Annotated in this window: 94 protein-coding genes and 1 riboswitch (1 of these 95 running past the window's edge); of the genes, 47 read left to right on the top strand and 47 right to left on the bottom strand. The window is 67.3% G+C overall.

The features are described from left to right. From aroA to G0Q01_RS00465, 7 genes are all read left to right on the top strand, one after another. On the top strand, positions 1-1,119 hold the 3' portion of the coding sequence (gene aroA / locus G0Q01_RS00495; protein ID WP_164189525.1) for a 3-phosphoshikimate 1-carboxyvinyltransferase. It extends 228 nt beyond the left edge of the window; 1,119 of the gene's 1,347 nt are visible here — the last part of the coding sequence; the start codon falls outside the window, past its left edge; the stop codon is at positions 1,117-1,119. 4 nt (positions 1,120-1,123) lie between these two features. Then, positions 1,124-1,627 (top strand): hypothetical protein, encoded by a 504-nt coding sequence (locus G0Q01_RS00490; protein WP_164189523.1) that lies wholly within the window; start codon positions 1,124-1,126, stop codon positions 1,625-1,627. Positions 1,628-1,685: 58 nt separating this feature from the next. Continuing rightward, entirely contained in the window at positions 1,686-2,309 is a 624-nt protein-coding gene (locus G0Q01_RS00485; RefSeq protein WP_164189521.1) for a d(CMP) kinase, read from the top strand. Positions 2,310-2,311: 2 nt separating this feature from the next. Beyond that, positions 2,312-3,310: an aldo/keto reductase gene (locus G0Q01_RS00480; protein WP_164189519.1), complete on the top strand. Its 999-nt coding sequence runs from the start codon at positions 2,312-2,314 to the stop codon at positions 3,308-3,310. A 51-nt stretch (positions 3,311-3,361) separates the two neighbouring features. After that, entirely contained in the window at positions 3,362-4,015 is a 654-nt protein-coding gene (locus tag G0Q01_RS00475; RefSeq protein WP_164189518.1) for a histidine phosphatase family protein, read from the top strand. Between the two features lie 65 nt (positions 4,016-4,080). Then, complete coding sequence (locus tag G0Q01_RS00470) at positions 4,081-5,142, top strand: saccharopine dehydrogenase (RefSeq protein WP_164212917.1); 1,062 nt, start codon at positions 4,081-4,083, stop codon at positions 5,140-5,142. Beyond that, positions 5,139-6,266, top strand: a complete 1,128-nt coding sequence (locus G0Q01_RS00465) for a saccharopine dehydrogenase C-terminal domain-containing protein (RefSeq protein ID WP_164189514.1) — start codon at positions 5,139-5,141, stop codon at positions 6,264-6,266. Before G0Q01_RS00470 ends, G0Q01_RS00465 begins: the two co-directional genes overlap by 4 nt. A 43-nt stretch (positions 6,267-6,309) precedes the next feature. Here G0Q01_RS00465 and G0Q01_RS00460 read toward each other — a convergent pair whose 3' ends face one another. The 3 genes from G0Q01_RS00460 to G0Q01_RS00450 form a co-directional block, all read right to left on the bottom strand. Then, positions 6,310-6,789 (bottom strand): CYTH domain-containing protein, encoded by a 480-nt coding sequence (locus G0Q01_RS00460; protein ID WP_164189512.1) that lies wholly within the window; start codon positions 6,787-6,789, stop codon positions 6,310-6,312. A gap of 179 nt (positions 6,790-6,968) precedes the next feature. Then, a complete protein-coding gene (locus tag G0Q01_RS00455) occupies positions 6,969-7,631 on the bottom strand; it encodes a DsbA family protein (RefSeq protein ID WP_108968377.1) in 663 nt (220 codons plus the stop codon). A gap of 85 nt (positions 7,632-7,716) precedes the next feature. Then, positions 7,717-8,226, bottom strand: coding sequence for a DUF721 domain-containing protein (locus tag G0Q01_RS00450; protein WP_095883078.1), 510 nt, complete (start codon positions 8,224-8,226; stop codon positions 7,717-7,719). An 86-nt stretch (positions 8,227-8,312) separates the two neighbouring features. On the opposite strand from G0Q01_RS00450, the gene mutY reads away from it, so the two are divergent. The 8 genes from mutY to G0Q01_RS27180 all read left to right on the top strand — a co-directional run bounded on the left by mutY (position 8,313) and on the right by G0Q01_RS27180 (position 16,654). Then, complete coding sequence (mutY, locus tag G0Q01_RS00445) at positions 8,313-9,368, top strand: A/G-specific adenine glycosylase (protein ID WP_164189510.1); 1,056 nt, start codon at positions 8,313-8,315, stop codon at positions 9,366-9,368. A 123-nt stretch (positions 9,369-9,491) separates the two neighbouring features. Continuing rightward, entirely contained in the window at positions 9,492-10,634 is a 1,143-nt protein-coding gene (locus G0Q01_RS00440; RefSeq protein ID WP_164189508.1) for an alkane 1-monooxygenase, read from the top strand. A gap of 144 nt (positions 10,635-10,778) precedes the next feature. Next, positions 10,779-11,171 (top strand): cytidine deaminase, encoded by a 393-nt coding sequence (locus tag G0Q01_RS00435; protein WP_108968383.1) that lies wholly within the window; start codon positions 10,779-10,781, stop codon positions 11,169-11,171. Next, complete coding sequence (locus G0Q01_RS00430) at positions 11,171-12,460, top strand: thymidine phosphorylase (RefSeq protein WP_164189506.1); 1,290 nt, start codon at positions 11,171-11,173, stop codon at positions 12,458-12,460. Before G0Q01_RS00435 ends, G0Q01_RS00430 begins: the two co-directional genes overlap by 1 nt. After that, entirely contained in the window at positions 12,457-13,665 is a 1,209-nt protein-coding gene (locus G0Q01_RS00425) for a phosphopentomutase (RefSeq protein WP_235939411.1), read from the top strand. Before G0Q01_RS00430 ends, G0Q01_RS00425 begins: the two co-directional genes overlap by 4 nt. Next, positions 13,662-14,684, top strand: a complete 1,023-nt coding sequence (locus G0Q01_RS00420) for an adenosine deaminase (protein WP_164212915.1) — start codon at positions 13,662-13,664, stop codon at positions 14,682-14,684. The genes G0Q01_RS00425 and G0Q01_RS00420 overlap by 4 nt, the downstream gene beginning before the upstream one ends. Further along, positions 14,681-15,310: a uracil phosphoribosyltransferase gene (gene upp, locus G0Q01_RS00415; RefSeq protein ID WP_108968391.1), complete on the top strand. Its 630-nt coding sequence runs from the start codon at positions 14,681-14,683 to the stop codon at positions 15,308-15,310. Before G0Q01_RS00420 ends, upp begins: the two co-directional genes overlap by 4 nt. Before the next feature lie 69 nt (positions 15,311-15,379). Continuing rightward, positions 15,380-16,654, top strand: coding sequence for an SPOR domain-containing protein (locus G0Q01_RS27180; RefSeq protein WP_164189499.1), 1,275 nt, complete (start codon positions 15,380-15,382; stop codon positions 16,652-16,654). 114 nt (positions 16,655-16,768) lie between these two features. Here the strand turns inward: G0Q01_RS27180 and G0Q01_RS00405 are convergent, their stop codons facing one another. Next, on the bottom strand, positions 16,769-17,794 hold the full coding sequence (locus G0Q01_RS00405; protein WP_164212914.1) for a hypothetical protein: 1,026 nt from the start codon (positions 17,792-17,794) through the stop codon (positions 16,769-16,771). A 575-nt stretch (positions 17,795-18,369) separates the two neighbouring features. Further along, on the bottom strand, positions 18,370-19,002 hold the full coding sequence (locus G0Q01_RS00400; RefSeq protein ID WP_164189495.1) for a ribonuclease T2: 633 nt from the start codon (positions 19,000-19,002) through the stop codon (positions 18,370-18,372). 142 nt (positions 19,003-19,144) lie between these two features. Between G0Q01_RS00400 and G0Q01_RS00395 the strand changes: the two genes are divergently transcribed. Next, positions 19,145-19,921: a DUF1013 domain-containing protein gene (locus G0Q01_RS00395; RefSeq protein ID WP_164189493.1), complete on the top strand. Its 777-nt coding sequence runs from the start codon at positions 19,145-19,147 to the stop codon at positions 19,919-19,921. A gap of 271 nt (positions 19,922-20,192) precedes the next feature. Beyond that, entirely contained in the window at positions 20,193-21,146 is a 954-nt protein-coding gene (locus tag G0Q01_RS00390) for a class I SAM-dependent methyltransferase (protein WP_235939397.1), read from the top strand. Between the two features lie 19 nt (positions 21,147-21,165). On the opposite strand, the gene G0Q01_RS00385 is transcribed toward G0Q01_RS00390, so the two are convergent. From G0Q01_RS00385 to G0Q01_RS00365, 5 genes are all read right to left on the bottom strand, one after another. Then, the gene (locus G0Q01_RS00385) at positions 21,166-22,110 is read right to left on the bottom strand and encodes a hypothetical protein (RefSeq protein ID WP_164189491.1); all 945 of its coding nucleotides are present in this window, start codon (positions 22,108-22,110) and stop codon (positions 21,166-21,168) included. A 71-nt stretch (positions 22,111-22,181) separates the two neighbouring features. Continuing rightward, a complete protein-coding gene (recR, locus tag G0Q01_RS00380) occupies positions 22,182-22,775 on the bottom strand; it encodes a recombination mediator RecR (RefSeq protein ID WP_164189489.1) in 594 nt (197 codons plus the stop codon). Positions 22,776-22,864: 89 nt separating this feature from the next. Continuing rightward, the gene (locus tag G0Q01_RS00375) at positions 22,865-23,209 is read right to left on the bottom strand and encodes a YbaB/EbfC family nucleoid-associated protein (protein WP_108968402.1); all 345 of its coding nucleotides are present in this window, start codon (positions 23,207-23,209) and stop codon (positions 22,865-22,867) included. Positions 23,210-23,365: 156 nt separating this feature from the next. Further along, the gene (locus G0Q01_RS00370; protein ID WP_235939395.1) at positions 23,366-23,737 is read right to left on the bottom strand and encodes a hypothetical protein; all 372 of its coding nucleotides are present in this window, start codon (positions 23,735-23,737) and stop codon (positions 23,366-23,368) included. A 69-nt stretch (positions 23,738-23,806) separates the two neighbouring features. Then, positions 23,807-25,585: a DNA polymerase III subunit gamma/tau gene (locus tag G0Q01_RS00365; protein ID WP_164189487.1), complete on the bottom strand. Its 1,779-nt coding sequence runs from the start codon at positions 25,583-25,585 to the stop codon at positions 23,807-23,809. 266 nt (positions 25,586-25,851) lie between these two features. Here G0Q01_RS00365 and G0Q01_RS00360 point away from each other — a divergent pair, with 266 nt between their 5' ends. From G0Q01_RS00360 to G0Q01_RS00325, 8 genes are all read left to right on the top strand, one after another. Next, positions 25,852-27,381, top strand: coding sequence for an ankyrin repeat domain-containing protein (locus tag G0Q01_RS00360; protein WP_235939393.1), 1,530 nt, complete (start codon positions 25,852-25,854; stop codon positions 27,379-27,381). 112 nt (positions 27,382-27,493) lie between these two features. Then, positions 27,494-28,333, top strand: coding sequence for a neutral zinc metallopeptidase (locus G0Q01_RS00355; protein WP_164189485.1), 840 nt, complete (start codon positions 27,494-27,496; stop codon positions 28,331-28,333). 4 nt (positions 28,334-28,337) lie between these two features. Next, a complete protein-coding gene (locus tag G0Q01_RS00350) occupies positions 28,338-28,847 on the top strand; it encodes a dual specificity protein phosphatase family protein (RefSeq protein WP_164189483.1) in 510 nt (169 codons plus the stop codon). Positions 28,848-28,951: 104 nt separating this feature from the next. After that, a complete protein-coding gene (locus G0Q01_RS00345; protein WP_164189481.1) occupies positions 28,952-29,833 on the top strand; it encodes an alpha/beta hydrolase in 882 nt (293 codons plus the stop codon). Positions 29,834-30,443: 610 nt separating this feature from the next. Then, on the top strand, positions 30,444-31,823 hold the full coding sequence (locus G0Q01_RS00340) for an MBL fold metallo-hydrolase (protein ID WP_164189479.1): 1,380 nt from the start codon (positions 30,444-30,446) through the stop codon (positions 31,821-31,823). A gap of 51 nt (positions 31,824-31,874) precedes the next feature. Beyond that, positions 31,875-34,268, top strand: coding sequence for a phosphoenolpyruvate synthase (ppsA, locus tag G0Q01_RS00335; protein ID WP_164189477.1), 2,394 nt, complete (start codon positions 31,875-31,877; stop codon positions 34,266-34,268). A gap of 59 nt (positions 34,269-34,327) precedes the next feature. Beyond that, positions 34,328-36,400, top strand: a complete 2,073-nt coding sequence (locus G0Q01_RS00330) for a [FeFe] hydrogenase, group A (RefSeq protein ID WP_164189475.1) — start codon at positions 34,328-34,330, stop codon at positions 36,398-36,400. A 317-nt stretch (positions 36,401-36,717) separates the two neighbouring features. Then, positions 36,718-38,151, top strand: a complete 1,434-nt coding sequence (locus G0Q01_RS00325; protein WP_164212913.1) for a sodium:alanine symporter family protein — start codon at positions 36,718-36,720, stop codon at positions 38,149-38,151. 24 nt (positions 38,152-38,175) lie between these two features. Here the strand turns inward: G0Q01_RS00325 and G0Q01_RS00320 are convergent, their stop codons facing one another. Continuing rightward, positions 38,176-38,637 carry an Lrp/AsnC family transcriptional regulator gene (locus tag G0Q01_RS00320; protein ID WP_164189472.1) on the bottom strand — a complete coding sequence of 154 codons (462 nt, stop codon included), beginning with the start codon at positions 38,635-38,637 and terminating at the stop codon, positions 38,176-38,178. A 239-nt stretch (positions 38,638-38,876) separates the two neighbouring features. Between G0Q01_RS00320 and G0Q01_RS00315 the strand changes: the two genes are divergently transcribed. The 7 genes from G0Q01_RS00315 (at position 38,877) to G0Q01_RS00295 (ending at position 45,861) form a co-directional block, all read left to right on the top strand. After that, positions 38,877-39,947 (top strand): Glu/Leu/Phe/Val dehydrogenase dimerization domain-containing protein, encoded by a 1,071-nt coding sequence (locus tag G0Q01_RS00315; protein WP_108968420.1) that lies wholly within the window; start codon positions 38,877-38,879, stop codon positions 39,945-39,947. 326 nt (positions 39,948-40,273) lie between these two features. After that, a complete protein-coding gene (locus G0Q01_RS26685; protein WP_235939390.1) occupies positions 40,274-40,489 on the top strand; it encodes a hypothetical protein in 216 nt (71 codons plus the stop codon). A gap of 36 nt (positions 40,490-40,525) precedes the next feature. Further along, positions 40,526-41,212, top strand: a complete 687-nt coding sequence (locus G0Q01_RS26680) for a hypothetical protein (RefSeq protein ID WP_235939388.1) — start codon at positions 40,526-40,528, stop codon at positions 41,210-41,212. Beyond that, a complete protein-coding gene (locus tag G0Q01_RS26675; RefSeq protein WP_370457147.1) occupies positions 41,209-41,394 on the top strand; it encodes a hypothetical protein in 186 nt (61 codons plus the stop codon). The genes G0Q01_RS26680 and G0Q01_RS26675 overlap by 4 nt, the downstream gene beginning before the upstream one ends. A gap of 485 nt (positions 41,395-41,879) precedes the next feature. Continuing rightward, positions 41,880-43,823 (top strand): 3-dehydroquinate synthase, encoded by a 1,944-nt coding sequence (locus G0Q01_RS00305; RefSeq protein ID WP_164189470.1) that lies wholly within the window; start codon positions 41,880-41,882, stop codon positions 43,821-43,823. After that, positions 43,820-45,007, top strand: a complete 1,188-nt coding sequence (gene eboE / locus G0Q01_RS00300) for a metabolite traffic protein EboE (RefSeq protein ID WP_164189468.1) — start codon at positions 43,820-43,822, stop codon at positions 45,005-45,007. The genes G0Q01_RS00305 and eboE overlap by 4 nt, the downstream gene beginning before the upstream one ends. Then, a complete protein-coding gene (locus G0Q01_RS00295; protein ID WP_164189466.1) occupies positions 45,004-45,861 on the top strand; it encodes a UbiA family prenyltransferase in 858 nt (285 codons plus the stop codon). The genes eboE and G0Q01_RS00295 overlap by 4 nt, the downstream gene beginning before the upstream one ends. Here G0Q01_RS00295 and G0Q01_RS00290 read toward each other — a convergent pair. Beyond that, positions 45,858-47,243 (bottom strand): alkaline phosphatase family protein, encoded by a 1,386-nt coding sequence (locus G0Q01_RS00290; RefSeq protein WP_164189464.1) that lies wholly within the window; start codon positions 47,241-47,243, stop codon positions 45,858-45,860. The two genes, G0Q01_RS00295 and G0Q01_RS00290, sit on opposite strands and share 4 nt — an antisense overlap. Positions 47,244-47,340: 97 nt before the next feature. Here G0Q01_RS00290 and G0Q01_RS00285 point away from each other — a divergent pair, with 97 nt between their 5' ends. After that, positions 47,341-48,084, top strand: a complete 744-nt coding sequence (locus tag G0Q01_RS00285; protein ID WP_164189462.1) for an EboA domain-containing protein — start codon at positions 47,341-47,343, stop codon at positions 48,082-48,084. Then, a complete protein-coding gene (locus G0Q01_RS00280; protein WP_235939385.1) occupies positions 48,081-49,004 on the top strand; it encodes a TatD family hydrolase in 924 nt (307 codons plus the stop codon). Before G0Q01_RS00285 ends, G0Q01_RS00280 begins: the two co-directional genes overlap by 4 nt. Positions 49,005-49,175: 171 nt before the next feature. Here the strand turns inward: G0Q01_RS00280 and G0Q01_RS00275 are convergent, their stop codons facing one another. The 5 genes from G0Q01_RS00275 to xylF all read right to left on the bottom strand — a co-directional run bounded on the left by G0Q01_RS00275 (position 49,176) and on the right by xylF (position 54,580). Further along, the gene (locus tag G0Q01_RS00275) at positions 49,176-49,913 is read right to left on the bottom strand and encodes a hypothetical protein (protein ID WP_164189460.1); all 738 of its coding nucleotides are present in this window, start codon (positions 49,911-49,913) and stop codon (positions 49,176-49,178) included. 155 nt (positions 49,914-50,068) lie between these two features. Further along, the gene (xylA, locus tag G0Q01_RS00270) at positions 50,069-51,367 is read right to left on the bottom strand and encodes a xylose isomerase (RefSeq protein WP_164189458.1); all 1,299 of its coding nucleotides are present in this window, start codon (positions 51,365-51,367) and stop codon (positions 50,069-50,071) included. A gap of 34 nt (positions 51,368-51,401) precedes the next feature. Further along, a complete protein-coding gene (locus G0Q01_RS00265; RefSeq protein ID WP_164189457.1) occupies positions 51,402-52,157 on the bottom strand; it encodes an ATP-binding cassette domain-containing protein in 756 nt (251 codons plus the stop codon). After that, positions 52,157-53,449: a sugar ABC transporter permease gene (locus tag G0Q01_RS00260; protein ID WP_108968438.1), complete on the bottom strand. Its 1,293-nt coding sequence runs from the start codon at positions 53,447-53,449 to the stop codon at positions 52,157-52,159. The genes G0Q01_RS00265 and G0Q01_RS00260 overlap by 1 nt, the downstream gene beginning before the upstream one ends. 111 nt (positions 53,450-53,560) lie before the next feature. Beyond that, complete coding sequence (gene xylF, locus G0Q01_RS00255) at positions 53,561-54,580, bottom strand: D-xylose ABC transporter substrate-binding protein (protein WP_164189454.1); 1,020 nt, start codon at positions 54,578-54,580, stop codon at positions 53,561-53,563. A gap of 225 nt (positions 54,581-54,805) precedes the next feature. Between xylF and G0Q01_RS00250 the strand changes: the two genes are divergently transcribed. Further along, positions 54,806-56,062, top strand: coding sequence for an ROK family protein (locus tag G0Q01_RS00250; RefSeq protein ID WP_164189452.1), 1,257 nt, complete (start codon positions 54,806-54,808; stop codon positions 56,060-56,062). Beyond that, positions 56,059-57,555 carry a CRTAC1 family protein gene (locus tag G0Q01_RS00245; RefSeq protein WP_164189450.1) on the top strand — a complete coding sequence of 499 codons (1,497 nt, stop codon included), beginning with the start codon at positions 56,059-56,061 and terminating at the stop codon, positions 57,553-57,555. Before G0Q01_RS00250 ends, G0Q01_RS00245 begins: the two co-directional genes overlap by 4 nt. Positions 57,556-57,566: 11 nt before the next feature. Here G0Q01_RS00245 and G0Q01_RS00240 read toward each other — a convergent pair whose 3' ends face one another. From G0Q01_RS00240 to urtA, 10 genes are all read right to left on the bottom strand, one after another. Beyond that, entirely contained in the window at positions 57,567-58,892 is a 1,326-nt protein-coding gene (locus G0Q01_RS00240) for a cytochrome-c peroxidase (protein ID WP_370457146.1), read from the bottom strand. Positions 58,893-59,022: 130 nt separating this feature from the next. Further along, positions 59,023-60,048, bottom strand: a complete 1,026-nt coding sequence (locus tag G0Q01_RS00235) for an ABC transporter ATP-binding protein (protein ID WP_164189448.1) — start codon at positions 60,046-60,048, stop codon at positions 59,023-59,025. A gap of 45 nt (positions 60,049-60,093) precedes the next feature. Next, positions 60,094-61,314 (bottom strand): carbohydrate ABC transporter permease, encoded by a 1,221-nt coding sequence (locus G0Q01_RS00230; RefSeq protein WP_164189446.1) that lies wholly within the window; start codon positions 61,312-61,314, stop codon positions 60,094-60,096. A 91-nt stretch (positions 61,315-61,405) separates the two neighbouring features. Then, positions 61,406-62,668: a carbohydrate ABC transporter permease gene (locus G0Q01_RS00225; protein ID WP_164189443.1), complete on the bottom strand. Its 1,263-nt coding sequence runs from the start codon at positions 62,666-62,668 to the stop codon at positions 61,406-61,408. A gap of 71 nt (positions 62,669-62,739) precedes the next feature. Then, positions 62,740-64,089 (bottom strand): ABC transporter substrate-binding protein, encoded by a 1,350-nt coding sequence (locus tag G0Q01_RS00220; protein WP_164189441.1) that lies wholly within the window; start codon positions 64,087-64,089, stop codon positions 62,740-62,742. Between the two features lie 246 nt (positions 64,090-64,335). Continuing rightward, positions 64,336-65,031 (bottom strand): urea ABC transporter ATP-binding subunit UrtE, encoded by a 696-nt coding sequence (urtE, locus tag G0Q01_RS00215; RefSeq protein WP_164189439.1) that lies wholly within the window; start codon positions 65,029-65,031, stop codon positions 64,336-64,338. 79 nt (positions 65,032-65,110) lie between these two features. Then, positions 65,111-65,851, bottom strand: a complete 741-nt coding sequence (urtD, locus tag G0Q01_RS00210) for an urea ABC transporter ATP-binding protein UrtD (protein ID WP_164189437.1) — start codon at positions 65,849-65,851, stop codon at positions 65,111-65,113. Next, entirely contained in the window at positions 65,848-67,083 is a 1,236-nt protein-coding gene (gene urtC, locus G0Q01_RS00205) for an urea ABC transporter permease subunit UrtC (RefSeq protein WP_164189435.1), read from the bottom strand. Before urtC ends, urtD begins: the two co-directional genes overlap by 4 nt. Positions 67,084-67,198: 115 nt before the next feature. Beyond that, positions 67,199-69,157 (bottom strand): urea ABC transporter permease subunit UrtB, encoded by a 1,959-nt coding sequence (gene urtB, locus G0Q01_RS00200; protein ID WP_164212912.1) that lies wholly within the window; start codon positions 69,155-69,157, stop codon positions 67,199-67,201. 90 nt (positions 69,158-69,247) lie between these two features. Beyond that, positions 69,248-70,537 carry an urea ABC transporter substrate-binding protein gene (gene urtA, locus G0Q01_RS00195; protein WP_164189431.1) on the bottom strand — a complete coding sequence of 430 codons (1,290 nt, stop codon included), beginning with the start codon at positions 70,535-70,537 and terminating at the stop codon, positions 69,248-69,250. A gap of 470 nt (positions 70,538-71,007) precedes the next feature. Here urtA and G0Q01_RS00190 point away from each other — a divergent pair, with 470 nt between their 5' ends. From G0Q01_RS00190 to G0Q01_RS00175, 4 genes are all read left to right on the top strand, one after another. Then, positions 71,008-72,432 carry a circularly permuted type 2 ATP-grasp protein gene (locus G0Q01_RS00190; RefSeq protein WP_164212911.1) on the top strand — a complete coding sequence of 475 codons (1,425 nt, stop codon included), beginning with the start codon at positions 71,008-71,010 and terminating at the stop codon, positions 72,430-72,432. Positions 72,433-72,436: 4 nt separating this feature from the next. Continuing rightward, positions 72,437-73,390: an alpha-E domain-containing protein gene (locus G0Q01_RS00185; RefSeq protein ID WP_108968469.1), complete on the top strand. Its 954-nt coding sequence runs from the start codon at positions 72,437-72,439 to the stop codon at positions 73,388-73,390. Then, positions 73,387-74,223: a transglutaminase family protein gene (locus G0Q01_RS00180; protein WP_164212910.1), complete on the top strand. Its 837-nt coding sequence runs from the start codon at positions 73,387-73,389 to the stop codon at positions 74,221-74,223. The genes G0Q01_RS00185 and G0Q01_RS00180 overlap by 4 nt, the downstream gene beginning before the upstream one ends. A 143-nt stretch (positions 74,224-74,366) precedes the next feature. Continuing rightward, on the top strand, positions 74,367-75,089 hold the full coding sequence (locus tag G0Q01_RS00175; protein WP_164189425.1) for a peptidase: 723 nt from the start codon (positions 74,367-74,369) through the stop codon (positions 75,087-75,089). A 39-nt stretch (positions 75,090-75,128) separates the two neighbouring features. Here the strand turns inward: G0Q01_RS00175 and G0Q01_RS00170 are convergent, their stop codons facing one another. The 9 genes from G0Q01_RS00170 to G0Q01_RS00130 all read right to left on the bottom strand — a co-directional run bounded on the left by G0Q01_RS00170 (position 75,129) and on the right by G0Q01_RS00130 (position 81,721). Continuing rightward, entirely contained in the window at positions 75,129-75,653 is a 525-nt protein-coding gene (locus tag G0Q01_RS00170; protein ID WP_108968475.1) for a chemotaxis protein CheD, read from the bottom strand. Then, on the bottom strand, positions 75,650-76,711 hold the full coding sequence (locus G0Q01_RS00165; protein ID WP_164189423.1) for a CheB methylesterase domain-containing protein: 1,062 nt from the start codon (positions 76,709-76,711) through the stop codon (positions 75,650-75,652). The genes G0Q01_RS00170 and G0Q01_RS00165 overlap by 4 nt, the downstream gene beginning before the upstream one ends. A 106-nt stretch (positions 76,712-76,817) precedes the next feature. Beyond that, positions 76,818-77,180 (bottom strand): chemotaxis protein, encoded by a 363-nt coding sequence (locus G0Q01_RS00160; protein WP_164189420.1) that lies wholly within the window; start codon positions 77,178-77,180, stop codon positions 76,818-76,820. Between the two features lie 4 nt (positions 77,181-77,184). Then, positions 77,185-77,571 carry a response regulator gene (locus G0Q01_RS00155; RefSeq protein WP_164189418.1) on the bottom strand — a complete coding sequence of 129 codons (387 nt, stop codon included), beginning with the start codon at positions 77,569-77,571 and terminating at the stop codon, positions 77,185-77,187. Between the two features lie 9 nt (positions 77,572-77,580). After that, entirely contained in the window at positions 77,581-78,447 is an 867-nt protein-coding gene (locus G0Q01_RS00150; protein ID WP_164189416.1) for a protein-glutamate O-methyltransferase CheR, read from the bottom strand. After that, positions 78,444-78,911 carry a chemotaxis protein CheW gene (locus G0Q01_RS00145; protein ID WP_108968485.1) on the bottom strand — a complete coding sequence of 156 codons (468 nt, stop codon included), beginning with the start codon at positions 78,909-78,911 and terminating at the stop codon, positions 78,444-78,446. Before G0Q01_RS00145 ends, G0Q01_RS00150 begins: the two co-directional genes overlap by 4 nt. Then, a complete protein-coding gene (locus tag G0Q01_RS00140; protein ID WP_164189414.1) occupies positions 78,904-81,024 on the bottom strand; it encodes a chemotaxis protein CheA in 2,121 nt (706 codons plus the stop codon). The genes G0Q01_RS00145 and G0Q01_RS00140 overlap by 8 nt, the downstream gene beginning before the upstream one ends. A 2-nt stretch (positions 81,025-81,026) precedes the next feature. Next, a complete protein-coding gene (locus G0Q01_RS00135; RefSeq protein WP_095882021.1) occupies positions 81,027-81,401 on the bottom strand; it encodes a response regulator in 375 nt (124 codons plus the stop codon). Next, a complete protein-coding gene (locus tag G0Q01_RS00130; RefSeq protein WP_164189412.1) occupies positions 81,398-81,721 on the bottom strand; it encodes a hypothetical protein in 324 nt (107 codons plus the stop codon). The genes G0Q01_RS00135 and G0Q01_RS00130 overlap by 4 nt, the downstream gene beginning before the upstream one ends. A 329-nt stretch (positions 81,722-82,050) precedes the next feature. Here G0Q01_RS00130 and G0Q01_RS00125 point away from each other — a divergent pair, with 329 nt between their 5' ends. Together G0Q01_RS00125 and G0Q01_RS00120 are read left to right on the top strand one after the other, a co-directional pair. Beyond that, positions 82,051-83,715, top strand: coding sequence for a thiamine pyrophosphate-dependent enzyme (locus G0Q01_RS00125; protein WP_164189410.1), 1,665 nt, complete (start codon positions 82,051-82,053; stop codon positions 83,713-83,715). Positions 83,716-83,894: 179 nt separating this feature from the next. Continuing rightward, the gene (locus G0Q01_RS00120) at positions 83,895-84,707 is read left to right on the top strand and encodes a restriction endonuclease (RefSeq protein ID WP_108968493.1); all 813 of its coding nucleotides are present in this window, start codon (positions 83,895-83,897) and stop codon (positions 84,705-84,707) included. 76 nt (positions 84,708-84,783) lie between these two features. Here G0Q01_RS00120 and G0Q01_RS00115 read toward each other — a convergent pair whose 3' ends face one another. Continuing rightward, positions 84,784-85,878, bottom strand: coding sequence for an exostosin family protein (locus G0Q01_RS00115; RefSeq protein WP_164189408.1), 1,095 nt, complete (start codon positions 85,876-85,878; stop codon positions 84,784-84,786). Between the two features lie 357 nt (positions 85,879-86,235). On the opposite strand from G0Q01_RS00115, the gene trpB reads away from it, so the two are divergent. Further along, the gene (trpB, locus tag G0Q01_RS00110) at positions 86,236-87,456 is read left to right on the top strand and encodes a tryptophan synthase subunit beta (protein WP_164189405.1); all 1,221 of its coding nucleotides are present in this window, start codon (positions 86,236-86,238) and stop codon (positions 87,454-87,456) included. A gap of 47 nt (positions 87,457-87,503) precedes the next feature. Here the strand turns inward: trpB and G0Q01_RS00105 are convergent, their stop codons facing one another. From G0Q01_RS00105 to G0Q01_RS00060, 10 genes are all read right to left on the bottom strand, one after another. Continuing rightward, positions 87,504-87,896 (bottom strand): GFA family protein, encoded by a 393-nt coding sequence (locus G0Q01_RS00105; RefSeq protein WP_164189403.1) that lies wholly within the window; start codon positions 87,894-87,896, stop codon positions 87,504-87,506. Between the two features lie 68 nt (positions 87,897-87,964). Continuing rightward, on the bottom strand, positions 87,965-88,702 hold the full coding sequence (locus tag G0Q01_RS00100) for an ABC transporter ATP-binding protein (protein ID WP_164189401.1): 738 nt from the start codon (positions 88,700-88,702) through the stop codon (positions 87,965-87,967). Continuing rightward, the gene (locus G0Q01_RS00095; RefSeq protein ID WP_164189399.1) at positions 88,699-89,682 is read right to left on the bottom strand and encodes an iron ABC transporter permease; all 984 of its coding nucleotides are present in this window, start codon (positions 89,680-89,682) and stop codon (positions 88,699-88,701) included. Before G0Q01_RS00095 ends, G0Q01_RS00100 begins: the two co-directional genes overlap by 4 nt. Further along, positions 89,679-90,512 (bottom strand): ABC transporter substrate-binding protein, encoded by an 834-nt coding sequence (locus G0Q01_RS00090; RefSeq protein ID WP_164189397.1) that lies wholly within the window; start codon positions 90,510-90,512, stop codon positions 89,679-89,681. The genes G0Q01_RS00095 and G0Q01_RS00090 overlap by 4 nt, the downstream gene beginning before the upstream one ends. Next, complete coding sequence (locus G0Q01_RS00085) at positions 90,512-92,347, bottom strand: TonB-dependent siderophore receptor (RefSeq protein WP_164189395.1); 1,836 nt, start codon at positions 92,345-92,347, stop codon at positions 90,512-90,514. Before G0Q01_RS00085 ends, G0Q01_RS00090 begins: the two co-directional genes overlap by 1 nt. A 111-nt stretch (positions 92,348-92,458) precedes the next feature. Then, a riboswitch (cobalamin riboswitch) is annotated at positions 92,459-92,664 on the bottom strand. A 59-nt stretch (positions 92,665-92,723) separates the two neighbouring features. Beyond that, positions 92,724-94,112, bottom strand: a complete 1,389-nt coding sequence (locus tag G0Q01_RS00080; protein ID WP_164189393.1) for an FtsX-like permease family protein — start codon at positions 94,110-94,112, stop codon at positions 92,724-92,726. Beyond that, the gene (locus G0Q01_RS00075) at positions 94,103-94,789 is read right to left on the bottom strand and encodes an ABC transporter ATP-binding protein (RefSeq protein WP_164212909.1); all 687 of its coding nucleotides are present in this window, start codon (positions 94,787-94,789) and stop codon (positions 94,103-94,105) included. Before G0Q01_RS00075 ends, G0Q01_RS00080 begins: the two co-directional genes overlap by 10 nt. A 7-nt stretch (positions 94,790-94,796) precedes the next feature. Further along, positions 94,797-95,216: a hypothetical protein gene (locus G0Q01_RS00070; RefSeq protein ID WP_164189389.1), complete on the bottom strand. Its 420-nt coding sequence runs from the start codon at positions 95,214-95,216 to the stop codon at positions 94,797-94,799. Positions 95,217-95,288: 72 nt separating this feature from the next. After that, positions 95,289-96,794 (bottom strand): alkaline phosphatase, encoded by a 1,506-nt coding sequence (locus G0Q01_RS00065; protein ID WP_164212908.1) that lies wholly within the window; start codon positions 96,792-96,794, stop codon positions 95,289-95,291. A 177-nt stretch (positions 96,795-96,971) separates the two neighbouring features. After that, positions 96,972-98,156, bottom strand: a complete 1,185-nt coding sequence (locus G0Q01_RS00060; protein WP_203594851.1) for an ROK family transcriptional regulator — start codon at positions 98,154-98,156, stop codon at positions 96,972-96,974. Between the two features lie 180 nt (positions 98,157-98,336). Here G0Q01_RS00060 and G0Q01_RS00055 point away from each other — a divergent pair, with 180 nt between their 5' ends. From G0Q01_RS00055 to G0Q01_RS00040, 4 genes are all read left to right on the top strand, one after another. Beyond that, the gene (locus tag G0Q01_RS00055; protein WP_164212907.1) at positions 98,337-99,353 is read left to right on the top strand and encodes a sugar ABC transporter substrate-binding protein; all 1,017 of its coding nucleotides are present in this window, start codon (positions 98,337-98,339) and stop codon (positions 99,351-99,353) included. A 118-nt stretch (positions 99,354-99,471) separates the two neighbouring features. Then, a complete protein-coding gene (locus tag G0Q01_RS00050) occupies positions 99,472-100,542 on the top strand; it encodes an ABC transporter permease (protein ID WP_164212906.1) in 1,071 nt (356 codons plus the stop codon). After that, positions 100,539-101,333, top strand: a complete 795-nt coding sequence (locus tag G0Q01_RS00045) for an ATP-binding cassette domain-containing protein (protein ID WP_235939379.1) — start codon at positions 100,539-100,541, stop codon at positions 101,331-101,333. The genes G0Q01_RS00050 and G0Q01_RS00045 overlap by 4 nt, the downstream gene beginning before the upstream one ends. Before the next feature lie 912 nt (positions 101,334-102,245). Beyond that, positions 102,246-115,343: carbohydrate-binding protein (locus G0Q01_RS00040; protein WP_164212905.1), on the top strand; the 13,098-nt coding region annotated here is incomplete at its 3' end.

Genomic DNA, 115,343 nt, shown 5'->3' with positions numbered 1-115,343 from the left:
TGGCACGTTCATGGCGTCGGCGTCGGCGGCTTCGCCGAGCCCGGCAATGTCATCGACTGCGGCAACTCCGGCACCGGCGTGCGGCTGATCATGGGCGCCATGGCGACCACCCCGATCACCGCCACCTTCACTGGCGATGCCTCGCTGAACTCCCGGCCGATGGCGCGGGTCACCGACCCGCTGGCGCTTTTCGGGGCGCGCGCCTACGGGCGCAAGGGCGGGCGGCTTCCGATGACCATCGTCGGCGCCGAGGCGGCGATCCCGGTGCGCTACGCCACGCCGGTGCCCTCGGCGCAGGTGAAATCGGCGGTGCTGCTGGCCGGGCTCAACGCCCCGGGCGAGACCGTGGTGATCGAGCGCGAGGCGACCCGCGACCATTCCGAGCGGATGCTCACCGGCTTCGGCGCGACCGTGACCACCGAAGAGACGTCGGAGGGCCGCGTCATCACCCTTGTCGGCCAGCCCGAGCTGAAACCGCAGACCATCATCGTGCCGCGTGATCCCTCGTCGGCGGCCTTCCCGGTCTGCGCCGCGCTGATCACCGAGGGCTCGGACGTGCTGGTGCCGAACATCGGCCTCAACCCGACCCGCGCGGGGCTGTTCTTCACCCTGCAGGACATGGGCGCGGATCTGACCTTCGAGAACATGCGCGAGGAGGGCGGCGAGCCCGTCGCCGACCTGCGGGCGAAGTTCTCGCCGGACCTCAAGGGCATCGAGGTGCCCGCCGAGCGCGCCGCGAGCATGATCGACGAATACCCGGTGCTTTCGGTGGTCGCGGCCTTTGCGCAAGGCAAGACCCACATGCCCGGCGTCAAGGAACTGCGCGTCAAGGAAAGCGACCGGATCGACGCCATGGCGACCGGCCTCCGCGCGAGCGGCGTCGCGGTGGACGAGGGCGACGACTGGTGGACGGTGCACGGCCGCGGCTTCGGAGACGTGAAGGGCGGGGCGACGGTGCAGAGCCATCTCGACCACCGCATCGCCATGTCCTTCCTCGTCCTGGGGCTTGCGACGGAACAGCCGGTGCGGGTCGATGACGGCGGGCCGATCGCCACCTCCTTCCCGATCTTCGAGGCGCTGATGACCGGGCTGGGCGCCGATCTCATCCGCGAGGCCTGAGCGCTTGCGCCGCATCCTGCCCTACGTCGCGGCGCTGGCCGCCGCGCTGTTCATCTGCATGGGCTACTACGCGGTGAGCGTGCTCTGGCCCGGCGCAGGCGGACAGGCGCCCTTCGATGTGCGAATGCTGGGCTATACCGCGGCCGAGGCGCAGCGCTACCTGCTGGCGCTGAGCGGGGAGGCGCGTTCGGTCTACCTGCTCGAGATGCACTGGCTGGGTCTGGCCTTTCGCGTGGTCTTCGGGCTGACGCTGCTGATGGGGGCCTGGGTGCTGTCGCGCGGGCGGGCCTGGTGGCGGCGCGGCATCTTCCTGCTGCTGGCGCTTGCCTGGATCGGCGCGGATGCCGCCGAGAACCTGCTGATCAACGAGATGCTGCTGCGCGGACCGGTGGCGCTCGATCATGCGCTGGTCGACTGGTCGAGCCTGTTCACCCGGCTCAAGTTCCTGCTGCTTGCGGTCTGCGCGGTGGGGCTTTTCGGCCTGTGGCGGCAGGGCCGCGGCAGGTAACTTGCGGCCCTTCCCGGCGGCGGTCATAAAGGCCGCGATCTGAAAGAAAGGGACGGCCATGGCCTTTACCATTGCCATCGACGGGCCGGCGGCTGCCGGCAAGGGCACGATCAGCCGCGCGGTTGCCGCGCATTTCGGCTTTGCCCATCTCGACACCGGGCTGCTCTACCGCGCCGTGGGGCGCAAGATGCTCGACGGGGTCGATCCGATCCGCGCGGCGCAGAAACTGCTGCCGACCGACCTTCAGGTGCAGGGGCTGCGTACCGCCGCGGTAGGGCAGGCGGCCTCGCGCGTCGCTGCCATCCCCGAGGTGCGCGCCGCGCTTCTGGACTTCCAGCGCGCCTTTGCCCGCCGCGACGGCGGCGCGGTGCTCGACGGGCGCGACATCGGCACGGTGATCTGCCCCGAGGCCGAGGCCAAGCTCTTTGTCACCGCCAGCGCCGAGGTCCGCGCCCGGCGCCGCTTCGAGGAGCTGGTGGCCGGTGGCGCCGAGACCGATTTCGAGACCGTGCTGGCCGAAACCCGCGAGCGCGACCACCGCGACGCCACCCGCGCCGATGCGCCGCTGAAACCGGCGCAGGATGCGCAGATGATCGACACCTCGGAGCTGGACGTCGAGGCCGCCGTGGCCGCCGCCATATCGGCCGTTGAGGCCCGCAGCTTAGAACGCCTGAAAGGATGACAATGAAGACAGTTCGCATGGGGCCCGGCGGCCCCGAGGTTCCCGCCTTCGGCATCGGCGCCATGTCCTTTGCCGAGTTCTACGGGCCGACCACCGAGGCGAATTCCCATGCGGTGCTCGATGCCGCCGCCGACTCGGGGGTGGTGCATGTCGACACGTCGAACGTCTACGGCATGGGGCGCTCGGAAAAGGCGATCGGTGCCTGGCTGAAGGCCAACCCCGGCGCCCGCGAGACGCTGCATATCGCCACCAAGGCCGGGATCACCAAGGACGCGGCAGGCAACCGCTGCTACGACAATTCGCCCGAGCACCTCGAGGGCGAGCTCGACGGCTCGTTGGCACGCCTCGGCGTCGAGCAGGTGGATCTTTTCTACGTCCACCGCCGCGAGGCCGACCGCCCCATCGAAGAGGTCACCGAGACACTCGCCGGGCTTGTGAAGAAGGGCAAGATCAAGAGCTTCGGATTTTCCGAGATCGCGCCGTCCTCGCTGCGCCGGGCGGCAGCGGTGCATCCGGTGGCCGCGGTCCAGTCGGAATATTCGCTGGCGACGCGTTTCGTCGAGCTGGGGCTGGTGCAGGCCTGCAAGGAGCTGGGCACGGCGCTGGTCGCCTTCTCGCCGGTGGGCCGCTCGCTGCTGACTGACCAGCCAATCGGGGCCGAGGTGATCGCCGCCAACCCCTTCCTCGCGACCAACCCCCGGTTCATGGCGCCGAACCTGTCGGCAAACCTCGGGATCACCGAGCGCTTCCGGGCGCTCGCCGCCGAGATGGGCCTGCCCGCGGCGGGGCTCGCGATCGCCTGGCTGCTCAGCCGCGGCGATCACGTGATCCCGATTCCGGGCACGCGCTCGGTGGCGCATTTCGAGGAGCTTCTGAGCGGGCTACACGCCACGCTGACCGAGAGCGACCTGGCGCGGATCGACGAGGTGCTGCCGGTCGGCTGGGCGCATGGCGACCGCTACTCGCCGGCGCAGCGGGTCGGGCCGGAATACTTCTGCTGACAGAGGCCGGGGCCCTGCGCCCCGGCGCACACGAACAGGAAAGGGGCGGGCATGTCGCATGTCACCCTCGTGCGGCACGGGCAGGCCAACACCCATGCCAAGGACGAGATCAGCTATGACCGGCTGAGCGATTTGGGCCGGCAGCAGGCGCGCTGGCTTGGCGATCACCTGCGCGGCACCGGCGATGTCTTCGCCCGCGCCTACTCGGGCACGCTGCAGCGTCACCGCGAGACCGCGGCCGAGATGGGCATCGAGCTGGACGTGGTGCGGGACGCGCGGCTCAACGAGCTTGAGTATTTCACCATGGCGCAGCTCATGGACCAGCAGCACGGCATCGCCCTGCCGCCGGACCGCGAGGGGTTCATCCGCCACCTGCCGACGCTTTTTACCTACTGGCGCGAGGGGCGGCTCGAGGGCGTGCCCGAGAGCTTCGAGCATTTCGAGGGGCGGGTGCGCGACGTGCTGGGTGAGATCGCCGCGGGCGAAGGGCGGGCCGTGGTGGTCACATCGGGCGGGCTCATCGGCATGGCGATGCGGGTGACCATGGGGCTCGAGATGCAGGCGCTGGCGCATGCCTGCCTGGCCATCGAGAACACCTCGCTGCACCGCTTCCAGCCGATCTCGACCGGGCTCTGCCTGACGCTTTTCAACGCGGTGCCGCATCTGGAAGGCTCGGAGCGGTCACTGGCACGCACACATCTCTGAGCACCGGCTTTCCCATAGGTCTGCTTTTCGATAGCAAGGCGGGGAGTTTGGCTTTGGAGAGACGGATGACACATCTCTGGGTGCGCGCGGAGCAGCGGCAGAACGAGGACCGGGTGGGCGTGACCCCCGAGGGGGTGAAGGCGCTGATCGCCGCGGGGCTGCGAGTCACCGTCGAGGAAAGCCGTTCCCGGGTCATCGGCATCGAGGGCTACCGCGCCGCGGGTGCCGAGATCGCCCCCGAGAACAGCTGGCCCGAGGCACCCGAGGAGGCGATCATCTTCGGCCTCAAGGAACTGCCCGAAGACGGCACGCCGCTGCGCCACCGCCACATCATGTTCGGCCATGCCTTCAAGGGTCAGCCGGCGGGGCAGGTTCTGCTGAAGCGCTTCGTGGCGGGCGGCGGGGCGCTCTACGATCTGGAATACCTCGTGGGCGAGGACGGGCGGCGCGTTGCGGCCTTCGGCTACTGGGCGGGCTATGCGGGCGCGGCGGTGACGCTGCTGGCCTATGCGGCGCAGAAGCGTGGCGGCCTCTGCGGGCCGGTCTCGGTCTGGCCCGGGGCGGCGGCGATGGAGGCGGCGGTCGCCGATGCGCTCGACGCGGCGGGCGGCGGGCGGCCCAAGGCGCTGGTCATCGGCGCGCTTGGGCGCGTGGGAACCGGGGCGTCGGATCTCTGCCGCAAGCTCGGCGTCGCCGTGACCGGATGGGATATGGCCGAGACCGCCCATGGCGGGCCGTTCCCCGAGGTGCTGGAGCACGAGATCTTCTTCAACTGCATCCTCGCCCATCCCGGCACGCCGGTCTTCGTGCCCGCCTCGGCGAGCACCGACGCGCGCAAGCTTCGGGCCATCGGTGACATTGCCTGCGACCCCGACAGTGACTTCTCGCCCGTGAAGGTCTATGACCACGTGACCGACTGGCAGGCCCCCGCGCTGCGGGTTCACGAGGAGCCGCCGCTCGACGTCATGGCGATCGACAACCTTCCCTCGCTTCTCCCCCGGGAGAGCTCGGAGGATTTCGCCGCGCAACTGCTGCCGCACCTGCTGACCCTGCCCGCTATGGACGCGGGTGTCTGGGGCCGGGCGGCGGCAACCTACGACAGATACCTCAAGGAGGAACTTGCATGATTCATTGGTGCGGAACGGGACTTTCATCCATCCCGGGGCTGCGACGCCTGATCGAAGCCGGCCACGACGTGATGGTATGGAACCGGACCGAAACCAAGGCCCGCGAGGCGGTGGGCGACATCACCAACCGCATCCTCGCCTTCGCCCCCGAGGCGGTGGAGTCGGCGGTGCAGGAAGGCGACGTGATCGTCTCGATGCTGCCCGGCGACTGGCACGTGATGCTGGCCGAGATCGCGATCAAGAAGAAGGCGCATTTCGTGTCGTCCTCCTACATCTCGCCCGAGATGCGCGGGCTCGACGCCAAGGCGAAGGAAGCCGGGGTGGCTCTGGTCAACGAGGTCGGGCTCGACCCGGGGATCGATCACCTGATGGCGCATGATCTCGTCGCGGCCTACCGCGCCTCGGACGCCTTCGATCCCGAGAACGAGATCAGCTTCCTGAGCTACTGCGGCGGCGTGCCGAAGGAGGCCAACGCCTTCCGCTACAAGTTCTCCTGGGCGCCGGTGGGTGTGCTGAAGGCGCTGCGCTCGCCCTCGCGCTCGATCCGCCACTTCGAGGAGCTGAACGTCCAGCGCCCCTGGGATGCGCTGAGCCGCTACGACGCGCCGCTCGATCCGCCCGAGAGCTTCGAGGTCTACCCCAACCGCGACTCGCTGCCCTTCATCGAGCAATACGAGTTCGGGCAGGACTGGAAAGTGAAGGACTTCGTTCGCGGCACGCTGCGGCTCAACGGCTGGTCCGAGGCGTGGAAGGATGTCTTCGCCGAGGTCGAGACGGCGGACGACGCACGGCTGGCGCAGATGGCCTCCGAACTGCTGGCCGAGAACAAATACGCAGAGGGCGAGCCTGACCGCGTGGTGCTCTGCGTGACGCTGAAGGCCGAGAAGGCGGGCGAGACGGTCTGGCACAAGACCTGGGTGATGGACGCCTGGGGCGACGCGCGCGGCTCGGCCATGGCGCGGCTGGTGTCGATGCCGGTGTCTTGGGCGATCGAGGCGGTGCTGAACCGAGAGATCACGCCGGGCGTCTCGGCGGCGCCGTCGGATCCGAAGTTGGTCACGCGCTGGCTGGGCGGGGTCGAGAGCCTTGCGCAGCGGATGATGCGCGTGGACGAGGCCGGCTGAAGGCTCTGAGCCGCTGGCGGGGCACGGGCCTCGCCAGCGCGCTTCAGGCCGCGCTCGAGCCGATCAGCGCCTTGCGCGCGGCAACCATGTTCACCTTGCGATAGTCCTGTAGCCCGGTGACCTCTCGGCCCACCCAATGGGGCAGGGGCAGCGGCGTGTCGAGCGCCGGCAATTCGACTTCGGCGATGGTGATGCCAGACAGGAACCCCTCGTAGACGTCCACCGTCCAGACCAGCGCGCCCGCGGGCACGTGGTGGCGGGTCTTCTCGACGACATCGGTGCAATGGGCGGAGAGCATCTCCTCGGCGTCCTGCGCCGGGATCGGGTATTCGAACTCGTCTCGGGCCATCCCGTCACGCCGGCCCTTGATGCAGAGCGTTGCGCAGTCATCGTAGAAGCGTACCCGGGCCTTGCGCCCGCCCTCGGCGGCGATGAGCCCGTCGCGCAGCCGCTCGCTGCGGGAGATACCGGATTTCCAGTCATCGCTGGAGACAAGGAACTTGCGCTCGATTTCTTTGGCCAAGGGACACTCGGTTGTCATCAAAAAATAGGCGAAATACGCGCGCGATCTATAGCGTGGCAGCGGGTCGAAGGCCACAGCGGAAAACGCGATGCGGCCGTGATCTTCGCCGCTGACGCGATGCCCGCGTCACGAAAAAGGCGCGCCCCGCGGGACGCGCCTTTGTGCCTCAGAGGAGGCGCTTATTGCGCTGCTTCGTAATGCTCGTCGAGCACCTTGGCGAAGTCGTCGTAGGACATGTTCGAATAGGACTTGCCGTCGATGAGGAAGGAGGGCGTCGAGGTGATGTTGTCGCGGGTCGCGTTCTCTTGGTACCAGCCGACAAGAGCCTTGAGCTTGGCGCTGTCGTTCATGCAGGCGTCGAGCTGGTCTTTGCCGATGCCGGCCATCAGGCCGATCTTGCGCAGGCTGTCGGCGATGCCCTGGTCCGAGCCCGCCTTCACCCAGTCGCCCTGGGTCTTGTAGATCATGTCGGAGATGCCGAAGAACTTCTCGGGAGAGCAGCGCGCGACCATCGCCGCCCACATGCCGTACTTGTCGAAATAGACGTCGCGGTAAACCAGCTTCACCTTGCCGGTCTTGATGTAGTTCTCTTCGATCTGCGGCAGCACCTCGTTGGAGAAGCGCGCGCAATGAGGGCAGGTGAAGGAGGCGTATTCGATGATCTCGACGGGGGCGTTCACGTCGCCTTTGACCATCTCGACGATCTCGGGAGCGGTTTCCGCGGTGGTCTCGGCGGCGCTGGCCTCGCTGCTCGCCTCCTGCGCGCTGACCGCGCCGGGCAGGGCGACGCCCCCGAGGGCGACTGCGGCCGCGAGCGCGGCGACGGGAAGAATGCGGGTCATGTAAGGTCCTCTTGTGGTTGCCTTGCCTGCGGCACGGGGCCGCGTTTCTGCCTGCGGCGTTTTTGCCACCTGTTTCCGCGCGGCGCTATTGCCGCGATTTCGAGATGACGTTGCCAGCGAGGCGCTCGAGCGCGGCGCGCAGCCCGTCATCATGGATGTCTCCGGCCACCTTGTGGGCCTCGGCCTTGATCTCGGGCGAGGGCTCGGGCTTTTCGGCCTTCGGCGCGTGGCCAAAGGCAACGCGGCCCTCGGCGAAGCCGCTCGATGCGGTCTGGGTGATGCGGATGCGCGCAATGGCATTGTAGCCGTAGACCGCGTTGACCTTCTCGCGCAGCTGTTCCTTCTGCATCTCGAGCAGCGGCGCCATGGCGCCGGTGGTGAGCAGCGTAAGCGTCGCGCCCAGCCCCTGCTGGCGCGCGTAGCTGACCTCGACCGGGCGGGCCATTGCGGCGACATCGGCGCCGACGATCTCGTCCCAGTGGGTGAGCAGGCGCGACTGCGCGAAGCCGCGGCTCTCGCTGGCCTTGCGGATCTGCGCGTTGAGCAGACCCGAGGTTTTTGCGAACCCGTATGTTGAGGTGTTGCGCCGTGCCATCTTGAATCCCTCTCTGCGGACCTATTCTAGTGACCCCGCATCCGCATGCCAGCAGGGAATCGCTTTTGTCGTCGATGATCAAGGGAATGTCAGCCAAGCGTGACACGTCGCAGGCCGCAGATCTGCTCACCTGGTACGACCGCCACGCGCGCGAGCTGCCGTGGCGCGTCAGCCCGGCGGCGCGGGCGGCGGGGGTGAGGCCCGACCCGTACCGGGTGTGGATGTCCGAGATCATGCTGCAGCAGACCACGGTGGCCGCGGTGAAAAGCTATTTCGAGGCCTTCACCTCGCGCTGGCCGACGGTCTCGGACCTTGCCGCCGCCGAGGATGCCGACGTGATGGCCGCCTGGGCGGGGCTGGGCTATTACGCCCGCGCCCGGAACCTGCTGAAATGCGCGCGGGCCGTCGCCGATGAGCACGGCGGGGTGTTTCCGCAGACGCTCGAGGGTCTGCGCGCCTTGCCCGGGGTCGGGCCCTATACCGCTGCGGCCGTGGCGGCGATCGCCTTCGACCTGCCCGAGACCGTTGTCGACGGCAACGTCGAGCGCGTCATGGCGCGGCTGCACGACGAGCACCTGCCGCTGCCGCAGTCGAAGCCCCTGCTGACCAGCTACGCCGCCGCGCTGACGCCACAAGAGCGGCCCGGCGACTATGCGCAGGCGGTGATGGACCTTGGCGCCACCATCTGCACCCCGCGCAACCCGGCCTGCGGGCTTTGCCCCTGGCGCAGCGCCTGCGCCGCCTGGGATCGGGGCACGCAGTCCGAGCTGCCGAAGAAGGCGCCGAAGAAACGCAAGCCGACGCGCCACGGCATCGCCTATCTGGTCAAGCGCGTGGACGGCGCCTGGCTGCTGGAGCGCCGGCCCGACAGTGGGCTGCTGGGCGGGATGCTGGGCTGGCCGGGTTCGGAATGGTCCGAGGAAGCTCCCGCCGACGCGCCTCCGATCAGGGCCGAGTGGAAGACGCTCAACACCGAGGCCCGCCACACCTTCACCCATTTTCACCTGCGCCTGACCGTGAAGACCGCGCTGGTGCCGATGGAGCGGCGCCCCGAGCGCGGCGAGTTCGTCGAGGCCGAGGTTTTCGACGCCGGGGACCTGCCGACGGTCATGCGCAAGGCCTTTGCCCTGACGTCGTCCTGAACGGCGCCGACGCGCCGCATTGACCGGCACGGCGCCACGCGACAAGCTGGGCGCCAGAGGCCCCGGCCTGCGTCAGCGGTGACAACGGGGCCCCGCGTGGGGGTAACGAGGGAAACCGGGGCGATGATCTCTTCGACGAAGCTGGCGCGCTGGACCGCCGCCGCACCGTTTTGGCTGGTCTACCTGCTGCCGGTGCTGATCTGGATCGGCGCGCTGAATGGCGGGCTCTGGGTGATCTTGCCGCCGCTGGCCACCTGGTATCTTTTCTCGGCACTGGATGCGGCGCTTGGGCTCAATACGGAAAACGCAGATCCGCAGACCGAGGAGAGCGCGCTCTTCTGGTACCGTGCGGGGGTGATGCTCTGGGCGCCGGTGCAGTTCGTCATGCTCTTTGCGCTGATCTGGTACGTGTCTGGCAACCAGGCCCTGACCATGTGGGAGAAGTTCGGCGTCTTTTTCGGCACCGGGGTGATGACCGGCACGGTGGGGATCGTCTACTCCCACGAGCTTGTGCACCAGCGCAACAGGCTCGAACGGCGGCTGGGCGACTGGCTGCTGGCCATGGTGCTCTACTCGCATTTCCGCTCCGAGCACCTCTTGGTGCATCACCTTTGGGTCGGCACGCCGCGGGATCCCGTTACCGCGCGCTACAACGAGGGCTTCCACCGCTATTACCCGCGCGTATTGCGCGAATGCCCGGTCTCCGCCTTTCGTGCCGAGAAGGGGCTTCTGGCCCGCCGAGGGCTGCCGTGGTGGCACCGGCGCAACCCGTTCTGGCTCTATCTTGTGCTGCAACTGGCGATGCTGGGGCTTGCTGTGGCGCTCGGCGGCTGGGGAGGTCTTGCCCTGTTCCTCGTGCAGGCGGGGGTGGCGATCTGGCAACTCGAGCTGACCAATTACGTCGAACACTACGGGCTGACCCGGAAATATCTCGGCGAAGGGCGCTACGAACATGTGAAGCCGCACCACTCCTGGAACTCGGCGCATACGGCGACCAATTGGCTGCTGATCAACCTGCAGCGCCATTCCGACCACCATTACAAGCCCGACCGCCGTTTCCCGCTGCTGCAGACCTACGCCGAGAGCGCGGCGCCGCAGCTGCCTTACGGCTATCCGGTGATGACCATGGCGGCGATGGTGCCGCCGGTTTGGCGGCGGGTGATGAATCCGAAGGTGCGGGCCTGGCGGCGCAGCTGGTACCCGGAGATCGAGGACTGGTCGGCGTACAACAAGGCGCGCACGCCCCTGCCGAAGGGCTCGGCCTGAGGCGGGCGGTACACCAGCAGGGGTTCGACATCCCCGCGTCGCCGCGGGATATCTCGGCCTGGAAGAAGGGGCGGCGGGGGCGCGGGGATTGCAATCGGCCTGTGCGCTCAGCAACATGGGCGGAGAATCTCAATGAGGTGCGCCATGTCGCTCGAGAAAGCCGCCCGCGCGGTGCGTGAAAACGCCTATGTCCCCTATTCGAAGTTCAAGGTGGGGGCGGCGCTGCTGGCGCCCTCGGGGACGATCTATGCCGGCTGCAACGTCGAAAACGTGGCCTATCCCGAGGGCACATGCGCCGAGGCCGGCGCCATCGCCGCCATGGTCGCCGCGGGAGAGACCGAGTTCCTCGAGGCCTATGTCGTCGCCGATTGCGAGCACCCGCTGCCGCCCTGCGGCGGCTGCCGGCAGAAGCTCGCGGAGTTCGGCAAGTCCCATGCCAAGGTGACGCTCGCGACCACCGACGGGGCGACGCTGGAGACCACCGTCGGCGAGCTGCTGCCCGGCGCCTTCGGTGCGGGGCATATGGACCGCGTCTGATGGACGCGCGCACGGTCATCGCGGCGCTGCGCCGGGGCGAGCCGCCTTCCGACGAAGGGCTCCGCTGGTTCGCCGAGGGGCTTGCCGATGGCACGGTGAGCGCGGCGCAGGCCGGCGCCTTTGCCATGGGCGTCTGCCTGCGCGGTCTTTCCGAGGAGGCGCGGGCTGTGCTGACGCTGGCCATGCGCGACAGCGGTCACGTCCTGCATTGGGATCTGCCGGGGCCGGTGCTCGACAAGCATTCGACCGGCGGCGTGGGGGACTGCGTGAGCCTCGTGCTGGCGCCGATGCTGGCGGCCTGCGGGGCTTACGTCCCAATGATCTCGGGGCGCGGGCTTGGCCATACCGGTGGCACGCTCGACAAGCTCGAGGCGATCCCGGGATACGTGACCGACCCTTCGGAGGACCGGCTGCGCGCGGTGCTGCGCGAGGCGGGCTGCGCCATCGTCTCGGCCTCGGAGGGGATCGCCCCGGCGGACAAGCGGCTCTATGCCATCCGCGACGTGACCGCGACGGTGGAGTCGCTCGATCTTATCACCGCCTCGATCCTGTCGAAGAAGCTGGCGGCGGGGCTGGAAGGGCTGGTGCTGGATGTGAAGGTGGGGTCCGGTGCCTTCATGAAGACCATGGAGGAGGCACGCGCCTTGGCCCGCTCGCTGGTCGGCACCGCGAATGCGGCGGGGTGCCGGACGACGGCGCTGATCACCGGCATGGACCAGCCGCTCGCCGATGCGCTCGGCAATGCGCTGGAGGTGCGCGCCTCCATGGAGGTGCTGACCGAGGGCGCCGGAGGGCCGCTGCTGGAGCTCTCCGTGGCGCTTGGCGCCGAGCTGCTGACGGGGGCCGGGATCGACGGCGGCGAAGCGCGGCTGCGCGAGAGCGTGACAAGCGGCGCGGCGGCGGAGCGGTTCGGGCGCATGGTGCATGGGCTTGGCGGGCCCGTGGATTTTGTCGAAGGCTGGCAGAATATGCTGCCGCAGGCGCCGGTGGTGGTCGACGTGCCTGCGCCCGGCGCAGGGCATGTGGCGTCGATGGACGGCGAGGCGCTGGGGCTTGCGGTCGTGCATCTTGGGGGCGGGCGCGAGGTCGAGGGCGATCCGGTCGATCCCTCGGTGGGTCTGTCCCGGGTGGTGCGGCTCGGACAGTCACTCGAACAGGGCGAGCCGTTGGCGCGGGTCCACGCGGCCAGCGCGGAGGCGGCGCAGGCGGCGGCGCGGGCGGTCACGGCGGCGGTCCGGATCGGCGAGGCGCCGCACGTCGGCCCCTTGGTGCGGGAAAGGATCGCCTGATGCGGGCATTTCTGCTGGTGATGGATTCGGTGGGCATCGGCGGCGCGCCGGATGCGGCCTCCTATTTCAACGCGGGTGTGCCCGACACCGGGGCGAACACGCTGGCGCATATCGCGCAGGCCTGCGCCGAAGGGCGCGCCGAGGAGGGCCGCAGCGGGCCGCTGCGGCTGCCGGTGCTGGATGCTCTGGGGCTGGGGGTCGCCACGCGGCTGGCCAGCGGCGAGGCGGTGCCGGGGCTCGGCGCGGAGCCCTCGGGGCTCTGGGGCGCGGCCTCCGAGAGGTCGAAGGGGAAGGACACGCCCTCCGGGCATTGGGAGCTGGCGGGCCTGCCCGTCCCTTGGGATTGGCACTACTTCCCCGTCGCGCAGCCGGTCTTTCCGGCGCAGCTGCTGGCCGAGGTCTGCGAGATCGCCGGGGTCGAGGGGACGCTCGGCAACTGCCACGGCTCGGGCACGGTGATGCTGGACCAGTTCGGTCCGGAGCACCAGCGCAGCGGCTGGCCGATCTGCTACACCTCGGCCGACAGCGTCTTCCAGATCGCCGCGCATGAGGAGAGCTTCGGGCTGGAGCGGTTGCTCGATCTTTGTGAGAAGATCGCGCCGACCCTGCACGAGATGAAGGTGGGAAGGGTCATCGCGCGGCCGTTCGTCGGCGCACCGGGCAACTACAGGCGCACCACCAACCGCCACGACTATGCGATCATGCCGCCGGAGCCGATCCTCACCAACTGGGTGCAGGACGCCGGGCGGCGCGTCTACGCCATCGGCAAGATCGGCGACATCTTCTCGATGCAGGGCATCGACGAGGTCCGCAAGGGCGATGATGCCACGCTCATGCGGCACCTGTCCGATCTCGTGGACAGCGCCGAGGACGGCGCGCTGACCTTTGCCAACTTCGTCGAGTTCGACAGCCTCTACGGCCACCGGCGCGATGTGTCAGGTTACGCGCGGGCGCTGGAATGGTTCGACACGGAACTCGGGAAACTGCTGCCGCGCCTGCGCGAGGGCGACCTGCTGCTGATCACCGCCGATCATGGCAACGATCCCACCTGGACGGGCACCGACCACACCCGCGAGCGGGTCCCGGTGCTTGTGCACGGGCGCGGGGCAGGGCAGATCGGGCAGATCGCATTCGCCGATGTGGCGGCAAGTATCGCGGCGCACCTCAAGGTGCCCGCACAAGGACCGGGAAGGAGCTTCCTTTGAGAGACCCAAGAGACCACGACGAGGAAAGCCTGCACCGGATCAAGGGCTTGCCCAAGGTCGAGCTGCACCTGCACATCGAGGGCGCGGCCCCGCCGTCCTTCATCCGCGGGCTGGCGCAGGAGAAGAAGGTGCGCCTCGACGGCGTTTTCGCCGAGGATGGCTCCTACATCTACCGCGACTTCGTGCATTTCCTCGAGGTCTACGAGGCGGCCACCTCGGTGCTGAAATCGCCCGAGGATTACGCCCGGCTGACCCGCGCCGTGCTCGAGGAATGCGCGAAGAATGGCGTGATCTACGCCGAGACCTTCATCTCGCCCGACTTCTGCGGCGGCGGCGATCTGGGTGCGTGGCGCGAGTATCTGCACGCCATGCAGGACGCGGCGGACAGCGCCGAGCGCGAGATGGGCATCACTTTGCGCGGCGTGGTCACCTGCGTGCGCCACTTCGGCCCAGAGAAGGCCAAGGCCGCGGCGCGTTGCGCCGCCGAGACCGCGGGCGACTGGATCTGCGGCTTCGGCATGGGCGGCGACGAGAACCGCGGCGAGCAGCGCGATTTTGCCTACAGCTTCGACATGGCCCGCGAGGCCGGGTTGCGGCTGACAACACATGCCGGCGAATGGCGCGGCGCGGCCGAGGTGCGCCGGGCGATCGAGGATCTCGGGGTCGAGCGCATCGGTCACGGCGTGCGCGCCATCGAGGACCCGGCGCTGGTCGATCTCATCGCCGAGCGCGGCATCACGCTCGAGGTTTGCCCCGGCTCGAACGTGCGGCTCGGTGTCTACCCCTCGCTGGCCGCGCACCCGATCCAGAAGCTGCGCGATCGCGACGTCAGGGTCACCGTGTCGACGGATGACCCGCCGTTTTTCCATTCCACCATGGTGCAGGAGTACGAAAACCTTGCACGCACCTTCGGATGGGAAGAAGAGGACTTCATCGAGATTTCCAAGACCTCCGCAGATGCGGCCTTCTGCTCGGCCGACACGCGCGAGGCGCTGCTGAAAAGACTGGAGAGCGCATGAAACACCTGACCGTCGTCGAACACCCGCTGGTGCAGCACAAACTCACCCTGATGCGCGAGAAGGACACCTCGACCGCGTCGTTCCGCAAGTTGCTGCGCGAAATTTCCCTGCTGCTGGCCTATGAGGTCACCCGCGAGCTGCCCGTCACCACCAAGCAGATCGAGACCCCGCTCTGCGCCATGGAGGCCCCGACCATCGAGGGTAAGAAGCTGGCACTGGTGTCGATCCTGCGCGCCGGCAACGGCCTGCTCGACGGCATCCTCGAGCTGATCCCCGCCGCCCGCGTCGGCTTCGTCGGGCTTTACCGCGACGAGGAGACGCTGGAGCCGGTGCAATATTACTTCAAGGTCCCGAAGAACCTCGAGGACCGCACGGTGATCGCCGTCGACCCGATGCTCGCCACCGGCAATTCCTCGGTTGCCGCGATCGACCTGCTGAAGCAGGCCGGCGCGCAGAACATCATCTTCCTGTGCCTGCTCGCCTCGCCCGAGGGCGTCAAGCGCATGGAAGAGGCGCATCCGGACGTTCCGATCATCACCGCCTCGCTCGACGAAAAGCTGAACGAGAAAGGCTATATCGTTCCGGGACTAGGGGATGCGGGGGACCGCATGTTCGGCACAAAATAAGCCCCCTCAACGCTTTACAGCTGCGCGGCGCTCATGCAATGCTGGCCGCGCAGCTTCCCGGGGGGCGACATGCGTATCAAGGTTTCGGCAAGTTCCGCCATTCTCACATTCGCCACGGCGATCGGCTCCGCTCTCATCGGCGCCCCCGTGCTGGCTCAGCGGATCGACACGATCAGCACTCCGGCGGAGGTGCCCCCTGCCAGCTATACCGAAGCGCAATACGTCGACAGCCGCGGCTGCGTGTTCATCCGCGCCGGTTTCGATGACGCGGTGATCTGGGTGCCGCGGGTCAGCCGCGCCGGCGAGCCGGTCTGCGGCTATGCGCCCAGCCTGTCCGGCCAGAGCCGCACCGCCGCGGCCGAGGCGCCCGCGGCCAAGCCCGCCCCGGTGATCGCGCCCGCGCCGGCGTCCAAACCCAAGCCCAAGCCGGTTCAGGCCGTAACCGCCCCGGCCCCGAGCCGTGCCACCGGGCAGCCGATGGCCACGGTCGCCTCGAAACCCGCAGCCGTGGTCAAGGCTCCGGCCTCCAAGCCGCCCGCCGCCCCGGCGCCGCGGGTGGTTTCCAGAGTTCCGGCCGCGCCGGCGGGGTCGGTCGCGGCGGTCCCTGCAGGGGCGCTTGTCGGCGGCGCCTGCACCCCCGGCTTCAGCGGCGAGATCGTCAGCGACGGTCGCACCCTGCGCTGCGGTCCTCAGGCGGCGCCCTATGCGACGGAGGTGCGCCGCGGCGAGGCGCCCGCGCCCGGCAAGAAGGTCTATTACAACAACGGCAATGGCACCGGCAGCTGGCAGGATGGCAAGCTCCTGGTGCCCGGCAGCACCCGCATCCTGCCGCGCCACGTCTACGAGGACGGCCGCGCCGAACGCGTGATCGTCCCCGCCGGATATCGTCCGGCCTGGGAGGACGACCGGCTGAACCCGCATCGCGCCTTGCAGACGGTGAAAGGGTATTACGACACCCAGCGCGTCTGGACCCACGAGGTGCCCCATGCCTCGACCGCCGGCACCGTGGTGACCGCCGTGGCCCCGCGCGTGCGGCTCGAGGGCGACCCGGCGCTGCGCCCCGCGCCCTCGACCACCGGCGCGGTGGTCGCCGCGGCCTCCGACAGCGTTTCCGACGAGGGTCCGGCGCTGCGCTACGTGCAGATCGGCGCCTTCTCCACGGCGGAAAGCGCCGGACAGGCGCGCAGCCGACTGCAGGCGGCGGGTCTTCCGGTGCAGGAACTGCTGCGCAAGTCCGACGGCCTGCGCCGCCTGCGGGTCGGTCCCTATGCCGACGCGCGCGCCGCCAGCCTCGCGCTGTCCAAGGTCCAGGCCACGGGCTACCGCAGCGCGACCCTGCGCTGAGCACAGCATTCTGCTGGACGAAATTTGCCGGTGGAGGCGCGCGCAGCGCGTCGGGGGCAGCACCCAGGCCTTGCGTCACCGGGCCGAGCGCACTCCGCGAGCGGCGCCGCGCCGTCAGCCGCCGCAGATTCCCTGCAACCGCACCCAGTCCGCATCGCTCAGCACCGGCACGCTGCCCTCGGCGGCGCGCGGATCGCCCTCGACCAGAGGCAGCACCGACTCGCCGGTGATGTCGCGGGCATAGGCATAGGGCGAGCTGCGCAGCTCGATCTTCGCGAAGCCATCCAGCAGCGCGTCGAGCGGCACCGGCACCTGCGGGCGGGTAAGCAGCACCTCGGCGTAGCTTTCCAGCGCGCCGCGCGGCAGCGAGCCGGTGGTCAGCAGCTTGAGGCTCGACCAGAGCCCGGCATGGCGCAGCAGATCGCCCAGCGGGTCCGACTGCCTGGCGCGCAACGACTCGGCAAGGATGTAGCCCGCCGCGACGTCCGGGTCCTCGTAGCCCTCGAGCAGATCGCTGCTCAGCAGGATGATCCCGCCGGGTAGATGCGCCGTGTCGCGGAGCCCGTCGTTGAGCACCACCAGATCGCCGCGCCGCGCCTCGCCCAGCACCCGCGCTGCGAGGTGGCGCAGCGGGCGCGCAGACTCGGTCGTGCCGCAGGGGCGCCCGGAGACTCGGGTGATCTGGCCAAGCAGGGCCTGGCCGATCTCGACGCGCTTGGCGCGGGGCACGACGCGCTCGGCATGGTCGAGCAGCGCGCCGGGCAGCCAGAGCAGGATCCCGGCGGCGACCAGCGCGGCAACGCCGATGATCATGCGCAGGCGGAGCTTCCCGGGCTTGGGACGCCGCCGTTCGATGTCGCGCAGCACCCGGTCGATGGCGTCGATCATCGTGCTCTCGTCCTCGGCCAGCTCCAGCGTTTCGCCGGGATCACCGTCGGGATGATAGAGCGCCGGGCTGCGGCCCTTGTTGGCGCGCACCACGGCGGCCATCGACCAATGCGACAGCGCCCGGCCCGAGACGTCCGACACGGTCAGCGTGGCATCCCCCATCGACAGGATCACCTCGCGCCGCTGCGCGTCCGGCTCGGGCCGCCAGAGCGCGGTGGCTTCGAGGCGCTGGTACTCCTTGAGGGCTGTCATGCTCGGGGTGCGTTCTCGGCGATATTCGGGGCGTTTTTGGGGCGCTTGTCCGGGCCGGGAGGCCCGCTGCTCTGCCTTGTCTTCGCTTCTGATTATCAAGCTCCCCCAGCGGGAGCAATCTCTGCCGCGCGGCGCGGCGCGCGCGCGGCGCCGCTGTGCGATCACGGTTGCGAAAAAGACGCGGGTTCCCGGGGGTTGCCGGTGATCAGCCCGGCGCGGTGTGGCGCGGCTAGGGTCGGTGGCCTGATCATCTCGGGCTTCGGCTGAGGGCTGCGGCGATCGTGGCGACGGTCCGAAAAAATATGTTCGTTTAAGGGCGATTAACTATTTCGTTAACCATTTGTTAAGAAGTTCGCGATTTGACTGGCTGCACGGTCGCGACCTCGTACACTTGCGACCGTGCCAGGGGGTGAACCGCTCCTATGATCGTTTCCGTTTTCTTTATGCTGGCAAGCATTTGATCTTGGTTCGGGTACACCCTCTGGCATTTTTTGATCCCGCCACACCTCTACAGTCGCACGTCGTATCTGCCTGCCGCCGCCCGCTTCCCGGGCGCGCCTGAAGGGCAAGATCGCTCAGCGCACGGGATCAAGAAGGGCGTTCGGAAGGCGACAATCCTTAACCACATCCTGGCCGCAGGGCACGGGCTCCAGCGCCTTTGACAGGCACAGTCGCGCCTCCTGGATGCGGCCGGACTGGCACGTGATGGTCAGCATGTCCGGCTCCCAGCCGGGATTGGCCTGCAGGAAGGCCTCCTCGATCACCTCGGCCGGCAGGCTGACCGGCGCATCGAGGCGGCGCAGCACCTCGGGGCGGGTGACAGCCTCGTAGGCGCGGCGGGCGAGCGCGAAGTAATCCTGCGACGAGAGTCCTGCACAGGCGCCGTGCTTCTTCCACTGGTACCAGGCCAGCCCCGCCGTGCCCATGATGTCGGCCATGGCGGCGGTCTCCTTGCGGCTCGGCGGGCGGGCGGAGCTGTCGCAATAGGAGGGGTAGCCGCGCGTGTACTGCGGCCAGAGCCCGTGCAGCACCCAGCCGAGCGGGCGGTCGCATTGCGGCGAGTTCCGCGCCTTGCCTTCGAGCGCGCACCAGGTCGGAGACCAGCTCAGCGACAGAACGTAGTAGTCGAACACCCCGGCGCGGTCGCCCTCGGCCCGGGCGGTCGTGGCACAGGTGACGGAGACGAGCAGGATCAGCAGCCAGCGCATTTTCTCTTCCCTCTTGGGTTCCGCGAGACTATATAGGCCCGAAGTTCCCCGACAACGGTAACCCGTCCTGGAGAAGTAATCCGGGACCTCCCGAGGCCAACGCCTTGGGGGAGGGGAGAAGATTTACGTAAGGAGATGACCCATGGCAAAACTGCTGCATCCCAAGGCGACCGCTGTCTGGCTCGTCGACAACACCACTTTGACCTTCAAGCAGATTGCCGACTTCACCGGCATGCACGAGTTGGAAATCCAAGGCATCGCCGACGGTGACGTGGCTGGCGGCGTGAAGGGCTTCGACCCGGTCGCCAACAACCAGATCGAGCAGGTCGAGATCGACAAGGCCGAGAAGAACCCGCTCGCCAGGCTCAAGCTGAAGTACAACCCCGCCGCTGTCGACGAGGACAAGCGCCGCGGCCCGCGCTACACTCCGCTGTCGAAGCGCCAGGACCGTCCGAACGCGATCCTGTGGCTGGTGAAGTTCCACCCCGAGCTGACCGACGGCCAGATCTCCAAGCTGGTGGGCACCACCAAGCCGACGATCCAGTCGATCCGCGAGCGCACCCACTGGAACATCCAGAACATGCAGCCGATCGATCCGGTCGCGCTGGGGCTGTGCCGCCAGTCCGAGCTTGACGCCGCCGTGGCCAAGGCCGCGAAGAACCGCGACGAGGTGATGACCGACGACGAGCGCCGCAAGCTGGTGTCGACCGAGCAGAGCCTTGGCATGGACAGCCACGAGCCGCGGCTGCCGACGGCGATCGAGGGTCTCGAGACCTTCTCGCTCTCCGATCCGCGCGGCGAGGACGACGAGGAAGAAGACAAGGGCCCGAGCGATTTCTCGGATGCGGACAGCTTCTTCAACCTGCCTTCGAGCGACGAGGATGACGACGAGGACGACAGCGACGATCCGCGCGGCTGACACGCGCGTCCGCTGACCACCCGAGAGCCCGTCGCAGCCTTGCGGCGGGCTTTTTCCATGCCGAGGCGCGGGCCGCCGCGCAGCGCCGCCGGGCTGGATCACTGCCCCGGCAGACACAGGTCTTTTACCTTTGCGTCAGCCGCTTGCGCGCCCGATTGACGGAAATCTCGCGACCGGATATCGCCCGCGATGATGCACCCCGAGGCGGTGCAGCGTGTCGCCCGCCGCGTGGCCATTACCGGCAAATGAGCGGGCCCCTTTGGACAGATAAATGATGCTGGGAACGTCTTTTCCCTGTGGTGATCCGCTTGCCGAGCGCCGCGCCGCTTTTGCCGAGACCATGGCCCACCTGGGCGATTACGGCGGCGCGATCGAGGCGCTGAGCCGGGCGATGGATCTGGTGCCGGGCTGGGCCGCGGGCTGGTTCCGTCTCGGCGAGTATCATGAGGCCGTGGGCGAGGTTGAGGCCGCTGCCGATGCCTGGGACAAGGCCGTGGCCGCCGACCCCCGCGATCCGCTGGGCGCCGGGCTGCGCCGCGACCTGTTGCGGGGCGTGCCGGTGGCCGAGAGCATGCCTGCGGCCTTCGTCGAGCTGCTCTTCGACCAATACGCGCCGCGCTTCGAGCGCTCGCTGGTCGGCAAGCTGAACTACCGCGGTCCCGAACTGCTGCTCTCGGCGCTGAAGGCGCAGGGCTTCATGCGGGCGCGGCACGCGCTCGACCTCGGGTGCGGCACCGGGCTGATGGGCGAGCTGCTGCGGCCGCATTGCGACCGGCTCGACGGCTATGACATTTCCTCAAAGATGCTGGCCGAAGCCGCGGCGAAGGGCGTCTACGACGCGCTCGAGAAACGCAACATCGCCGAGATGTCGGCGATCGTGCCACGCTATGACCTGATCCTGGCGGCGGATGTCTTCATCTATCTCGGCGCGCTCGAGCGGGTGATCGGCTGGTGCGCCGGGGCGCTGGCGCCAGGCGGGCAGATCGCCTTCACGCTGGAACTCGGCGAGGCCCCGGTGCAGCTGCGCGAGAGCCGCCGCTTCGCCCATTCGCGGGCGTATATCACCGGCCTGATGGCCGAGGCGGGCTTTGCCGAGGTGACGCTGACCGGCTGCGCGCTGCGGCAGGACCGCGGGCAGGACGTGGCGGCGCTGCTGGTCACCGCACGTGCGCCTGCGCGCGTGCTCGACCGCGAAGGCGACGGGGAAACCGAGGCGCTGGTCTAGGCCGGCGCCGCGGCGCGGCTCAGAAGCCGAAGCTGAGGTGCAGGCGCAGGGCGCTGTCGCCCGCGAAGTTCGAGGCCGCCTCGAGCCGCCCGCCCAGCCCGCGGCCGTCCGTGGCGCCGTAGTCGAGGCCGAGCGAAAGCTGGTCCTCGCTCAGCAGCTCACTGGCGTCGAAGCTGCGGCTGCCGGTCTCGGTGACATAGGTCATCTCGTCCTGGTCACCGCCGAAGACGGCGTAGGCGGCATAGGGGCGCAGGATCCCGCCCACCGCGCGCATCGGCGCGCCCAGCTCGGCGCGGAAGGCGGTGGAATAGGTGACACGGCTTTGGATCTCGCCGCCCTTGCGGGCAAGCTCGTAATCGCCCGTGGCATGGCGCAACACGTCGCCCGTCACCACGAGGTCGATCCCGGTGCCCGGCGACGCGCCCTCGCGCAGAAGGGTTTCGCCGCGCAGACTGAGGCCGAGGGTGCGGCCGTCGTGGTCGGTGCTGCCGGAGGCCGAGGCCGGGCTCGAAAGCTTGTTGTGGGTGCGGCTCATGAAGAGTGCGCCGCCGTAGCTCACGCCGTTCGACGAGCCCGCGTAGCCGGTGCCAAGGAAATAGGAGCGGATGCGCGCCTCGTGGACATCGTCGTCGAGAAAGGACGCGCCCTGCGCGTAGCCCGCGAAGGCCGAGAGCCCGTTCTCGAAGCCCCAGCCCAGCACCAGCCCCCTGCTGTTGTACTCCGAGTCCTGCGCGTGATCCGGCGCGGTGCGCCCGCCCGCCGCATAGCCACCGAGGAAGAACCCGTCCCGCCGGCTGGTCACCGCGCTATGGCCGATGCCGAAGCCGATCTCGCGCGACAGCAGGTCGACCTGCGACAGCGGCGCCGGGTCGAGCACGGGGACCGTGGCCTCCTGCGCCTGGGCGGCGAAGGGAAGCAGAGCGGCGAGAATAGCGAGGCGGAGGGGGGCGGTTGCGCGGATCATGTCGCTGGCTTTAGCGCCAAGGTGCGGTGCCGCCCAGAGGCCGGGGGTCACAGCCGCGTGACCCCGAGGACTCAGAGTTTGCGGCGCGCGTTGAGCGCCGCAGTGATCGTGCCGTCATCGAGATAGTCGAGTTCGCCGCCGATGGGCACGCCCTGAGCCAGCGAGCTCATCGCGACGCGGGTCTCGAGCTGGTCGGCGATGTAATGCGCCGTGGTCTGCCCGTCGACCGTGGCGTTGAGCGCGAGGATCACCTCGGTAATGGCTTCGCTTTGCACCCGCGCCACGAGCTGCGGGATGCGCAGTTCTTCGGGACCGATACGGTCGAGCGCCGACAGCGTGCCGCCGAGCACATGGTAGCGGCCCTTGTAACTGCCGCCGCGCTCCATCGCCCAAAGGTCGCCCACGTCCTCGACAACGCAGATCTGGCCGTTGGCGCGGCGCTCGTCGGTGCAGATCGGGCAGATCTCGGCTGTGCCGACATTGCCGCAGTTGAGGCACTCGCGGGCGGTGGCGGCGACCCGGCTCATCAGATCGGCGAGCGGTGCGAGCTGCAGCTCGCGCTTGCGAATGAGGTGCAGCACGGCGCGCCGCGCCGAACGCGGGCCGAGGCCCGGCAGCCGGGCCATCATCTCGATCAGCGCGTCGATCTCGCTGCGCTCGGGCATTTCCGGGTCACTCCTCGGTGCGGGACGCCGCAGACCTTCTTGCGAAGGTCCGCTCTGTCCCGCCACGCGCCATGCCTGCGGCAGGCGTCTTAGAACGGCATCTTCATGTCTGCGGGAAGGCCAAGCTCTTCGGTGAGCTTGCGCATCTCCTGCTCGGCGCGGTCCTGCGCCTTGCTCTGCGCGTCCTTGATCGCGGCGAGGATCAGGTCCTCGACCACTTCCTTGTCGTCGCTGTTGAAGATCGACGGATCGATGTCGAGACCCTTCAGCTCACCCTTGGCGGTGGCGGTTGCCTTTACGAGGCCGGCACCGGACTCGCCGGTCACCATGGTGGTGTGCAGGCCTTCCTGCAGATCGGCCATCTTGCCCTGCATCTCCTGCGCGGCCTTCATCATCTTGGCCATGTCGCCAAGACCGCCCAATCCCTTGAACATCTGGTCTCTCCTGTCTGGGGCCGCGGCGGGCCCTGTGTCCGAGTTGTCTCCTAGATACGGATCGTGCGTCGGGGCGACAAGGGAAGCGGCGCCGGAATTGCGCAAAACAAGGGCGCTACCGCGCGGAAGTCGCTCCGGGCCGAGCAGACGGCAAATCTATTTACCGTCGCGTCCGGCGGCTTCGTCGAGCAGGCGGGTCAGCAAGAGCGCGGCGCCGCCGAGCATCAGCGAACGTCCGATCGAGTCGGTCACATTGGTCGGGGCGAAGGGCTCGATGTGATCGCGGGTGGTCTGCGCCGCGCGACGTGCGCGAGAGCGGCGCGGAAGGTCGCCGAACTGTTTGGGCGTGGGCACATGGCCGATGCGCGGCTTGGCCTTGATCAGCATCGCGCCGATGGCCAGCAGCCCGCCGGCAAAGACGACGGGGGCGAGGCGCTCGCGCCGGCTGGCAGGCAGGGCGTCGCCGATACGATCGCGCAGGGCGGGCAGGGTGGCCTTGTGAACAGCCTTATGGGGGTCGAAAGTCATGGCGGCTCCTCCGGGTGTGACAGAGGTCAAACCCGGAAAGGCCGCAGGGGTTCCCCCATCACGCAGCGATCACTCCTCCTCGAAGGGATCCCATTCGTCCTCGACCTCGGGAAGGGCCTCCACCGCGGCCTGCTGCTGCTCGGCCTCGGGGGTGCGGATCTCGACGATCTTCGCCTTGGGGAAAGCGGCGAGGGTGGCCTGCACCAGCGGGTGCTGCTCGGCCTCGGAACGCAAAGCCAGCTCGGCTGCGTCGCGCTTTTCCACGATGGTCGGCGTCTCGCAGCCGTTGACCAAAGACACGCCCCAGCGCGCGCCGGTGAAGCGCTGTAGCGCCGTGCCGAGCCGCTGCGCCAGATCGCCCGAGGCGTTGCGGGCCGGGGTGAACTCGATGCGGCCGGGCTGATAGGCGGCAAGGCGCAGGCCGCTTTCGACCTCGACCAGCAGCTTCACATCGCGATTGGCGCGGATGAGCTCGAGGACGTGCTCGAAGGTGGGATACCGCGCGAGCGCGTTGTTCTGCGCCACCGCGGGCACGGCGTTGCCATACATCGCGCTGGGGCCGGAGGGGCCGGGATGGGTCGGTTGCACGTGGCTGGCGTAGGCCTGCGTGCCGCCACCCGCGGGGGCGCCTGCGGGTGCATGGGTGTACCCACCGCCGGGCCCGTTCGGGCTGGGGGGCGGAGGCGGCGTGTCCTGAAGCTTGCGCAGCAGTTCCTCGGGCGAGGGCAGCTCGGCGACGTGGGTCAGCCGGATCACCGCCATCTCGGCGGCCATCATGGCGTTGGGCGCCTGAGCCACTTCGTCCAGCGCCTTGAGCAGCATCTGCCACATGCGGGTGAGCGCGCGCATGCCGAGGTTGGCCGCCAGCGCCGAGCCGCGCAGCCGCTCGTCGGGGCCGACGGTGGGATCCTCGGCGGCGTCCGGCGTGATCTTCACCACCGAGATCCAATGGGTCAGCTCGGCGAGGTCGCGCAGCACCGCCAGCGGGTCGGCGCCCTCGGCATATTGTTCGGAGAGCTCGGTCAGCGCGCCGGGCGCGTCGCCGTGCATGATCTTCTCGAAGAGGTCCATCACCCGTCCGCGATCGGCGAGGCCAAGCATGGCGCGGACCTGATCGGCGGTGGTTTCCCCGGCACCGTGGCTGATCGCCTGATCGAGCAGCGAGGTGGCGTCGCGCGCCGAGCCCTCGGCGGCGCGGGTGATCAGCGCCAGCGCGTCATCGGTGATCTCGGCGCTTTCCTTGGTGGCGATCCGGCGCAGCAGGTCGATCATCACCTCGGGCTCGATGCGGCGCAGATCGAACCGCTGGCAGCGCGACAGCACCGTCACCGGCACCTTGCGGATCTCGGTGGTGGCGAAGATGAACTTCACGTGCGCGGGCGGCTCCTCGAGCGTCTTGAGCAGCGCGTTGAACGCGCTGTTCGAGAGCATGTGCACCTCGTCGATGATGTAGATCTTGTAGCGCGCCGAGGCCGCCCGGTAGTGCACGCTGTCTATGATCTCGCGGATGTCGCCGACGCCGGTGTTGGAGGCCGCGTCCATCTCCAGCACGTCGACGTGGCGGCCTTCCATGATTGCCTTGCAGTGCTCGCACACACCGCAGGGCTCGGTGGTTGGCCCGCCGGCGCCATCGGGGCCGATGCAGTTCATCCCCTTGGCGATGATCCGCGCGGTGGTGGTCTTCCCGGTGCCGCGGATGCCGGTCATGATGAAGGCCTGCGCGATGCGGTCCGCCTTGAAGGCGTTCTTCAGGGTGCGCACCATGGCATCCTGCCCGACGAGATCGGCAAAGGTCTCGGGGCGGTACTTGCGCGCGAGTACCTGGTACTTGGGGCTGTCGTCAGTCATGGAATCCGTGGCGCTCCTTCGGTTGCGGCCAAGGTAAGGTGGGGGAGGGGCGAGGTAAAGCCGGGCGTCGAGGCGGGCGCCGGGTGCGGCCCCGATCCTGGCGCATGTGTTGCGCGGGGACTTCCCCATGCGCCGCCGCTCTGCTATGAGGCGATCAGGCCCGATCGCAGGGGGCCGCCCAGTCCGCGGAAAGCGCGCGCACCTGCCTTCGAACCGATCTGATATCTTCGGTTTCTCTCCTGCCCAGACCAGCGGACACTTGGGCGATGACGGAGGACACCGGCATGCTCTTTTCAGGGCCGACCCCATCCATCGACGATCTGCGCCGCGAGGCGCGCCGACTTCACAAATCCTACGACGCGGGAGACCGCGGCGCGCGGCAACGCCTGAGCGAGCTGCCGCCGCGCGGCGACGGGCGCGAGCTCAGGCGCGCCGACTTCCTGCAGCTCATCGCGCGCGAGCGAGGCTTCGAGAGCTGGCCCAAGCTCAAGCTGGCGGCGGAGACCCAGGGCCTGGACCGGGCAGCGAAAATCCAGCGGCTGAAGATCGCGCTGTTCCATGGTCAGATGCCTGTGGTGCAGGCGCTTCTGGCCGAGACGCCGGATCTCGCCGATGGGCTTTTCGGCCTGCAATGCGCTCTGGTAGACCTGCCTGGCGTGCGCGCCGCGCTGGCGCAAAACCCTCGGCTTGCAACCGAACGGCACGGGCCGCGAAGCCCGATCTTGCACCTCGCCTTCTCGCGTTGGCACCAACTGCACCCTGACCTGCGCCCTGCGACGCTGGAAATCGCCGCCTTGCTGGTCGCACGGGGGGCCGATGTGAACGACGCACAGGAGGGAGCAGGGGGAGAGAAACTCTCGGCGCTCTACGGTGCGCTCTGCGTGGCGCGCAACCTTGATCTGGCGCGCTGGCTTCTGGATCACGGCGCGTCTCCCGACGATGGCGAGTCGCTCTACCATTCGGCGGAGATGGGCACGCTGGACGGGCTGAAGCTGCTGCTCGAGCGTGGGGCGAAGCCGCAGGGCACCAACGCGCTCTTGCGGGCGCTCGACTTCAACGACCACGGCGCCGTGGAGCTTCTGCTCGCCCATGGCGCGACGCTCGACGAGGAGGCGCAGACCATCCCCGCGCTGCATCAGGCGGCGCGGCGCGGCTGCGACCGGCGCATGGTGGAGCTGCTGCTCGAGGCCGGCGCCGATCCGGTGCGCGAGTGGCGCTGGGTCTCGCCCTATGCCTACGCCCGGGTGCTGGGCAGCCGCGCGCTGGTCGAGGCGCTGGAGGCGCGGGGCATCACCGCCGCGCTGTCCCGCGAGGAGGCGCTCATGGCAGAGGCCGCGGAGGGGCGGGGCACTCCGGGTGCCTACATCGACCCCGAGGCGCTGCCGCCTGCCTACGACGGGTTGCTGCGCGGGCTCGCGGGTCGGCCGGACCGGCTGGCGCAGATCAAGGCGTTGGTGTCGCTCGGGCTGCCATATGATGCGCCGGACGGAGTTGATGGCGTGACCCCGGTGCAGGCCGCTGCCTGGGAGGGCTATCCCCAGATAATGGCGCATTTCCTGGATCTGCGTCCGGACATGAGCCACGTGAACGCTTTTGGCGGCACGCTGCTCGGCACGTTGCTGCACGGGGCCGAGAACGCGCCGAAGGCCGAAGGCCGAGATCACCTCGCCTGCCTGAAGCTTCTGCTCGAGCATGGCGTCGCGCTTCCGCGCAAGGCCATCGCATTGGTCGGCAGACCCGATCTTGCCGTCGTCCTGCAAGGCTGGGCCGAGGCGCATCCGGGGCAGGTCGTCTGATCCCGGCCCGGCCGCCGCGCGCTTCGCCCAAGCCGGAAATTCTGTTTCACAAAGCCGCGGCAGCCCCTACAATCAGGGCTGCCGCACGTATTTTCATATAAGGAATTTAGTCATGCGTCTCAGAGGAGTGCGCCGAAGCAGCAATGTCGAGGACCGCCGTCGGTCCGGGGGCCGCGTCGCCGTGGGGGGCGGGCTCGGGGGCATCGCGCTGCTGGTCGTCCTGGCGATCGGCTATTTCGCCGGGGTCGATGTCACCCCGCTTCTGAACAACAGCACGGTGCAGACCTCTAGCGAGCCGCGCGAGCTGACTCCGCAGGAAAAACTCGCCGGCGAATTCGCCTCGCAGGTGCTGGCCACCACCGAGGAGGTCTGGACCCAGCTCTTGCCCGAGCAGGCGGGCCGCGAGTACACGCCGCCGGTGCTGGTGCTCTTCTCTGGCCAGACCGCCTCGCCCTGTGGTGGCGCCAGCGGCGCGACGGGGCCATTCTACTGCCCGCTCGACCAGCAGGCCTATCTCGACACCGAGTTTTTCGCCACGCTCGAGCAGCAGCTCGGCGCCGAGGGGGACTTTGCCGCCGCTTACGTGATCGCCCACGAGGTGGCGCACCACGTGCAGAACCTGCTCGGGATCCTTCCGCAGGTCGAGGAAATCCGCCAGCAGTCGAGCGAGGCGCAAGCCAATGCGCTGACCGTGCGGCTTGAGCTGCAAGCCGACTGCCTGTCCGGCGTCTGGGCCACCCATGTCGACGGCCTCCTCGAGCCCGGAGACGTCGAGGAGGCGTTGAACGCCGCCAAGATGATCGGCGACGACCTTCTGCAGAAGCGGGCAGGGCGGGTGCCGCAGCCGCATACCTTCACCCACGGCACCAGCGCGCAGCGTTCGGGCTGGTTCGCGCGGGGCTACGAGGCGGGCAATATCTCGGCCTGTGACACCTTCTCAGGAGACATCTGACCTGATGATGATCCACGCGCTTTCTGTCCTCGAGGGCATTCTCGCGATCTCGCCCCTGCCGGGCGGCGGCGGGGATTTTGCCGGGGACATGGCGCATGTGACCGAATGGCGCCCGGCCATCGTCATCACCCTCGTCAGCCGGGCCGAGATGGAGGCGGCGGACGCGGCGCTGCTGGGGGTGCACGTGCGGGACCACGGTTCGCGCTGGCTGCACCTGCCGATCCCCGACTTCGGCACCCCGTCCGAGGAGATGCGCGGCCTCTGGCCCGAGGTCAGCGCGCAGGCGCGGCAGGCGCTCTCGGGCGGTGGCCGGGTGCTCGTGCATTGCCGGGGCGGTTGCGGTCGTTCGGGGATGGTGGCGCTGCGGCTGATGATCGAGGCCGGCGAGGCGCCCGACGAGGCGCTGGCCCGGCTCCGCCACGTCCGGCCCTGCGCCGTCGAGACCGACGCTCAGATGGACTGGGCGATGGAGGCCCCGCGCGACGCCGCGCTCTTCCTGCGCCACGTGGACTGATCCCGCTCAGCCGGTCGCACCGATTGCCAGGCCCGCGCGCCTCGGCTAGACCACACTGCAAAGCCAGCCTTTCGCCAGCCCCTGGATTTTCAAGGAGATGGTGAATGATCCCAGACCGCAGACGCTTCCTGACCACGCTTGCCGCTTTTGCAGGCTGCCCCGCCCTCCCGGTGCTGGCGCAGCGGCAGCAGCCCGCCGCCGAATTCCCGCTCTTCGACACACCCCCCGCAAGCCACGAGCTCTCGCGTGTCGACGTGAGTGCGGACGGTCTGACTTACCGCCTCTTCCTTGCCCTCCCGCGCGGCGCGGCCCCGTCGCAAGGCTGGCCATCGCTCTGGATGCTTGACGGCAACGCTGCCTTTAGCCGCCTTGATGCGGCAATTCTCGAGGCCTACCCGGGGCTTGCGGTCGTGGGTATCGGCTACCCGGTCAAAGAGGCCTTCGACGGCGCCTCGCGTGCGCGCGATTACACCCCCGTGCCGCTCGAGGACCCGATGCATGGTCGCGGGCGCGACTGGGAGTTCGGCGGCGAGGCTGCGTTCCGGGCGCGTCTGCTCGGCCCGCTGGCGCGGGTGCTGGCCGAGCGTGCTCGGCTCGATCCGGCGCGGCGCAGCCTCTGGGGGCATTCCTACGGCGGGGTCTTCGCGCTGGCGACGCTGCTGTCCAAGCCCGCGGCCTTCCGTGCCTACATGCCGATCAGCGCGACCACGGGCTTCGGCGGGCGCAGGCTCTTTGCGATGGAGGCCGAAGCGCCGCGGCTCGCCGCCGGCCGGGCCGAGGTTCTGATGATGCTGGGCGACAGCGAGCATCGCTCGGGCACGCCCGAGCCCGAGGCGCCCCGCCCGAACCCGGACACGCTCGAGATGGCGGCCCGGCTGGCGGTGCGGAGCGACCTGCATGTCCAGCTCGAGGTGCTGAAGGGGCTTGGCCACGGCGCGACCTTTGCCGCCTCCTTCCCGCGCTGCTTCGCGCTGGCGGCGGGCTAGCTCGCAGTCTCTACGCACGCGGTAGGAGAGCAAGTGTTTCGCAGACGAGTTCCGGCCAAACCCTGATCTGTGCAGATTTGCAGCGATCCACCAGTGGCACGAGGTGGATCGCAGTCGCCTTGGGTGTGATACTCTCCGGCCAATTCAGAGATTTCGCCGGTCTGGGCACGGCCCATCCGAGGCGCTGCGGATTCCGGCCAACGCTTGATCCGTGTCATATCGCGGCCCGCTCGAGGGTGGCACCCTGCCAAGAGGAATAACAACGCAGGCGCGCGTTCTGGGAGAGTTCGCAATGGCACAAGTTCTCGTTCCTGGGGCCGGGCTCGGTGGTCCTGAGATGGCCCGCGAGCTGCGGTCGCGCAGCCGCAGATCCCGCCGCTGAACGTGAACCGGGCCGCCTCGGGCGAGCGAGCACCATGCGAAGATGGGCTTCGAGACGTGCTTCCTGCGCAAGGTCCGCTCCGGCAAGGCCGAGTCCTTCGAAGAAAGCCTGATGATGCGGGCGCTGGGGATCGACAAGCCGAAGGACGCCCATGGCGCGTGAGGGGAAGGGTGGGAATTCAACAGGGCGGGGGATCCGATCGGACCCCGCCGCCCGGGAGGAAGGCCAATGAAGCTCTCGTTTCATGGGGCCGCGCGGCAGGTGACCGGATCGTGCCACCTCGTCGAGGCGGCGGGACGCAAGATCCTGATCGATTGCGGGATGTTTCAGGGCGCGCACGAGTTGCACGACGAGAACGCGTCCGGCTTCGGCTTCGACCCGGCAGAGATCGACCTGCTGCTTCTGACCCATGCCCATCTCGATCACTGCGGCCGCATTCCGCTGCTGGTGAAGCGCGGCTTCTCCGGCCCGATCGTGGCAACCGCCGCGACCCGTGACCTGGGGCAACTGTTGATGATGGATTCCGCCCATCTTCACGAGGAGGACGCCCGGAGGCACCGGCGCAAGGGCAGGCAGGGGAGGCGGTACGAGCCGCTCTACGACCGGCTCGATGCGCTCGACGCCGTGCGGCGCTTCGGGCGCCCGGCGCACTACGGCACGGCCACCCAGCTTTTCCCCGGGATCACCGCCACCTTCTTCGACGCGGGGCATATCCTCGGCTCGGCGTCCATCCTGCTGGAGATCACCGAAGGCACGCGGCGGCGCAGGGTGCTCTTCTCGGGCGACATCGGGCCGGGCGGGCGCGTGCTGCTGAACGATCCGGCGCCGCCTGCCGGTGTTGATGTGGTGGTGATGGAGACGACCTATGGCGGCCGGGACCACCGCTCGCTCGCCGACTCGGTCGAGGAACTCCACGCAGCGATCCGGGCCACCCAAGCGCGCGGGGGCAACATCATCATCCCGACCTTCGCATTGGAGCGGGCGCAGGAACTCCTGTGGTACCTGCGCGAGGGGCTGGACGCGGGGTACATCAAGCCCGGCCTGAGGGTCTATCTCGACTCCCCCATGGCGATCTCGGCAACGCGGATCTTCGGCCGGCATCCCGAGGCGATGGGCCCGGGACCCGCACGGATGATCCACGCCGGCAAGGATCCTTTCCAGGTGCCCGGGTTGCAGTTCACCCAGGAGGCCCAGGATTCGATGGAGCTGAACGGCATCCGCTCCGGGGCGCTGATCATGGCTGGCTCGGGCATGTGCACCGGCGGGCGGATCCGCCATCACCTGCGCCACACGCTCACCCATCCCGAGTCCAGCATCATCTTCGTCGGGTTCGCCGCCGAAGGCACGCTGGCGCGGATCATCATAGATGGGGCGTCGCGGGTGAAGCTCTTCGGCGACGAGATCCCCGTGCGGGCGCAGGTCCATACGATCAACGGTTTCTCGGCCCATGCCGGGAGGAGCGCTCTGAGCGCCTGGCACGCAGGTCTCGGCAACCCGAAACAGACGTTCCTGGTGCATGGGGAGCCAAAGGCGATGGAGGCCTTCGGCAGGGAGCTGACAGGCGGCTCGGTCCGGATGCCCGCCATGGGAGAGGAATTCGAGCTTTGAGGGGCGGGCGGGGCTGCCGCACGCTTCGCAGTGTCAACGGAGGACAAGGGGATGGATGATCACGCGCATAGCGGTGGACCGCTTCTGACCTGGTTCGAGGACCTCACCCGAGACGACCTGCCCGAGGTCGGCGGCAAGAACGCCTCGCTTGGCGAGATGGTGGCGCGGCTCGGCAGCCAGGGGATCCGCGTGCCGCCGGGTTTTGCCACGACCGCCGGGGCGTACCGCAGCTACATCGCCGCCAACGGCCTCGAGGCGGTGCTGGCCGCTGCGCTCGGACAGCTCGCCGACGGGCGGCTCACGCTCCCCGAGGCGGGGCGCCGGATCCGCGCGGCGGTGGCGGCCGGGACATGGCCCCCTGACATCGAGCAGGCCATCCGCGCCGCCTATCGTACGCTGGCCGAGCGCGCCGGGATGCCCGAGCCCGCCGTCGCCGTGCGCTCCTCGGCCACCGCCGAGGACCTGCCCAACGCCAGTTTCGCGGGCCAGCAGGAGACCTTCCTCAATATCCGCGGCGAGGCTGCGCTGCTCTACGCCTGCCGCCGCTGCTATGCCTCGCTCTTTACCGACCGCGCCATCACCTACCGGCAGATCAAGGGGTTCGATCATCTCGCCGTGGCGCTTTCGATCGGCGTGCAGCTGATGGTGCGCTCGGACGAGGGCGGCTCGGGTGTCATGTTCTCGCTCGACACGGAGAGCGGCTTCGACAAGCTGGTGCTGATCAACGCCGCCTGGGGCCTGGGCGAGACCGTGGTGCAGGGCGCGGTGAGCCCCGACGAGTATCAAGTCTACAAGCCCTTCCTCGACGACGAGAGCCGCGTGCCGATTTTGCACAAGGCGCTCGGGGCCAAGGAGATCAAGATGATCTACGGCGCAGGGCCAGAGACGCCGACCCGGACGGTGCCGACTTCAAGGGCCGAGCGAGAGAGCTTCGTGCTGTCTGAGGCCGAAATCCTCGAGCTGTCGCGCATGGCGGTGAGGATCGAGCGTCACTACGGCCAGCCTATGGACATGGAATGGGCCCGCGACGGGCAGGGCGGGCCGCTTTACATCGTGCAGGCGCGGCCCGAGACGGTGCAGTCGCGCAGCGGGGGCCACGCCTTCCGCAGCTATCGGCTCGGCACGACCGGCGAGGCGCTGCTGCGCGGGCTCAGCGTCGGCAGCGCGGTGGCGACGGGCGAGGTCTGCCTGATCGAGAGCGCCGCCGACATCGGCCGTTTCCGCGACGGTGCCGTGTTGGTCACCTCGACCACCGACCCGGACTGGGTGCCGATCATGAAGCGCGCCGCCGCGATCGTCACCGACCACGGAGGCCGTACCTCGCATGCGGCGATCATCAGCCGCGAACTGGGCGTTCCGGCCATCGTCGGCACCGGGCAGGCGACGCATCTGCTGCACGACGGGCAGGCGATCACCGTCTCCTGCGCGGGCGGTGACGAGGGGGTGATCTACGCCGGGAAGGCGGAGTTCGAAGTCGAGGAGACACGGCTCGACGAGGTTCCGCAGACCCGCACCAAGGTGATGCTCAACATGGCCAACCCCGCAGCGGCGACGCGCTGGTGGCGGCTGCCGGCGGATGGCGTCGGGCTGGCGCGGATGGAGTTCGTCATCTCCAACGAGGTCAAGGTGCATCCGCTGGCGCTGACCCGCTACGACCGCCTGCCCGCCGGGCCGGATCGCGACGCCATCGACAGGCTCACCCGCGGCTATGCCGACCGGACCGAGTATTTCGTCGAGACGCTCGCCCGAGGCCTCTCGCGCATCGCCGCCACCTGGTACCCGAACCCGGCGATCATCCGGATGAGCGATTTCAAGACAAATGAATACGCCGGGCTGCTTGGGGGCGCGGCGTTCGAACCGCGTGAAGAGAACCCGATGATCGGCTTCCGCGGTGCCTCGCGCTACTACTCCGAGGCCTACCGAGACGGCTTCGCGCTCGAATGTCGCGCGATCCGCCGCCTGCGCGAAACCATCGGCTTTCGCAACGCCGTGGTGATGATCCCCTTCTGCCGCACCGTCGGCGAGGCGGACCGGGTGCTCGAGGTGATGGCCGAGAACGGGCTCAGGCGCGGCGAGGATGGGCTCGAGGTCTACGTGATGTGCGAGATCCCCTCGAACGTGATCGAGGCCGAAGCCTTTGCGGAGCGCTTTGACGGCTTCTCCATAGGCTCCAACGATCTTACCCAGCTCACCCTTGGCGTCGACCGCGACTTCGAGGCGCTGGCCAGCCTCTTTTCCGAGCGCGACCCGGCGGTGCTCTGGATGATCCAGACGGCGATCGCCAAGGCGCGCAAGGCCGGGCGCAAGATCGGCCTCTGCGGGCAGGCGCCCAGCAATCACCCCGAGTTCGCAAAGCTTCTGGTGCAGGCGGGAATCGACAGCATCTCGGTAACCCCGGACAGCTTCCTCGCGGTGAAGCGCCACGTGGCCGAGGCCGAAAGATAGCCCGGGGCGCCCGCGCGCACCGGAGACGTCACGGGGCAGTCACGCCGGGAGGGGGCCGCATGACCAAGGTTACGATCAACGGACGGCAGGTGCAGGTCAAGGAGGGTGCCACCCTGCTCGAGGCGGCGAGGGGTGCGGGCGTCCACATCCCCACGCTCTGTCATCATCCCTCCCTTCCGGCCCATGCCACCTGCCGCATGTGCCTCGTCGAGGTCGCGGGCGCGCGTCACCCTCGGCCAGCGTGCCGGACCCCGGCGCAGGAGGGCGACGTTGTCGACACGGACACCGACGCGCTGCAGGCCTTCCGCCGCGCCGATGCGGCCTGGTTGCTGGCGCGACATCCCGACGACTGCCTGCGCTGCGAGATCGACGGCGCTTGCCAGCTCCAGACGCTGGTCAGGGAAAACCAGTGGCAGGACCTCTGGCCAGAATTGCCCGGGGAAAACGCGCCTCCTGCCGACGATCTCTCCACCGACCACACCTCGCCGAGCATCTGGCGCGACCTGTCGAAATGCATTGAATGCGGCCTTTGCGCCGACGTCTGCGGAGAGGCCGTCCAGCAGCAGTTCATCATCGGCTTAGCCGGGCGCGGCGGCGACCGCAGGCCGGTCACCGTCTTCGAGGAGCCGCTGGCCGAGACCCGGTGCATTTCCTGCGGTCAATGCACGCTGGTCTGCCCGGTGGGCGCCCTCATCGAGACGCCGCACTGGCACGATGTCCTGCATGCGCTCGATGCGCGACGTCGGGTTTCGGTGGTGCAGGTCGCCCCGGCGACCCGGATCGCGATCAGCGAGGAATTCGGCTTCGGCCCGGGCACCGTGAGCACCGGCCGGATGATCAACGCGCTGCGCCAGCTTGGCTTCGACTACGTTTTTGACACCAATTTCGCCGCCGATCTCACGATCATGGAGGAAGGTTCCGAACTTCTGGCGCGGCTGCGCGCCGGGGCGGGGCTGCCGCTCTTCACCTCCTGCTGCCCGGGCTGGGTGAACTGGGTCGAGCTCAACCGGCCCGATCTGCTGCCGCACCTGAGCACGACGAAATCGCCGCAGCAGATGCACGGAGCGATCGCCAAGCGCAGCGGCTTCGCGCGGGCGCTTGGACCCGACTTCGCCGAGGGCAGGGCGGAGCCCTATGTTGTCAGCGTCATGCCCTGCACCGCCAAGAAGGACGAGGCGCGCCGGCCCGGCCTCTCGGGCGACGTGGATCATGTGCTCACGACCCGAGAGCTGGCGCGGATGATCCGGGCCCGCGGGATCGCCTTCGGAGCGCTGTCCGAGGAGGGACGCTTCGACAGCCCGCTCGGAGAGAGCACGGGCGCGGCGCAGATCTTCGGCGCGTCTGGCGGGGTCATGGAGGCCATGGTCCGTACGGCCTCGCACCTTGCTGGCATGGTAGGGGCGCTGCCGCTCGAATGGGCGGCGCTGCGCGGCGTCCGGGACGGCACGAAGACCGCGATCATCCCCGGCATCGGCGCGGTGGCCGTGTGCAACGGCATCGCCGCGGCGCAAAGGCTGCTCGAGGGGGAGGGTTGGCGAGAGGAGTTCGTCGCCATAGAGGTCATGGCCTGCGTCGGTGGGTGTCTTGGCGGCGGCGGCGAGCCGAAGTCCATGGATCCGCAGATCCTGCAGAAGCGCGCTGCGGCCATCTATGCCGTTGATGCCGAGGCGCCGCGCCGCCGCTCGTATGAGAACGGCGAGGTTCAGGCGCTCTATGCGGCTGAATTGGGGGCGCCGAATTCACCCGCTGCGCACCGGTTGCTGCATACCCATTACGCCGGCAGGGGATCGCGCCGCGCGCTGCTGATGCGGTTTCTCGACTGCGTGGACCGGCGGGACGGGGCGGCCGCGGCGGAGCTGTTCCAGCCGGACGGCCGCTGGTCGACAGCCTCGGTGGCCGGCGACATAGAAGGGGCCGATGCCATCGCGGCGTTCATCAACCGCGCGTTGCCGCCAAGGCGCTACGGGGCGGCCTACAAGCGGCATCAGATGGCGTCGGCGGCGCTGACCGAGGATCTCACCGTGCTGACGCCAGACGGCAGCCGCTGCCGGTTTGAACTGGAGCTGGCGGCCGGGACCGGCAAAGGCCCATCGTCGGCGCGGATCGCGCGGCTCACGCGTATTGTTCTATAAAGACTGCATAAGATTTCTCGGCCGGGGCTCGGTCACTGAAAGGACCGCGATGCGCTCCGGCGCTGCACAACCTGCGAGCGGTCCCGACATGCAGCGCCGCGCGGCAAGGGGCGCGGTCGGTGGTTTTCCGCCTGCAGCCTCTTGGAGCCGGTCACGAGGGTTGTCGAAAATGCTTGCTTGCTCGAAGGTTGCGGCATCACCAGCCATTTTTTGGCCCCCGCATTTCAACACGTTCCCGTTTCCAAGCGACAGACCCGGCCGCGGTCGGCACCGCGCCCATCCTGGCCTCCGTGTCTGGCAAATGAAGGAATTCGCGCATGGAGTTTTTCGACAGCGTCTTCGGACTCATCAACGATCTGACCTGGGGGGCGGCGCTCATTCCCTTCCTGGTGGTTCTGGGCTGCTTCTTCACCATTGCCAGCGGCTTTGCGCAATTCCGCTACTTCAAACGCATGTTCCGGGTGCTGTCGAAGGATGGCAGCTCGGACGATCCGAACAAGATCTCGGCGCGCGAGGCGCTCTTCGTCTCGGTGGGCGGGCGCGTCGGCGGCGGGAACATTGCCGGCGTCGCCGTGGCGATCACCGCCGGCGGTCCGGGCGCGGTGTTCTGGATGTGGGCCATCGCGCTGGTGGGCATGTGCTCTGCGATGATCGAGGCGATCCTCGCGCAGGTCTACAAGGAGACCACGCCGAACGGCGACTTCCGCGGCGGACCTGCGCGTGCCATCGTGCATGGGCTCGGACACAAGTACCGCTGGCTCGCTGTGATTTACTGCATTTGCCTGATCGGGTCGTTCTCCATCGGCTTCAACGCCTTCCAGGGCAACACGGTTGCCGGCGCGGCGGCAGACAGCCTCGGCGTTCCGCGCATCGCGACAGGGCTCGTGCTCGCCGCGGTCACCGGCTTCGTCATCTTCGGCGGTATTCACCGCATCGCCAAGGCCGCCGACGTGATCATTCCGGTCATGGCGATCGGCTACATCGCCATGGCGCTGCTGGTGATCGTGCTCAACCTCACGTCGCTGCCGGGGGTTATCGCGGACATCGTCGGCAACGCCTTCGGCCTTCGCGAGGCAGTCTCCGGCGGCATGGGCGCGGCGATCGCCCAGGGCCTGCGGCGCGGACTCTTTTCCAACGAGGCCGGGCTGGGCTCGGCGCCGAACGTGGCCGCCACGGCCTTTGTGCACCACCCGGTGAGCCAGGGCATCACCCAGAGCTTTTCGGTTTTCATCGACACCATCCTGATCTGCTCCTGCACGGCCTTCGTCATCCTGCTGGGGGATGTCTACACACCGGGCGCCGAGGCCATCGACGGCGTCGCGCTCACCCAGCAGAGCCTTGTCTCGCACGTGGGGAACTGGGCGCAGTACTACTTGACCGCCGCCATCTTCTTGTTTTCGTTCAGCTCCATCATGTACAACTACTACCTTGGCGAGAACGCACTCAGCTTCATGACCGATGCGCCAATGGCCCGCAACTTCCTGCGCTTCGCGATTATCGGGATCGTCCTGCTTGGCGCGGTCGCCCCCGGCGCCACCGCGGTCTTTGCGTTCTCCGACCCGATGATGGGCATCCTCGCAATCGTGAACCTGCTGGCGCTCGCCATGCTGTTCCCGATCGCGGCGCGGATCCTCGACGACTTCACCAGGCAGGTCCGGGCGGGAGTGGATCGCCCGGTCTTCTACGCGGATGATTTCCCAGACCTGGAGCTCGACCGGACCTCCTGGCCTGAAAAGGGGCCCGCGGAGTGAAGGCCCCGGCGGTCGCGGCAGACGTCAGGGGATGCGTGTCCGTTCGATGAACTTGCGCAGGGCAAATCGCGAGCGCACGCTGCGGACGCCCTCGATCTTCATCAGCTTCTTCTGAAGCACCTCTTCGTATTCCTCGAGGTCCCTGACCAGGACCTCGAGCAGGAAGTCCTGCGAGCCGGTCATCAGCATGCCCGTCACCACTTCCTCGATCCCCGAGACGGCTTTCTGGAACCGCTCCACGTCTTCGCCATCCGAGCGCTCGAGCTCGACCGAGACAAAGGCGGTGACCCCGAAGCCGGAGACCTTGCGATCGATCTTGGCGATATAGCCGCTGATCAGCCCGGTTTCCTCGAGCCTCTGGACCCTGCGCTTGCAGGGGGTGGGGGACAGGCCGACCTTCTCGGCCAGATCCACCACGGTGATCCGGCCGTCGGATTGCAGCACCCGCAGGATTTTTCGGTCAAGCTCATCGAGGGAAATCGGCATGTGGTATTTCCTGCTTGCTGGGGTTGTGTAGCCGTCCGTTGATTCCGCTAGACAGCCGCGTGGATTCGAGGCGTTCCCCGGCGCTATAAGCAGGTTCGTAGAGACAATCACCGCAAAATGGCTTTCGCCTAGCGAATAGGTATCAGCCGGAACGAAACCGCTCCCGAGTTTGGCCGAAAACGTCGCGCCTCCTGTGCCACACTGTCGCAGACACCAATCTAGCGGTTTTTGAGGACCAGATGGCACTGAAACTTGTCGAAGAACAGGCTCCCGCGGGCTATGAGCGCCTCGTCTACATCGAGGACGAAGAGGCTGGCCTGCGTGCCTTCGTCTGCGTGCACTCCACCGTTCTCGGCCCGGCGGTCGGCGGCTGCCGGATGTGGAACTACGCCACGCTCGAGGATGCGCGGACCGATGTTCTGCGCCTCGCGGCGGGCATGACCAACAAGAACGCGATGGCGGGTCTCGGCCTTGGAGGCGGCAAATCCGTCATCATCGGCGATCCGCGCAGCGACAAGACCGAGGCGCTTTTCCGCGCCTTCGGCCGCGCGATCGAGAGCTTTGGCGGTAGCTACTACACCGCGGAAGATGTCGGCATCTCGCCCGAAGACATGGCAAATGTGGCCAAGGAGACCGCCTACGCGGTGGGTCTCGACCATGGCGCGCATGCCAGCGGCGATCCTTCGCCCTTTACTGCCGAGGGCGTCTTCCAGTGCCTGAAAGTCGGCGCGAAGGCGGTCTTCGGCAAGAGCGATCTGACCGGGCGGCGGGTGCTGGTGCAGGGTCTCGGCCATGTCGGCTGGAGCCTCGCGGAAAAGCTGCATGCCGCCGGTGCGGAGCTGGTGGTGTCGGATGTCAATGCAGAGGCGGTGGAAAGAGCCCGCGCCAGCCTCGGTGCGGAGATTTGCCCGCCGGAGCAGATCTTCGCGCAGCAGATGGATATCTTCGCGCCCTGCGCGCTGGGCGGGATCCTCACCCATGAGACCGTGGCGCAGCTGAGCGCCCGCCTCGTCTGCGGGGCGGCGAACAACCAGTTGCTCGAGCCCTCGGTCGCCGAGGAACTGTTGGCACGCGATTGCCTCTACCTGCCGGACTACGTGGTGAACGCGGGTGGCATCATCAGCGTCGCGGGAGAGGTCCACCACGCCGGGCCGGAGTACCGCGCCGACCGTCTCGTGCAGATCGCGGGCCGGGTCGCGCAGATCATCGAGACCAGCCGGAAAGAGCGCAAGACGACGATCCAAGTCGCCGATGACATGGTCGCCGAGATCCTCGCCGAGGCCGCCAAGGTCGACGCGCTCGCCGTCTGAAGGCACCGTCCCGAAGGAGCCGCCGATCCCGTGGCTGCCGCGCAGGCATTGCGCGAGGGCCACGAGTCCGGCGGTCTCCACTTCGCCCGCGGCACCGCTCCGCAGCAGCCCGGGCGCGGAGATCGGCACAATCAAAGGCCCAGCCCATCGCCGGGGGTTTGATCGCCGAGCTTTTTTGCTCGCTGTTGTCGCGCTGCCTGCGCAGGGGACCGCTCAACGAGGGATAGGCGACATTTTCTTTTAGGAGTCGCACGAAGCTTGCGTATCTTCGCAAGATCGCTCCCTCGCAAAGCATTTTCGAATTTCCCAATTCAGCTGGTCGGACGATGACAAAGTTCCGGTTCCCAACCGCGTTCACCATCCTGTTCGTCTTGATCGCGATTTTCGCGATGCTCACTTGGGTCATTCCCGCGGGAGAATATGCGCGCGAGATGAACGACAGTCTCGGCGTCGCGGCTCCCGTCCCGGGGAGCTATCGGCCGGTCGAGCCGGACCCTCAGGGGATCACCGACGTGATCCTTGCTCCGATTGCCGGCATGTAGGATCCGGCCCTGCTGGGCTCCGCGTCGAGCGCAGCCATGGACGTTGCGGTCTTCGTGCTGGTCATCGGCGGGTTCCTGATGGTGGTCAGCAGGACAGGTGCCATTGACGCTGGCATCGGCGCCTTGCTGATCAGGCTCGGGGGCAGGGAACATCTGATGATCCCCATCCTGATGACCGCCTTTGCCCTCGGGGGAACGAGTTTCGGCATGGCAGAGGAGACGCTGGCCTTTTACGCGTTGAGCATTCCGGTATTCATCCGGGCGGGCTACGATGCGCTGACCGGAGTGGCGGTGATCATGCTCGGGGCCGGGATCGGCACGCTGGGCTCGACGTTCAACGCCTTTGCCACCGTCGTCGCCCCGCAGGGGGCGGGCATCGCCTTCACGCAGGGCATCGTGCCGCGCGCGCTGATCTTTGTGGTCTGTCTCGCGTCGGGCATCGTCCACGTCATGCGCTATGCCCACACGGTGAAGGCCGATCCTGCTGCCTCCTTGCTATCCGACATGGCGGAGGAAAATCGCACCTTCTTCCTCAAGTTGTCCGAGGCGGCCGGCGCGGCCCTTCCGACCCTTACGCCCGTGCGCAGCATCATTCTGGCGCTCTTCGGGCTGACTTTCGGGGTGATGATAATCGGGGTTGTCGGGTTCGGCTGGTGGATGGCGGAGATGACCGGGCTGTTCCTCGCGATGTCCGTCGTCGTCTGGGGCGCGAACTCGTGGTGACCGCCTACCAATCCGCGAACGGCTTGGTGAACCTCTTCAACCCGACCTTCGCCGTGGTCATGGGCGGGCACGCCATAGGCCGTGTCTCCTTTGATCGCTGGCTGCGCTTCGTGATGCCGCTGGTGATCGGCCTGGCAATCATCCTCATGCTGCTGCTCAGCCTGGGTGCGATGATGAGCTGACCCGGCGTGGACAAAGGTGCCTGACGCAGATCGCCGCAGATCGCGCAACCCGATACCATCATTCCCTCGATGCCCAAGGCGCATTTCCAGGGCGACCCCTCTTGGCGGATCCGCAATGGCGCCCCAGTGCGCCCGATGGCCCGGCGGGCCCCTTGCCGGGCACCGCGCGCGGGCGCCTGCCCGGCGGCCAAGGAGCGGGGCGCTTGCACCTTGGAGACCCGCCGATGCGGGCGGGCTGGACGCTTTCGGACCCGCATCCCGGCGATCGGTCGAAGAACGCGGCAAACCGGATTTCGCGCCCACTGCGACATTTCGGGGCTAGGCGAACCGCTTTCTCTTGCCTAGCCTGTAAGAACACGTCCGTGCAGATACCGAGACATTTGCGTCTCGGGGTGCGGACGATTTGAGACGAATTGATTGATACTGCTATATTTTCTGCCTCCGGCCCGCGCCGGGGTGCGCTGTGTTCGAGAAAGGTATTCGTAATGTCGGTTTCCATGACGCTGCGCTGGCTCGTGATTCTCACCATGCTGGCCCTCGTACTCGCGGCAAGTTTCCTGCTCTTCGAAGGACGCATCGAAACGCTGGTCATTGACCTGCTGTCCGGGACGCAGAGCCCCACTGGTCTCTGGGTGCTGATCGTGACGGCTCTGGCGCTCGACGTGGTGCTTCCGGTGCCGTCGAGCGTGGTCAACGTCTCGGCGGGTACGCTGCTCGGCGTCGCTATCGGCACCTTTGCCTGCTGGACCGGGATGACGCTGAGCTGCCTTCTCGGCTACTGGATCGGTGCGACCGGCGGCACCCGCGCGCTCGGTCGGCTGCTCGGAAGGGACTATCTGGCGCGGTCGGCAGAAGTGTCCGAACGTATCGCGCTCGGCTCGGTGCTTCTGATGCGGGCCGTGCCGGTCCTGGCCGAGACCTCGACCATCGCGGCAGGGGTGGCGGGCCTGCCCCTGCGCAGGTTCCTTGGCGTCGTGGCGCTGGCAAATCTCGGCATCGCCGCCGCCTATGCCTCACTGGGCGCGCTGGCGCTCGAGGTCGACTCGTTCCTCCTTGCGCTCTGCGCCGCGCTGGCGCTGCCGATCGCGGGCTTGGCGGGGCGTGCCCTCTATGCGCGGATCAAGGCTCCGGCGAGGGCGGTGGCGGCCTCGGGGGCGCTGACCCGCACCGAGGCTGGCGTTGACGCGGCCGCGGCCGTGGGCGCGCCCGTCGCGCAAGACATGTCGCAGGATGGAGCGCCCGCCACGCTGACCGTCAGGCAAGCCTTCTCGGTCAGCTACGAGTACCGCGTGGTCTTCACGCGCGGGGTCTTTGATCCGGAAAACCCTGCGCTGCGCGACGTGTTTGCCGCCGGGGCGGAGGCGCGCCGGCAGCGCTGCGTGGTCTTCGTCGACCGCGATCTTCTGGCACATCGCCCGGCGCTTGCCGACGCGATTGGCGCCTATGTGCGGGACACCGTCGAGGGCGTCGATCTGGTCGCCGCGCCGATGCCGGTTGCAGGCGGGGAGGGGATAAAGGCCGGCTTCGAGACGGTCTTCGAGATCTACCGCCTTATCCTTGAGCACAGCATCGACCGGCATTCCTATGTCATCGCGGTCGGCGGCGGCGCGGTGCTCGACGCGGTGGGTATGGCCACCGCAACGGCGCACCGGGGGCTCCGGCATATACGGGTGCCAACGACGGTGCTGTCGCAAAACGACAGCGGCGTCGGGGTGAAAAATGCCGTGAACTTCGAGGGTTCGAAGAACTTCGCGGGCAGCTTTGCCCCGCCCTGGGCGGTGCTGAACGACTTCAACCTGCTGGAGACGCTGCCCGCCGCGACCCGTCGCTCCGGCATCTCCGAGGCGGTGAAGGTCTCGCTGATCCGCGATCCTGCGTTCTTCCTTTGGCTCGAGGCGAATGCGGACCGGCTGAAGCACTTCGCGCCCGAGGCCGAAGAATACATGATCCGCCGCTCGGCGGAGCTGCACATGCGGCAGATCGCTCTTGGGGGCGATCCGTTTGAGCGCGGCTCTGCCCGCCCCCTCGATTTCGGCCATTGGTCGGCGCACAAGCTCGAGGGTCTGACCCGCTATGCCGTCAGCCACGGCGATGCCGTGGCAATGGGGATCGCGCTTGACGCGCGCTACTCGGTGTTGGCCGGGCTTCTGCCGGCGGGGATGGAGGAGCGCGTGCTGGCGCTGCTGCAGGCCCTCGGCCTGCCGATCTGGCACCCCGATCTCGGCCGGCGTGACGCGGGCGGGCGGCTCGAGATCCTCGTCGGGCTCGAGGAGTTCCGCGAGCATCTCGGCGGCGAGCTCACCGTCACGTTGCTGTCCGATCTCGGGGTCGGCGTCGAGGTGCACGAGATGCGCCCCGAACTGGTCGCCGAGGCCCTTGTCTGGCTCGCGGCACGCGGCGCGGCACGTCAACAGGGACAGGAGGCATGAAGCTCGGCAACGGGCTTGGCACCCTGACCTACTGCCTCAATATCCATGCCACCGAAACCTGGGAGGATTGCCACGCCGCGCTGACCGGCCCGCTTCTGGCGGTGAAGGCGCAGCTCTCTCCCGATGACCGCTTCGCCGTAGGGCTGCGGCTGTCGTCGAACGCGCTCGATGAGCTTGACCGGGAAGACCGCCGAGCGTGGCTCAAGCAGTTCCTGCGCGAGAACGATCTCGTGCCGGCGACGATGAACGGCTTCCCCTATGGACCGTTCCACGGCGTTCGGGTCAAGGAGCAGGTCTATCAGCCCGACTGGCGCGACCCCGAGCGGCTGCGGTACACCACCCGGCTCACCGATCTCATGGCCGAGCTCGCCGAGCCCGGCGACTGGGTCAGCCTCAGCACCGTGCCGGGGACCTTCCGCACGCTGGCCGGGGGCGCCGAGGCCGCCATGGCCGAGCTGTATCTGCAGGCGGCGGCGCATTGCGTCGCGGTCAAGGCGCGCACTGGCGTCACCGTGGCGCTGGCGATCGAGCCCGAGCCATTCTGCTTTCTCGAGACGATCGCGGGCAGCGTCGCCTTCTTCGAGGATTGGCTCTACGGCCCCGCCGCCGTGGCGCGGTTCGCCGATCTGACCGGGCTGGCCCGCGCGGAGGCAGAAGTGGCCCTGCGCGCGCACCTCGGGCTTTGCTACGACGTCTGCCACGCGGCGGTGGAATACGAGGACCCGGCGCAGAGCCTTGCCCTGCTGCAGGGCGCGGGCATCCCGATCCACAAGCTGCAGCTCAGTTCGGCGCTGCGCGCGCAGGTGAGCCCCGAGGTCCGCGAAGCGCTCGCCGCCTATTCCGAGCCCACCTACCTGCACCAGGTGCTCGCCCGCCGCGGCGAGGGTCCGATCCGCGCCTTTTCCGATCTGCCCGAGGCGCTGGCCCGCGGCGCCGAGGCCGATGGCGAGGAATGGCGGGTGCACTTCCACGTGCCGGTCTTTCTTGGCTCGCTCGGGCTTTTCGACAGCACGCAGGACTTTCTGAAGGAGATCCTCGACCTGCACCGGGCCGAGCCGATCTCACCGCATCTCGAAGTGGAGACCTATACATGGGACGTATTGCCCCCGGACTTGCGGACCTCGAGCGTGGACGCGGCGATCAGCCGCGAGTTGGGCTGGGTGCTGGACCGGCTCGGGCAATGATCGCCACCGCCCTCAAGCTGGGGCGCGTGTCGAACCTGCCGACGGTCTGGACCAATGCCATGGCGGGCGCGCTGCTGGCGCTCTCCGCCGCCCCCGGCGCGGCGCTCGTGCCCATCTTGCTGAGCGCGCTGGCGCTGACACTCTTCTACGTGGGGGGCATGTGGCTCAACGACGCCTTCGACGCCGAGATCGACCGCGCGCAGAAGGCGGACCGGCCGATCCCGATGGGTGAGATTTCGCAGCGCGCGGTTTTCCTCGGAGCCTTTGCCATGCTCGGGCTCGGCGTCCTGCTGACCCTGCCGCTCGGCGGGCTGGCGCTGCTCTCGGCGCTGCTGCTGACGCTCAGCATCTTCCTCTACGACTGGCTGCACAAGCGCACCGCGCTGGCGCCGGTCATCATGGGGGTGACCCGGTTCTTCTGCTACGTGATGGCTGCGCTTGCCGCCACCGGCGCCTTTCCGGGTGTGGCACTCTGGGGGGCGCTGGGGCTGATGGCCTATGTGGTCGGCCTTACCTACGCCGCCAAGCAGGAGGCCTACGACCGGCTGGACCGCGCCTGGCCCCTGGCGGTGCTCGCCTTCCCGGCTGTGCTGGTGCTGGTCATGGGCTGGGGCAAGCCGCTGGCGCTGCTGGTCGCGCTGGGATTCCTCGTCGCCACCGGCGGTGCCCTGCGCCTCCTCTTCCGCCGGGCTAAGGGCGACGTGCCAAAGGCCGTCACCCTGCTGATCGCGTCGATCTCGCTTTACGATGCCGCGCTTATCGCCGGGGTCCACGGCGGCTGGCTCCCGGCGCTGCTGGCAGTCGCCGGGTTTGGCCTCACCCGCGCGCTGCAGCGCCGGATCGCCGGGACCTAGTCGAAGACATGGCTCAGCGTCAGCGCCTTGAAGTCCACGGCCCGCACCGGCCCCTCGGGCAGCATCCCCGGCTCGGAAGAGATCACCAGCGGCCCGTCGCCGGGGTCCTCGGTGATCCGCCCGTGACTGCCCTTCACCAGATCGGTGCGCGAGGGCGAGATCAGGTCGAGCATCTGCCGGAAGCCCATCTTGCGCTTGCCCAGCTTCCAGCCCGCCGCCAGCTTGGGAAAGCGAAGGGCGGGATCAAGGAACAGCTCGACCGGATCGTAGCCCGGCTTGCGGTGGATATCGACGGTGGGGGCAAAGTCGGGGGCCTTGGCCTCGTCCAGCCAATAATAATAGCTGAACCAGCGGTCGGGCCTGCTGATCGCCACCAGCTCTCCGGAGCGCGGATGGTCGAGGCCATTGGCACGCTTGCCTTCCTCGTCCCAGACCGCTTCAACCCCGTCCAGCCCCTCGATCAGCGCCTTGACCTCGGCCAGCCGCGCGCGGTCGTTGACGTAGACATGCGCCAGCTGGTGGTCGGACATGGCAAAGGCCGCCGAGGCACCGGCGTCGAGGATTTCGCGCCCGTGTTCCTCGGGGCGGACGGCGATCAGACCGGCCTCGCGCAGGGCGCGGTTGATGTGAATGGCGTCCCTGACCGGGGTGATGCCGTATTCAGAGACCACCAGCACCCGGCGCCCCTCGGTATCGGCGGCGGCAATCAGCTTGCCGACCAGCGCGTCGATGTCGCGCAGCGACTGCTGCACTTCGGGGTGGTCGAGATCGGGGCCGAACTTCTGCAGGTCGTAGTCGAGATGCGGCAGGTAGGTGAGAGTCAGCGTCGGGCGCCGCGTCTCCATCACGTGCAGCGTGGCATCGGCGATCCAGGCCGAGGACCTGATGCTCGCCGTCGGCCCCCAGAAGGTGAAGAGCGGAAAGCGCCCGAGCTTGGCGTCGAGCTCATCGTGCAGCTCGGGCGGATGCGCGTAGTGGTCGGGGATCTTGCGCCCGTCGGCGGGATACATCGGCCGCGGCGTCGCCGAGTAATCGGCGGTCGAATACATGTTGTACCACCAGAACATCTTGGCGCAGGTGAAGCCCGGGTCGCGCGCCTTCCCGGCATCCCAGATCTTCTCGCCCTGCAGCAGCGAATTGGGTTGGCGCCAGAGCAGCACCTCCTTGAGATCGCGGAAGTACCATCCATTGGCTACAGCGCCGTGCCCCGAGGGCGGCAGGCCGGTCGCCAGCGTCGCCTGCACCGTGCAGGTGACCGCGGGGATCACCGTCTCGAGCGGGCGCAGAGCGCCGCGGGCGGCAAGGGCGGCGATGTTGGGGGTGAACTGGCCGACAAGCTTCGGTGTCAGGCCGACGACAAGAATAACAAGAGTCGGTGTCATGAGATCAAAAAATATCCAGCAACAAAATACTTGCCGACTATGACGCGCGTTCCCTCCGCCCGTCCAGTGTTTCATTGACCATTTGGGAGAGAGTTCGATGACCAGTCCAAAAGACCTTTTGCAGAAATGGATAGCGGAGCGTGCTGGGGCCGAGAGGCCCTGGCTCGAGGACCAGCTCGCGACGCTCGCCGCCCCCGGGGCGACAGAGCGCGACCTCCACCTCTTTCTCGGCTTCGCGCCGCGGCGGCTTGGCAAGGCCGACCTTGCCCTCAGCCCGGACGAGCTGGCCGAGGCCGATGCCGCGCGCCCCGGCTGGCAGCCCGGCGACTGGAGCCTCGACGGCGCCGCGCGGGTGCTGGGGCTGCTCAGCTACAGGGGTGACCGCCCCTTTGCCGAGACGTTCAAGGACCTGCGCCGCACCTCGGACGCCGCCGAGATGATCGCGCTCTACCGCGGGCTGCCGCTCTATCCCGAGCCCGAGAGCCTGCACTTCGAGGTGGGCGAGGGGCTGCGTTCGAACCTCAAGCCGGTGTTCGAGGCCATCGCCCACAACAACCCCTATCCCCGCGACCATTTCGACGAGCACCGCTGGAACCACATGATCCTCAAGGCACTGTTCATCGGCGCGGCGCTGGGGCCGATCACCGGCCTCAAGGACCGCGCCAACCCCGAGCTGGCGCGCATCCTCGTGCAATACGCGCGCGAACGCTGGGCCGCCGGGCGGCCGGTGATGGAGGAGCTCTGGCCGCTGGTCGGCCCCTTTGCGGAAACCCCGGAAATCCGGGCCCAGCTTGATCGGGCGCGGGCCGAGGGACGTGTTATCGAGGAGTTTGTGTCATGATGCTGATTGATCCCCACGCGCATATGATCTCGCGCACCACCGACGATTACGAGGCCATGGCCGCCGCCGGCGTCGTGGCCCTGATCGAGCCCGCCTTCTGGCTCGGCCAGCCGCGCACCTTCGTAGGCACCTACGTCGATTACCTGTCGACCATCGTCGGCTGGGAGCGCTTCCGCGCCGGACAGTTCGGCATCCGCCATTACTGCACCATCGGGCTCAATTCCAAGGAAGCCAACAACGAGGAGCTGGCCGAGGGCGTGATGGAGTGGCTGCCGCGGTTCGCGCTCAAGGAGGGCGTCGTTGCCATCGGCGAGATCGGCTACGACGAGCAGACCGCGCTCGAGGACAAGTACTTCCGGCTGCAGCTGACGCTGGCGAAAGAGATTGGCCTGCCGGTCATGGTGCACACGCCGCACCGCGACAAGAAACGCGGCACCAGCCTGTCGATGGATGTCTGCGAGGAGATGGGCCTCGATCCGTCGATGGTGGTGATCGACCACAATAACGAGGAGACCGTCGGCGAGGTGCTCGACCGCGGCTACTGGGCAGGCTTCTCGATCTACCCCTCGACCAAGATGGGCAACGCGCGGATGGTCGAGCTGCTCAAACAGTACGGCTCCGAGCGGATCGTCGTCGACAGTGCCTGCGACTGGGGCATCTCGGATTGCCTTGGAGTGGCCAAGACGGCGCAGCTTGCGCTGCAGAGCGGCGTGTCCGAAGAGGTGGTGCGGGCGGTCTGCTACGGCAATGCGCTCGCCGCCTACGGCCAGAGCGGGCAGATGAAGGAGAGCGACTGGCTGTCGCCCCCCGCCATCGACCAGCGCACGCTCTACGAGGGAAACTCGATCCTTCGCGGTGGCCGGGAGCCGGTCATCGAGGAGCCGGGAACGCAGCGGCGCAAAGGGCTGACCATCGAGTAAGCCGTTGTGCTCGGCCCTCGACCCGAGGGCCGAGCAGAAGCGCACCTCACGCCACCTCTGCCCGCCTGCTTCGGCGCGGCGCATGGCCGGCGGGCGCGAGCCAGGGCACTGATGGGTCTGGGCGATCCGGTCGCGGGCTAGGAGCGCCGGGCTTGGCGTGGCGAGGGTCGATCAGGGAAACACCAGATACCCGCTGCGCCCGCCGTCCAGGGTGAAGCTGGCGCTGCTGCCGCTGCCGTCCTCGGGCGTGGCAAAGAGCGCGTTTCCCTGCGCGCCATCGGTGCAGGCCAGCGCCGAGCCCATGCTCGGGAAAAGCGCGGGCGGCCCGTCGAGCTGGCCGAGGCAGGTGAGGCGGTTCTCGGGCAGGGTGAGCAGCAGCACGTAGGTCTCGCCGTTCGAGCTGAGAACCTGCCCCAGCGCCGTGCCGCCGCCATTCAGTTCGCCGACCCCCTGCTGCGCCTGGCCGGGCAGGGCGGGGGTTGCGGTGGCGGGGGCGCGTTCGACGATGGGCGGCTGACCGAGGCGCGTGGAGGCGCCCTGCGGCGCGCTGACCGCCGGGGCGCCGGGCGTGTTGCGGATTCGCTTGGTGCGGGCGGGGCTGTCGCGCTCGAGGGTCATCACCGGCTCGCGCACCGATCCGTCTGCACCGGGCACGCGGGTGCCGAGGTCGATGGAAACGCCAAGCCCGCCATAGCCGCCCCAACCCGGCGTCCAGCTCCCTCCCCAGCCGGGGCCGCCGGGCCAGCTGGGGCGGTGGGAATGATCGGGACGGCTGGGCCAGCCCGGACGCGCGGGCCAGCGGAAGGCCGGGCTGCGTGCGACGGCGTCGAGATCCACCGCCGGAACCTGTGCCGAAAGCGGTGCGGCGAGGGCGATCAGCAGCGGGGCGAGGCAGGGGAACCTGAACATCGGGGCGACCTCCGAAAGCGAAAAAGCGTCGTCCTCAGAATGGCATGCAAGGCCGGGGCGAACGCAAGCCGGAAGTTCGCAGCGCAGTTCGGCGGAAGTATGGCGCCGCCAGGCAGCGACGCGCCCGGCGCTTCGAGGCGCGCCGGGCGGCAGGGTCACACGTAGCGGTTCCAGAGGTTCTCGAGGCGTTCCTGCCGCCCGGAGCGCGGCTCGGGGTTGATCGCCTGATCGCGCACCCGCGCCTCGATGCTGGCGAGGTCGGACCTGAGCAGCGCCTTGTTCTCGGCGGCCTCCCAATCGGCGTAGCGCTCGGCGCGCAAGGCCTCGAGCGTGCCGTCCTCGAGCAATGCCGCCGCCGCCTTCAGCCCGCGTGCGCAGACGTCCATCGCGCCGGCATGGCCGAGGATCAGATCCTCGGGGTCGAGCGACTGCCGCCGTAGCTTGGCGTCGAAATTTGTGCCGCCGGTGGTAAATCCGCCCGCCTTCAGCACCTCGTAATAGGCCCGCGCCACCTCGGGCACGCTATCCGGGAACTGGTCGGTGTCCCAGCCTGACTGGTAGTCATTGCGGTTCATGTCGATCGAGCCCAGCAGTCCAAGCGAGGCGGCCAGTGCCAGCTCGTGCTCGAAGCTGTGCCCGGCGAGGATGGCATGGCCCTGCTCGATGTTCAGCTTAACCTCGGTCTCCAGCCCAAAACGCTTGAGGAAGCCGTAGACCGTGGCCACGTCGAAGTCATACTGGTGTTTCGAAGGCTCCTGCGGCTTCGGCTCGATCAGGATCGCGCCCTTGAAACCGATTTTGTGCTTGTAGTCGACGACCATCGACAGGAAGGCCCCGGCCTGTTCGGCCTCGCGCGTCAGATCGGTGTTGAGCAGGGTCTCGTAGCCCTCGCGCCCGCCCCAGAGCACGTAGTTCTCGCCGCCAAGTCTGTGGGTGGCATCCATGCAGGTCTTCACCGTCGCGGCGGACCAGGCGAAGACCTCGGGGTCGGGGTTGGTGGCTGCGCCGGACATGAAGCGGCGGTGGGTGAAGAGGTTCGCCGTGCCCCAGAGCAGGCGGGTCTTCGCGCCTTCCATCTTCTGGGCGAAGTAGTCGACGATTTCCTCGAGATTGCGCGTGGTCTCGGCGAAATCCTTCCCCTCGGGGCGCACGTCGGCGTCGTGGAAGCAGAAGAAGGGCACGTTCAGCAGGTCGAACATCTCGAAGGCCACGTCGGCCTTCATCTTGGCCTTGTCCATTTCCGAACCGAACCACGGCCGCTCGAAAGTGCGCCCGCCGAAGGGATCGCCGCCCTCCCAGGCGAAGCTGTGCCAATAGGCGATGGCGAAGCGCAGGTGATCCTCCAGCCGCTTGCCCAGCACGATCTCGTCGGGGTTGTAGTGGCGGAAAGCGAACTCGCTGCCTTCGTCCGGCTGGTAGGTGAGTTTCGGGATGTCTCCGAAGAAGCCCGTCATGAGTGCCTCGTGTCGCGTTGGGGTGTCTGCTGCTTCAGTCGCGCGGTTGCTTGCCGAGAATGATCATGCCGAGGATGTCCTCGTCGGTGACCTCGTCGACGTTGACCGTGCCGACCAGCTTGCCGTTCTTCATCACCGAGGCGCGGTCGCAGAGCTTCATCACGTTGTGGATGTCATGCTCGATGAGAAAGATGCCGAGCCCTTGCGCCTTGAGCTGTTCGATCAGCTCGGCGACCATCTGCGTCTCCTGCGGGCCGAGCGCGGCGGTGGGCTCGTCCATGATCAGGATGCGGGCATTGAAATAGACCGCGCGGGCGATGGCCACCGATTGCCGCTGACCGCCCGAGAGCGCCTTCACCGGGTCCTGGAACTTGCGGAAGTTCGGGTTGAGGCGACCCATGATCTTGCGCGTTTCGGCCTCCATCTGGGCGTCGTCGACGAGACCGGTCGAGGTGACCAGCTCGCGCCCCAGAAAGAGGTTTGAGGCAGCGTCGAGATTGTCCGCCAGCGCCAGCGTCTGGTAGATCGTCTCGATGTTGTAGCGGCGGGCGTCGCGAGGGTTGTTGATTTCGGCCTTCGCGCCGTCGATCAGGATCTCGCCGCTGTCCATGCGGTAGGCGCCCGACAGGCACTTGATCAGCGTGGACTTGCCCGCGCCGTTGTGCCCGAGCAGGCCGACCACCTCGCCGGGGTAGAGATCGACGGTGACGTGATCGACCGCCTTGATGCCGCCGAAGGAGACCGAGACGTCGCGCATCTCGACCAGCGGGGCTCCGGTTCTGTCAGCCATCATGCGTCTCCCGTGCGCTTGCGGTAGAGGATGTCGATAAGCACGGCGAGCACCAGCACGATGCCGACGACGATGTTCTGGAAGGGGGCGTCGACGCCGACCATGGCCATGCCCGATTGCAGCGACTGCATGATCAGCGCGCCGAGAATGGCGCCGTAGATCGTGCCGATGCCGCCCGCCAGCGCCGTGCCGCCGATCACCGCAGCGGCAATGACGCGCAATTCGTCGAGCGTGCCGATGTCGTTCGAATGGAACGACAAGCGGGCCGAGGCAACCATGCCCGCAAGCGCGCAGAGTACGCCCATCACGGCAAAGACCTTGACCGTCAGCAGGCGGGTGTTGATGCCCGAAAGTTCCGCCGCCTCGGGGTTGCCGCCCGTGGCGAAGATGTAGCGGCCGAGCCTGGTGCGACGGGCGACCATTGTCATCACCACCGCCACGGCGATCAGCAGCAGCACCGAGAAGGGTATGCCGTAGCCCGCGGTGAAGCCCTCGGGCATGGTCTCTCCACGCGCCTCGAAGCCGCGTCGCAGCACCCGGGTCGGCACCTCGTAGGCGTTGAGCATCGCCACGAAGCCGAGGATCGCCGCCGCCGAGAGCGCCATGAGTACGCCTTCGGCCCAGATCGGCTTGACCGGGAACTCGTGATTGATCCGGGCCTTGCGGGCCTGCGCGATGGCGGCCCAGGCGACCAGCGTGGCGAGCACGCCGAAGATCCAGCTGCCGGTGACGCCGAGCGTGCCGCCGATGCCGCCGAGGGTCTGGAAGGTGTCGTCGAGCGGGCCGATTGTCTGGCCGCTGGTGAGGTACCAGGCGACATTGCGCCAGACCAGCAGCCCGCCGAGGGTGACGATGAAGGCGGGTACGGTCAGGTAGCCGACGATCCAGCCCTGAAACGCCCCGATGAGACCCCCGGTGAGCAGCCCGACAAGGATCGCGAGCGGTGCGATCACCGGGTTGCCGTAGTCGAGGCCGAGGCCGGGCAGCAGCTTTGTCTGGGTGATCGCCATCATCGCCGAGCAGGTGGCGAGCAGCGCACCGACGCTGAGGTCGATGTTGCGGGTGACGATGACGAAGACCATGCCGGTGGCCATGATCGCCACGCTCACCGTCTGGATCGTCAGGTTGAAGATGTTGCGCGGGGTGAGGAAGCGGCCATCCGTGAGGACGTTGAACACGACGCAGACCAGGACGAAGGCACCGACCATGCCGAGCAGGCGGGTGTCGAATTCGAGGGTCTTGAAGATGTTCCTGCGGCCGGCCCCTGCGCCGGAGGCGTTCGCCTCTGCCATGGTGACCTCGGGGGATTAGGGGTGTTTGCCTGGATGTCCCCGCCGCGCTGCCGGTCGTTGGCCGGATGGCGCGGCGGGGCGCCTGTGTGTCAGCTCAGAAATACGCCGCGATCAGTTGCAGGGAGCAGGGCCGTCAGTGACGCCCTGGCACAGCGCGTCCTGGCTGATCCAGCCCGCGTCCACCACGGGCTCGAGGTTGTCCTTGGTGACCGGCACTGGCTCGAGGAACTTGGCCCAGAGCGTGGTGCCCGCCGGGGAGGTCCATTCCTCAGCGCCCTCGATGTCGCTGGCCATCGCGTCGCCGGCCAGCTGCACGGCGATCTCGCCTGCTGCCTTGCCCAGCTCGCGCGCGTCCTTCCAGACCGAGACGGTCTGGGTGCCTCGGGCGACGCGGTTCAGCGCCGCGTGGTCGCCGTCCTGGCCGGAGACCGGGATGCCGTCGAGCCCCTGCGCGGTCAGCGCGGCCACGGCGCCGCCGGCGGTGCCGTCGTTCGAGGCGACCACCGCGTCGACCTTGTTGTCGTTGGCGGTCAGGATCTGTTCCATGTTGCGCTGCGCGTTGGCGGGCAGCCAGCCATCCGTATAGGCCTCGCCGACGATGGTGATCTTGCCGCTGTCGATGGCCTCCTGCAGGACCTCCTGCTGGCCGCCGCGCAGGAAGTCGGCGTTGGGATCGGTGGGCGAGCCCTTGATCATCACGTAATTGCCCTCGGGCGCAGCCTCGAGCACCGCGCGGGCCTGCATCCGGCCGACCTCGACGTTGTCGAAGGTGAGGTAGAAGGCCCGGCTGTCCTCGATCAGGCGGTCATATGCGATCACCGGCACGCCCTCGTTGGCGGCGGCCTCGACGGCGGGGATGATCGCCTGCGTGTCCTGCGCGAGGATAATCAGCGCGTCCACGCCCTGCGCCATCAGCGATTCAACATCCGACAGCTGCTTCGAGGACGAGGACTGTGCGTCGGCGGAAATATAGGTCGCGCCCGCCGCCTCAAGCGCCGACTTGATCGCGGCCTCGTCGGTCTTCCAGCGCTCCTCCTGAAAGTTCGACCAGGACACGCCAACGGTCTGGGCGGATGCCGTTACGGCAAGCCCGAGTGTGATGGCCGCAGAGGCCAGCAAGGTCTTGTACATGTTTTCCTCCCTAGGTGCCCCGGTGGGGCATGCGCCGTTCTCCCTCGGCGCTGGCTCAGCCTGAGCCTCTTAAATTCAGTTGTCAAATTAATTTTGCCCGCGCATATTGCCAGACAGAGCAAATATCGGCCAGAAGCCCTGACCTTGTGCCCTTGATGTGGCCTTGAGATGGATTTTGCGATGAAATTTGTTTTTGGAATAAATGAATTCAGGACGCCCCAGCGGATGAACGACGAGGCGGAAATCATCGGCTGCGGCCCCTTCCTGCAGTCGCCGGACTCGGCGCTGCGCCCGCTGCGCCAGCAGGTTTTCGAGCACGTCCGCGCGCTTGGCCGTGTGCCGCGGGTGCAAGTGGCCAAGGACCTGCGGGTCAGCCCTGCCTCGGTCACCACAATCACGTCCGAGTTGATCGAGACCGGCTTTCTCGAGGAGGTCCAGGCGCCGCGCGTCGGCGACAGCGGGCGTGGGCGGCCGGCGGTGGCGCTGCAGGTCCGCCCCGGGGTGCATCACGTCATGGGGATGAAACTCTCGGACATCCATCACACCGCGGTATTGGCCGATCTCTCGGGGCGGGTGATCGCCACCGCCTCCAAGCCGCGCGAGCCCGGGCAGCTGTCGGTGGAGGCGGTCGGCGACGTGACCGAGGCGCTGATGCGCGAGGTCTGCGGCGCGGCCGGTGTCGACGCGGCCTCGCTGCGTGGGCTCGGCCTCGGGGTGCCGGGGTTCGTCGATGCCGACACCGGACTGGTGCGCTGGTCGCCGATCCTCGATCTGCGCGACACCGACCTCAGCCCGACGCTTTCGCAGCGGCTCGGCCTGCCGGTGCATATCGACAATGACGCCAACCTCGTGACGCTCGCCGAGCTCTGGTTCGGCGCCGGGCGCACGATGTCGAATTTCGCTGTGGTCACCATCGAGCACGGCGTGGGCATGGGGTTTGTCATGAACCACCGGCTTTATCGCGGCGCGCATGGCATGGGGATGGAGCTGGGGCACATGAAGGTGCACCTCGACGGGGCGCTCTGCCGCTGCGGCCAGCGCGGCTGTCTCGAGGCCTATGTCGCCGACTACGCGCTGGTGCGCGAGGCGCGCACGGCGCTGAACCTGCCCGATCTTGAAACCCGCTCGGTGCGGGCGCTTCTGGAGAGCCTGTTCAGCCAGGCCAAGGCAGGCAACCCCGCGGCGCATTCGATTTTCCGCCGCGCCGGGCGTTACCTGTCGCTGGCGCTGGCCAATGTGACCAACCTCTTCGATCCGCAGTTGATCATCCTTTCGGGGGAACGGATGCGCTACGACTATCTCTATGCCGAGGGCACGCTGACCGAGATGAAGACGATGATGATCGAAACCGGCCGCGCTGCGCCCAAGGTCGAGATCCACGCCTGGGGCGACATGGTCTGGGCGCGCGGCGCCGCGGCGCTGGCGCTGGAGACCTTGACCGAGCAGATGCTCGGAGCGGGCCGCGAGATGGCCGCGCAATGATCCGGGCGGTGGTGCTCTTGGCGCTGGTTCCCTCGCTCGGCGCGGCGGGGCCCGTCTTTGTCGACGAGAGCGCGGGCCTGCCGGCAGAGCACGTCTATTCCGGCGGATGGGAGCATTTCGTCGGCGGCGGGCTCGCCGCCTTTGACTGCAACGGCGACGACCTGCCCGAGCTCTTTGCCGCCGGGGGCACCGCGCCCGCATCGCTTTTCGTCAACCGCTCCGAGACGGGCGGGCCGCTGCGCTTCGAGGCTGGAGAGCTGCCCGAACTGACCGGCGTCACCGGCGCCTACCCGCTGGACGCGGACAGCGACGGGCAGCTCGATCTTTTCGTGCTGCGGGTGGGGCCGAATGTCGTGCTGCGTGGGCTTGGCGAGTGCCGGTTCGAGGATGCCACCGCGGCGTGGAAGCTGCCGCAGCGGGACGCCTGGTCCACCGCCTTTGCCGCCACCTGGGAGGCAGGACAGGGCTGGCCCACGGTCTTTGTCGGCAATTACGTCGACCGTTTCGACCCCGACGGTCCCTTCGAGGCCTGCGACAGCAGCGCGCTGATCCGCCCCGGCCAGGCCGGCTTCGGTTCGGTAGAGACCATCGAGCCCGGCTGGTGCACCCTCTCGGCGCTGATCTCGGACTGGCGGCGCAACGGCACGCCCGAGCTGCGCCTGTCGAACGACCGGCACTACTACGTGAAGGGCGGCTACGAGCAGATGTTCCGTCTCTCGCCGCTCGAGGAGCGCACCGACTGGGACAGGGTCTCGCTCTGGGGCATGGGCATCGCCTCGCGCGATCTCACCGGCGACGGGCTGCCCGAGGTGATGATGACCTCGATGGGCGACCAGCTCTTGCAGTTCAATCGCGGGGAGCGGTTCGAGGATGCGCCGTATGCGCAGGGGGCGACCGCGCATCGGCCCTACACGGGCGGCGACGGGCGGCCCTCGACCGGCTGGCATGCGGAGTTCGGCGACGTCGACAACGACGGGCGGGCGGATCTCTTCATTTCCAAGGGCAACGTCGACCAGATGCCCGGCATGGCGATGGACGATCCCAATTCGCTGCTCATGCAGGGGGCGGACGGGCATTTCGCCGAAGCGGGCGAGACGGCAGGCATCGCCACCATGCACCGCGCGCGCGGGGCGGCGCTGGCCGATCTGAACGGCGACGGGCTGCTGGATCTGGCGGTGGTCAACCGCCGTGCCCCGATGGAGCTTTGGCGCAACGTGACCGAGGGGGCAGGGGGCTGGGTCGGGGTTGCGCCGGCGCAGTCGGGCGTGAACCGTCAGGCGGTGGGCGCCTGGGTCGAGCTGCGCAGCCTGTCCGGTGTGCAGGCGCAGGAGGTGACCATCGGCGGCGGCCACGCGGGGGGCAGCGCGCTGCCGCTGCACTTCGGCATGGGCTCGGAGGCGGAGGCCGAGCTGCGGGTGATCTGGCCGGACGGCGTGGCGGGCGACTGGCAGCCCGCGCGCGCCGGCGAGGTGATGCGGGTCGAGCGGCCCTGAGGCTTGCTCTGTCAGCGGTCCACCGGCAGCCCCGAGGGCACGGTGTGCGGAACGCCAAGGCGTCCCGACAGCGCCACGGGATCGGACAGCGTTTCAAGAAAGGCCATGAGCGCCTCGATTTCACCGGCGGTCAGCGACGTGCCCGGTCCGGCTGCGGCCACCAGCGCCTGAACCTCATTCGGGTCGTCCATCACCGTCCAATCGGGCTTGGTCTCCGGCAGTTCGGGCAGGACCACATGGCGGGCGTATCCGCCCAGCCCCTCGGCCCGCGCCGCGTGGTCGGCGACAAAGTCCGCCAGATCGTCATGCCCGCCCGCGTGGCCCCAGGGCCCGGTCTGCAGGACATTGCGCAGCGAGGGCGTGCGAAAGGCGAAGCGATCCTCCGCGCGTCCGGTGACCCGCATCCGCCCGTCGTCCCGCGCGTGGTGTTCGAACCGCTCGGCCTTGCCTGGCCCGAGCTGCGGCGCGCCCATGGCGTGGAAGTCGTGGTCGGTGAGGAAGGGGCCGGAGTGGCACTCCACGCAGCCGGCTTGCCCGTAGAAGAGCGCCGCCCCCTCTGCCGCGGCGCCGGCCAGCGTCGTCTCGCCGCGCAGTGCCGCGTCGAAGGGGCTGTCGTCGGAGCGCCACTCGAAGGCGACGAAGGCGGCAATGGCGTTGGAGATGTCGGTGAAGTGGATTGGCCTGCCCTGCGCCACATGCGGGTAGACCGCCTCGAAGCGCGCGGCATAGTCCGGAACCGCCGCGACCCGCCGCGAGATGATGTCCCAGGCTCCGCCGTCGCCGGTGATCCGCCCTGACCGCACTGCCTTGGAGACGTCGCTTTCGGAGTAATGCCCCGCCATCTCGTCGGGCGAAAGCACCGGGAACATCGTCTGGGCCGAAAGCACGCCCGAGAAGCCCTGCTCCATGTCCTCGGCCATCGGTGTCCGAAGGCCACCGGGGCGCGACGGGTCTGCTTCGATCCGTCCATCGTGGAAGAGGGTGGTGAACTCATGCGCTCCGAGGTTGAAAAGCGCCGTTGCGTTGCGCGGGATGCGCTGCTCGGGGGTGTCCTCGGCAGTGACGTGGCGCTCCGGTCCGAGCCCGATTCCGCCCTCGCCGATCCCGAGGCTCAATCCGTCCGAGGTGGCAAATCGCGGATGGTGGCAGGTGGCGCAGGCGATATTGCGGTTGCCCGAAAGCAGCGGGTCGTAGAAGAGCAGCTGCCCAAGCGCGACCTCTTCGGCGCCCGTCTCAACGTAATCCGCATCGTTCACCGCGCGCGGCAGGCGCGTCTCCGCCGCGGTGCCGCCGGCCAGCAGGGTCAGCCCCACCAGCGCCATGCCCATCCTGCGCATCGTCCTCTCCTCCCCCTCGGTGGGATATTGATGACACGCGGGCGGGGCTTGCGGCAAGCGGTGCGTTTGGAGGCGTTGCCCCCGTCCGTTGGCGCGGACACCCCGTTGAGGCTTTGGTGCAGAAGACCCCTCAGCGGAGCGCGAGGCCGCCGGCGTCGAAGGCGTGGATCTGCGCGGGCGCGAAGCCAAGGCCGCAGGGCGCGCCGGGGGTCAGCGCGGTGCTGCCGATGGCCCGCACCGTGAGTTTTCCCGCGGCGCCACAGTCGACGATCACATAGGTGTCGGCGCCAAGGTACTCGAGCACGTCCACCGTGCCGTCGAGCTGGCCCTCGCCGGGGCCGGTCAGTGTGATGTGCTCGGGGCGGATGCCGAGGTGCCGGGCGGCTGGGGGCATGGGCTCGGACAGGCGCAACCCCTCCACATCCGCGGGCATCACGTTCATCTTCGGCGAGCCGATGAACTGCGCGACGAAGAGGTTGCCGGGCCGTTCGTAGAGCTCGCGCGGGCTGCCGACCTGGCTGATCTTCCCGGCTTCCAGAACCACGATACGGTCGGCAAGGGTCATCGCCTCGACCTGGTCGTGGGTGACGTAGATCATCGTGGCGCCGAGCGCCTGGTGCAGCTTGGCAATCTCGTAACGCATCTCCACCCGCAGCGCCGCGTCGAGGTTCGACAGCGGCTCGTCGAACAGAAAGGCCGTGGGGTCGCGCACGATCGAGCGGCCGATGGCGACGCGCTGGCGCTGCCCGCCCGAAAGGTCCTTGGGGCGCCGCTCGAGCAGCGGCTCGAGCTTCAACACCCGTGCGGCCTCGTCGACCTTGTCGGTGATCTCCTGCTTCGGCGCGCCCGCCGACTTCAGCGAGAAGCCCATGTTTTCCCGCACTGACATATGCGGGTAGAGCGCGTAGCTCTGAAACACCATCGCAAGTCCGCGTTCGGCGGGGGGCTCGGCGGTGGCGTCGCGGCCGCCGATGACGATCTGCCCGCGCGAGGTCTCCTCGAGTCCGGCGATCATCCGCAGGAGCGTGGACTTGCCGCAGCCGGAGGGGCCGACGAAGATGACGAACTCGCCTTCCTCCACGGCAAGATCCACGCCCTTGATCACCTGCGCGCCGCCGTACCATTTCTCGACGGATTTCAGCTCGATGCCAGCCATGTCAGTCTTTCCTCATCAGTCTTGCAGAGGGCGCCTCGGCGCCGCTCATCCTTTCACCGATCCGGCGGTCAGCCCCTTGGTCATGAAACGCTCGAGCCCCAGGAACAGCACCATGATCGGCACCGTGGCGATCACCGAACCGGCCATCAGGTGCTGCCGGGGCACCTCCGAGGAGTTCAGCGAAGCGATGCCGCGGGTCAGGGTGAACTTGCCCGGATCGTCGAGCAGCATGAAGGCCAGCAGGAACTCGTTCCAGGCGATCATGAATACGTAGAGCGAGACCGAGGCCAGTGCCGGCAGCGACAGCGGCAGGGTGATCGTCCAGATCACCTTGAGCCGCGACAGCCCGTCCATCAGCCCCGCCTCCTCGACCTCCGACGGCAGGCCGCGGAAGTAGCCCTGCAGCATGTAGAGCGCCACGGGGATGGTGGTGACCGGGTAGATCAGCACGATGCCGAAGAGGGTGTTGCGCAGCCCGGTCATCGAGAAGGCGATGTAGATCGGCAGCGCCAGCACGATCATCGGCACCATGTAGATCAGCAGGATCGAGCGCGAAAAGACCTTCTGGCCCCGGAAGCGCAGCCGCGCCACGGCATAGGCGCCGGGGATGGCGAAGGCGAGGGTGATCAGCACCGTGAGCACCGACACGTAGAAGGACGTCCAGAGATAGCTGCCGAAGTTGTAGTCCCGCATCAGCTCGACGTACGACCGGAAGAGGCCGAGCCCCTGGCTCAGGTCGAGCGAGAAATCCAGCGGGTTCTGAACCAGCGCCGCCTGGTTCTTCAGCGAGGTCATCACCATCACGTAGAAGGGGATGACCACGATGGCGGTGAAGAAGATGTAGCCAAAGCCGGTCAGGAAGCGGATCACCGCCGCCTCGAAGACATGGCGGGTGAGCGCGCCTTCGGGCGTCTTCTCGAGGATCTTCCACATGCCAAGCGCTGTAAAGCCCGTGGCCGCGATCAGCCCGGTCCAGCGCGCCGGACCCGAGGCCTCTGGGGCGATGGCCAGCGGGGCCAGACCGGACAGCGCCGCGAGGCCGAGCATCGCAAGCGCCAGCGCCGCGGGCAGCAAGGGCCGTCCGTGCCCACCCCAGCGCAGGCAGGCCAGCCCCATCAGCGCCCCCAGTGGCAGCGCCAGCCAGACGGGGCGAAACCCTGCGCCGGTGGCAAAGCTCATGGCGACGGCCACGGTGGTGGCGATGATCAGGCACCAAAGTGCGCCCAGCAAGAGCGCGGTGACATATCCGATGCGGAAAGTGTTCATGATGTGCCCCTGCTTCGTCTAGAGACAGATGTCCGGGGGGCGGCGCCCGGCCCGCCGCCGGCCTCGGGCCTTGAGAGAGAGCAGACGCGCATCACAACCCCTCCTCCCGGCTCATCACGCGGAAGAAGAACAGCGAGAAGAGGATCAGCATCAAGAAGATCACCACCGCCACCGCCGCGCCCGCGCCGATGTTCGACAGGGCAAACGCCTGCTCGTAGACATTGACCGTCAGAACGCGGGTGCCGGCGTTGCCGCCGGTGAGCAGGAAGATGTCGTCGAACTTGTTGAAGGTCCAGATGAAGCGCAGCAGGAACAGCACCGACAGGATCCCAAGAAGCTGCGGCAGCGACAGGTAGCGGAATTTCTGGAAGGGCGAAGCGCCGTCCATGTCGGCGGCCTCGTACATGTCGGTGTCGATCGACTGCATGCGCGCGAGGATGAACAGGAACGACAGCGGGAAGTAGCGCCAGACCTCGAAGAGCGTGACCATGATCAGCGCCAGGGGGCGCTCGCCGAAGAAGTTGATCGCCTGCGACGTCACCCCCATCTGCATCAGCAGCGCGTTGGCCGAGCCGGAGTAGGGATCGAACAGCAGGATCCAGGCGAAGGCGACAGCGATCACCGGGGCGACGTAGGGAAAGAGGTAGAGCCCGCGCAGCAGGCCCTGTCCGGTGAAGCTCTTGTCGAGGAGCAAGGCGGCGAACAGCCCGAAGATCAACGCGCCCGCGGTGCCGAAGACGGTGTAGAAGAGGGTCACTCCCAGCACCGACCAGAATTCCGAGCCCTGGAAGATCCGGGCGAAATTCTCCAGCGTGAAGCTCGAGAAGGAAGTGAGGACGTTGTTCGCGCTGCCGGTGATCACGGGGGCGCTCGCCTCCACGTCGGGACCCTCGAAATAGGAGGGATCGGCGGTGACGGGAATACGGATCTGATCGCGGAAGCCGCCCTCCCAGTCGCCGAGATTGCAGCTCAGCGTGGCGCCCTCAAGCGTGCAGCGCGGGTCCATCTCGGTGGCGCTCAGCCCCTCGGGCCAGCTGTCGGTGAGGGTGACGCCGGTGATCCTCTGGTCCTGCGAGGAATTGCGCAGCCGGTAGCGCAGGTAGGCGTCCGGGTCGCCCTCCTCGAGGTCGCCGCGGATGTCCTCGCGCACCACCGGCGCGGGCGGGCGCAGCTCGGCGAGGCCGATGGGCTTGAAGGCAATCCAGAAGACCGCCAGCAGCGGCAGGATCACCACCAGCGCCACGGCGATCAGCGTCGGCATCAGCAGGCCCCAAGCAAGCCGCGCCTCGCGGCGGGCGAGCGGGCCCATACCCCTGGGCGGGCGGGCCGTGTTGGGTGGAACGGGTTCCGTCATGGACACCCTCCGGTCTTGCACGTCGGAAAGAGAAGCGGGGCGCCTCGGCGGCGCCCCGAAATGGCCCTTGGCTACTGGATCGCGCCGAGTTCCTCGTTGAGCTGGCTGACGGCCGCGGCGGCATCGATCTCGTCGTCGATGTAGGCGCGGACCACGCGGTTCACGACCTGGCTGTTGACCATCTTCGAGGCCAGCGCCATCTGGCCCACGTCGGCGCCCCAGCGCTGCGCCACGTCGAGACCGGCGACCAGTTCGTCCACGGTCTCTTCGCCGTAGAGGTCGGTGAGCGAGGCCTGGCGGTCGACGCCGACCGGCAGCTTGCCCCATTCCTTTACGAAGAGCTCGGGGTCGTCGTCGGTGCCCCGGCGGACCGGGAACTTGCCCTCGGGGGCGATGGCCAGCGTATCGAGATAGCCCTCGTCCATCGAGAACTTGACGAACTCCTCGGCGACGCCCGTGTTGGCATCGCCAGTGATGCCGAGGAAGTTCAGCTCGGCAAAGGCGGCGCCGTCGGGATTAGAGGGGCCGGAGAAATTGGTGACGATGCCGGTCTTGCCGGCCAGCTCGGCCGAGGTCGGGTCATCATTGATGGTGGGCGGCGCGCTGTCGCGCAGGCCGGCCAGTTCGTCGAGGATGAAGGGCGACCAGATGGTCATCGCGGTGTTGCCTGAGAAGTAGATCGTGCGGGCCTGCTCCCAGAACAGATCGCCCGGGGGCGAAGCCTTGGCGATGGCCTTGTAGAAGTCCAGGACCTCGGTGGTCGCGGCCTCGTCGAGCTCCGCAACCCCGTCCGGCCCGACCGGCGAGACGCCGTTGGCGAGGAAGACATGTTCGAGCACCTGGCTCATGAAAGCCTCGTCGACCTTTGTGGCGGCGACGAAGCCATACATCTCGGGCGGGTTGTGCAGCTTCTCGAGCGCGGCTTCGACGTTGGCGTAGCTGGTCGGCGGCTCGAGCCCGGCCTCTTCGAAGAGATCCTTTCGGTAGATGATCATCTGCGTCCAGCCGTCGGCAGGCACCGAGGCGAAACCGTCGTCGAACTCCGCCATCTTCAGCGCGCCGGGCGCGAAGGTGGCGCCGCCAAGCTCCTCGATCACGTCGGTGGCGGCATCGGGGTCGAGGATCCCGGCCTCGGCCCAGGGCAGGGCGTAGGACAGCGGGTGGTAGATGACATCGGGCATGTCGCCTGCGGCGAAGGCGGCGGTGGCGCGGGTGCCCATCTCGCTTTCGGTGACAGGGATCACTTCGACCTCATGCCCGGTCGCTTCGGTGAAGGCCTTGGCCATCGCCTCCTGTTTGGCCAGCCGCTCGGGCTGCTCCTCGATGGTCCAGAACCGGATGGTGTCGGCCTGGGCCATCCCGGCGGTCAGCGCCAACGCCATGGCGGTGCCGCCGAGAACTCGGCGTTTGATGGGTGTCATCGTCTTCCTCCTCATGTTGGTCGTCAAACCAGCGGGCGGAAGGGGATGGGCGCAAGATGCGCAAAGCATGGAAAAGGGCGGGCGCGCTTTCGCGCGCAGTTGCCGCAATGCAGCAAGACCTCCTCCCTGGAAAACCCCTTCACAACCATAAACAGTTGAACAATCTCTTAGGCGAGACTTGGGACTCAAACCGCTTTAGGCAAGGAAAAAAGACGCCGCAATGCAGCAACTTACCGGGTTTCCGGGTCAGATTGAGACTTTTTCGAGCAGTGCCTCGCGATCGATCTCCCCGGCCTGTCCGGAAAGCGACACAGTGCCCCGCGTGACCGCGTAGAAGCTGTCGGCGAGCCCCCAGGTGAAATCGAAGTATTGCTCGACCAGCACGACCGCCATGTCGCCCTGGTCGCGCAGCTGCGCGATGACCCGACCGATCTGCTGGATGATGTTGGGCTGGATCCCCTCGGTTGGCTCGTCGAGGAGCAGCACACGTGGCCGGGTGATCAGCGCGCGGGCAATGGCCAGCTGCTGCTGCTGGCCGCCCGACAGATCACCGCCGCGGCGCTGCAGGAAGTCCTTGAGAATGGGGAAAAGCTCGAAGATATGCGCCGGCACGCCCCGCTCGGAGCGCTCGAGGCACGCAAAGCCGGACTCGAGGTTTTCCTGCACGGTCATCAGCGGGAAGATCTCGCGCCCCTGCGGCACGTAGGCGATGCCGGCGCGGGCCGCCTGATAGGCGTTGAGGTGCTGCAGCGGCGTGCCGTCGAGGCTGATCGTGCCGCTGGAATAGGGGTGGCGCCCGGCGATCGCCTTGAGCAGCGAGGTCTTGCCCACGCCGTTCGTGCCCATCACCGCGGTGACCTTGCCGGGCTCCGCCCCGAGGCTGATCCCGTGCAGGATCTGGCTCTGCCCGTAGTGCAGGGTGAGGTTTTCGACCTTCAGCATGGCGTCTCGCTCCGTCCGCAAAACTCTTCGACGAGATCTGCAACGTCCTTCGCGGGACGTTGCGGTTTCGCGCGTGTCTTCATCGTCCGAGGTAGACGTCGATGACGTCCTGGTTGGTGGTGACGTGATCGAGCGAGCCCTCGGCCAGCACCGCGCCCTCGCAGAGCACCGTCACCTTGCAATCGAGCCGGCGCACGAATTCCATGTCGTGTTCGACCACCACCACCGCGTGTTTCTGCGCCGCGCGGCGCAAAAGGTCGGTGGTGTGCTCCCGCTCCGCCGGGGTCATCCCGGCGGCGGGCTCGTCGACCAGCAGCAGCCGCGGGTCCTGCGCCAGCAGCATGCCGATTTCGAGCCATTGCTTCTGGCCGTGGCTGAGCTCGCCAGAGACGCGGCCGAGCTGGTCGGACAGGCCGATCTCGGCGGCGATCGCCTCGATCCGCTCGGCCCCGGCTTTCGTCTTGCTGTGGAACAGCACGTCAAAGGGTCCGCGCTTGTTCTTCAGCGCCATGGCGAGGTTCTCGCGCACGGTCTGCGCCTCGAAGACGGTGGGCTTCTGGAACTTGCGCCCGACGCCGGCGCGGGCGATCTGGCTTTCGCTCATCTTCAGCAAGGAGACGGATTTCTCGCCCCACAGAACGCGGCCCTCGTCGGGGCGTGTCTTGCCGGTGATGATGTCCATGAAGGTGGTCTTGCCCGCGCCGTTCGGGCCGATGATCGCCCGCAGCTCAGGCTCGCCGATGCGGAAACTGAGGTTGTTGATCGCCTTGAACCCGTCGAAGCTGACGGAGACGCCGGACATCTCGAGCAGGGTCTTCATTTCTCCTCCTCCCCTTCGACCGTGCGGCGCGCGCCCTTGTCGGGGCCGAAATCGCCCACCCGCTCGGGCACCGCGTGGCGGCGGGTGAAAAGATCGAAGATCCCGCCGATCCCCTTGGGGGCCAGCAACGTCACCGCCACGAAGCTGAGACCAAGCAGCACCAGCCACCAGTCGGTCCAGTTGATGGTGTAGAAACCGAGGTTGATGTTGGGCGCGCCGCCGCCGGTGAACCAGCTCGACAGAAGCGAGACCACGGCGGCGCCGAGCGCCGCTCCGTAGAGCCGCCCGCGGCCGCCGATGGCGACCCAGACCGCGAGGTAGATCGAGGCGATGGGGGCGATCTCGGCGGGGTTGATGATCCCCGCCTGCGGGTAGTAGAGCGCCCCGGCCAGCCCCGAGACGATGCCGGTCAGCGTGAAGATGAAGAGCTTGTAGCTTTCCACATGGTAGCCGAGGAAGCGCACCCGGTTTTCATTGTCGCGAATGCCGCGGATCACCGAGCCCATCTTGCCCGAGACCACCCAGGCGAAGAGCAGATAGCCAAGGCCGAGCGCCAGCGCAGATCCCCAGAAGAACCAGATCGAGATCGTCGCCTGCGGCACCGCGTCGAGCCCCGGCAGGTTCTGCAGGCCGGAAAGCCCGTTGTTGCCGCGCAAGCCCGCCTCGTTCTGGAAAAGGTAGAGCGAGAGCGCCAGCGTCATCGCCTGCGTCAGGATCGAGAGATAGACGCCGGTGACCCTGCTGCGGAAGGCGAGCCAGCCGAAGACCAGCGCGAGGACACCCGGCACAAGCACCACCATCGCAAGCTGCAGCGGGAAGCTGTGCGCAAAGCCCCATAGCCAGGGGAAGTCGGCGCTGCCGACCACGCCGAAGATTTGCTGACCGATGGCGTCGTGGATTTCCTCGGGGGTGGGAGGGATCGGCGCGGCGCGCAGGCTCTCGGCGATGATCAGCTCGGTGCGGGCGTACATCAGCCACATGCCGATCATGTAGCCGCCGAGGCCGAAGAAGGCCATGTGCCCAAGGCTGAGGATGCCGGTGTAGCCCCAGACCACGTCCATCGCCACCGCGACCAGCATCAGGCAGAGCGTCTTGCCCAGCGTTTTGACGAAGGAGGTCGACAGGAACCCCGTTCCGGTTGCGGGGGCCAGGACCGTGACCAGCAGCACGAAGAACGCGAGGGCCAGCAGGAACCAGGCGGCGGATTTGTTGCGGGCGAAGAAGCTGGTCATGCGCTGGCTCCCTGGGGCCGGGGATCTTGGGGGCTCTGCCCCAGCGCCGCTGCGCGGCTCTCCCCCGGGATATTTCGGCCTAGAAGAACGGGCGGGTGTTGGCTGCGCGGCATGGTCAGTCTCCCGCCGCGCGGCCCTTGAGGGCGACGATGCCCTTGGGGCGGACCTGGATGAAGAGAATGATGAAGAGGATCATGTAGGTCTGCGCCGCTAGCGTGTTGCTGGGGTTCATCCACTCGATGCCCTTCTGCAGGATGCCGATCAGCGCCGCGCCCGCGAGTGTTCCCCAGACGTTGCCGACGCCGCCGACGACCACGGTCATGAAGCTCTGCACGATGTAGTTGCCGCCCATCTCGGAGGTGACCTGCGCGTAGAGGCCGATCGCGATACCGGCGATGCCGGCGATGCCCGAGCCGAGGCCGAAGGTCAGCATGTTGATCTTGTCGGGATTGATGCCCATCGAGGCAGCCATGCCGGGGTTCTGGGTGACGGCGCGAACCTCGAGGCCGATGCGGGTGCGGTTAAGGATGAAGAGGATCAGGCAGAGGAAGACCAACGCCAGCACGAAGATCGCGATGCGGATATTGGCGATGCCTGCGACGTCGTTGATGATCCACGCTCCGTCGAGCCAATGCGGCGAGGTCAGCGGGCGGGCCTGGGTGCCGAAGATGTTCTTCGCAAGCTGCTGCAGTGCGATGGAGATGCCGAAGGTGGCCAGCAGCGTTTCCAGCGGGCGGTGGTAGAGCCAGCGGATCACCAGCCGCTCCATCGCCACGCCGGCGGCGAAGGTGATGACAAAGGCCAGCGGCAGGGCGACGATCAGCGACAGCGTGTAGTCGGGGATGATCTGCTGCACCACGTAGCCGGTATAGGCGCCCATCATGATGAACTCGCCGTGCGCCATGTTGATGACGCCCATGACGCCGAAGGTGATGGCGAGGCCGATGGCGGCGAGGAAGTAGATCGAGGCCAGCGAGAGGGAGTCGAGCCCGAAATCCAGCGCTTGCCAGAGGCCGACGCGCGTGCGCACCGAGCCGAGCGCCGCCTCGGCCGCCTCGGTGATGGCGGCGTCGGGCTCGAGGTATTCCTCGTAGAAAACATGGTCCGAGAGAGCGGCCCTGCGGTCCTCTTCGGTCACGCGGGCGGGCACGACACCCTGCTCGGCGAGCGCCGCATAGGCGCGAGCGCGAGCGCCCTCCGAGACGAGCTGGCCAAGCGGCACGCCGGCGACGGCGCCATCGCTGAGATTGGCGGTCAGCGCGGCCTTGATCTGGTCGCGGCTCTGCACCGGCCGCGCAAGCTCGGCGCTGACCAGCCGGGCGTAGGCGTCGGCTTCGGTGAGCTCCTTGCCGGGTGTGAGGACGCGCGCGATGTTGGCGCCCTCGGGCAGTGTCTCGGCCACGCCGGCACGGGTGGTGAGGATCTGGTTGAGCACGGCGCGGACGTCGACGCTGAGCTCGGAGGCCAGCGCCTCGATGGCGGTGATGCGGGCCTCGGGCGTGGCGCCGAAGCTGGCGGTGAGCATGCCGTCGAGGCGTTTCTTGCGCGCCAGAATGCCGGGGTCCTCTTCGGTCTCGATCGAGGCGCGCAGCGGCTCGATCTGCTCTGCCGAGGGGCTGCGGGCAATGGCGTCGAGCGCAGCGATGCGGTTCGCGACATTCGGATCCGACAACTGGAATTGCACCAGCGCGGTGCTGATCACCCGGCGCACGCCGCCGTTGGGGCGGACCTGGTCGATCTCGGCGCTGGGGGCGGTGCCGGCGGGCTGTCCGGTGACGATATCGCTCAGCGCGTAGTCGCTGCCACTCTTTTCGGCGTAGAAGAACTGCCCGTCGGTCTTGCGTTGGTAGACCTCGCGGTCGCCCCAGTTCTGCAGGAAGGCGGGCACGGCAGGATCGCCGGAGGACACCAGCGCCTCGATCAGCGTGTCCACGGTCTGGCGGCCGGGCTTGGCGACCTCATCCGCGTATTGCTGCAGAATGGCCTTGAGGCCGGTCTCCTGCGCGGCGGCCATCGGCGGCGCCAGCGTCAAACAGAGCAGGAGCGCAAGAGCGGAGAGAAGCGCGCGCGGCATGGACGGCCCCCGGGAACAGAGTGCGGAATTCGGTAACGTGGTGCGGCGGGCGCGCAGGGTGTGGGCGCGCCCGCCGCCGGTCAGCTCAGATCAGTAGTTCGACTGAAGCTGCACGCAGGACTTGGTCTCGGTGTTGTACATGCCGCACTCGAGGTCTTTCCAATCGGATTCCAGCACCGCGGAATCCGGCAGGTAGTCGGTCCATGCATCGCCCGGGACCGGATCGGTCGAGGAAATGATGTCGAACTGCCCGTCCGCGCGGATCTCGCCGATCAGAACCGGCTTCGACAGGTGGTGGTTCACGCCCATCTCCGCGGTGCCGCCGGTCAGGTTCGGGAACTCTTGGCCCCACATGTGCTCGCGCACGGCGTCGACATCGGTGGTCTCGGCGGCGGTGACCGCGTTCACCCACATGTTGAAGCCGATGTAATGGGCTTCCATCGGGTCATTGGTCACGCGCTTCTCGTCGCCGATGAAGTCATGCCATTGCTTGATGAACTCGGCGTTGGCCTCGCCCTCGGCGGACATGAAGTAGTTCCAGGCGGCGAGGTGGCCAACGAGGTTCGAGGTGTCGAGGCCAGAGAGTTCCTCTTCGCCCACCGAGAAGGCGACGACCGGGATATCGTCGGCCGAGACGCCCTGCGCCGCCAGTTCCTTGTAGAAACCGATGTTCGCGTCCCCGTTGATCGTCGAGATCACGCCGACCTGCTTGCCGTCGGCGCCAAGCGCCTTGACGTCGGACACGATGGTCGACCAGTCGGAGTGGCCGAAGGGCGTGTAGTTGACGAAGATGTCCTCCTCGGCGATGCCCTTCGACTTCAGGTAGGCCTCGAGGATGCGGTTCGTGGTGCGCGGGTAGACGTAGTCGGTTCCGAGCAGGGCGAACTTCTCGACGCCAAGCTCGTCGAGGAAATAGTCGGTGGCCGGGATCGCCTGCTGGTTCGGGGCGGCGCCGGTGTAGAAGACGTTCTTCGAGCTTTCCTCGCCCTCATACTGGACGGGGTAGAAATAGAGCGCGTTCAACTCTTCGATCACTGGCAGCACCGCCTTGCGCGAGGCGGAGGTCCAGGAGCCGAAGATCACGTCGACCTCGTCGTTGGAGATCAGCTCGCGGGCCTTTTCGGCGAAGAGCGGCCAGTCGGAGGCCGGGTCCTTCACCACCGCTTCGAGCTGGCATCCCAGCAGGCCGCCGGCCTTGTTCTGCTTGTCGATCAGCATCAGCATGGTGTCTTTCAGGGTGGTTTCGGAAATCGCCATGGTGCCGGAAAGCGAGTGCAGCACGCCGACCTTGATCGGGCAGTCTGCCGATTGTGCCGAAACCGCACCCGCAGAGATCATGGCGAGCGCGGCCACGGTCGAAAGTTTCATCGATTTTATCATGTTCAACATCCCTATAGAGCGGGGTCCCAGCTCCTCGCGTATCGGCTCTTCCGGCCTTGGATCTGCGCGGGTCCTCCTCCGCTTCGATTATCGTTGTGCCATTGGCGGATGCCCTCTTGAGCTTGCTCCGCCGCGGCTCCCCGTTGGCGCGCCGGTGTTTGGCGCTACATTCGGATAACGGAAGCGTGACGCCCCGCCACGCGCTTTCCATGGTGCGGACGGCGGCTCGGAAGGCGTGATTAATTCCTGTGCATAGGTGGAGGATTTTGCGAATAAATTAATCGGAAAGTATGAGGAATAGGGGCCTTATCAGGCTAAACCAAGGCGAATGCCTAGCAGATCAGATTCGTGACGGCTGATTTGCCGGTTTTTTGGGCAGACGAAATGGGGTGGAGATCGTTTTTCTACGCGGGGGGCTTTTCCTCTGCCTGCGAAACGGGGAACGTGAGCCTCAGAGCAAAGGGATTGTCATGAGCGCCACGAAGCCAGCGATTTTCAATGAGATGTTGAACGACGAGCAGGTTCGCTCGGCCTATCAGAACCTGGAGAAATGGTATCGGTCGATGCCGGCCGAGTTGCGAAGCCTGAAACAGTCCGAGGCCGAAGCGCTGTTCCGGCGCGTGGGCATCACCTTCGCGGTCTACGGCGAGGGCGGCGACCCGGAACGGCTCATTCCCTTCGACATGTTTCCCCGCGTGATGACCGCCGAGGAGTGGCGCAAGCTCGACCGAGGGGTGCGCCAGAGGGCGGCGGCGCTGAACGCCTTCCTCGCCGATGTCTACGACCGCCGCGAGATCATCCGTGCGGGCAAGATCCCCGAGCACCTGGTGACCAACAACGCGGCCTTCGAGAAGGCCGCCATCGGCTTTCGACCGCCGCGCGGCGTGTTCAGCCACATCGTCGGCGTCGATCTGGTGCGCACCGGGCCCGATCAGTTCTACGTGCTCGAGGACAATTGCCGCACGCCGTCGGGCGTCAGCTACATGCTGCAGAACCGCGAGATCATGATGCGCATGTTCCCGCAGCTCTTCATGGAAAACCGCATACGCCCGGTCGACGGCTACGCCGGCCTGCTTAAGAAGACCCTCGCCTCGGTGGCGCCGCAGAAATGCCAGGGCGAGCCGAACATCGTCATCCTCACTCCGGGCCATTTCAACTCGGCCTATTACGAGCACAGCTTCCTGGCCGACCTGATGGGCGTCGAACTGGTCGAGGGGCAGGATCTTTTTGTCGAGGGCGACTTCGTCTGGATGAAGACCACCGAGGGCCCCAGGAAGGTCGACGTGATCTATCGCCGGATCGACGATGCCTTCATCGACCCGCTGTGCTTCCGTCCCGATTCCATGCTTGGCGTGCCCGGCCTGATGAACGTCTATCGCTCGGGCGGGGTGACCATCTGCTCGGCCCCCGGGGCGGGCGTCGCCGACGACAAGGCGATCTACACCTTCGTCCCCGAAATGATCCGCTTCTACCTCGGCGAGGAACCGATCCTCGAGAACGTGCCGACCTGGCAATGCGCCAAGCCCGACGACTGCAAATACGTGCTCGAGAACCTCTCGGAGCTGGTGGTCAAGGAGGTGCATGGCTCGGGCGGCTACGGGATGCTGGTGGGGCCGAAGTCCGACAAGTCGACCATCGAGTCCTTTGCTGCGAAAATCCGCAAGAACCCCGACAACTACATTGCCCAGCCGACGCTGGCGCTTTCGGCCTGTCCCACCTTTGTCGAGGAGGGGATCGCGCCGCGCCACGTCGATCTGCGCCCCTATTGCCTCGTTGGCGAGACCATCGAACTGGTGCCGGGCGGGCTGACCCGCGTGGCGCTGACCGAAGGTTCGCTCGTGGTGAACTCGTCGCAGGGCGGCGGGGTCAAGGACACCTGGGTATTGGCGGAGTGATCACATGCTGAGCCGGACTGCAGAACATCTCTACTGGATGGCGCGCTACATCGAACGCGCCGAAACCACCGCCCGCCTGCTTGAGGTTGGCGCGCGCAACGCGCTGCTGCCCAATGCCACCGGCGGCTACCGCAACGACTGGGAGGCCGTGCTGCTGGCCAAGGGCACGCTCGAGCCCTTCGTCGAAAAGTACAAGGAACCCAACCAGCGCAATATCGAGACCTGGCTGTTCTTCGATTCCGACAACCCCTCGTCTGTCTATTCTTGCCTCTCCTCGGCGCGCGAGAACGCCCGCGTGGTGCGCACCGCGCTGACGGCGCCGGTCTGGGATGCGATCAATGGCGCCTTTCAGGAACTGCAGCAGCTGCACCGCACCGAGCGCAGCAAGCTGATGGTCACCGATCTGTGCGAATGGACCTTGCGCGCTTGCCAGTTGATCCGAGGCGCCTTCATGTCGACCCAGCTTCGCAATGACGGCTATGATTTCTCGGGCATCGGCACCACCATCGAGCGTGCCGACAACACCGCCCGGCTGATCGACGTCAAATACTACGTGCTGCTGCCGTCGGTGAACTACGTCGGCTCCGGGCTGGACCAAAGCCAATGGGCCTTGCTGCTGCAGTCGATGACCGCGCAGCGGGCCTTCAACTGGAGCTACCAGGGCGAGGTCACCGCCGCCAAGATCGCCCACCTGCTGATCCTCAACCATCGCTTCCCGCGCTCTCTGCGGTCCTGTGTGCAGTGGTATTGCGAACATCTCGACAATCTCGCCGAGAGCTACCAGACTGCCACGGCGGCGCAGGAGGTGGCGCATAGGTTGCTCGACGATCTGCGTGCAGCGAGCGTCGACGAGATCTTCGAGGAGGGGCTGCACGAATTCCTCGCGCGCTTCCTGGCGCGCAACGCCGAGGTCGCGACCACGGTGCAAGAGGTCTACCTGAGCGGAATGCCGGCATGAGACTTTCGATCCGTCATATCACCCGCTACCGGTTTGAAGAGCCGGTGCGCGGCATTGTCCAGTCGCAGAAGCTTTGGCCTGCGAGCTGCGACAACCAGCGCATCCTGTCATGGCATGTCACCTCGCACGGCGGCCAGACCGGGGCGGAGTTCGTCGATGGCGCCGGCGACGTGATCCGCCTTGCCACTTGGCGCGGGCCGCTGACCGAGCTGTCCGTCGAGGTGACGGGCGAGGTCGACACGAGCGATCTTTACGGCGTGCTGCGTGGCCACCGCGAGCGGGTGCCGCCCTCGGCCTACCTGCGCCACACCCGGCAGGTCGAAGCGGATGCCGAGCTGAAGACGCTCTCGGCGGTGGCGCTCAAGGGCATGGAGGGCGCCGGCGCGCTCGACCGCGCCCATGCGCTGAGCCGCGCCGTCTCGGGCGCCATCGCCTATAAGCCGGGCGAGACCAAGCCGCATACAACCGCTTCCGAGGCGCTCTCGGGCGGGGTCGGCGTCTGTCAGGATCACGCCCACGCGTTGATTTCCATCGCCCATGTGGCCGACATGCCGGCGCGCTACGTCACCGGCTACCTGCAGGCGAGCGAGGACGGCAGCCCGCATGAGGCAAGCCACGCCTGGGTCGAGATCTGGGTGCCCGAGCTCGGCTGGGTCGGCTTCGACGCTGCGAACGAATGCTGCCCCGACGAGCGCTACGTGCGGCTTGGCTCGGGGTATGACGCACTCGACGCCGCGCCGATCCGCGGGCTGGTGCAGGGCGCGACACCGGAAGAGCATCTCGAGGTCGAGGTGTCGGTCAGCGCGGCGCAGTCGGGTCAGCAGCAGCAGTGATGCGGCGGCGCGCGCGTCAAGACCGGCGCCCGAAATTTGGGCGGCGGCTCACACGGCCCTAACCCTATCCCTTCGTGCAGGATTGCGGGGGCCGAGGCGCGGCGGTATATCGGAGCGCTGACAGTCGGAAGGACCTGGGACAGATGACCTATTGCGTGGGATTGCTGCTGGATGCGGGCGTCGTGCTGCTGTCCGACACGCGCACCAATGCCGGGCTCGACAATATTGCGACCTACCGCAAGATGTTCCTTTTCGAGCAGGAAGGGGATCGCGCCATCGGCATCATGACCGCGGGGTCGCTGTCGATCACGCAGACGGTGATCGCGCGGCTGACCGAGGCCAATGAGGATCCCGACTCGCCGCGCTCGATCCTGCGCGCGCCTGGCATGTTGCAAGTCGCCGAGATCGTCGGCGCCACTCTGTCGGACGTGACCTCCGAGGTGTCCTCGAAGATGGAGCGGATGAACCAGAGTGCGACTGCCTCGATGATCGTCGCCGGTCAGCGCAAGGGCGGCCCGATGCGCATGTTCCTGGTCTACCCCGAAGGCAATTTCATCGAAGCCACACCAGATACGCCCTTTCTGCAGATCGGCGAGCACAAGTATGGCAAGCCGATCCTCGATCGGGTGATTTCCTCTGCGACCACGCTAGCGGACGCCGAGAAGGCGGTCCTGCTGTCGATGGACTCCACCCTGCGATCCAACCTCAGCGTGGGCATGCCGCTCGATTTCGCTGTGATCGAGCGCGATGCGCTGGCGGTGACCCGGCGGCGGCGGATCGAGCCAACGGACGAGGCCTTCCAGAAAATGAGCCATGATTGGTCCGAAGCATTGCGCAACGCCTTCGTCGAGATCGACCCGATCTGATTGGGCGGCCCATCGCCGTCCTCCCATCGCCGCCCTTTGTCAGAACAGGGTCACCTCGGACTGCGGCGGCTTCGGCGGCTGGACCGGCGCCACGGCTTCGATTTCGCCGGGCACGATGAACTGCCGTACCCGCCCATCTGCGGGCCAGAAGCGGATGCGCCGCGCCGAGGTGCCGCCGGTGCTTTCGGAGGCCAGCGGGATCGCCTCGTTCTGTAGGAACTCCTTGGCGAAGGCGACGTTCGAGCCGCCGATATCGCGCAACTGGCTGAGCATGTTCGCCCCGCCGAAGAGCTTGGCGACCAGGCGATTCTTGCGCGCGCCGCATTTCAGCAATCCGTTGATCAGCAGTTCCATCGAATAGGCGCCGTAGCGCACGTTCTCGCCCTCCTTTCCGGCGCGCTGCGGCAGCAGGAAGTGGTTCATCCCGCCGACCCCGGCCTCGACATCGGTCAGGCAGACGGCGACGCAGGAGCCGAGCACGGTCGACAGCACCTCGGAGGGAGAGGAGGAAATTCGGTATTCTCCCTGGATCACGTTCACCAGCTTTTCTGCGGCATCGCTCATCTCGCGGAGGTCCTTCCAATCAGCCCGGCTGGGGCGGTCGCCGAGGCGGGCGTGGCGCAGGCCCGCAGAAGGGCAGGGCCGATCTGCGGCAGGGGCAGGCTGGTCTCCACCGCGCCGAGGTCGCGCGCCGCGCGGGGCATGCCATAGACGATGCAGGTTGCCTCGTCCTGCGCGAAGGTGGTGGCGCCAGCGTCGCGTAGGGCTTTCAATCCCTGTGCGCCGTCCCGCCCCATGCCGGTGAGCAGCGCGGCGACCGCGCGGGGCGCCCCGGGCAGCGCCGAGGTGAAAAGCGCGTCGACCGAGGGCATATGGCCCGAAATCGGCTCGCCCACGCGCAAGGCGATCTTCATCGGGGTCCCCCCCGCGAGGTGAAGGTGCGCCCGGTTGCCCGCGGCGATGACGACCTGACCGTGGTCGACCCGCACCCCATCCTGCGCCGTCCGCACTTGCGCCGCGCATTGCCGGTCGAGGAGCCGGGTCAGGCTCTCGCCGAAGCCGCCCCCGGTGTGCTGGACGATGAAGGTCGGCGGACAATCGGCGGGGAAGCTCGACAGCACGCTCAGCAGCGCATCGACGCCGCCGGTGGAGGCGCCGAGCAGGATGAAGCGGTTGCCGCGCGCGCCGCCCGAGGGCGCGGGCACGGGAGAGGCCGGGACGGAGGGCTGCGGCCCGCGCCGGCGGGTGGTGCGGGTCAGCGAGCGCAGCGTGCCGATCAACTCGTCGACCGGCACGCCCGCATCGACGGCGAAGAGGTCCGAGCGCTTGTCCCAGGGGCTGGCCGGATGCCCCGGCGCCGCGGCCGCGCGCGACTTGATCACCAGCCAGCGCACGTCGAGCGTGGCAAAGAGGGCACGCATCACCTCGAACTCTGGCAACATGGCGAGCCGTTCCCCGATCAGCACGGCCATCGGTTCCTGCTCCTCGACCTCGGTATAGGTGGTCATCAGATCGTGGGTTTCCGACACCAGCGTGATGAAGGCAGAGCTGCGCAGTTCGGCGCCAAGCCGCCGCCGCAGGCTCAGGTCCGGATGGGCCAGGATCAGGGATATCTTCGACATCTGTCTTGTCCTTCATGGCCGGTGGCGCCGAACTCCGTGGCGCTGGGTCGATGCACCTGAGGGCCGCCCAGATGCTGGTGTCTGCCCCGCCGGGGGCGGTGGGCAGTCAGAACAGCTCGGGTGCGTTCGGCTCGAGCCCGTCCCCCTGCGCGCCGCCAAGCCTTTGCCGGAGATCGCGCAGCGGGATCACGTCCAGGGCATCGCGCAGGTCGAGAGCCGCCTCCGTGTCCAGCAGCCTGGCAAGCCGCTCCACGTAGCCGGCGAGCGCATCGGTGGATTGCGCCAGCATGTCGAGTTCCTGAAAAGCGGTGATCGCGACCGATCCGAGGCGCGAATCCGCATTTCCCGAGTAGATGTGCTCCATGCCATGCTCGAGCCGTTCGAGCCGCTGCTGCAGGTGCCTGATCTCGCGCGAGAGCAGCCATGTCGCCTCATTGGCGGTGATCGGAACGGCGCGTGACGTCGACATGGCTTCAGAGCTTTCCCACGACGCTTTCGATGCATTGCTTCATCGCGAGAGAGGTGAAGGGTTTCTTGATCATGTTGTTGAGGCCCAGCTGTTTCGCCTGCGCCACCATGTCGGGTGTGGGCTTGCCGGTCACCAGGATGAAACCGATCTTCTGGGTGGCGCGATTCTGCCGCACGGCTTTCAGCAGGGCCAGTCCATCCATGTTCGGCATGTTGTAATCCGAGAGGACCAGGTGCACCGGGCTTCCGGCCATCCGCGCCAGGGCCTTACTGCCGTCGTTCTCGGTCAGGTAGTTCTTGATGCCGATTTCGTCGAGCGCCTGGGTGATCAGCCCGCGGCTCGTGGCCATGTCGTCGACGACCATGATGCGCAGCGAATCCTTCAAACTCATTTCATTCTCCTAGGTCGGCCGCGCGGGACCGGGGGTGGCGCGCTTGCGGTAGGTGGTCACACCGGCGGTTTCGAACTCCGGTAGGGCGGTGCCCGAGAGGCGTTCGGAATGCCCGATGAAGAGGAAGCCGCCGGCGCGGAGCTTGTCGGCGAGTCGTGACCAGAGCCGCTGTTGTGTCTCCTGGTCGAAATAGATCGCAACGTTGCGGCAGAAGATCGCGTCGAAGGGGCCGGCGAAGGGCCAGTCGCAGATCAAGTTGAGCTCGGCAAAGCTGACCAGGGCCTTGAGTTCCGCGCCCATCTCGACCAAGTCCGGCTCGCCCGGTACGGGCCGCAGCCAGCGGGCACGAAACTCGTCGGGCACTGTGGCGCACTCCTCTGCCGGGTGGCGCCCGGCGCGCGCCTTGCGCAGGATCGCCGGGTCGATGTCCGTCGCCAGAATGCGCATGTCGCGCGCCCCGGGGGGCAGGCCGTCGAGCAGCGTCATGGCGATCGAGAAGGGCTCCTGTCCCGAGGAGCAGCCGGCCGACCAGATGCGGATGCGCTTCTGCGTTGCGAGTTCGGGGACGAGCGCGCTGCGCAGTGTCTCGAAGTGGTGCTTCTCGCGGAAGAAACTGGTGACATTGGTGGTAAGTGCGGAGACCAGTTCGAGCCGTTCCGCGGCCTCCTCCGCGCGGTCGAGCAGCGACATGTAGTCGCGAAATGTCGCGAGCCCGCGGGCGCGCAGTCGCCTTGCGAGGCGGGAATAGACGAGGGGCTTCTTGCTCGAGGCGAGGCTGAGGCCGTACTCGCTCCGCGCAAGGCGGGCGAGCGCCTCGAAATCCGCATCGGTGAAGGCGAACTCCCCCGGCAGGGTGTCGGCGCTGGCAAGGCTCATGCGGCGGCTCCGCCTTCCTGGTCGAGCACCGCGTCGAGATTGACGACGCGCACCATGGACTCGCCGACAGAGATCACGCCGAGAATGGCCTGGCGCGCCGCGTCGGACTTCATGTCAGGGGTTTCCTGTATCGAGGATTTCGCGACCGAGAGGATCTCGGACACGGATTCCACCAGAAGACCTATGGTCGTGCCGCCCGCGGCGGCGACGATCACCACATTGCGCTCGTTGTCCGGCGTTTCACCGAGGCCGAAGCGAGCGGAAAGGTCGAAGATCGGGATCACCGCACCGCGCAGGTTCATCACCCCGAGCACGTCGTCGGGCGTATGCGGCAGCTTGGTCACCGGGGTCCAGCGGCGGATCTCGCGGATTTGCATGATCTCGAGGCAGAAACTCTGGTTTCCCGCCGAGAAGGTGATGAATTCGAACTGCGTCTCAGTCTGTCCCTCGTCGGCGTCAAGCATGGCGAAGCTCCAGTTTCGGGGGGGTTACGGCCGGGAAATAGGGGGCGGCGGGCTGCAGCTTGACCACTTCCTCGGGGTCGAGGATCAGGGCGATCTTGCCATCCCCGAGGATCGTTGCCGCGGACACGCCGGGGATGGCGGCATAGTTGCTTTCGAGGCTCTTGATGACCACCTGACGCTGGTCGTGGATCGCCTCGACCCGCAACGCGGTGAGCCCTTGGCTCTCCGTGCTCACCAGCAGCAGCACGCCGTCTCCCGCCTCCTTCCGCGCGGGGGAGAGACCGAGGTTGAAGGCGACGTCCACGACCGGCACGTAGGCGCCGCGCACAAGGATCACCACGCCCTTGGTGCCCACCGCGTGCAGGTCGCGCTGGCTGGGGCGGATCGTTTCGATGATCGAGGCGATGGGGATCACCATGGTCTGATCCGCGACCGAGATGACGAAGCCGTCCATCACCGCGAGGGTGAGCGGCAGCACGATGGTGAAGGTGGTGCCGGCGCCGGGCGTGGAGGCAATGGAAACCCGCCCGCCGAGCGCGGAAACGGCGTTTTTAACGACATCCATGCCGACGCCGCGGCCCGAGAGGTTCGACACCTCACTCGCCGTGGAGAACCCGGGCAGAAACAGCAGGTTGTCGATCTCGGATTCTGACAGCTCGGCTTCGGGAAGGACAAGGCCCTTCTCGATGGCCTTTTCGAGGATGCGCGCTCTGTTCAGCCCGGCGCCGTCGTCTCCGATCTCGATGAAGACGCTGCCCGAGCGGTGTGAGGCGGAGAGGCGTATGGTTCCAATGGCCTCCTTGCTGGCGGAACTGCGGGCAGCAGGTTTTTCCAGCCCATGATCGACCGCGTTGCGCACCATATGCGTGAGCGGGTCAGCCAGGCGTTCGATCACCGTCTTGTCGACCTCGGTCGAGTCACCGATCGTGACGAGCCGCGCCTTCTTGCCAGTGGCCTCCGCAGCCTCGCGGACAATGCGGGACATGCGCTGGAAGAGGGGCTTCACCGGTTGCGCGCGGATGGCCATGACCCCTTCCTGGATGTCGCGGGCGAGGAGCTTGTAGGCCTCGAGCTCGTTGGTGAGATGGGCGACTGCGGGAAGCTCCAGTTCCTCGATCCGCTGGGAGATCATCGCCTGGTTGATGATCAGCTCGCCCACCGTGTTGATGAGCCGGTCGACCCGTTCGAGGTCGACGCGCAGGGTCGGGCGCGGGCCGCGCGCCTCGCCGCGCTGGGCGTCGCCGCGGGCATCGGCGGGCTCCAACGCGGCGGTGGGACCGTCAAGGTCGAGCGGCGGGGGCGGGGGCGCGAGCCCGGGAAGATCCGGGGCCGGATCGAGGGGCGCGGGCGCCGACCCGCCGTCGTCCTCGCGGATGTCGAGGTCGCAGAGCGACTCGACGAATTCGAAGATTTCGTGCAGCACTGTCTCGGGTTCCGGGGTCTCGAGCTGGAGTCTCCAGGACATCACCGCGCCATTGGGGTCGAAGGCATCGAACTCGGGCAGCGCCGAGAGGTCGGCGGAGACCCGCAGTTCGCCAAGCTCGGCAAGCGCGTCGAACAGCAGAAGGGGCTCGTGTCCGTTGGCATAAAGCGCGGGACTGGGCTTGAAGCGGATGTGGAAGCGGCGCAGGGCGCTCTCCTCGGCGGCGTCGCCGGACCCGTCGAGATCCGCCGGTGCCGCGTCGAAGTCCAGACTGAGGGCATCAAAGCTGAAGCTGTCGTCCTTGTCCGCCTCGCCGAGATAGCTGTCGAGTTCCTTGAGGATGGCGGCCTCGGACTCGGCGTTTGGCTCGCGCTCGTCACGCGCCGCTTCCACGAGGTCGGCAAGCTGGTCGCCGGAGCGGTGGAAGAGGTGCATCAGCTCTGCGTTGACCTTCAGTTCCTGGCTGCGCACCTTGTCCATCACCGTCTCGAAGGTGTGGGCAAAGCTCACCAGCCGGTCGAGGGCGAAGGCCCCTGCGCCGCCCTTGATCGAGTGCACGGCGCGGAACACGGCGTTGACCACATCCATGTCCTCGGGGTCCTGCTCCATCGAGGAAAGCCCCTCGACGAGCGCTTCGAGCAGCTCTTCGCATTCCTCGAAAAACGTATCGCGGATCGAATTTCCCGACATCTCTACACCATGTGTCCTGTGAGCCGGCGCAGCACCGAAACCAGTGATGCGTCGTCGAAAGGTTTCACGATCCAGCCGGTCGCCCCGGCGGCGCGCGCGCGGGCCTTGAGGTCGGCGCCGCTTTCGGTGGTCAGCACGATGATCGGCACCGTCGTGCGGTTGGGACCGCTGCGCAGCGTCTCGATCACGCCGAAGCCGTCCATGTTGGGCATGTTGATGTCGGTGATCACCACATCCGGCTCGACCTCGGAGAATTGTTCGACCCCCTCGACGCCGTCGCAGGCAGAGTGAAACTCGAAGCCGGCGCCTTCGAGCGAGATGCGCAGCAGGTTGCGGATCGTCCGGGAATCGTCGATCGCGAGGACTTTCGTCGTCATTGCAGTGCCTCCTTGCCGTCCGCGAGACCGGGTCCGGCGCCCGCGCCGCTGTCGTCGAAATGGGTGGGCGGCAGACCGAGCCGATCGAGCCCGCCGCGGAACGACTCGCTGATGTCGGTCAGGCGGAAGGCGAGCCCCTCTTGCTGCCATTGCTTCTGCGCCACGAGCAGGATCTGCAGCCGGTGGGCATCGAGCCGAAGAACGTCCCGCACGCTGATCGAAACGGGCATGTGCCGCGCCCCGAGCAGGAAGGGCACGAGGGGGTCTTCGCCATTGCGGTTGCGCCCCGGGTCGAGCACATGGCTGTGAAGCTCAGTCATCGCGAAATCTGTCCTTTGCCAGAGGAGAGCGGGGGCAGCCGCGGCCAGCGGGCTGCCGGTCCCCGTGGGAGTGTTGAGCCTTTGTCCCGAGGCCGGCGGAGGACGCGTGACAGGGCACGCGCAGATCAGGTCCGGACCGCCCCCCAGACTCGCCGGCCGCTCCCGGGACGGGTTCGAGAACTACAGCCGGGGTCTTAACAAAGCGTTCTGGCGCCCGGCCTTTTTGCGCCTCCCCCGGCATTCCGCGAAGACGGCACGGCCAGCGCTTGCATCCGCGGTGCGCAGCGCGCACAAATTCGCGAAAGCGATCTGGCAGGGAGCAGGACGAGATGCGCAACGGTGGTCAATTGGTGGTTGAAAGCCTGATCGCGCTTGGGGCCACGCGGGCTTTCGGGGTTCCGGGAGAGAGCTACCTTGCCGTGCTCGACGCGCTGCATGACACGGCGGGCAAGCTGGACTTCGTGCTCTGCCGTCAGGAGGGCGGCGCGGCGTTCATGGCGGCGGCGCATGGCAAGCTGACCGGCAGCCCGGGGATCTGCATGGTGACCCGCGGGCCGGGGGCGACCAACGCTGCGATCGGCGTGCACACGGCGATGCAGGACAGCGTGCCGATGATCCTGCTGGTCGGCCAGGTGGCCACGGACATGAAAGAGCGCGAGGCCTTCCAGGAGATCGACTACCGGGCCGTCTTCGGCACGATGGCGAAATGGGCGACCGAGATCGAGAACGTCGAGCGCATCCCAGAGATCCTGTCTCGTGCCTGGATCACCGCCACGACCGGCCGGCCCGGCCCTGTGGTCGTCGCGCTGCCAGAGGACGTGCTCATGGCGCAGACCGAAGTCGCGCCGCTGACCGACCCGGTGAAGGTCTACGCGTCCGAGCCCGCCGCCGACGCCGTGCGCGACGCGGTCGCGCTGCTGCAGCATGCCGAGCGGCCGCTGATCGTGATCGGCGGCGCTGAATGGACGGGCCCCGCCCGCGCCGCACTGCAGGGCTTTGCCGAGGCTTCGGACATCCCGATCATCACCTCTTTCCGCTATCAGGACCAGGTTGACAGCGCCTGCGCCTGCTTCTGCGGCGACGCGGGCGTGGGGATGACCGCAGGGGTCAAGGCGCTGCTAAAGGATGCCGACGTGGTGCTGGCGCTGGGAACCCGCTTCGGCGAGAACATGACCGACGGCTACACGCTGCTCGAGGTGCCGACGCCGAAGCAGAAGATCATCCACGTTCATGCCTCGGACCGTGAGATCGGCAAGGTCTACCGCCCTACGGTCGGGGTGCATGCGGACCCCGGGCGCTTCGTCCAGGCGCTGCCCGCCAAGGTGACCGGCAATTGGAAGGCCTGGCGGGCCGAAGCGCGGGCGGCCTATCTTGGCTTCATCGACAAGGCCCCGGCGCAGCCCGGGCCGGTCGACATGGTGGCGGTCTGCAAGCATATGCGCGCGGTGCTGGGCAGCGACGTTGTGCTCACCAATGGCGCGGGCAATTTCACCGTCTGGCCGACCCGCTTCTTCCGCTTCCGGCCCGGCATGCGGCTTCTTGCGCCGCAGTCCGGGGCTATGGGCTACGGCGTGCCGGCGGCCATCGCCGCCAAGCTCGCGCGCCCCGAGGCGACCGTCATCTGCTTTGCCGGGGACGGGGATTTCCAGATGAACGGGCAAGAGCTCTCCTCGGCGCGGCAGGCCGGGGCGGCGGTGATCGTGCTGGTGCTCAACAATGGCACCTATGGCACCATCCGCGCGCACCAGGAACGCGAGTTCCCTGAACGGGTCAGTGGCACCTCGATTGTCAATCCCGACTTCGCGGCGCTGGGGCGGGCCTACGGGATGCATGGCGAACACGTCGCGCACACCGAGGCGTTCGCCGCCGCCTTCGAGCGCGCGCTGGCGGCACCACATGGCGCGGTGCTCGAGCTCGATATCGCTGCCGAAGCGCTGACCCCCTACCGCACGCTCTCGGAGATCCGTGCGGGCGGGCTCGCGGCCAAGTCATGAGTTCGGCGGACCCGGCAGCCGCGTCGGGTCGCCGCCTGTCCGCCCGTGGATCCCTGCGCTGAAAAGCAGGATTCACCCCTTAGTGATAAGCGCTTAGGCGCCGACTCTCACGTCACATGTTGCTGTAATGTTCCGCGCGCGGTAGGAGGCCGGAAAACAACGTACCGAGGCGGCAGCAGATGAAAAGAGAGTACGAAACCATCCTTGGCGCGGTGACCTTCCTGGCGCTGCTGTGCCTGGGCTACGCCTATTATGAGCTGGGTGTGTCGGCGGCCAGCACGCGGGCGCTTCCGGTGATCCTCGCGGGCTATGTCGCGGTGCTGGTGCTGGTGTTCAAGGGGCTGGGGCTGTCGCTGACCCGCTCGCGGCGGCAGGAGCTCACCCGGCACGTGAAGGCCCATGCCCCGGCGCTTTCGCGCAACCTGCGGCTGGCGGTGAAGAAGAACGATTACAACCGGGTGATTGCCGACGAGCGGCACGACATCGTGCTCGAGTTCCTCGACAGCATCGAGCTGTCCTTCGACTATCACCGCATCGAGCCGGCGGTCGTCGACTTCGTCATGGACGAGATCGACCGGATCGAGAACGAGGCGCGGGAAGGCGGCTTTGACGCCGAGGATTACCCGAGCGATCCCACCGAGTTCGAGCATTGGTGCGCCGCGCAACTGCGCCATTTCGGCTGGGACGCGGATGTCACCAAGCGCGGCTACGACCAGGGCATCGACATCGTCGCGCGCAAGGGCGCGCTGGTGATCGGCCTGCAGGTCAAGCGATACAATTCGCCGGTCGGCAACAAGGCCATCCAGGAGGCCTTCACCGGCAAGAATTACTATGGGCTGGCCGGGGCGGGGGTGCTCGCCACCGCCGGGTTCACGCCGAGCGCGCAGCGGCTCGCCGCGACCACCGGGGTGCTTCTGCTGAGCCCGCACGACCTGCCGCGCCTCGATCGCGAATTCGGTGTCGAGAGCTTCACCGAGGCCTGGGCCATGTGATCACGGTCGGCGTGGCTTGCGCGGGCTGCGGAAGACGGCGCCGTTTCTGACCGCCTGTCTTTCGACCCCGGGGTGCTCAGGGCGCGCGGAAGTGGCGGTAGAAGTTGCGGAAGAACCCGTCGGGCGAGAGCCAATCCTCCCAGATTTCCCGCGCCCGCCGCTGCTGGTCGACGAACTGCTCGGCACTGAGCCCGGCATGGTGATCGGCGAGGATCTGCCCCGCCCGCTGGTGCTCGGCTTGGGGAACCCAGACCAGCTCTTTCTGCCAGTCGATCAGGAAGTCGTAGGGAAGAACACAGTTCGTGTCGAGAAACAGCGGCGGCCGGCCGGCCGCCATGATCTCGTAAAAGCGCAGAGAATAGTTCCCGATGCCGCGCACGCAGAGGCTGTAGTCGCTGTCGGCGAGATTGCTCAGAAAGGTCTCGAGCGCGCTCTGCCGTGCGACGGTCTTCTCGTCGGCGGTGGATTTCTGGTCGGCCCCGGCAAAGAAATCGCCGTGCAGCACGAAATGGGTGTCCACGTCGGGGTGATCGAGCAGGGTCTGGACCGCCTGGGCCCGCAGGAACTTGTGCTGGAAGTTCTCCCTCAGGGACGCGGAATGGCCCGACATGCGAATATCGGAGAGATAGGGCAGCGTGGTGCGGGCGAATTGCACGAGACGGGTCTTGGCGGTGGGCCTTTTCACCTGCCCGCAGAAGCCGATCGAGGGGCGCTGCTGTTTCTGGCGTAGCGGGGCGGGGCCGTTGGTGTGATCGGGAACCCAGGCGGGCAGGCCGAATTCGTTCGGCTGCCGGTCCTTCTCGACCGTCGGCGTAAACAGGAGCGCGTTGGCGGCCGGGAACTTGAAGTCGTAGTCGCGCTCGTGGAAAACGACGATCTGCTTACCCGCCTCCGCCGCCTTTTGGGCGAAGCGAAGCGCGACGTTGGTCGTGCCGTCCTGAAGGTAGCGGTGCCATGTGCCTGGCAGAACCACGACGTCGGCCTCGTCCATCGACCCGGCCAGCTCGAAATAACCCAGACCACTTTTCTTGTAGGTGTCGAAGGCATTGGTGTCTGCGGACCAGAATGCCCGCTCTTCGCGCCCGAAAAAGGGCAGCAGCATCGCACATTGCATCGGGTTTGCGGGGGAGGCGAACGCCGGGTCCGTGTAGATCTTCAAACGCATCGACATGGGTCCAATCGTAATCGCGGCGCCAACCTCGGGGCTCGCGGAAAATGACTTCGCAAAAAATCCTTTTGAAGCGCGTGGTTCGCGCAAAAAAGCGCGGCGCTCATCGGAGGTTAGGAAGGCCGATTTTATTTTGCAAGGGGCACTTTGGAAACCGCGGGCCACAGCGGGACGCCTGCCGGAGATCTGCGCCCCGACTGCGCAATCGCCACCGCAGCGAGGCCGCGCGGCCCGGGGGCGGAGGTCCGGGACGAAACGGCGTCGGCTCATCGGGGACAATTCGCCGTGCGCGGCGCGTGACCTCTGGTCATTGGATGCGCGCTTGCTTTAGAGAGGGGGAAATTCTGCGGGAGAGGCGCGATGGACGATCTGGTCAATTCCTTCATGACAGGCCCCGACGAGAAGGGCCGTTTCGGCATCTACGGCGGGCGCTTCGTGTCCGAGACGCTGATGCCGCTGATCCTCGAGCTTGAGGAACAGTACGAGCGCGCCAAGACCGACCAGAGCTTCTGGGACGAGATGGACTGGCTGTGGAAGCACTACGTCGGCCGCCCCTCGCCGCTTTACTACGCCGAGCGGCTGTCCGAGCACCTCGGCGGCGCCAAGGTCTACTTCAAGCGCGACGAGCTCAACCACACCGGCGCGCACAAGATCAACAACGTGCTGGGTCAGATCATCCTTGCCCGCCGCATGGGCAAGACCCGCATCATCGCCGAGACCGGCGCGGGTCAGCACGGTGTGGCGACGGCGACGGTCTGCGCCAAGTTCGGCCTCAAGTGCGTCGTCTACATGGGCGCGCATGACGTCGAGCGCCAGCAGCCCAACGTTTTCCGCATGCGCCTGCTGGGCGCCGAGGTGATCCCCGTGACGTCCGGCCGCGGCACGCTGAAGGATGCGATGAACGATGCGCTGCGCGACTGGGTGACCAACGTGCGCGACACCTTCTACTGCATCGGCACGGTGGCCGGTCCGCACCCCTATCCGGCGATGGTCCGCGATTTCCAGTCGATCATCGGCAAGGAGACCAAGGAACAGATCCTCGAGCAGGAGGGCCGTCTGCCCGACACGATCATCGCCGCCATCGGCGGTGGCTCGAACGCCATGGGTCTGTTCTATCCGTTCCTCGACGACAAGGACGTGAAGATCATCGGCGTCGAGGCCGGCGGCAAGGGCGTCAACGAGAAGATGGAGCATTGCGCCTCGCTCACCGGCGGCCGCCCCGGCGTGCTGCATGGCAATCGCACCTATCTGCTGCAGGACGACGACGGGCAGATCCTCGAGGGGTTCTCGATCTCGGCCGGTCTCGACTATCCGGGTATCGGGCCGGAACACGCCTGGCTGCATGACACCCGCCGCGCCGAATACGTCGCGATCACCGACAAGGAGGCGCTCGAGGCGTTCCAGCTGTCGTGCTCGACCGAAGGCATCATCCCCGCCCTCGAGCCGTCGCACGCGCTGGCCCACGTGATGAAGATCGCGCCCGATCTGCCCAAGGACCACATCATTGTCATGAACATGTGTGGGCGGGGCGACAAGGACATCTTCGCCGTCGCCAAGCACCTCGGTGTCGATATCAGCTGAAGGCTCGAAGCCATTGATTGATCCGGGCGATGCGTCGCCCGGATCTTCTAGTCCTCGCCGCGCCCGGTGCCTTCTCGATTGCCCGCGTAGTGATGGGCGAGCGGCAGCTCCGGCAGCCAGGGCTCGCGCCGGACCGTCCAGTTCTCGTAACTCGGCATCAACTGCCCCGGCGCATCGAGCGCGCCGAGATGCAGCTCCACCTCGTCCCCGTCGATCGCAAAGACCGAGGAGCCGCAGAGCGGGCAGAAGTGCCGCCCCTTGTAGCTTCGGGTTTCTCCGCTCACGGTGACCGCGGCTTCGGGGAACATCGCTGCGGCGTAGAACAGCGCTCCGTGGTGCTTGCGGCAGTCGAGGCAATGGCAGAGGCCGACCCTATAGGGCTGCCCCTCCGCCCGGATGCGGACTGCGCCGCAGAGGCATCCGCCTTCGTAGGTCTCCATTGCGCCGCTCCTCCGGTCAGTGCTTGCACCGGAGGTATCGCCCGGGACGCGCCCGGCAAGACCTGCGCTCAGCGCGCCCGGTGCATCGGCTGGAACACCGGCCCGTCGGGCGTCTGCGCGTGGTAGGCGGTGATGCCGAAGCCCCGCGCCAGCAACGCGTCGGTCAGCACTTCTTCCGGCGGCCCGTCCGCCAGCAGCCGCCCCTCGGCCAGCATCACCAGCCGCGTGCAATGCCGCGCCGCCAAGCCGATGTCGTGCAGCGAGAGCAGAACGCCGTGACCCTCGGCAGCAAGGGCGCCGAAGACCTCCATGGTGGCGATCTGATGCGCCGGGTCGAGCCCCGCCGTGGGCTCGTCAGCCATCAAGAGCGGCGTCTCCTGCGCCAGCGCCCGGGCCAGAAGCGCGCGCGCCTGCTCGCCGCCCGAGAGGTTGGTGGCACGGCGCTTGCGCAAAGACTCGAGGCCCATCTTGGCGATGGCCGCTTCGACCGGGGCCGGCGCGTGATCGCCATGGGGCAGGCGGCCGAGCGCCACGAGGTCCTCGACCTTGACCGGCCAGGCGATTTCGCGCGCCTGCGGCATCCAGGCGACGGCCTTGGCCCGCTGCTGCGGGGTGAGCCGGGACAGGGAGCTGCGCCCGCCCGAGGGGATCAGCCCCAGCGCGGCGCGCATCAGGCTGGTCTTGCCCGCGCCGTTGGGGCCGATGAGGCCGACCACCTCGCGGGCGCCGATCTCCAGCGTGATGCCAGAGAAGACGCTGCGCCCCCGTAAGGTTACGGAGAGATCGTGAAGCGACAGGAGGCTCATGCCCGTTCCCCCCGGCTGCGCCAGACGAGGTGCAGGAAGAAGGGCGCGCCAACCAGTGCGGTCAGCACCCCGAGCTTGAGGTCGCGGTCCGGCGCCACAACCCGCACTGCGATGTCCGCGGCAAGCAGCATGGCCGCGCCGCCCGCCGCCGACGCCCAGAGCAGCGGCCCGGGCCGTCCACCGACGGCACCGCGCAGCAGGTGCGGCACCACCAGCCCGACGAAGCCGATCGCCCCCGCCACCGCGGTCCCCGCGCCCACGACGCAGGCGGTGCCGAACACCACGCGCATCCGAAGCCGCCCGAGGTCAATGCCCATCGAGGAGGCGGCGTCCTCGCCCAGCGTCAGCGCATCGAGCCCGCGCCCCACCCCGGCCAGCAGCAGCACGCCCAGGGCCATGAAGGGCAGCGCCAGCCAGACATGCAGCATCGAGCGGTCGGCGAGCGAGCCCATCATCCAGAAGACGATCTCGCTTGCGGCGAAGGGGTTGGGCGAAAGGTTCAGGACAAGCTGGGTCAGCGCCCCGGCCACCGCCGAAAGCGCCACCCCGGCCAGGATCAGCGTCAGCGTCTCTGCGCGCGGCCCGGCGAGCACGATGAGGATCAGCACGGCCACCACAGCGCCCGCCAGGGCGCTGAGGGGCAGCGCCAGCGCAAAGGCCGCCGACAGCCCGGTCTGGATCGCCAGCACCGCCCCGAGCGCTGCGCTGGCCGAGACGCCCAGCAATCCGGGCTCGGCCAGCGGGTTGCGCAGGTAGCCCTGCATCGCCGCCCCTGCCAGCCCCAGCGTGCCGCCGATCATCAGCGCCAGCAGCACCCGGGGCAGGCGGATCTCGCGCATCACCATGGGTAGTGGGCCGTCCCCGCCGAAGACCAGCGCGCGCAGGCTTTCGGGCAGGCTGACGTCCGCCGGGCCGAGCGACAGCGAGACCGCCGCCAGCGCCAGTACCAGCGGCAGGAGGATCGCGAGGGCGCGGGTCATTCGGTCTCCGTTTCGAGGGCTTTGCGAAACTCCGAGAGCTCCTCGATGGCCTGCAGCACGAAGGGTGTGCCGCAGATCCAGTCGGTTCCGGTGTTGGCGGTGGCAGCTTGGGCGGCGCGCAGTTGGCGGACGACGGGGTGCATCAGGATCTCCTCCGAGCGCGAGGCGCCGGGGTAGGGGCGGGCGGTGATCAGCGCCTCGGGCTGGGCCATGGCCAGCGCCTCGAGAGGCAGCTGACCGCCGCCCCGCGCCCCGGCGATATTGTCGAACCCGGCGGCGAGCAGGATCTCTCCCGCAAGCGTCTGGTCGCCGGTGGTGTAGCCATTGGCGTAGTAGAGCGCGGCAGAGGGGCGGCGGTCCACCTTTTCGCGGAGGGCGGCGAGGCGGGTCTCGAATTCGGCGATCAGCGCCTCGGCGCGCGCCTGCCGGCCCATCGCCTCGCCCAGCGTGCGCAGCCGCGCCGGCACGTCGGCGAGCGAGGTGGCGGGGGCAATCCGCTGCACCCGAGTTCCGAGCCGTTCGAGCATCTGCGCCGCCGCCTGCGCCGTATAGCTGCCGACGATCACGAGGTCCGGTTGCATCAGCCAGACTTCCTCGGCCTGCCCGTGGTTGACCGGGTAGGCCATCGCCGCATCGGCCATGGCCGAACTCATCGGGTCCCGGGCCAGCTTCGAGACCGAGAGCAACTGACCCGGGGCCGCGAGCAGCATCGCCAACTGGTCGGTGCAGAGGTTCATCGACACGACGCGCGCCGGAGCGTCCTGCGCGGTGGCCGGGGACAGGCCCATAGCCGCGAGCAGGGACAGTGGGATCAGCGCGCGCCGCAGCATCAGAAGCTCGCCCTTACGCCGAAATAGGCGGCGCGGTCCGAGGTGCCGTAGCCCTTCACCACCTGGTAGTCCTCGTCGAAGAGGTTCTCGACCCGCAGGTAGAGCTCGGCCTGATCGGTGAGGGCATAGCGCAGGTTCATGTTGGCGACGGTGTAATCGTCCAGCGGCTCGTCGGTATCCTCGAGGCCCGAGACATGCTGCACCGTCAGGCCGGCACGGAAGGCATCGGTCACATCGGCGTCGAGCGACAGCGACAGGTCGTGCAGCGGCACACGGGACAGACGGTCGCCGGTCTGCGCGTCCTTGCTGTCGGTCCAGGTGTAGGCGGCGGCAAGCGACAGCGCCTCGGACAGGTTCACCCCGCCGGTCAGTTCCACGCCCTGCGTCCAGCTGGTGCCGTCGATCTGCACGTAATTTGGGTAGTTGTAGTCAATGAGGTCGGTGATCTCGGTGCGGAAGAGGGTCGCGCCGAGGTAGCCCGCGCCGAAGCGCTGTTCGACGCCGAGCTCGTAGCTCACCGAGGTCTCGGGCTCGAGAACCGGGTTACCCGAGCCGGTTGAGTAGAGCTCGTAGGGAGAGGGCGCGCGGAAGCCCGTGCCGACGCTGGCACGCAGCGTGAGGTCGGGGTTCGGAAGGTAGGCCAGCGAGATTCGGCCCGTGGTCTTGCCGCCGAATTCGGAGTGGTCGTCGTGGCGCAGGGCGGTGACCAGTTCCAGCTTGTCGCTCAGGTGCCAGTCGGCCTGTGCCCAGATTCCGATGGTCGCGTAGTCGCCTTCGCTGTCACCCCATGCGCTGAGTACCTCGAACTCCTCGCGCATGTAATCGGCGCCGAAGGTGAGGGTAGCGGCGCCGAGTCCGGTCTGGCCCTCGTAGCCGAGACCGCGGCGCTGGCCGAGATAGTCAGTATCCGACCCCTCGTAGGTGTCGGTGCGGTCGGTCTCGAAGACCTGCGCCGAGAATTCGTGGCGGACGCCGCCGGTTTCCACGCGCGCGAAAGCCCGCGCGCCGTATTGCTCGCCCTCAACCTTCTCGTCGTGCGTGACGCCGTCCGTCGGGCCGAACTCGTCGTAATCGTGGCTGCTTTTTTCCCAGAAGGCCGCGCCGCCCAGGGTCACCGTGTCGGTCAGCGCGTAGTCGCCCGAGAAGCTAAGACGGGTGGCCTCGTGACCGTCGGCCTCGTCGTTGCCGTCGTCTTCGTCGGCGGCGGAATAGCCGTCGGTCTTGATGTAACTCAGCGACGAGGCGAAACTGCCGCGCGTGCCAAGGTAGCTGAGGTTGTAGCCCAGCTTGCGGGTGTCATAGCTGCCGTATTCGGCTTCGACGCTCTGGCTTAGCCCTTCCTCGGTGGCGCGGTTGGTGGTGATGTTCACCACGCCGCCGATCGCCTCGGAGCCGTAGAGCGCCGATTGCGAGCCCTTCAGCACCTCGATGCGACTGATGCCGCCGGTGGTCAGCGTGCCGAAGTCGTATTGGATCTGAGGCGCCGAGGTGTCGGTGACGTCGATACCATCGATGTAGACGCCAACATATCGGCTCGAGAGGCCGCGAATGCGCATGTAGGTGAGCCCGCCGATACCGCCGTTACGCGATACGCTGACGCCGGGCAGCCGCGCGAGGTGGTCGGCGAGCAGCGTCTCGCCGCTTTGCTCGAGGTCTTCCTTGGTGACCACCTCCACCGTCACCCCGCTGCGCGCAAGCTCGGTGCTTTCGCCGCGGTTGGCGCTGAGGGTCAGCGTGCCGAGGTCGGTGGCCTCCTGCGCGAAGGCGGTGCCCGTGAGGCCGAGCGTGGTGAGGGCGGTGGCTGTGAAGAGCGCTGCGCGCTGCGTTGGCTTCATGGTCCCTTTTCCGTTCTTTTCTTGTCGCCGGAAGGGAGTCCCCTGCCGCAGACGGTTAGCGTGATGCCACCTCTACGGAAGGTCCGTCGCCCGCGGCGCTCCCCGCGCCGGGACTGGGTGATCGGCTTCGGCAGGTCTCCTGACTCGCGGGTCATCGCTTGGCCGGGTCTTCCCGCCCCGAAAGGCAGTGACTTAGGTCCGGCGTCGCTCTCCGCCTACAGTTGCGGGGGCAGTCACGGAGTTGGGCAGGCCGCCCGCACCGCATTCCCTATTCACCGGGCAGCAAGCCGCCCGGAACCGAAGCAGGGACGGCATAGCGACTCGCCGCGCGTCGCGCAATGATCAGAAACGGTCGGACACCTTGAGGCGCGCGGGCTCAGCTCCGCAGCCCGTCCAGGACCGGCTGGCGCAGCACCACGGCGGCGGGCAGCAGGGACAGCAGCAGGGCGAGCGAGACGAAGCCGGCCAGCAGGTGCAGCTCGGTCCAGCCCGGCAGGGCCGAGATCGCGATGTCGGTGCGGGCGCTCAGCACGCGCGACAGCAGCCCCGCCGCGCCCCAGCCAACCGCCAGTCCGAGCAGCGCCCCCGCGAGCAGCAGCACCGCGCAGAAGGCCCAGACCGTGGCGAAGACGAAGCGCCGGGGCGCGCCGAGCGCGCGCAGCAGCGCGATCTGGCGGCGGAAGAGGCGGGTGAGGATGAAGAGCCCGGTGAGCACGCTCGCCGCCACCAGCCCCTGGGTGACCAGCGCCATCACCGACATCGCCTGGCGCACGTCGCCGATCACTCGGTAGAGCCGCGAAAGCACCGCGCCGGGGAAGAAGGCCATGGTTTCGCCGTCCCGGGTGAACTCGGAACGCAGCGCGTAATTGGCCCAGAGCTCCTGCGCTCGCACCACCACGGCGGGGGTGCCGGGAAAATACTCGGGATCGAAGGGCGGGCCGATCCGGGCCTCATTGTCCGGCGCGTGGCCGTTGGCGAGCCCGTGGATTTCCCAGACGTATTCGACCGGGATCAGGATCGCCCGATCCCAGGGCGTGCCGGTGGGCGCCATGCGGCCGACCACGGTGATGGCTGCGCCATGGTCGTGGTCGTGGGCCTCGTCGTGGTGAGTGTCTCCATCATGGTCCTCTGCCCCTACCGCCTCGTGGCTGCCGCCATGCGCCTCGGGATCGGCAGCGTCGCCGGTGCCATGCGCGGGGGTGAAGCCTGCGCCGATCTCCAGCGGCACCAGCGCGCCGATCACCGCCTCGGCGTGATCCTCCCAGAGCCGCCCCTCAATCCGGTCCTCGGAAAGATGGCGCAGGAAGTCCGCGGTCGTGCCGACCACCGGCGCGCTGCCGTAGCTGTCTCCGAACGCCAGCGGCGCGGCGATGGAGACCTGCGGGTGACCGGCGATCTCGGCGTAGGCGGTGCCCGAAACCAGCCCCATGTCCGAGGGCTGCAGGAAGACCGAGGCGAAGAGGGCAGTCAGCTCGCTGCCCGGCGCCGCGACGATGACGTCGAACTTGTCCGCCGCCTGCGCGGTGCCGCGGCGCAGCCCGCGCTCCTGCGCCAGCAGCCCGATGCCCATGCCGGTCGAGATTCCGATGAGCAGCACGAAGAGCCCCGTGCTCCAGCGAAAGCGCCCGAGAAAGCCGCGCAGCAGCGGCCAGGGGGCATAGCCGCGCAGGACGAGGAGCCCGGTGATGAGCGCGGGCAGAAGCAGGAGCGCCAGCAGCGCGACGTCCTGAGCCAGCGCCGGGAGGGAGTCCCATATCAGGCGCATGCGGCCCCCTCGTCGGCCAGCAGTTGCCCGCCAGAGATGGTCAGCACCCGGTCCATGCGCGCCAGCAGCGCCGCGTCGTGGCTGACTGCGATCAGCGTTGTGCCCTGGGTCCGGACGAGCTGCACGAGGTCGTCGATCAGCCGGTCCGCAGTGCCGCGGTCGAGGCTGGCAGTGGGCTCGTCGGCCAGCAGAACCGGGGCTTCGGCCGCCATGGCGCGGGCGATGGCGACGCGCTGGCGCTCGCCGCCGGAGAAGCTGGTGACGCCGCGGCCCATTTCGGTCAGCCCCAGCGCCGCGAGCCGGGCCTGCGCGCGGGTGCGCAGCGCCTCGCGTTCGGCACGGGGGCGAAAGAGCGCGGTCAGCGCGGCGTTGTCGAGCGCGCCAAGCTCTTCGAAGAGCATGAAATCCTGGAAGATCATGCCGATATTGGCAGCGCGGAAGCGGGCGCGGCCCTCGGGGGTGAGCGCCAGAAGCTCGGTCTCGCCCCAGCGCACAGACCCTTCGGCGCGGTCCAGCAGCCCGGCGAGGGCGTAGAGCAGCGTGGTCTTGCCCGCGCCCGAGACGCCTCGGATGCCGATCAGCGCAGCGGGCGCTGCGTCGAGGGCAGGCAGGTCGAGCAGCAGGCGGCCGCGCGGGCTGTGCAGCCGCAGGTCCTTGACAACAAGGGGCAGGGACATGGGCGGCTCAGCCGTAGGTCGCATCGACAAGCCGCATCAGGCTGACGAAGCCGGTGTCGGGATCGGTGTAGGCGCCGAGCTCCAGCACTCCGCTGGTGACGATCTTGACGTTGAAGGGCCTCAGCTCGACCACGCGTTTTGCGTAGACCGCGATGATGTCATTGGGCCATTCGGCCTCGGTCTCGCAGAAGGGGCAGACGGCCATGGGCATCTTGGTGAGCACGAAGAAGCGGCTCTCGGCCTTGAGTGGGGGCGCCATGAACCCCTCGACTTCCAGCCTCTGGCCGGCGCTCTGCTGGGCGAGTTCGGAAAGGCCGCGGCCCTTGGTCTGGTAGAGCTCGCGCAGCTTCAAAGGATCGGCCGCGGCGGGCGCTGTGAGACAGGGGGTGGCGAGCGTCGAGGCGAGGAACGTTCGGCGGGTGAACATGGCGAGAGGCTTTCGAGCGGGAACGGCGACGGGGGCGGACAGTCCGCCCCCGCCAAATCTGTCAGAAGAAGATCACTCGGCGGTGACGGCGTGGTGCATCACGTGGAAGATCACGTTCTGCTCGATGGTGCCGTCGAAGAGATGCGCCCAGGGGCCTTTGGCATAGACCGCGACATCCTCGCCCGAGTGGCTTTCCGAGGACTTGGGGATCAGCGCCTGCTGCACGTAGTCGATGTCGGTGGCCTCTTCCTGGGTCAGCTCGGGGCGCGAGCCGGAGTAGTCGTTCTCGCCCTCGCCCTTGGTCAGCACCGAGCCGGCGCCGTTGAGGTAGCCCACCACGGTGTAGGGCTTGCCGTCATCGGCCAGCACCAGCTCGTCCGAGTGCATCTCGCCGGTCTTTGCGACGTCGTAGCACAGGCCCTCGATCGGCGTGCCGCGGCCGCAGTAGCCGTTGAAGGCGATCGAGTGCTCGTGGTCGGCGGTGACGATGATCAGCGTGTCGGCGTCGTCGGTCAGCTCGTCGGCCATGGCCACGGCGTCGGCAAAGGCCATGCCGTCGATCATCGTGCGCTTGGCGTTGCCGGCGTGGTTGGCGTGATCGACCCGGCCCGCCTCGATCTCGAGGTAGTAGCCGTTCTCGTTGCTGCTGAGGTACTCGATCGCGGCCTTGGTCATCTCGGCCAGCGAGGGCTCGTCATCCTCGGCGCGGTCGGCCTCGTACTCCATGTGGCTGTCGTTGAAGAGCGCCAGCACCGGCGCGGAGCCGTCGAGGCTCAGGCCGTTGAAGGTTTCTGTGTTCCAGGCGTATTGCGCGCCCATGCCGGTGGCGGTTTCGATCAGGTTAACGCCATCCGGGCGGTGGCCCTTGCCGCCCTCGTCGAGGGTCACGTCGGTGCCGGCGAAGTAGCGGCGGCCGCCGCCCATGGCGAGGTCCACGACACCGGCTTCCATCTGGTCGATCAGCTGGCTGGCGATGTCCTTCTGGGCGGTGCAGCCCTCGGGGACCTCGTCTTCCCAGTTGCGGTTGGCGGTCTTGGCGTAGACGCCCGCCGGGGTGGCGTGGGTCAGCCGCGCGGTCGAGATGACGCCCACCGACTTGTCCATGCCAGTGACGATCTCGGCGAAGGTGGTCAGCTCGTTGCCGGCCACGGTCGAGCAATCGTCATGGATCGCGTCGCCGCCGAGGTTGATCAGGTTGAAGCGCTGCTTCACGCCTGTGTTCATCGCCCCCGCGGTCGGGGCCGAGTCCGGGGTCTGGGCGTTGATGTTGTAGGTCTTCACCAGGGCGCTGTGGAAGTCCGGCGTCTCGTAGGGCAGCACGTGCTCTTCGCCGAGTTGGCCTTGCTGCTGGCCGGCAAAGAGGCGGGTGGCGTAGTTGGTGCCGACGCCGTTGCCGTCAGCGACGAGCAGGATGACGTTCTTGGCGCGGCCGGTGTTCATCTCGCGGTCGATGATGGCCTGGATGGCCTCCTGGCCGGCGGTGAACCAGGCGTCATTGGCCTGCGGGATGTCCTGCGCTGCAGTGCTCCCTGCGGCGAGGATCAGGGCGAGCGAGGTGGTGGAGAAGATCGTTTTCACGACAGGGATGCTCCGAAGTCTGAAGGGCGGGGCCCGTTGCACGGTTGAGGGTGTCGGGCGCTTCAGACAGGAGCGGGATAACAGTCGCGTGATGATTTCATGACACCTGTGCGACAGTTTGCGCGCCGCGCGAGCCGGAGGAGCACGGCTGTAGAGGTCGGGGTGGGCCCGCCGGTCCTACTGGAAGAAATACTGCGCGTAGATCGGGGCGCAGCCGGCGCCGAGCGCGCGGGCATTGGCGCCGACGCGGGCCTCTTCTGGGCGGGGCGGCAGCATGCCGCGCGTATCGAGCCGATCCAGTGCCTGCCGGCTGCGCGCCACCACGCGTGCGCGCACGTCGGGAGGCATGGCGCCGTCGATCAGCGCCACCTCGAAATCCAGGACCGAGCCGATCGAGCGTATCGCATGCGCGAGGGCGTCGCCGGTGCGCGCGACCCAAGGGTCGATCTGCCGCTCGAAGGCGCGCCAGTCCTGAGGCTGTGTCCAGAGCGCGGTGGTGTCCAGCCCGTCCGCCGCGATGGCGGCCTCGAGCGGGTGCAGCGAGGCGGCGTCGATCAGCGGCAGCTCGCCGCCGCCGGGCGCGGGCACCCGCAGCGAGCCGAAGGCCCCGGCGTTGTTCTGCGCGCCGACGGTGACGCTGGAATTCAGCACCAGGCCGCCGCCGATGAAGGAGCCGATGAAGAAATAGGCGTAGTCAGCGAATTCGCGTCCCCGTCCGAAGACATGTTCGGCGCGGCAGGCGGCCGTGCCGTCGTTTTCGGTGAAGAGCGGAAGGTCGCTGAGCTTGGCGACTTCCTGCTGCACGTTGATCTCGGCCCAGATGCTGAAGTCGATGGGGGCGCCGAGCACGTCGGTCCAGCTCCAGATCTCCGAGGGTGCGGCGATGCCGATGCCACAGAGCCGCTCGCGCTGGTAGGGTGAAAGCTTGTGCGCCAGGTCCGCCATGCCTCTCTCGAGATAGGCGAAGATCTCGGCCGGCATCGGGTAGGGGTAAGTGGTCTGCGACGATCCCAGCACATCGCCCATCAGGTTCATCACCACGAGGTCCGCCGAGCGCCGCCCGATCTTCAGCCCGTAGGAGAGCGCCGCGTCGGGGTTCAGCGCCATCGGCACCGAGGGCTTGCCCACCCGCCCGCGCGTCGGCTCGCGGCGCAGCAGGAACTCTTCGGCCTCGAGCTTGCGCAGGATGTTCGACACGGTCTGAGCCGAGAGCCCGCTGTGCTTTGCGATGTCGCTGCCAGGCAGGGCGCCGTGGCGCTGAATCATCGACAGGATCAGCCGCTCGTTGTGCGCCCTTACGCCGATCTGGTTGGCGCCGTCGCTCAGTTTCCTGATCTCCTGTCCAATCTCCTGCGTGTGCATGCCGTCTCCCCCATTCCGACGTGGCTCAGATTACAGACTGGCGTTAATAAATCAAATTTATTTATTTATTGACGCGAGGTCAGAATCGCCGGTATCAACATGGGTAATCCGTTGCAGAACGGAGGTTTCACGGGCCGTCGCGCTTGGCGTCCCATGACACGTTAGGGAGGAGGAGACCCCATGAAGAAGCTGATTTCCGTCAGCGCATTTGCGCTGCTCGCATCGACCCTCGGCGCCCAGGCACAGGACGGCGGCAGCGCCTGCCTGATCACCAAGACCGACACCAACCCGTTCTTCGTGAAGATGCGCGAGGGCGCAGCGGCCAAGGCCGAGGAGCTGGGCATGACGCTCAACTCCTACGCGGGCAAGGTGGATGGCGACAACGAGAGCCAGGTAGCCGCGATCGAGACCTGCATCGCCAACGGGGCGGATGGCATCCTGGTCACCGCCTCCAGTACCTCGGCGATCGTGCCCTCTGTGCAGCAGGCGCGCGATGCGGGGATCCTGGTGATTGCGCTGGACACGCCGCTCGACCCGATCGAGGCCGCCGACATGACCTTTGCCACCGACAACTTCCTTGCCGGCGAGCTGATCGGCCAATGGGCCGCCGCCAAGCTTGGCGATGCCGCCGCCGATGCGCGGGTGGCCTTCCTCGACCTCGACGTGAGCCAGCCCACCGTCGGCGTGTTGCGCGACCAGGGCTTCATGCAGGGCTTCGGCATCGACCTTGGTGACCCGAACAAATGGGGTGACGAGAGTGACAGCCGCATCGTCGGCCATGACGTGACCCAGGGCAACGAGGAGGGCGGCCGCAAGGCGATGGAGAACCTTCTCGCCACGGACCCGATGATCAACGTCGTCTACACGATCAATGAGCCCGCCGCAGCCGGTGCCTACGAGGCGCTGAAGGCCATCGGGCGCGAGAACGACGTGCTGGTCGTCTCGGTCGATGGCGGCTGCCCCGGTGTGCAGAACGTCGCCGACGGGGTGATCGGCGCGACCTCGCAGCAATATCCGCTGCTGATGGCCTCCAAGGGCATCGAGGCGATTGCAGCCTTCGCCAAGGACGGCACCAAGCCCGAGGCCACCGAGGGCAAGAATTTCTTCGACACCGGCGTGAAGCTGGTCACCGACCAGCCGGTCGAGGGCGTGGATTCGATCTCGGTCGAAGAGGGCAAGAGCCTCTGCTGGGGCTGAACCTTCGCAATCCGGGCCCGCGCCGCGCGGCGGGGCGGGCCCTTTTGAAGTTATCGCAACCTGCGCGGACCATGGCCGGTGAGGGGCCGCGCCCGCGCACGTGAGAGGAGGGCACGACATGGCCGAAGCGGACAGGTACGAAGACGTTGTCCGAACACGGAACGACGAGAAGTTCGCCGAGTTCGAGGACAGCGGGAAAGGTCTCTGGGGCCGGTTCCACGAACTGCTGCACAGCACCCCGGCCATCGTGCCGCTGATCGTTCTGCTGGCGGCTTGTATCGTTTTCGGGATGATCCTCGGCTCGAAGTTCTTCTCTCCCTTCGCTCTGACGTTGATCCTTCAGCAGGTCCAGATCGTCGGCGTTCTGGCCGCGGCCCAGGCGCTGATCATCCTGACCGCGGGGATCGACCTGTCTGTTGGCGCGGTCGCGGTGCTCTGCTCGGTGATCATGGGGCAGGTGACCTTCCGCTATGGGGTGCCCGCCATACTCGCGGTGCCCATCGGTCTTGCCTTTGGCACCGCCATCGGCGCGGTCAACGGCTGGCTTGTCAGCAAGGTCAAGCTGCCACCCTTCATCGTCACGCTCGGCATGTGGCAGATCGTGCTGGCGGTGAACTACCTCTATTCCGCCAACGAGACGATCCGCGCCCAGGACATCGAGACGCAAGCGCCCTTCCTGCAGTTCCTCGGCACCAAGTTCACCATCGGCGGCGCGGTCTTCACGCTCGGCGTGGTGCTGATGCTGCTGCTCGTGCTGGTGCTGGCTTACGTGCTGCGCTCCACCGCTTGGGGTCGCCATGTCTACGCCGTCGGCGACGACCCCGAGGCGGCGCAGCTCGCCGGCGTCGACCGCCACAAGACCATCATGTCGGTCTACATGCTGGTGGGCTTCATCTGCGGCCTCGCGGGCTGGGTGATGATCGGCCGCTTCGGCTCGGTCTCGCCTTCGGCGACCACCGGCGTCATCGGCAACATCCAGGCAATCACCGCCGTGGTGATCGGGGGCATCTCGCTCTTCGGCGGGCGGGGCTCGATCCTCGGCGCCTTCTTCGGGGCGCTCATCGTCGGCGTCTTCGAATTGGGCCTGCGCATGGCCGGGGCCGACCCGCAATGGACCTATCTCCTCATCGGCGTGCTGATCATCGCCGCCGTGACCGTGGACCAATGGATCAGAAAGGTGACGGCATGAGCATGGACACCCAGGACACCCCCGTTCTCGAAGCCCGCGGCCTCGTGAAACGCTACGGCAAGGTAACCGCGCTTGATCATTGCGACTTCGACCTGAGGCCGGGCGAGATCCTCGCGGTGATCGGCGACAACGGCGCCGGCAAGTCGACGCTGATCAAGGCGCTCTCCGGCGCCATCCAGCCAAACGCGGGAGAAATCCTGCTCGAAGGCAATCCGGTCTCCTTCGCCTCGCCCAATGACGCCCGGGCCGAGGGGATCGAGACCGTCTATCAGACCCTCGCCATGTCTCCGGCGCTGTCGATCGCCGACAACATGTTCATGGGCCGCGAGCTGCGTATGCCCGGGATCATGGGGCAGATCTTCCGCAAGCTCGACCGCAAGCGGATGGAGGATTTCTCGCGCCAGAAACTCTCGGAGCTTGGGCTTATGACGATCCAGAACATCAACCAGCCGGTCGAGACGCTCTCGGGTGGCCAGCGTCAAGGCGTGGCGGTGGCACGGGCAGCGGCCTTCGGCTCGCGGGTGGTGATCCTCGACGAGCCGACCGCCGCGCTCGGGGTGAAGGAGAGCCGCCGGGTGCTCGACCTCATTCAGGAGGTGCGGGCGCGGGGCATCCCGATCATCCTGATCTCGCACAACATGCCGCATGTGTTCGAGGTCGCCGACCGGGTGCATATCCACCGCCTCGGCAAGCGGCTCTGCGTGATCGACCCCAAGGAACACACGATGTCCGACGCGGTGGCCTACATGACAGGCGCCTCTGTGCCGGAAGGGGTGGCCGAACCGGCATAGGGCCTGCTCCCGACGCGACGATGGAGGGCGATTGGCGGGAACCTGTCAATCGCCCTTTCGCGTTAGGATTGTACTATACCTCCCGATACACTTCCTAAATGATCGAGTGTCGCCGAATTGTCGTTAGGTCGTACAATGATTCTCCGAGGGCGCCAGGATTTTTAACGTCTGATCCTGTTTCTGGACCTCGAGGCGACTCCGCTGCCTAAGCCCCGCATCTTTTGGGCGAACGACAGGTGGAATAGAGAGTTGCAATGCGTTGCTAAGTTCCTTTTGCACGAGCAGCATTCTGAGCACCTCCAAGGCAGGCTTGCCGGTGTTCCCCTGGCCTTCCGCTTTTCGTGAGGCGCGCAGGACCGAAGCTCCGTCGGATGAGAACATCGATATAACGAACTGAAACTTCTGTATTTTCGAAAAATGCCTAGAGAACTCTTCCAGCTCGGGGGACTGTCCGATGGCGCGCCTGACGCGCGCGGAACTCCGAAAGTGGTTCAGGAAAGTTAAAAATCTATTGCAAGAAGGACGCTCTATGGTAACACTTTGTGGACGCGCATCGCCCTTTTTTTGGGCATGGGGTCCAGTGCTCCGCGCGTTGTAGCGTATGAATTTGTGCAGTTTTCATTTTAGTTCTGACATTTTGGATCATTTCTGCGGCCCGACCATTTCATTCGCCGCGATCTGAAACATCCCAAAGTTTGGCGGTATCCGGTTTTTCGGGTGCGTCTCGATTTTTTCCGGTTCGCTGAATTCGGATGAATTGACCCAAGCAATTTTGCTCGGCCATGGGGCCGGGATTATATTTGCGCCCTTTTCGGCCTGTGCGGCGGGGGGCGGTTTCATTCGTGCGCGCTAGCGCAAAGTCCATTTTTCCGGGCCTTGAAGAGTGCTCGTAGTCTCCGGGGGAGGTTTGACATGCCGATCGACACCATTTTCATTCAGGGTGAAGCACTCATTACGGACACGGTCGATGAACAGACCGGAACAAATGCCAACGTCGCCCGCACCCGGAGCGGCAACCAGGAAGCAGCCGGTATCGGCAGCACCTCCACCTCCACCAACACCGGTCTGCCCAACTTCGACGAATATGGCCTGCGCCCGGACTATACCGGCGCCGGCGATGAAGACACCTGGGGCTACTACGACATCAACGGGACTGACACCGGAGCGCAGGCCGCGACCACCTTCGACGCGGTGGCGGGCACCTACGAAATCACTCTCCGCATCGCGAATGGGTCGACGGCCACGCGACCAATCTCGATCACCGTCGACGGCGTCACCCAAACGATTACTGACACGAGAACCGGCCAGTTCTATTTCTGGGAAACCCGCACGGTCCAGGTGACGCTTTCGGGCAGCGGCACGCACGACTTGATCATCAACCAGGTAAACGACACCGGCGCGCCCAATATCGACGCGATCGCCATCCACGATGTAGGCGTGACACCGAATTTCTCGCTCCCGACCTTCGAGTCCGACACCACCTTCCTTGTCGCCGACGGCACGACCTCGGTCGGTGCGGCGCTTGCGTCCGACATTGCCAACGACACCTCCGACGATGCGCCGGCCCGAGTGGGCATGAGCTATTCGATCGTCGATGGGGCCGATAGCGGGGCCTTTCTGATCGATTCCGATACCGGCGCGCTGACGCTGAGAGATGAAGCCGATTTCGACGCGAAGCCGAGCTACACACTGACCATCGCCGCCACCGATGCCGAGGGCGGAACCACCCAGCAGGCGGTCACCGTGACCGTCGTGCCGCCCTTCGAGCCGATCTATCTCGGAGTGGAGGACATCGAAGTCCTCGATCCCGTGGGCACCGGAACCCTAAAGCGCACCGTCGACGCAAATCCCGAGAGCGGGGCTGTGGAAGGGGGATTGAACGACAACACAGGCCCCGAGGAAGCCGGCAATCAGTTCGACGAATTCGGCCTGCGCCACAACTACAGCGGCAGCGGCTACATCGATATCAACGGAGGTGCGGTCGGGGACCGGCTGAGCTTCAGCTTCGACGCCCCCGCCGGCACCTATGCGATTACCCTGCGCTATGCCAACGGCTCCGACGGGCAGAGCCGACCGATCTCGCTGAGTGTCGACGGCGGCGCTGCGCAGACCCTGTCCGATACGAACACCGGCGATTGGAGCACCTGGGCGAGCCACAGCTTCACGGTGACCGTGGGCGACGGCACCCATACCGTCGTCCTTGCCCAGACAGGCACGGAGGGTGCGCCCAATATCGACGCCGTGGCCATTGCGCTTCCCGGCGCCGCAATCAGCTTTGCCGCGCCCGAAATTCTCTCGGCAGCCGCCTTCGACATTGCCGAAAATTCCACCGAGATCGGTCAGGTCCAGGTGGACGACCCCGAACTGTCGGACCTCGACCCCGACATGCTCACCTATACGCTGACAGGCGATGATGCCGACAAGGTTGAAATCAGCGGCACGGGTCTTCTGACCCTGAAAGACCCGGCCGACTTCGAGACCAGAACCGATGCCGACCTCGACGGCGTGTTCCAGGTCAGCCTCGAGGTGTCCGATGGCGTACGCAGCGTGACGCAGGAGCTGTCGATCACCGTCACCGACGTCGATCCCGAACTCCCTTCTCCGACCATCGCACCGATCGTGCTGCAAAGCGAAGCCGGGGTGATCCCCGACGGAGCAAGCACCTTCCACCGCGTTCAGAACGATCCGACCACTGCCGAAGGCGCCGGTAACCTGCCGCAGGACCAATATGGACTGCGCGAGGGATACAGCGGCTTTGGCTACACCGACTTCGATGGCGCCGGGGCGGATGGCGATGAACTCATCACCTGGACCGTGACCGTGGACGATGCGGGCCTTTACGACTTGCACATCCGCTTTGCGTCGGTGGAATCGACCCAGACCGATCGGCCCGTCGCTGTTCTGGTCAATGGCGCGGACGCGGTGGGCGGGACCATCGGCTTCCCCGAGCGCGACGGCTTTGACACCTGGGTGGTGCGCGCCCCGGTGCAGATCGCGCTGCAGTCCGGTGAGAACACCCTCACCCTTGCGATCCCCGCGGGCTTGAGCAACGGGCCCAACATCGACGCCGTCGCGATCACCAGCGTCGGCGACACTCCGGCCTTCCCGCCGGTCAACACCGCGCCCGAGTTCGACGCCACGGCGGGTGCCGTCTCGATCGCCGAGAATTCGACCGAGGTGGCCGCCGGTCTCACCGCCACCGATGGCGAGGGCGACGCCCTCAGCTTCGAGCTGACCGGCGAGGATGCCGCCCTTTTCGAGTTCAATGAAACCACCGGCGCGCTCGACTTCATAGCCGCCCCTGATTTCGAGAATCCGGCGGACTTCGATGCGGACAACGTCTACGACGTGACCCTGACCACGAGCGACGGTGTGCTGACCGCCTCGCAGGACATTTCGGTGACCGTCACCGACGTGATCGAGGCAACGCAGCCCAATTCGATCGCTCTTGACACCAGCACGGTCGCCGAGAATGCGGCGGGCGCGGTGATTGGCACGCTCTCGGCGGTTGATCCCGACGGCGACGATGCGGCCATCACCTTCAGCGCCGATCCGGCCTCGGACTTCGAGGTGGTCGGCGGCCAGCTGAAGCTGAAGGACGGCGTGGCGCTGGACTTCGAAGCCACGCCTTCGGTCGATGTCGAAATCACCGCCACCGATGCGGCGAACGAGTCCACCACCACCACGCTGACCATCACCGTCGGCGACGTGGACGAAGCCCCCTCGGCGCCCCAGATCACCGGGCTGACGGTGGACTCCGGCGTCGCGGGCGCGATCATCGGCACGGTTTCTTCGGTGGACCCCGAGGGCACGGCGGTCTCCTTTACGGTCGACGACGCGCGCTTCCAGATCGACGGCGACGACCAGCTCACCCTCCTGCCGGGCGAGACCCTCGACTTTAACGCCGAGCCGACGGTCAGCGTCGAGGTCACCGCATTCGACGAGACCGGCCAGCAATCGACCCAGACATTCGTGATCACGGTGAACGATCCCGGTGCGACCTTCGAGCCCATCGTGATCGAGGCCGAGGATGAGGTCCTCGCAGCGCTGACCGTCCTCGACAATGACACGAACACCAACGACACGCAGATCCGCGACCCCGACAACCCGGAGTCGAACGCCAACCTGGTCAACGGGCTGCGCCCGGGCTTCAGCGGCGACGGCTATCTCGATTTCGGCGACACACCGGGCGATGCGATCACCTTCACCGTGACCGTCGCGACCGCCGGCAACTATGATCTCAACGTGCGCTACGCCTCCAACACCGGGCGGCCGCTCGATCTCTCGGTCAACAGCGGCGGCGCGGTCTCGCTGCCCTTCGCGAGCACCGATCCCGATGGCACCGGTCCCGAGGAAGGCTTCGATCACTGGCTCTTCGAGACCACCACGGTGACGCTCGTTGCGGGCAGCAACACGATCTCGCTGGCGATCCCTGCGGGCGCAAACACCGGCCCCAATGTCGACCGGATCGAGATCACCGAGGCGGGCACCGGCCCGATCCCCGAGCCGGACACCACCGCCGACGAGGGCGGCGATCTTGCCGCCGCGCCGGAGGCCGCGACCATCGCGCCCGCCGGGCTCGGCTCGGTCGAGTTCGCGCTCGCCGGGGTCGATGACGACATCACGCTCATCGAAGTGTCCACTGACGGCGGCGCCAGCTTCCAGACGGTGGTGCCGGTGGGCGACATCGTCACGCTCGACCTCTCGGCCTTTGCCGCCGAAACCGCTCTGACCGTGATCTTCCGCGTGACCGACGAGGCGGCCAACACGGCCGAGGCCACCACCGCGATTGCCATCGGCGACGCGCCCGAGGCCTTCTCGACCACGATCCAGCTCGAGAACCGCGACGGCTCGATCCTCATTCTTGACGACACCGGCGCCGGCGAGGGCGATCCCGCCTCTACCCAGTTCCGCGATGCGGACAATCTCGAGGGGGTGACCGTCGATCGACCCGAGGGTATCTGGTCGGGCTATACCGGCACCGGTTATCTCGACATGGGCGGCGACATCGGGGATGCGGTGCAATTCGACGTCGATGTGCCCGAGGCGGGCACCTACACGATGAGCTTCCGCTACGCCAATGGCTCGACCACCAGTCCGAGCCGTCCGATGGAGTTGCAGGTCAACGGCCAGACGGTGACCGTGCCCTTCGGCATGACACCCGACTGGGACGTCTGGGAAGACCTCGAGGTCGAGGTGACTCTGGCTGCGGGCGCCAATACGGTGACGCTGGCCAACACCGTGACCAACGGCCCGAACATCGACAGCGTGACGATCTTCAACGACGTGACACCGCCGCCGCCGCCCTCGGAGCCGGGGGTGCGCGAGACCATCCGCATCAACTTCCAGGACGGCAGCACGCCGGTCGATCCCGACTACCTTGTCGGCAACTTCACCGACTATGGGCAGCAATCGAACGGGCTGACCTACGGGTTCATCACCGAGGAGTCGGCGCTTGATGCCGACGGCACTGCCAACGATCCCACCGGCTCGTCCTTCCCGGCGATCGCGATCAACGAACGCACGGGGTCGGCCACTCTGCCGGATGACGGAACGCTGCCCACCGAGAAGCTGACCGTCAATTTCGACGCGATGGATGCGCGCCTGACCGGCTACGCCCATTTCGACCTCGGCTCTTTCCCCGAGCGGACTGCCTGGGAGATCGAGCTTGAGAATGGCTGGTACGAGGTCACGGTCTCGGTCGGCGACACGGGTGGCCCCAATGACAGCGAAAACCGGCTCTTCGTCGAAGGCGCGTTGGTCACCGAATGGAGCAGCACCTCGGCTTTCAAGACCGAACTGCTGACCACCCTGGCGCATGTGCAGGACGGACACCTGACGCTTTCGGCGCAGGGCGGCACCATCACCGAGATGCAGTACCTCGAGATCCGTGCGCTACCCGACCTGACCCCGGGCGATGGCAACGAGGCGCCCGACGACTATGCCGCCTTCATCAACCCGCGCGCGGTCTCGACCGATGGCGAGGTTGAGCTCGGCATCCAGGACGGCGTGCTGCCCACCGACATCGATCCCACCTCGGACATCGTGCTTGGCGTCAGCGTGGTGGACGGGCGCGGCGGCGTGCTTCTCGAAAGCCTCGAAGACGGCTCGATCCGCATCTACGAGACGCTGACCGGCGCCGAGGTCGCCTATAACGCCAACACCACCGGCGGCTTCGACTCGGTCACCATCGCGCCGGTGTCGGACCTCAAGCCCTACACCAGCTACACCGTGGTCATCGACGGCTTCCGCGACCGCGGCGACAACGACGACAGCGCGGCGCTGACCCGCGAGTTCCAGAAGTTCTCCACGACCTTCACCACCGGCGCCGCGCCGCTGGTCGAGGCGCGCGAGGTGGCCTTCGTCGACACTGTCGAACTGAGCTCGAACCCGATGCTTGGCGAGAGCTACACTTCTATCGAGATGTCGCCGGACAAGCAGTTCCTCTATGTCACCTCGATCACCGGATCGATCACGCGCTGGGAGTTGAATGCGGACGGCTCACTCGATGACGCGAGCAAGGAGGTCTACACCCCACTGGGCGACTTCGTGGTCGGCGACGAGCGCCGCGGCATCATCGGCATCGCCTTCGATCCCGAGGACGAGAACACCATCTGGATCACCGACAACTACCCGATCCCGCTCAACGGCCGGTCGAACTCGGTGCCGGACTTCTCGGGCCGGATATCCAAGGTCACCCTTGGTGAGGGCGGATCGCTCGAGGATGCGACGATCGAGACCTATATCACCGGTCTGCCGCGCTCGAACGGCGACCACGTGACCAACAGCCTCGAGTTCCGTCTCAACCCCGACTACGTGCCGGGCGGTGATGCGCCGCAGTACCTGCTTTATCTCACCCAGGGGTCGAACTCGGCGATGGGCGAGCCGGACAGCGCCTGGGGCAACCGGCCCGAGCGCCTGCTCAACGCCGCGATCCTCGAGATCGACCGCTCCCGAGAGGCACCGGAGGGGGGCTTCGACGTCTCCACCGAGCCCCTGCCGGCAGACGGGCAGAACCGCCGCTTCGCCGATACCGACAACGATCTCAAGAACGGCGGCATCGCGATCACCAGCGGGGAGTACATCGGCAATTTCCTGCACTTCGACGCCGATGGCGTGGCCGAGGTGCGCACCGGTGAGGATGCGTCCTCCGACCTGATCGTGCGCTACTACGATCCCTTCGCCGATGGCGCCGTGCTCAGCATCTTCGCCGAGGGCAACCGCAACGCCTATGACCTCGTATGGCACAGCAACGGCTACCTCTACGTGCCGACCAACGGGTCGGCGGCGGGCGGCAACGTGCCCGACGATCCCTCGACCACCGACGTCGACGAGAGCATCGACGGCGTCGGGCTGCAGTCCGACTACCTGTTCCGGATGGTCGAGGACGGCTACTACGGACACCCGAACCCGCTGCGCGACAGGTACATCCTGAACGGCGCCAACCCGACCTCCGGCACCGACCCCAACCAGGTGACCAACTACCCGGTCGGCACGAATCCCGACCCCGATTATGATCTCGAAGGCGCCTACAATCTCGGCAACAACCGTTCGCCCAACGGCGCCATCGAGTACATGAGCGGTGTCTTCGGCAGCTCGCTGAAGAACGCGGTGATCTTCACCCAGTATTCCTCGGGCGACAACCTGCGGGCGGTGCTGCTCAACGAGGACGGCACCATCGCTGAGGACTTCATCCTCACCGATGTCGACGGCAACGAGATCAACTACGTCGATCCGCTCGACGTGATCGAGGGTGCCGACGGGCGGCTCTACATGCTGACCCTCAACCGCGCGAACGGCGTCAGCCAGATCATCCGGCTCGAGGCCGCCCCGGGCGGCGAGGTCGAGGACATCACCGCCGACGAGGGCGGCAACCTCGGGTTGCTGGTGATCAGCGCCGCGGATGCCTCGGCGGTGCTGTTCCAGGTGGTCGGGCTCGACCCCGACATCCAGAGCCTCACCATCAGCTTCGACGGCGGGCCCGCGCAGGCGGTGACGCTCGACGCGCAGAACCGTTTCAGCCTCGATCTCAGCGGGCAGACCGAGCAGGTCTCGGCGACGCTGACGGTCAATGACGACGACGGCAACAGCGCTTCCACCAGCACCAGCTTCACCCCGGGCGACAGCGCCAGTGGGAACCTCATCGACGCCAGCGCCTTCACCGTGCTCGACACCGACGACGGCACGCTGATCCGCTTGCTGACCGATCCCACCACCCATGAAGCGGCCGGCGGTCAATACGACACCAACGGCGACGGGATGAACGACGGCTACACCGGCGCCGGCTATCTCGACATGAACGGCGGAGCCGAGGACAAGGCTTCCTTCGTCTACGACGCGCCGAGTGCCGGCTCCTACACGCTGACCTTCCGCATGGCTAACGGCTCGGGCACACCGCGCCCGGTCGCGATCATCGCGGGCATCCAGACGGTGCAGATCCCCACCACCGACACCGGCAGCTTCGCCGCATGGCAGGAGTTCTCGGTCACGCTCGACCTCTCCGAGGGGCCGAACACAGTGGTGATCGAGCAGCTTGCTGCAAACGGCGGGCCGAATATCGACAGCGTGGCGGTGATCGCCAACGTGCCCACCGCGCCGAACGATGGCAGCGAAACGGTGGGCGGCGTCACCTACCTCAAGTACGAGGCCGAGAATGCGGTGCTCGACGGGGCGGTGATCGCGGGTGACGACCGCAACCAGAGCGGCGATTTCGTCGACTTCGACGGCACGGGCACGCAGAGCATCACCTGGACGGTCTCGGTCACCGAGGCAGGCATTTACGGCATCGACATCCTCTATGCGCTCGCCACCAGCAAGGAAGCGCGTCCTGCCTCGCTTTTCGTCAATGGTGTCGATCAGGGCATTCTCGGCTTCGAACCCAACAGCTCGGCCGGCGAGGATGTCTGGGGGCCGCAGAGCGCGCAGATCTCGCTGAACCCGGGGCTCAACACGATCTCGATCAGCGTGCCGGACGCCAACGGCGCCAATATCGACTACCTGCGCGTCTCCGAGGCGCCTGTCGACACCTTCGTGCCCGCCTATGCGGTGATTGATGGCGAGGGGCGGATCGAACTCGAAGCGACCGATGACACCACCCGCACGCTCGGGGCGACACAGGTGGAGTTCTACTTCACCGTCTCGGCGGACGACACCTACGCGCTCGATCTCGCGGCCAACGCGGGCGCGCCGAATGGCGCCGGGCTGACGGTCTTCCTCAGCGCCGATGGCGCACAGCCGGTCGAGATCGGCGACATCGCCTTCCCCGGGCAAGGGGACGCGGGCGAGACCTCGGCTTATGTCGAGCTGCTCGCCGGGGTGCAGTACAAGGTAACGGTCCTGTCGGACCAGGCGGGGGCCAGCGCGCTCGACTATCTCGACGTGCGCCCGGCGCCCGGCAACGACAATGCCGACATCGAGATCCAGAGCAACGATCCGACCTATTTCGACAACCGTCTGCACTTCTCCTGGATCGACAATCCTGACGCAGTGGCCGGCACCGATCGCGACTACAAGGAGAGCGCGACGGTCACCATCTCGAACTCCGGCACCGAGACGCTGGAGGTCCTCGAGGCCACGATCACCGGCCCGTTCGAGCTGGCCGATCCCGATATCTTCGAGGGCCTCACGCTGGCAGCCGGCCAGTCGATCAACGTGCAGGTGCTCTTTGACCGCTCTGCCTATACTGCGGGCAGCGGCAACGTCAGCGGCGTCTTCAAAGGGGCGCTCGACATCCGCACCAACGATGCCGACACGCCGGTGGCACGGGTCGACTTGGCCGGCTTCTGGCAGTCCCAGGACGAGGGCGGGCAGGAGCCCAACCTCAACGAGGTCTGGGACGTCTTCGGCTTCGGCAACGAAATCTCCGGTCTGAGCTACGCCTCCGGCGGCGGCGGCGGGGTGCTGGACTTCTTCGACCTCTACCTCTCCTCCGACGAGACCGAGGTGCTGTCTCCTTACTGGCGGATCGCCGAAGGGGTGACCGAGGCGCGGATCACCCAGATCGCGGCCTTCCACAGCCCCTCCGGCGCGGGCGTTCGCTTCCATGCGCCGGGCGACACAGGCACCGATGTGGGGATGACCAGCCACATCAGCTCCAACAACCAGAGCCTGCTGCCTCTGGGCAACAGCAACGGGGCCTTTGCGACGCGGGTGTTCTCCGCGGCGGATATTCCCGATGGCTGGGCGGGCAATGACCTCTTCGGGATCGAGATCAACAACCAGTCGACCGATCCCCGCCTCAACCCGACCGGCGCCGGGGCCCCGACGCAGGCACAGCTCGACGCACGCTATCCCGGCGCGGGCTACACGGTTGTGAACGGGCAGGTCTTCGATGCCGAGGGCAACGAGATCTCGGACGGTTACACCGTGAGGATGTTCCAGGCGGTCGACGAGGATGGCGTCGCCATCGAGAACGTCTTCCTGGGCGTGATGGACTACACGGGCATCAACTACGACTACAACGACAACATGTTCGTCATCGAAGGGGTTGCGCCGGTCTACTATGGCGCGGTGACCACCATCGAAGGGCTCGACGATGCGGCGGCGGACGACCGGCTGGTCTTCTCGCGGATCGACAATCCCGCCAATGGCGATCAGGCCTTCCGCGACAGCGCGGTGCTGACCATCACCAATGACGGCATCAGCAACCTGACCATCGACGACCTCGCGGTGAGCGGGAACTTCACCATCAGCGGCCTGTCCGAGGGCCAGGTGCTCGCGCCTGGAGCCTCGGCGCAGCTCACGGTCACCTTCATCGGCATCGACCCGAACGACGACGGCCAGGCGACGTCCCACGAGGGCACGCTGACCATCGGCAGCAATGGCGAGGTGCGGCAGATCGCGCTCGCCGGCCTCGCGCAGATCCAGTCCGAGGGCGGCGAGGAGCCAACCGTCGCGCAGATCGTGCAGGCCTTCGGCTACTCGACCGACGTGGCGCAGGGGCTCCTGTCCAACGGTGGCGTGGTCGAGACGGTGGGCGATGAGGTGCTGCTGCCCTACCTGCAGCGGCTCGATGACAGCAAGCCGATCGAGGTGATCCAGCTTGCCGCCTACCTGAGCGCGGGCGTGAGCCGGCTCAGCCTGCATGATGTGTCCAACGGCGCGCTGACAGAGCTCTATGCGCAGGATGACAACCAGTACCAGACCCTGTTGCCGGACGGGCTCATCTCGGGGGCGGGTGCGCAATCGAGCGTGGCGCGGGCCAGCATCGACCGCGACGACCCCTTCGGGCTGCGGGTGACGGTGGACGGTCGTCCGACCTTCTCGGCCTGGACCGATCCCGATGCCAACGTGGCGGATGACACCTACAACATCTCGCCGCCGAACGAGGGCCACTACATCCGCTTCTTCCAGGCCAAGGACGCGCTCGGCAACGTCATCGAGGGCACCTTTATCGGCATCCAGGATTATCCCGGCGGGTCGAACTTCGACTACAACGACCACATGTTCCTCATCACCAACGTGCAGGGCTACGAGCTCTCTGCGGAGGAGGACGCGAATGGCGACGGGATCAACGATGCGCTGGTGACCGACAGCGACCTCGACGGTACACCGGACTTCTTCGATGCCGACAACAGCCCGACCCCGGTGCAGGAGGCCTACCCGGGTCCGGCCCCGGTGCTGGACGACACTCTCACCGTGCTCGCCGCGAACTTCGACAGCGGCGGTCAGGGCATCTCGTGGAACGACGATCCGGGCCGCGATGGAACGCATCCGCTGCGGGCGGACACGGACGTGGAACTGGTGGGCTCGACAAATGACATCGGCTACATCCAGTCCGGCGAATGGGTCGAATACACCATCGACGTGGCCCAGGCGGGCAGCTACGCGCTGAGCGTCAACGCCAAGACCCCGATCGGCGGCAACTCGGTGGTCGTGACCCTCGAGGACGGCACGCCGCTCGCCACCTTCGCGCTGCCCGACAGCAACGGCACCTCGACCTCGTTCAACGGCACGGTCTTCGCCGCGACGGCAGCGACCAACGTCGCGCTCGGGGCCGGGCTGCAGACGCTGCGCTTCACCTTCGAGGGGGCGCCGGCGTCGAACGGCTACATCCTCGACTTCCGTTCTTTCAGTCTGGAGCAGGTCTCGGTCGAGCCCGAGGACACCGTGGCGCCGGTGGTCGATGCGGTGATCGCCGCGGACATCACCGTCGCCGGGGCGGCAACGGCCAGCGTCGTGGTGACCTTCAGCGACGACGTGGCGCTCGATGCCTCGAGCATCGACGTGAGCGACATCCTCGTGACCGGGCCGAACGGGCCGCTCACCGTCACGGGTGTCAGCCTCAACGCCGCCGGCGACGGCAGCCCGCGCAGCGTGACCTACACGGTGGCGGCGCCGGGCGGGAGCTGGGACACCGCCGACAACGGTGCCTACACAGTGGCGCTGCAGGCGGGGCAGGTGGTTGACACCAGCGGCAACGCTGTGGCGGCGAACGGAGCTCTGACCAGCTTCAACGTCGCGGTGCCGGTCACCCCGCCGCCCACGAGCATCGGCGAGACCTTCCGGGTCGAGGCCGAGACGCTGACGCTGCAGGGGTTTGTCGCCACCGCCAACGGCCATGCCTCGAACGATGCCTTCATCCAGGCGCCGGGCAGCGGGCCGAATGTCGCCAGCCTGGTCTTCGCCGAGGCCCCGGGCACCTACCAGATCACCGTCGGCCATTACGACGAATCCGACGGCAACTCGGTGCTCAGCCTCATGGTGAACAACGAGGTGCGCGAGACCTTCACCTGGAACCTGAATGCCGGGGACGCGATCGCCAACACCTCGTCCTTCGCCGAGCACAGCTTTGCCGCTGTGACGCTGGCGGAGGGGGACGTGGTGGCCATCACGGGTGTGCCCAACGGCGGCGAGCCGCTGCGGGTGGACTACCTCGACTTCACGCCGGTGGAAGGTGGTGGGGAGCCGGTCGAAGACCTGCAGGCGCCCACGGTCAGCGCCGTCAGCGCGGCGGGCATCGGTGTCGGGGGTGGCAGCTCCACCACGGTGACGGTGACCTATGCCGACAACGTCGCCATCGACGCCTCGAGCATCGACGTGAGCGACATCACGGTGACCGGCCCGGGCGGTGCCCTGTCGGTGACCGGGGTGAGCGTCAACGTCGGCACCGACGGCAGCCCGCGCAGCGCCACCTACACGGTGGCGGCGCCGGGCGGGACCTGGGACACCGCCGACAACGGCGCCTACACGGTGGCGCTGCAGGCGGGGCAGGTGGTTGACACCAGCGGCAACGCCGTGGCGGCGAACGGAGCTCTAACCAGCTTCAACGTCGTGGTGCCAGTCACCCCGCCGCCCACGAGCATCGGCGAGACCTTCCGGGTCGAGGCCGAGACGCTGACGCTGCAGGGGTTTGTCGCCACCGCCAACGGCCACGCCTCGAACGATGCCTTCATCCAGGCGCCGGGCAGCGGGCCGAATGTCGCCAGCCTGGTCTTCGCCGAGGCCCCGGGCACCTACCAGATCACCGTCGGCCATTACGACGAATCCGACGGCAACTCGGTGCTCAGCCTCATGGTGAACAACGAGGTGCGCGAGACCTTCACCTGGAACCTGAATGCCGGGGACGCGATCGCCAACACCTCGTCCTTCGCCGAGCACAGCTTTGCCGCTGTGACGCTGGCGGAGGGGGACGTGGTGGCCATCACGGGTGTGCCCAACGGCGGCGAGCCGCTACGGGTGGACTACCTCGACTTCACGCCGGTGGAAGGAGGTGGGGAGCCGGTCGAAGACCTGCAGGCGCCCACGGTCAGCGCCGTCAGCGCGGCGGGCATCGGTGTCGGGGGTGGCAACTCCACCACGGTAACGGTGACCTATGCGGACAACGTTGCCATCGACGCCTCGAGCATCGACGTGAGCGACATCACGGTGACCGGCCCGGGCGGTGCCCTGTCGGTGACCGGGGTGAGCGTCAATGTCGGCACCGACGGCAGCCCGCGCAGCGCTACCTACACGGTGGCGGCGCCGGGCGGGACCTGGGACACCGCCGACAACGGCGCCTACACGGTGGCG

Origin of the sequence: Salipiger sp. PrR007 (genome assembly GCF_010499845.1) — a bacterium.
Classification (GTDB): domain Bacteria; phylum Pseudomonadota; class Alphaproteobacteria; order Rhodobacterales; family Rhodobacteraceae; genus Salipiger; species Salipiger pacificus_A.
This window is presented reverse-complemented; position numbering and strand designations above follow the sequence as displayed.

What these genes read in the sequence shown, in the direction of transcription:
- G0Q01_RS00485 (WP_164189521.1), top strand. Translation starts at nt 1,686, where the DNA reads ATGGCCTTTACCATTGCCATCGACGGGCCGGCGGCTGCCGGCAAGGGC.
- G0Q01_RS00480 (WP_164189519.1), top strand. Translation starts at nt 2,312, where the DNA reads ATGAAGACAGTTCGCATGGGGCCCGGCGGCCCCGAGGTTCCCGCCTTC.
- G0Q01_RS00475 (WP_164189518.1), top strand. Translation starts at nt 3,362, where the DNA reads ATGTCGCATGTCACCCTCGTGCGGCACGGGCAGGCCAACACCCATGCC.
- G0Q01_RS00470 (WP_164212917.1), top strand. Translation starts at nt 4,081, where the DNA reads ATGACACATCTCTGGGTGCGCGCGGAGCAGCGGCAGAACGAGGACCGG.
- G0Q01_RS00465 (WP_164189514.1), top strand. Translation starts at nt 5,139, where the DNA reads ATGATTCATTGGTGCGGAACGGGACTTTCATCCATCCCGGGGCTGCGA.
- G0Q01_RS00455 (WP_108968377.1), bottom strand. Translation starts at nt 7,631, where the DNA reads ATGACCCGCATTCTTCCCGTCGCCGCGCTCGCGGCCGCAGTCGCCCTC.
- G0Q01_RS00450 (WP_095883078.1), bottom strand. Translation starts at nt 8,226, where the DNA reads ATGGCACGGCGCAACACCTCAACATACGGGTTCGCAAAAACCTCGGGT.
- mutY (WP_164189510.1), top strand. Translation starts at nt 8,313, where the DNA reads ATGTCAGCCAAGCGTGACACGTCGCAGGCCGCAGATCTGCTCACCTGG.
- G0Q01_RS00440 (WP_164189508.1), top strand. Translation starts at nt 9,492, where the DNA reads ATGATCTCTTCGACGAAGCTGGCGCGCTGGACCGCCGCCGCACCGTTT.
- G0Q01_RS00435 (WP_108968383.1), top strand. Translation starts at nt 10,779, where the DNA reads ATGTCGCTCGAGAAAGCCGCCCGCGCGGTGCGTGAAAACGCCTATGTC.
- G0Q01_RS00430 (WP_164189506.1), top strand. Translation starts at nt 11,171, where the DNA reads ATGGACGCGCGCACGGTCATCGCGGCGCTGCGCCGGGGCGAGCCGCCT.
- upp (WP_108968391.1), top strand. Translation starts at nt 14,681, where the DNA reads ATGAAACACCTGACCGTCGTCGAACACCCGCTGGTGCAGCACAAACTC.
- G0Q01_RS27180 (WP_164189499.1), top strand. Translation starts at nt 15,380, where the DNA reads ATGCGTATCAAGGTTTCGGCAAGTTCCGCCATTCTCACATTCGCCACG.
- G0Q01_RS00405 (WP_164212914.1), bottom strand. Translation starts at nt 17,794, where the DNA reads ATGACAGCCCTCAAGGAGTACCAGCGCCTCGAAGCCACCGCGCTCTGG.
- G0Q01_RS00400 (WP_164189495.1), bottom strand. Translation starts at nt 19,002, where the DNA reads ATGCGCTGGCTGCTGATCCTGCTCGTCTCCGTCACCTGTGCCACGACC.
- G0Q01_RS00395 (WP_164189493.1), top strand. Translation starts at nt 19,145, where the DNA reads ATGGCAAAACTGCTGCATCCCAAGGCGACCGCTGTCTGGCTCGTCGAC.
- G0Q01_RS00390 (WP_235939397.1), top strand. Translation starts at nt 20,193, where the DNA reads ATGATGCTGGGAACGTCTTTTCCCTGTGGTGATCCGCTTGCCGAGCGC.
- G0Q01_RS00385 (WP_164189491.1), bottom strand. Translation starts at nt 22,110, where the DNA reads ATGATCCGCGCAACCGCCCCCCTCCGCCTCGCTATTCTCGCCGCTCTG.
- recR (WP_164189489.1), bottom strand. Translation starts at nt 22,775, where the DNA reads ATGCCCGAGCGCAGCGAGATCGACGCGCTGATCGAGATGATGGCCCGG.
- G0Q01_RS00375 (WP_108968402.1), bottom strand. Translation starts at nt 23,209, where the DNA reads ATGTTCAAGGGATTGGGCGGTCTTGGCGACATGGCCAAGATGATGAAG.
- G0Q01_RS00370 (WP_235939395.1), bottom strand. Translation starts at nt 23,737, where the DNA reads ATGACTTTCGACCCCCATAAGGCTGTTCACAAGGCCACCCTGCCCGCC.
- G0Q01_RS00365 (WP_164189487.1), bottom strand. Translation starts at nt 25,585, where the DNA reads ATGACTGACGACAGCCCCAAGTACCAGGTACTCGCGCGCAAGTACCGC.
- G0Q01_RS00360 (WP_235939393.1), top strand. Translation starts at nt 25,852, where the DNA reads ATGACGGAGGACACCGGCATGCTCTTTTCAGGGCCGACCCCATCCATC.
- G0Q01_RS00355 (WP_164189485.1), top strand. Translation starts at nt 27,494, where the DNA reads ATGCGTCTCAGAGGAGTGCGCCGAAGCAGCAATGTCGAGGACCGCCGT.
- G0Q01_RS00350 (WP_164189483.1), top strand. Translation starts at nt 28,338, where the DNA reads ATGATGATCCACGCGCTTTCTGTCCTCGAGGGCATTCTCGCGATCTCG.
- G0Q01_RS00345 (WP_164189481.1), top strand. Translation starts at nt 28,952, where the DNA reads ATGATCCCAGACCGCAGACGCTTCCTGACCACGCTTGCCGCTTTTGCA.
- G0Q01_RS00340 (WP_164189479.1), top strand. Translation starts at nt 30,444, where the DNA reads ATGAAGCTCTCGTTTCATGGGGCCGCGCGGCAGGTGACCGGATCGTGC.
- ppsA (WP_164189477.1), top strand. Translation starts at nt 31,875, where the DNA reads ATGGATGATCACGCGCATAGCGGTGGACCGCTTCTGACCTGGTTCGAG.
- G0Q01_RS00330 (WP_164189475.1), top strand. Translation starts at nt 34,328, where the DNA reads ATGACCAAGGTTACGATCAACGGACGGCAGGTGCAGGTCAAGGAGGGT.
- G0Q01_RS00325 (WP_164212913.1), top strand. Translation starts at nt 36,718, where the DNA reads ATGGAGTTTTTCGACAGCGTCTTCGGACTCATCAACGATCTGACCTGG.
- G0Q01_RS00320 (WP_164189472.1), bottom strand. Translation starts at nt 38,637, where the DNA reads ATGCCGATTTCCCTCGATGAGCTTGACCGAAAAATCCTGCGGGTGCTG.
- G0Q01_RS00315 (WP_108968420.1), top strand. Translation starts at nt 38,877, where the DNA reads ATGGCACTGAAACTTGTCGAAGAACAGGCTCCCGCGGGCTATGAGCGC.
- G0Q01_RS26685 (WP_235939390.1), top strand. Translation starts at nt 40,274, where the DNA reads ATGACAAAGTTCCGGTTCCCAACCGCGTTCACCATCCTGTTCGTCTTG.
- G0Q01_RS26680 (WP_235939388.1), top strand. Translation starts at nt 40,526, where the DNA reads ATGGACGTTGCGGTCTTCGTGCTGGTCATCGGCGGGTTCCTGATGGTG.
- G0Q01_RS00305 (WP_164189470.1), top strand. Translation starts at nt 41,880, where the DNA reads ATGTCGGTTTCCATGACGCTGCGCTGGCTCGTGATTCTCACCATGCTG.
- eboE (WP_164189468.1), top strand. Translation starts at nt 43,820, where the DNA reads ATGAAGCTCGGCAACGGGCTTGGCACCCTGACCTACTGCCTCAATATC.
- G0Q01_RS00295 (WP_164189466.1), top strand. Translation starts at nt 45,004, where the DNA reads ATGATCGCCACCGCCCTCAAGCTGGGGCGCGTGTCGAACCTGCCGACG.
- G0Q01_RS00290 (WP_164189464.1), bottom strand. Translation starts at nt 47,243, where the DNA reads ATGACACCGACTCTTGTTATTCTTGTCGTCGGCCTGACACCGAAGCTT.
- G0Q01_RS00285 (WP_164189462.1), top strand. Translation starts at nt 47,341, where the DNA reads ATGACCAGTCCAAAAGACCTTTTGCAGAAATGGATAGCGGAGCGTGCT.
- G0Q01_RS00280 (WP_235939385.1), top strand. Translation starts at nt 48,081, where the DNA reads ATGATGCTGATTGATCCCCACGCGCATATGATCTCGCGCACCACCGAC.
- G0Q01_RS00275 (WP_164189460.1), bottom strand. Translation starts at nt 49,913, where the DNA reads ATGTTCAGGTTCCCCTGCCTCGCCCCGCTGCTGATCGCCCTCGCCGCA.
- xylA (WP_164189458.1), bottom strand. Translation starts at nt 51,367, where the DNA reads ATGACGGGCTTCTTCGGAGACATCCCGAAACTCACCTACCAGCCGGAC.
- G0Q01_RS00265 (WP_164189457.1), bottom strand. Translation starts at nt 52,157, where the DNA reads ATGGCTGACAGAACCGGAGCCCCGCTGGTCGAGATGCGCGACGTCTCG.
- G0Q01_RS00260 (WP_108968438.1), bottom strand. Translation starts at nt 53,449, where the DNA reads ATGGCAGAGGCGAACGCCTCCGGCGCAGGGGCCGGCCGCAGGAACATC.
- xylF (WP_164189454.1), bottom strand. Translation starts at nt 54,580, where the DNA reads ATGTACAAGACCTTGCTGGCCTCTGCGGCCATCACACTCGGGCTTGCC.
- G0Q01_RS00250 (WP_164189452.1), top strand. Translation starts at nt 54,806, where the DNA reads ATGAACGACGAGGCGGAAATCATCGGCTGCGGCCCCTTCCTGCAGTCG.
- G0Q01_RS00245 (WP_164189450.1), top strand. Translation starts at nt 56,059, where the DNA reads ATGATCCGGGCGGTGGTGCTCTTGGCGCTGGTTCCCTCGCTCGGCGCG.
- G0Q01_RS00240 (WP_370457146.1), bottom strand. Translation starts at nt 58,892, where the DNA reads ATGCGCAGGATGGGCATGGCGCTGGTGGGGCTGACCCTGCTGGCCGGC.
- G0Q01_RS00235 (WP_164189448.1), bottom strand. Translation starts at nt 60,048, where the DNA reads ATGGCTGGCATCGAGCTGAAATCCGTCGAGAAATGGTACGGCGGCGCG.
- G0Q01_RS00230 (WP_164189446.1), bottom strand. Translation starts at nt 61,314, where the DNA reads ATGAACACTTTCCGCATCGGATATGTCACCGCGCTCTTGCTGGGCGCA.
- G0Q01_RS00225 (WP_164189443.1), bottom strand. Translation starts at nt 62,668, where the DNA reads ATGACGGAACCCGTTCCACCCAACACGGCCCGCCCGCCCAGGGGTATG.
- G0Q01_RS00220 (WP_164189441.1), bottom strand. Translation starts at nt 64,089, where the DNA reads ATGACACCCATCAAACGCCGAGTTCTCGGCGGCACCGCCATGGCGTTG.
- urtE (WP_164189439.1), bottom strand. Translation starts at nt 65,031, where the DNA reads ATGCTGAAGGTCGAAAACCTCACCCTGCACTACGGGCAGAGCCAGATC.
- urtD (WP_164189437.1), bottom strand. Translation starts at nt 65,851, where the DNA reads ATGAAGACCCTGCTCGAGATGTCCGGCGTCTCCGTCAGCTTCGACGGG.
- urtC (WP_164189435.1), bottom strand. Translation starts at nt 67,083, where the DNA reads ATGACCAGCTTCTTCGCCCGCAACAAATCCGCCGCCTGGTTCCTGCTG.
- urtB (WP_164212912.1), bottom strand. Translation starts at nt 69,157, where the DNA reads ATGCCGCGCGCGCTTCTCTCCGCTCTTGCGCTCCTGCTCTGTTTGACG.
- urtA (WP_164189431.1), bottom strand. Translation starts at nt 70,537, where the DNA reads ATGATAAAATCGATGAAACTTTCGACCGTGGCCGCGCTCGCCATGATC.
- G0Q01_RS00190 (WP_164212911.1), top strand. Translation starts at nt 71,008, where the DNA reads ATGAGCGCCACGAAGCCAGCGATTTTCAATGAGATGTTGAACGACGAG.
- G0Q01_RS00185 (WP_108968469.1), top strand. Translation starts at nt 72,437, where the DNA reads ATGCTGAGCCGGACTGCAGAACATCTCTACTGGATGGCGCGCTACATC.
- G0Q01_RS00180 (WP_164212910.1), top strand. Translation starts at nt 73,387, where the DNA reads ATGAGACTTTCGATCCGTCATATCACCCGCTACCGGTTTGAAGAGCCG.
- G0Q01_RS00175 (WP_164189425.1), top strand. Translation starts at nt 74,367, where the DNA reads ATGACCTATTGCGTGGGATTGCTGCTGGATGCGGGCGTCGTGCTGCTG.
- G0Q01_RS00170 (WP_108968475.1), bottom strand. Translation starts at nt 75,653, where the DNA reads ATGAGCGATGCCGCAGAAAAGCTGGTGAACGTGATCCAGGGAGAATAC.
- G0Q01_RS00165 (WP_164189423.1), bottom strand. Translation starts at nt 76,711, where the DNA reads ATGTCGAAGATATCCCTGATCCTGGCCCATCCGGACCTGAGCCTGCGG.
- G0Q01_RS00160 (WP_164189420.1), bottom strand. Translation starts at nt 77,180, where the DNA reads ATGTCGACGTCACGCGCCGTTCCGATCACCGCCAATGAGGCGACATGG.
- G0Q01_RS00155 (WP_164189418.1), bottom strand. Translation starts at nt 77,571, where the DNA reads ATGAGTTTGAAGGATTCGCTGCGCATCATGGTCGTCGACGACATGGCC.
- G0Q01_RS00150 (WP_164189416.1), bottom strand. Translation starts at nt 78,447, where the DNA reads ATGAGCCTTGCCAGCGCCGACACCCTGCCGGGGGAGTTCGCCTTCACC.
- G0Q01_RS00145 (WP_108968485.1), bottom strand. Translation starts at nt 78,911, where the DNA reads ATGCTTGACGCCGACGAGGGACAGACTGAGACGCAGTTCGAATTCATC.
- G0Q01_RS00140 (WP_164189414.1), bottom strand. Translation starts at nt 81,024, where the DNA reads ATGTCGGGAAATTCGATCCGCGATACGTTTTTCGAGGAATGCGAAGAG.
- G0Q01_RS00135 (WP_095882021.1), bottom strand. Translation starts at nt 81,401, where the DNA reads ATGACGACGAAAGTCCTCGCGATCGACGATTCCCGGACGATCCGCAAC.
- G0Q01_RS00130 (WP_164189412.1), bottom strand. Translation starts at nt 81,721, where the DNA reads ATGACTGAGCTTCACAGCCATGTGCTCGACCCGGGGCGCAACCGCAAT.
- G0Q01_RS00125 (WP_164189410.1), top strand. Translation starts at nt 82,051, where the DNA reads ATGCGCAACGGTGGTCAATTGGTGGTTGAAAGCCTGATCGCGCTTGGG.
- G0Q01_RS00120 (WP_108968493.1), top strand. Translation starts at nt 83,895, where the DNA reads ATGAAAAGAGAGTACGAAACCATCCTTGGCGCGGTGACCTTCCTGGCG.
- G0Q01_RS00115 (WP_164189408.1), bottom strand. Translation starts at nt 85,878, where the DNA reads ATGTCGATGCGTTTGAAGATCTACACGGACCCGGCGTTCGCCTCCCCC.
- trpB (WP_164189405.1), top strand. Translation starts at nt 86,236, where the DNA reads ATGGACGATCTGGTCAATTCCTTCATGACAGGCCCCGACGAGAAGGGC.
- G0Q01_RS00105 (WP_164189403.1), bottom strand. Translation starts at nt 87,896, where the DNA reads ATGGAGACCTACGAAGGCGGATGCCTCTGCGGCGCAGTCCGCATCCGG.
- G0Q01_RS00100 (WP_164189401.1), bottom strand. Translation starts at nt 88,702, where the DNA reads ATGAGCCTCCTGTCGCTTCACGATCTCTCCGTAACCTTACGGGGGCGC.
- G0Q01_RS00095 (WP_164189399.1), bottom strand. Translation starts at nt 89,682, where the DNA reads ATGACCCGCGCCCTCGCGATCCTCCTGCCGCTGGTACTGGCGCTGGCG.
- G0Q01_RS00090 (WP_164189397.1), bottom strand. Translation starts at nt 90,512, where the DNA reads ATGCTGCGGCGCGCGCTGATCCCACTGTCCCTGCTCGCGGCTATGGGC.
- G0Q01_RS00085 (WP_164189395.1), bottom strand. Translation starts at nt 92,347, where the DNA reads ATGAAGCCAACGCAGCGCGCAGCGCTCTTCACAGCCACCGCCCTCACC.
- G0Q01_RS00080 (WP_164189393.1), bottom strand. Translation starts at nt 94,112, where the DNA reads ATGCGCCTGATATGGGACTCCCTCCCGGCGCTGGCTCAGGACGTCGCG.
- G0Q01_RS00075 (WP_164212909.1), bottom strand. Translation starts at nt 94,789, where the DNA reads ATGTCCCTGCCCCTTGTTGTCAAGGACCTGCGGCTGCACAGCCCGCGC.
- G0Q01_RS00070 (WP_164189389.1), bottom strand. Translation starts at nt 95,216, where the DNA reads ATGTTCACCCGCCGAACGTTCCTCGCCTCGACGCTCGCCACCCCCTGT.
- G0Q01_RS00060 (WP_203594851.1), bottom strand. Translation starts at nt 98,156, where the DNA reads ATGCACACGCAGGAGATTGGACAGGAGATCAGGAAACTGAGCGACGGC.
- G0Q01_RS00055 (WP_164212907.1), top strand. Translation starts at nt 98,337, where the DNA reads ATGAAGAAGCTGATTTCCGTCAGCGCATTTGCGCTGCTCGCATCGACC.
- G0Q01_RS00050 (WP_164212906.1), top strand. Translation starts at nt 99,472, where the DNA reads ATGGCCGAAGCGGACAGGTACGAAGACGTTGTCCGAACACGGAACGAC.
- G0Q01_RS00045 (WP_235939379.1), top strand. Translation starts at nt 100,539, where the DNA reads ATGAGCATGGACACCCAGGACACCCCCGTTCTCGAAGCCCGCGGCCTC.